Origin of the sequence: Variovorax flavidus (assembly GCF_030317145.1) — a bacterium.
In the GTDB taxonomy this organism is placed as follows: Bacteria; Pseudomonadota; Gammaproteobacteria; order Burkholderiales; family Burkholderiaceae_C; genus Variovorax; species Variovorax flavidus.
In genome coordinates this window covers 1172908-1283727 of the sequence record NZ_JASZYE010000001.1, presented here as the reverse complement: position 1 = coordinate 1283727, position 110820 = coordinate 1172908, and the positions used below count along the sequence as shown (strand labels likewise).

At 65.8% G+C, this 110820-nt stretch carries 113 protein-coding genes (2 of these 113 cut by a window edge); 73 read left to right on the top strand and 40 right to left on the bottom strand.

Annotated elements, in window-relative coordinates; translation table 11 throughout:
* From QTH90_RS06200 to QTH90_RS06190, 3 genes are all read left to right on the top strand, one after another.
* Window positions 1–334: the 3' portion of an NAD(P)/FAD-dependent oxidoreductase gene (locus QTH90_RS06200; protein ID WP_286663627.1), read on the top strand. Its footprint begins 764 nt before the window's first position; only the last 334 of its 1098 coding nucleotides appear in the window; its start codon lies beyond the left edge, outside the window; it ends in the stop codon at window positions 332–334.
* A gap of 92 nt (window positions 335–426) precedes the next feature.
* Complete coding sequence (locus tag QTH90_RS06195) at window positions 427–735, top strand: glycine zipper domain-containing protein (RefSeq protein WP_286368215.1); 309 nt, start codon at window positions 427–429, stop codon at window positions 733–735.
* Window positions 736–768: 33 nt separating this feature from the next.
* Complete coding sequence (locus tag QTH90_RS06190; protein WP_286663626.1) at window positions 769–1461, top strand: phage holin family protein; 693 nt, start codon at window positions 769–771, stop codon at window positions 1459–1461.
* A gap of 10 nt (window positions 1462–1471) precedes the next feature.
* Here the strand turns inward: QTH90_RS06190 and QTH90_RS06185 are convergent, their stop codons facing one another.
* Window positions 1472–2539, bottom strand: a complete 1068-nt coding sequence (locus QTH90_RS06185; RefSeq protein ID WP_286663625.1) for a quinone-dependent dihydroorotate dehydrogenase — start codon at window positions 2537–2539, stop codon at window positions 1472–1474.
* A 40-nt stretch (window positions 2540–2579) separates the two neighbouring features.
* Between QTH90_RS06185 and rpiA the strand changes: the two genes are divergently transcribed.
* Entirely contained in the window at window positions 2580–3281 is a 702-nt protein-coding gene (gene rpiA, locus QTH90_RS06180) for a ribose-5-phosphate isomerase RpiA (protein WP_286663624.1), read from the top strand.
* 19 nt (window positions 3282–3300) lie between these two features.
* Here the strand turns inward: rpiA and QTH90_RS06175 are convergent, their stop codons facing one another.
* From QTH90_RS06175 to QTH90_RS06155, 5 genes are all read right to left on the bottom strand, one after another.
* On the bottom strand, window positions 3301–3927 hold the full coding sequence (locus QTH90_RS06175; protein ID WP_286663623.1) for a glutaredoxin family protein: 627 nt from the start codon (window positions 3925–3927) through the stop codon (window positions 3301–3303).
* A 63-nt stretch (window positions 3928–3990) separates the two neighbouring features.
* On the bottom strand, window positions 3991–6039 hold the full coding sequence (locus tag QTH90_RS06170) for a M3 family metallopeptidase (RefSeq protein WP_286663622.1): 2049 nt from the start codon (window positions 6037–6039) through the stop codon (window positions 3991–3993).
* Between the two features lie 129 nt (window positions 6040–6168).
* Entirely contained in the window at window positions 6169–7020 is an 852-nt protein-coding gene (gene folD, locus QTH90_RS06165; RefSeq protein ID WP_286663621.1) for a bifunctional methylenetetrahydrofolate dehydrogenase/methenyltetrahydrofolate cyclohydrolase FolD, read from the bottom strand.
* A 75-nt stretch (window positions 7021–7095) separates the two neighbouring features.
* Window positions 7096–7725 (bottom strand): response regulator transcription factor, encoded by a 630-nt coding sequence (locus tag QTH90_RS06160; protein WP_028253580.1) that lies wholly within the window; start codon window positions 7723–7725, stop codon window positions 7096–7098.
* A complete protein-coding gene (locus QTH90_RS06155; RefSeq protein WP_286663620.1) occupies window positions 7722–10265 on the bottom strand; it encodes a PAS domain-containing sensor histidine kinase in 2544 nt (847 codons plus the stop codon). Before QTH90_RS06155 ends, QTH90_RS06160 begins: the two co-directional genes overlap by 4 nt.
* Window positions 10266–10457: 192 nt before the next feature.
* Here QTH90_RS06155 and aceE point away from each other — a divergent pair, with 192 nt between their 5' ends.
* From aceE to lpdA (QTH90_RS06135), 4 genes are read left to right on the top strand one after another with little or no spacing between them, the layout of a single operon-like run.
* Complete coding sequence (aceE, locus tag QTH90_RS06150) at window positions 10458–13172, top strand: pyruvate dehydrogenase (acetyl-transferring), homodimeric type (protein WP_286663619.1); 2715 nt, start codon at window positions 10458–10460, stop codon at window positions 13170–13172.
* A 36-nt stretch (window positions 13173–13208) separates the two neighbouring features.
* Window positions 13209–14858 carry a dihydrolipoyllysine-residue acetyltransferase gene (gene aceF / locus QTH90_RS06145; protein ID WP_286663618.1) on the top strand — a complete coding sequence of 550 codons (1650 nt, stop codon included), beginning with the start codon at window positions 13209–13211 and terminating at the stop codon, window positions 14856–14858.
* A complete protein-coding gene (locus tag QTH90_RS06140; RefSeq protein WP_286663617.1) occupies window positions 14855–15445 on the top strand; it encodes an Ntn hydrolase family protein in 591 nt (196 codons plus the stop codon). Before aceF ends, QTH90_RS06140 begins: the two co-directional genes overlap by 4 nt.
* Window positions 15442–17268 (top strand): dihydrolipoyl dehydrogenase, encoded by a 1827-nt coding sequence (gene lpdA, locus QTH90_RS06135; protein ID WP_286663616.1) that lies wholly within the window; start codon window positions 15442–15444, stop codon window positions 17266–17268. The genes QTH90_RS06140 and lpdA (QTH90_RS06135) overlap by 4 nt, the downstream gene beginning before the upstream one ends.
* A 56-nt stretch (window positions 17269–17324) precedes the next feature.
* On the opposite strand, the gene QTH90_RS06130 is transcribed toward lpdA (QTH90_RS06135), so the two are convergent.
* Entirely contained in the window at window positions 17325–17882 is a 558-nt protein-coding gene (locus QTH90_RS06130; RefSeq protein WP_286663615.1) for a C40 family peptidase, read from the bottom strand.
* A gap of 296 nt (window positions 17883–18178) precedes the next feature.
* Here QTH90_RS06130 and QTH90_RS06125 point away from each other — a divergent pair, with 296 nt between their 5' ends.
* Both QTH90_RS06125 and QTH90_RS06120 read left to right on the top strand, forming a co-directional pair.
* Window positions 18179–19234: a PQQ-dependent sugar dehydrogenase gene (locus QTH90_RS06125; RefSeq protein WP_286663614.1), complete on the top strand. Its 1056-nt coding sequence runs from the start codon at window positions 18179–18181 to the stop codon at window positions 19232–19234.
* A 182-nt stretch (window positions 19235–19416) separates the two neighbouring features.
* A complete protein-coding gene (locus QTH90_RS06120; RefSeq protein ID WP_286663613.1) occupies window positions 19417–20016 on the top strand; it encodes an isochorismatase family protein in 600 nt (199 codons plus the stop codon).
* Window positions 20017–20052: 36 nt separating this feature from the next.
* Here QTH90_RS06120 and QTH90_RS06115 read toward each other — a convergent pair whose 3' ends face one another.
* The 9 genes from QTH90_RS06115 to QTH90_RS06075 all read right to left on the bottom strand — a co-directional run bounded on the left by QTH90_RS06115 (window position 20053) and on the right by QTH90_RS06075 (window position 29427).
* On the bottom strand, window positions 20053–20901 hold the full coding sequence (locus QTH90_RS06115) for a tetratricopeptide repeat protein (RefSeq protein ID WP_353506606.1): 849 nt from the start codon (window positions 20899–20901) through the stop codon (window positions 20053–20055).
* Window positions 20898–21827, bottom strand: a complete 930-nt coding sequence (ku, locus tag QTH90_RS06110) for a non-homologous end joining protein Ku (protein WP_286663612.1) — start codon at window positions 21825–21827, stop codon at window positions 20898–20900. Before ku ends, QTH90_RS06115 begins: the two co-directional genes overlap by 4 nt.
* A 102-nt stretch (window positions 21828–21929) precedes the next feature.
* Window positions 21930–22286, bottom strand: coding sequence for a hypothetical protein (locus QTH90_RS06105; RefSeq protein ID WP_286663611.1), 357 nt, complete (start codon window positions 22284–22286; stop codon window positions 21930–21932).
* 54 nt (window positions 22287–22340) lie between these two features.
* Window positions 22341–22769 carry a helix-hairpin-helix domain-containing protein gene (locus tag QTH90_RS06100; RefSeq protein WP_286663610.1) on the bottom strand — a complete coding sequence of 143 codons (429 nt, stop codon included), beginning with the start codon at window positions 22767–22769 and terminating at the stop codon, window positions 22341–22343.
* Window positions 22770–23086: 317 nt separating this feature from the next.
* Entirely contained in the window at window positions 23087–24043 is a 957-nt protein-coding gene (locus tag QTH90_RS06095) for a LysR family transcriptional regulator (protein ID WP_286663609.1), read from the bottom strand.
* A 46-nt stretch (window positions 24044–24089) separates the two neighbouring features.
* Window positions 24090–25880, bottom strand: a complete 1791-nt coding sequence (locus QTH90_RS06090; RefSeq protein ID WP_286663608.1) for a cytochrome c biogenesis protein DipZ — start codon at window positions 25878–25880, stop codon at window positions 24090–24092.
* 27 nt (window positions 25881–25907) lie between these two features.
* On the bottom strand, window positions 25908–27269 hold the full coding sequence (locus QTH90_RS06085) for an ATP-binding protein (RefSeq protein WP_286663607.1): 1362 nt from the start codon (window positions 27267–27269) through the stop codon (window positions 25908–25910).
* A 126-nt stretch (window positions 27270–27395) separates the two neighbouring features.
* Window positions 27396–28505: a helix-turn-helix transcriptional regulator gene (locus tag QTH90_RS06080; RefSeq protein ID WP_286663606.1), complete on the bottom strand. Its 1110-nt coding sequence runs from the start codon at window positions 28503–28505 to the stop codon at window positions 27396–27398.
* A 136-nt stretch (window positions 28506–28641) separates the two neighbouring features.
* Complete coding sequence (locus tag QTH90_RS06075; protein WP_286663605.1) at window positions 28642–29427, bottom strand: bestrophin-like domain; 786 nt, start codon at window positions 29425–29427, stop codon at window positions 28642–28644.
* 184 nt (window positions 29428–29611) lie between these two features.
* On the opposite strand from QTH90_RS06075, the gene QTH90_RS06070 reads away from it, so the two are divergent.
* Window positions 29612–30352: a response regulator gene (locus QTH90_RS06070; protein WP_286663604.1), complete on the top strand. Its 741-nt coding sequence runs from the start codon at window positions 29612–29614 to the stop codon at window positions 30350–30352.
* Here QTH90_RS06070 and QTH90_RS06065 read toward each other — a convergent pair.
* Window positions 30316–30891, bottom strand: coding sequence for a thioredoxin family protein (locus QTH90_RS06065; protein ID WP_286663603.1), 576 nt, complete (start codon window positions 30889–30891; stop codon window positions 30316–30318). The genes QTH90_RS06070 and QTH90_RS06065 overlap by 37 nt on opposite strands.
* Window positions 30892–31129: 238 nt before the next feature.
* Here QTH90_RS06065 and QTH90_RS06060 point away from each other — a divergent pair, with 238 nt between their 5' ends.
* Window positions 31130–31759, top strand: coding sequence for an MliC family protein (locus tag QTH90_RS06060; protein ID WP_286663602.1), 630 nt, complete (start codon window positions 31130–31132; stop codon window positions 31757–31759).
* Between the two features lie 33 nt (window positions 31760–31792).
* Here QTH90_RS06060 and QTH90_RS06055 read toward each other — a convergent pair whose 3' ends face one another.
* The gene (locus QTH90_RS06055) at window positions 31793–32320 is read right to left on the bottom strand and encodes a hypothetical protein (protein ID WP_286663601.1); all 528 of its coding nucleotides are present in this window, start codon (window positions 32318–32320) and stop codon (window positions 31793–31795) included.
* Between the two features lie 144 nt (window positions 32321–32464).
* On the opposite strand from QTH90_RS06055, the gene QTH90_RS06050 reads away from it, so the two are divergent.
* On the top strand, window positions 32465–33337 hold the full coding sequence (locus QTH90_RS06050) for an isocitrate lyase/PEP mutase family protein (RefSeq protein ID WP_286663600.1): 873 nt from the start codon (window positions 32465–32467) through the stop codon (window positions 33335–33337).
* On the opposite strand, the gene hmpA is transcribed toward QTH90_RS06050, so the two are convergent.
* Window positions 33301–34494 carry an NO-inducible flavohemoprotein gene (gene hmpA / locus QTH90_RS06045; protein ID WP_286663599.1) on the bottom strand — a complete coding sequence of 398 codons (1194 nt, stop codon included), beginning with the start codon at window positions 34492–34494 and terminating at the stop codon, window positions 33301–33303. The genes QTH90_RS06050 and hmpA overlap by 37 nt on opposite strands.
* 149 nt (window positions 34495–34643) lie before the next feature.
* Between hmpA and norR the strand changes: the two genes are divergently transcribed.
* Window positions 34644–36257, top strand: a complete 1614-nt coding sequence (norR, locus tag QTH90_RS06040) for a nitric oxide reductase transcriptional regulator NorR (RefSeq protein WP_286663598.1) — start codon at window positions 34644–34646, stop codon at window positions 36255–36257.
* A 1-nt stretch (window position 36258) separates the two neighbouring features.
* On the opposite strand, the gene QTH90_RS06035 is transcribed toward norR, so the two are convergent.
* Both QTH90_RS06035 and QTH90_RS06030 read right to left on the bottom strand, forming a co-directional pair.
* Window positions 36259–36543 (bottom strand): DUF4148 domain-containing protein, encoded by a 285-nt coding sequence (locus QTH90_RS06035; protein WP_286663597.1) that lies wholly within the window; start codon window positions 36541–36543, stop codon window positions 36259–36261.
* An 80-nt stretch (window positions 36544–36623) separates the two neighbouring features.
* The gene (locus tag QTH90_RS06030) at window positions 36624–37292 is read right to left on the bottom strand and encodes an FHA domain-containing protein (RefSeq protein ID WP_286663596.1); all 669 of its coding nucleotides are present in this window, start codon (window positions 37290–37292) and stop codon (window positions 36624–36626) included.
* A gap of 235 nt (window positions 37293–37527) precedes the next feature.
* Between QTH90_RS06030 and QTH90_RS06025 the strand changes: the two genes are divergently transcribed.
* Window positions 37528–37740: a hypothetical protein gene (locus QTH90_RS06025; protein WP_286663595.1), complete on the top strand. Its 213-nt coding sequence runs from the start codon at window positions 37528–37530 to the stop codon at window positions 37738–37740.
* On the opposite strand, the gene QTH90_RS06020 is transcribed toward QTH90_RS06025, so the two are convergent.
* Window positions 37737–38654, bottom strand: a complete 918-nt coding sequence (locus QTH90_RS06020) for a LysR family transcriptional regulator (protein ID WP_286663594.1) — start codon at window positions 38652–38654, stop codon at window positions 37737–37739. The two genes, QTH90_RS06025 and QTH90_RS06020, sit on opposite strands and share 4 nt — an antisense overlap.
* Before the next feature lie 120 nt (window positions 38655–38774).
* Between QTH90_RS06020 and QTH90_RS06015 the strand changes: the two genes are divergently transcribed.
* Genes QTH90_RS06015 through QTH90_RS06005 form a run of 3 tightly spaced genes read left to right on the top strand, consistent with a single transcriptional unit; the run spans window position 38775 to window position 41976 of the window.
* A complete protein-coding gene (locus tag QTH90_RS06015; protein WP_286664473.1) occupies window positions 38775–39716 on the top strand; it encodes a hydroxymethylglutaryl-CoA lyase in 942 nt (313 codons plus the stop codon).
* Complete coding sequence (locus QTH90_RS06010; RefSeq protein WP_286663593.1) at window positions 39713–40939, top strand: CaiB/BaiF CoA transferase family protein; 1227 nt, start codon at window positions 39713–39715, stop codon at window positions 40937–40939. The genes QTH90_RS06015 and QTH90_RS06010 overlap by 4 nt, the downstream gene beginning before the upstream one ends.
* A gap of 50 nt (window positions 40940–40989) precedes the next feature.
* The gene (locus QTH90_RS06005; RefSeq protein ID WP_286663592.1) at window positions 40990–41976 is read left to right on the top strand and encodes a Bug family tripartite tricarboxylate transporter substrate binding protein; all 987 of its coding nucleotides are present in this window, start codon (window positions 40990–40992) and stop codon (window positions 41974–41976) included.
* 5 nt (window positions 41977–41981) lie between these two features.
* On the opposite strand, the gene QTH90_RS06000 is transcribed toward QTH90_RS06005, so the two are convergent.
* Both QTH90_RS06000 and QTH90_RS05995 read right to left on the bottom strand, forming a co-directional pair.
* A complete protein-coding gene (locus QTH90_RS06000) occupies window positions 41982–42212 on the bottom strand; it encodes a hypothetical protein (protein ID WP_286663591.1) in 231 nt (76 codons plus the stop codon).
* A 157-nt stretch (window positions 42213–42369) separates the two neighbouring features.
* Entirely contained in the window at window positions 42370–42585 is a 216-nt protein-coding gene (locus QTH90_RS05995) for an oxidoreductase-like domain-containing protein (RefSeq protein WP_444814679.1), read from the bottom strand.
* Between the two features lie 71 nt (window positions 42586–42656).
* Here QTH90_RS05995 and QTH90_RS05990 point away from each other — a divergent pair, with 71 nt between their 5' ends.
* The 17 genes from QTH90_RS05990 to QTH90_RS05910 all read left to right on the top strand — a co-directional run bounded on the left by QTH90_RS05990 (window position 42657) and on the right by QTH90_RS05910 (window position 59148).
* Complete coding sequence (locus QTH90_RS05990) at window positions 42657–43235, top strand: nucleoside 2-deoxyribosyltransferase (RefSeq protein WP_286663590.1); 579 nt, start codon at window positions 42657–42659, stop codon at window positions 43233–43235.
* Between the two features lie 490 nt (window positions 43236–43725).
* Window positions 43726–44478 (top strand): GntR family transcriptional regulator, encoded by a 753-nt coding sequence (locus tag QTH90_RS05985; RefSeq protein ID WP_286663589.1) that lies wholly within the window; start codon window positions 43726–43728, stop codon window positions 44476–44478.
* On the top strand, window positions 44475–45281 hold the full coding sequence (locus QTH90_RS05980) for a transporter substrate-binding domain-containing protein (protein WP_286663588.1): 807 nt from the start codon (window positions 44475–44477) through the stop codon (window positions 45279–45281). Before QTH90_RS05985 ends, QTH90_RS05980 begins: the two co-directional genes overlap by 4 nt.
* A 142-nt stretch (window positions 45282–45423) precedes the next feature.
* Window positions 45424–46251: an IclR family transcriptional regulator gene (locus QTH90_RS05975; RefSeq protein ID WP_286663587.1), complete on the top strand. Its 828-nt coding sequence runs from the start codon at window positions 45424–45426 to the stop codon at window positions 46249–46251.
* A gap of 145 nt (window positions 46252–46396) precedes the next feature.
* A complete protein-coding gene (locus QTH90_RS05970; protein ID WP_286663586.1) occupies window positions 46397–47044 on the top strand; it encodes a TRAP transporter small permease subunit in 648 nt (215 codons plus the stop codon).
* Window positions 47041–47223 (top strand): hypothetical protein, encoded by a 183-nt coding sequence (locus tag QTH90_RS05965; protein ID WP_286663585.1) that lies wholly within the window; start codon window positions 47041–47043, stop codon window positions 47221–47223. Before QTH90_RS05970 ends, QTH90_RS05965 begins: the two co-directional genes overlap by 4 nt.
* The gene (locus tag QTH90_RS05960) at window positions 47223–48308 is read left to right on the top strand and encodes a TRAP transporter large permease (RefSeq protein ID WP_286663584.1); all 1086 of its coding nucleotides are present in this window, start codon (window positions 47223–47225) and stop codon (window positions 48306–48308) included. Before QTH90_RS05965 ends, QTH90_RS05960 begins: the two co-directional genes overlap by 1 nt.
* Window positions 48309–48346: 38 nt before the next feature.
* Window positions 48347–49387 carry a TRAP transporter substrate-binding protein gene (locus QTH90_RS05955; RefSeq protein ID WP_286663583.1) on the top strand — a complete coding sequence of 347 codons (1041 nt, stop codon included), beginning with the start codon at window positions 48347–48349 and terminating at the stop codon, window positions 49385–49387.
* A 6-nt stretch (window positions 49388–49393) separates the two neighbouring features.
* Window positions 49394–50767: an amidase gene (locus QTH90_RS05950; RefSeq protein ID WP_286663582.1), complete on the top strand. Its 1374-nt coding sequence runs from the start codon at window positions 49394–49396 to the stop codon at window positions 50765–50767.
* A complete protein-coding gene (locus QTH90_RS05945; RefSeq protein ID WP_286663581.1) occupies window positions 50743–51537 on the top strand; it encodes a 2-keto-4-pentenoate hydratase in 795 nt (264 codons plus the stop codon). Before QTH90_RS05950 ends, QTH90_RS05945 begins: the two co-directional genes overlap by 25 nt.
* Before the next feature lie 276 nt (window positions 51538–51813).
* The gene (locus tag QTH90_RS05940; RefSeq protein ID WP_444814678.1) at window positions 51814–53139 is read left to right on the top strand and encodes an MFS transporter; all 1326 of its coding nucleotides are present in this window, start codon (window positions 51814–51816) and stop codon (window positions 53137–53139) included.
* A 22-nt stretch (window positions 53140–53161) separates the two neighbouring features.
* Complete coding sequence (locus QTH90_RS05935) at window positions 53162–53881, top strand: maleate cis-trans isomerase family protein (protein ID WP_286663580.1); 720 nt, start codon at window positions 53162–53164, stop codon at window positions 53879–53881.
* Window positions 53878–55314 (top strand): dihydropyrimidinase, encoded by a 1437-nt coding sequence (gene hydA / locus QTH90_RS05930; protein WP_286663579.1) that lies wholly within the window; start codon window positions 53878–53880, stop codon window positions 55312–55314. The genes QTH90_RS05935 and hydA overlap by 4 nt, the downstream gene beginning before the upstream one ends.
* The gene (locus QTH90_RS05925) at window positions 55311–56066 is read left to right on the top strand and encodes an aspartate/glutamate racemase family protein (RefSeq protein ID WP_286663578.1); all 756 of its coding nucleotides are present in this window, start codon (window positions 55311–55313) and stop codon (window positions 56064–56066) included. The genes hydA and QTH90_RS05925 overlap by 4 nt, the downstream gene beginning before the upstream one ends.
* Window positions 56067–56091: 25 nt before the next feature.
* Window positions 56092–56805, top strand: a complete 714-nt coding sequence (locus tag QTH90_RS05920; RefSeq protein WP_286663577.1) for a GntR family transcriptional regulator — start codon at window positions 56092–56094, stop codon at window positions 56803–56805.
* A gap of 254 nt (window positions 56806–57059) precedes the next feature.
* Window positions 57060–58139 (top strand): lipocalin-like domain-containing protein, encoded by a 1080-nt coding sequence (locus tag QTH90_RS05915; RefSeq protein ID WP_286663576.1) that lies wholly within the window; start codon window positions 57060–57062, stop codon window positions 58137–58139.
* Window positions 58140–58362: 223 nt separating this feature from the next.
* Window positions 58363–59148, top strand: a complete 786-nt coding sequence (locus tag QTH90_RS05910) for a hypothetical protein (RefSeq protein WP_286663575.1) — start codon at window positions 58363–58365, stop codon at window positions 59146–59148.
* A 9-nt stretch (window positions 59149–59157) separates the two neighbouring features.
* Here the strand turns inward: QTH90_RS05910 and QTH90_RS05905 are convergent, their stop codons facing one another.
* Window positions 59158–59838: a cupredoxin domain-containing protein gene (locus tag QTH90_RS05905; RefSeq protein WP_286663574.1), complete on the bottom strand. Its 681-nt coding sequence runs from the start codon at window positions 59836–59838 to the stop codon at window positions 59158–59160.
* A 4-nt stretch (window positions 59839–59842) separates the two neighbouring features.
* Window positions 59843–60253: a COG4315 family predicted lipoprotein gene (locus QTH90_RS05900; protein ID WP_286663573.1), complete on the bottom strand. Its 411-nt coding sequence runs from the start codon at window positions 60251–60253 to the stop codon at window positions 59843–59845.
* A 262-nt stretch (window positions 60254–60515) separates the two neighbouring features.
* Here QTH90_RS05900 and QTH90_RS05895 point away from each other — a divergent pair, with 262 nt between their 5' ends.
* Window positions 60516–60860: a hypothetical protein gene (locus tag QTH90_RS05895; protein WP_286663572.1), complete on the top strand. Its 345-nt coding sequence runs from the start codon at window positions 60516–60518 to the stop codon at window positions 60858–60860.
* 54 nt (window positions 60861–60914) lie between these two features.
* Here QTH90_RS05895 and QTH90_RS05890 read toward each other — a convergent pair whose 3' ends face one another.
* The gene (locus QTH90_RS05890) at window positions 60915–61178 is read right to left on the bottom strand and encodes a hypothetical protein (RefSeq protein ID WP_286663571.1); all 264 of its coding nucleotides are present in this window, start codon (window positions 61176–61178) and stop codon (window positions 60915–60917) included.
* A 20-nt stretch (window positions 61179–61198) separates the two neighbouring features.
* Window positions 61199–62089: a DUF3616 domain-containing protein gene (locus QTH90_RS05885; RefSeq protein ID WP_286663570.1), complete on the bottom strand. Its 891-nt coding sequence runs from the start codon at window positions 62087–62089 to the stop codon at window positions 61199–61201.
* A gap of 149 nt (window positions 62090–62238) precedes the next feature.
* Here QTH90_RS05885 and QTH90_RS05880 point away from each other — a divergent pair, with 149 nt between their 5' ends.
* From QTH90_RS05880 to QTH90_RS05855, 6 genes are all read left to right on the top strand, one after another.
* The gene (locus QTH90_RS05880) at window positions 62239–64176 is read left to right on the top strand and encodes a propionate--CoA ligase (RefSeq protein WP_286663569.1); all 1938 of its coding nucleotides are present in this window, start codon (window positions 62239–62241) and stop codon (window positions 64174–64176) included.
* A gap of 221 nt (window positions 64177–64397) precedes the next feature.
* Window positions 64398–67280, top strand: a complete 2883-nt coding sequence (locus QTH90_RS05875) for a 2-oxoglutarate dehydrogenase E1 component (protein ID WP_286663568.1) — start codon at window positions 64398–64400, stop codon at window positions 67278–67280.
* A gap of 51 nt (window positions 67281–67331) precedes the next feature.
* The gene (gene odhB, locus QTH90_RS05870; protein WP_286663567.1) at window positions 67332–68603 is read left to right on the top strand and encodes a 2-oxoglutarate dehydrogenase complex dihydrolipoyllysine-residue succinyltransferase; all 1272 of its coding nucleotides are present in this window, start codon (window positions 67332–67334) and stop codon (window positions 68601–68603) included.
* A gap of 146 nt (window positions 68604–68749) precedes the next feature.
* On the top strand, window positions 68750–70177 hold the full coding sequence (gene lpdA, locus QTH90_RS05865; protein ID WP_286663566.1) for a dihydrolipoyl dehydrogenase: 1428 nt from the start codon (window positions 68750–68752) through the stop codon (window positions 70175–70177).
* A 3-nt stretch (window positions 70178–70180) separates the two neighbouring features.
* A complete protein-coding gene (gene zapE, locus QTH90_RS05860) occupies window positions 70181–71278 on the top strand; it encodes a cell division protein ZapE (RefSeq protein WP_286663565.1) in 1098 nt (365 codons plus the stop codon).
* Window positions 71275–71979 carry a hypothetical protein gene (locus QTH90_RS05855; RefSeq protein ID WP_286663564.1) on the top strand — a complete coding sequence of 235 codons (705 nt, stop codon included), beginning with the start codon at window positions 71275–71277 and terminating at the stop codon, window positions 71977–71979. Before zapE ends, QTH90_RS05855 begins: the two co-directional genes overlap by 4 nt.
* A gap of 18 nt (window positions 71980–71997) precedes the next feature.
* On the opposite strand, the gene QTH90_RS05850 is transcribed toward QTH90_RS05855, so the two are convergent.
* Window positions 71998–72765: a PP2C family protein-serine/threonine phosphatase gene (locus QTH90_RS05850; protein WP_286663563.1), complete on the bottom strand. Its 768-nt coding sequence runs from the start codon at window positions 72763–72765 to the stop codon at window positions 71998–72000.
* 123 nt (window positions 72766–72888) lie between these two features.
* Between QTH90_RS05850 and QTH90_RS05845 the strand changes: the two genes are divergently transcribed.
* Complete coding sequence (locus tag QTH90_RS05845) at window positions 72889–73092, top strand: DUF465 domain-containing protein (RefSeq protein ID WP_286597963.1); 204 nt, start codon at window positions 72889–72891, stop codon at window positions 73090–73092.
* Window positions 73092–75116 (top strand): DNA repair helicase YoaA, encoded by a 2025-nt coding sequence (gene yoaA, locus QTH90_RS05840; RefSeq protein ID WP_286663562.1) that lies wholly within the window; start codon window positions 73092–73094, stop codon window positions 75114–75116. The genes QTH90_RS05845 and yoaA overlap by 1 nt, the downstream gene beginning before the upstream one ends.
* 76 nt (window positions 75117–75192) lie before the next feature.
* Here yoaA and QTH90_RS05835 read toward each other — a convergent pair whose 3' ends face one another.
* Window positions 75193–76002 carry an outer membrane protein assembly factor BamD gene (locus tag QTH90_RS05835; RefSeq protein WP_286663561.1) on the bottom strand — a complete coding sequence of 270 codons (810 nt, stop codon included), beginning with the start codon at window positions 76000–76002 and terminating at the stop codon, window positions 75193–75195.
* Window positions 76003–76016: 14 nt separating this feature from the next.
* Between QTH90_RS05835 and QTH90_RS05830 the strand changes: the two genes are divergently transcribed.
* The 20 genes from QTH90_RS05830 (at window position 76017) to QTH90_RS05735 (ending at window position 96314) form a co-directional block, all read left to right on the top strand.
* Complete coding sequence (locus QTH90_RS05830; RefSeq protein WP_444814677.1) at window positions 76017–77042, top strand: RluA family pseudouridine synthase; 1026 nt, start codon at window positions 76017–76019, stop codon at window positions 77040–77042.
* A 127-nt stretch (window positions 77043–77169) separates the two neighbouring features.
* The gene (gene scpB, locus QTH90_RS05825; RefSeq protein WP_286663560.1) at window positions 77170–77994 is read left to right on the top strand and encodes an SMC-Scp complex subunit ScpB; all 825 of its coding nucleotides are present in this window, start codon (window positions 77170–77172) and stop codon (window positions 77992–77994) included.
* On the top strand, window positions 77991–79718 hold the full coding sequence (locus tag QTH90_RS05820; protein ID WP_286663559.1) for a pseudouridine synthase: 1728 nt from the start codon (window positions 77991–77993) through the stop codon (window positions 79716–79718). Before scpB ends, QTH90_RS05820 begins: the two co-directional genes overlap by 4 nt.
* Window positions 79719–79868: 150 nt before the next feature.
* Window positions 79869–80294, top strand: coding sequence for a nucleoside-diphosphate kinase (gene ndk, locus QTH90_RS05815; RefSeq protein WP_286597970.1), 426 nt, complete (start codon window positions 79869–79871; stop codon window positions 80292–80294).
* Between the two features lie 20 nt (window positions 80295–80314).
* On the top strand, window positions 80315–81463 hold the full coding sequence (gene rlmN / locus QTH90_RS05810) for a dual-specificity RNA methyltransferase RlmN (protein ID WP_286663558.1): 1149 nt from the start codon (window positions 80315–80317) through the stop codon (window positions 81461–81463).
* A gap of 4 nt (window positions 81464–81467) precedes the next feature.
* Window positions 81468–82298 carry a type IV pilus biogenesis/stability protein PilW gene (gene pilW / locus QTH90_RS05805; protein ID WP_286663557.1) on the top strand — a complete coding sequence of 277 codons (831 nt, stop codon included), beginning with the start codon at window positions 81468–81470 and terminating at the stop codon, window positions 82296–82298.
* Window positions 82291–83193 carry a helix-turn-helix domain-containing protein gene (locus QTH90_RS05800; protein ID WP_286663556.1) on the top strand — a complete coding sequence of 301 codons (903 nt, stop codon included), beginning with the start codon at window positions 82291–82293 and terminating at the stop codon, window positions 83191–83193. The genes pilW and QTH90_RS05800 overlap by 8 nt, the downstream gene beginning before the upstream one ends.
* A gap of 11 nt (window positions 83194–83204) precedes the next feature.
* Window positions 83205–84497, top strand: coding sequence for a flavodoxin-dependent (E)-4-hydroxy-3-methylbut-2-enyl-diphosphate synthase (ispG, locus tag QTH90_RS05795; RefSeq protein WP_286663555.1), 1293 nt, complete (start codon window positions 83205–83207; stop codon window positions 84495–84497).
* A gap of 8 nt (window positions 84498–84505) precedes the next feature.
* Window positions 84506–85804, top strand: a complete 1299-nt coding sequence (gene hisS, locus QTH90_RS05790) for a histidine--tRNA ligase (protein WP_286663554.1) — start codon at window positions 84506–84508, stop codon at window positions 85802–85804.
* Between the two features lie 6 nt (window positions 85805–85810).
* Window positions 85811–86500: a YfgM family protein gene (locus QTH90_RS05785; protein ID WP_286663553.1), complete on the top strand. Its 690-nt coding sequence runs from the start codon at window positions 85811–85813 to the stop codon at window positions 86498–86500.
* A complete protein-coding gene (gene bamB, locus QTH90_RS05780) occupies window positions 86497–87642 on the top strand; it encodes an outer membrane protein assembly factor BamB (RefSeq protein WP_286663552.1) in 1146 nt (381 codons plus the stop codon). The genes QTH90_RS05785 and bamB overlap by 4 nt, the downstream gene beginning before the upstream one ends.
* A gap of 21 nt (window positions 87643–87663) precedes the next feature.
* Complete coding sequence (gene der, locus QTH90_RS05775; protein WP_286663551.1) at window positions 87664–89004, top strand: ribosome biogenesis GTPase Der; 1341 nt, start codon at window positions 87664–87666, stop codon at window positions 89002–89004.
* Window positions 89005–89176: 172 nt separating this feature from the next.
* Entirely contained in the window at window positions 89177–89422 is a 246-nt protein-coding gene (gene hfq, locus QTH90_RS05770; RefSeq protein WP_093123058.1) for an RNA chaperone Hfq, read from the top strand.
* Window positions 89423–89475: 53 nt separating this feature from the next.
* Window positions 89476–90645 carry a GTPase HflX gene (gene hflX / locus QTH90_RS05765; RefSeq protein ID WP_286663550.1) on the top strand — a complete coding sequence of 390 codons (1170 nt, stop codon included), beginning with the start codon at window positions 89476–89478 and terminating at the stop codon, window positions 90643–90645.
* A 76-nt stretch (window positions 90646–90721) separates the two neighbouring features.
* Window positions 90722–92065 (top strand): FtsH protease activity modulator HflK, encoded by a 1344-nt coding sequence (gene hflK / locus QTH90_RS05760; RefSeq protein ID WP_286663549.1) that lies wholly within the window; start codon window positions 90722–90724, stop codon window positions 92063–92065.
* A gap of 12 nt (window positions 92066–92077) precedes the next feature.
* Window positions 92078–92977, top strand: a complete 900-nt coding sequence (gene hflC / locus QTH90_RS05755; protein WP_286663548.1) for a protease modulator HflC — start codon at window positions 92078–92080, stop codon at window positions 92975–92977.
* Window positions 92978–93013: 36 nt separating this feature from the next.
* Window positions 93014–93202, top strand: a complete 189-nt coding sequence (locus tag QTH90_RS05750) for a DUF2065 domain-containing protein (RefSeq protein ID WP_286663547.1) — start codon at window positions 93014–93016, stop codon at window positions 93200–93202.
* 44 nt (window positions 93203–93246) lie between these two features.
* Window positions 93247–94410, top strand: coding sequence for an ATP phosphoribosyltransferase regulatory subunit (locus QTH90_RS05745; RefSeq protein ID WP_286663546.1), 1164 nt, complete (start codon window positions 93247–93249; stop codon window positions 94408–94410).
* Window positions 94411–94430: 20 nt separating this feature from the next.
* A complete protein-coding gene (locus QTH90_RS05740) occupies window positions 94431–95762 on the top strand; it encodes an adenylosuccinate synthase (protein ID WP_286663545.1) in 1332 nt (443 codons plus the stop codon).
* A gap of 27 nt (window positions 95763–95789) precedes the next feature.
* A complete protein-coding gene (locus tag QTH90_RS05735; protein ID WP_286568368.1) occupies window positions 95790–96314 on the top strand; it encodes a phosphoribosyltransferase in 525 nt (174 codons plus the stop codon).
* 19 nt (window positions 96315–96333) lie between these two features.
* Here QTH90_RS05735 and QTH90_RS05730 read toward each other — a convergent pair whose 3' ends face one another.
* Both QTH90_RS05730 and QTH90_RS05725 read right to left on the bottom strand, forming a co-directional pair.
* Window positions 96334–96771, bottom strand: coding sequence for a VOC family protein (locus QTH90_RS05730; RefSeq protein WP_286663544.1), 438 nt, complete (start codon window positions 96769–96771; stop codon window positions 96334–96336).
* Window positions 96772–96843: 72 nt separating this feature from the next.
* Window positions 96844–97659, bottom strand: a complete 816-nt coding sequence (locus tag QTH90_RS05725; protein WP_286663543.1) for a helix-turn-helix domain-containing protein — start codon at window positions 97657–97659, stop codon at window positions 96844–96846.
* 57 nt (window positions 97660–97716) lie between these two features.
* On the opposite strand from QTH90_RS05725, the gene QTH90_RS05720 reads away from it, so the two are divergent.
* Both QTH90_RS05720 and QTH90_RS05715 read left to right on the top strand, forming a co-directional pair.
* The gene (locus tag QTH90_RS05720) at window positions 97717–98910 is read left to right on the top strand and encodes a cystathionine beta-lyase (RefSeq protein WP_286663542.1); all 1194 of its coding nucleotides are present in this window, start codon (window positions 97717–97719) and stop codon (window positions 98908–98910) included.
* Window positions 98911–98980: 70 nt separating this feature from the next.
* Window positions 98981–99184 carry a hypothetical protein gene (locus QTH90_RS05715; protein ID WP_286507677.1) on the top strand — a complete coding sequence of 68 codons (204 nt, stop codon included), beginning with the start codon at window positions 98981–98983 and terminating at the stop codon, window positions 99182–99184.
* A gap of 77 nt (window positions 99185–99261) precedes the next feature.
* Here the strand turns inward: QTH90_RS05715 and QTH90_RS05710 are convergent, their stop codons facing one another.
* Window positions 99262–99912, bottom strand: coding sequence for an arylesterase (locus QTH90_RS05710; RefSeq protein WP_444814676.1), 651 nt, complete (start codon window positions 99910–99912; stop codon window positions 99262–99264).
* Between the two features lie 16 nt (window positions 99913–99928).
* On the opposite strand from QTH90_RS05710, the gene QTH90_RS05705 reads away from it, so the two are divergent.
* From QTH90_RS05705 to QTH90_RS05690, 4 genes are read left to right on the top strand one after another with little or no spacing between them, the layout of a single operon-like run.
* Window positions 99929–100639 (top strand): ABC transporter ATP-binding protein, encoded by a 711-nt coding sequence (locus tag QTH90_RS05705; protein ID WP_286663540.1) that lies wholly within the window; start codon window positions 99929–99931, stop codon window positions 100637–100639.
* A gap of 60 nt (window positions 100640–100699) precedes the next feature.
* A complete protein-coding gene (locus tag QTH90_RS05700) occupies window positions 100700–100888 on the top strand; it encodes a hypothetical protein (protein ID WP_286663539.1) in 189 nt (62 codons plus the stop codon).
* Window positions 100889–100925: 37 nt separating this feature from the next.
* Complete coding sequence (rlmB, locus tag QTH90_RS05695) at window positions 100926–101672, top strand: 23S rRNA (guanosine(2251)-2'-O)-methyltransferase RlmB (RefSeq protein ID WP_286663538.1); 747 nt, start codon at window positions 100926–100928, stop codon at window positions 101670–101672.
* Between the two features lie 20 nt (window positions 101673–101692).
* Window positions 101693–102559, top strand: coding sequence for an amidohydrolase family protein (locus tag QTH90_RS05690; RefSeq protein WP_286663537.1), 867 nt, complete (start codon window positions 101693–101695; stop codon window positions 102557–102559).
* A 29-nt stretch (window positions 102560–102588) separates the two neighbouring features.
* On the opposite strand, the gene QTH90_RS05685 is transcribed toward QTH90_RS05690, so the two are convergent.
* The 6 genes from QTH90_RS05685 to QTH90_RS05660 form a co-directional block, all read right to left on the bottom strand.
* Window positions 102589–105207: a YadA-like family protein gene (locus QTH90_RS05685; RefSeq protein WP_286663536.1), complete on the bottom strand. Its 2619-nt coding sequence runs from the start codon at window positions 105205–105207 to the stop codon at window positions 102589–102591.
* 393 nt (window positions 105208–105600) lie between these two features.
* Window positions 105601–106077 (bottom strand): DUF3237 domain-containing protein, encoded by a 477-nt coding sequence (locus QTH90_RS05680; protein WP_286663535.1) that lies wholly within the window; start codon window positions 106075–106077, stop codon window positions 105601–105603.
* Window positions 106078–106111: 34 nt separating this feature from the next.
* Window positions 106112–106282 carry a hypothetical protein gene (locus tag QTH90_RS05675; RefSeq protein ID WP_286597997.1) on the bottom strand — a complete coding sequence of 57 codons (171 nt, stop codon included), beginning with the start codon at window positions 106280–106282 and terminating at the stop codon, window positions 106112–106114.
* 91 nt (window positions 106283–106373) lie between these two features.
* Window positions 106374–107342: an aldo/keto reductase gene (locus QTH90_RS05670; protein ID WP_286663534.1), complete on the bottom strand. Its 969-nt coding sequence runs from the start codon at window positions 107340–107342 to the stop codon at window positions 106374–106376.
* 24 nt (window positions 107343–107366) lie between these two features.
* A complete protein-coding gene (locus QTH90_RS05665; protein WP_286663533.1) occupies window positions 107367–107966 on the bottom strand; it encodes a chromate transporter in 600 nt (199 codons plus the stop codon).
* Window positions 107963–108553: a chromate transporter gene (locus QTH90_RS05660; RefSeq protein ID WP_286663532.1), complete on the bottom strand. Its 591-nt coding sequence runs from the start codon at window positions 108551–108553 to the stop codon at window positions 107963–107965. The genes QTH90_RS05665 and QTH90_RS05660 overlap by 4 nt, the downstream gene beginning before the upstream one ends.
* 87 nt (window positions 108554–108640) lie before the next feature.
* Here QTH90_RS05660 and QTH90_RS05655 point away from each other — a divergent pair, with 87 nt between their 5' ends.
* The gene (locus QTH90_RS05655) at window positions 108641–109543 is read left to right on the top strand and encodes a YihY/virulence factor BrkB family protein (RefSeq protein WP_286663531.1); all 903 of its coding nucleotides are present in this window, start codon (window positions 108641–108643) and stop codon (window positions 109541–109543) included.
* On the opposite strand, the gene QTH90_RS05650 is transcribed toward QTH90_RS05655, so the two are convergent.
* The gene (locus tag QTH90_RS05650; RefSeq protein WP_286663530.1) at window positions 109544–110089 is read right to left on the bottom strand and encodes a DUF924 family protein; all 546 of its coding nucleotides are present in this window, start codon (window positions 110087–110089) and stop codon (window positions 109544–109546) included. It abuts the gene before it with no gap.
* Between the two features lie 108 nt (window positions 110090–110197).
* Between QTH90_RS05650 and QTH90_RS05645 the strand changes: the two genes are divergently transcribed.
* Both QTH90_RS05645 and QTH90_RS05640 read left to right on the top strand, forming a co-directional pair.
* Window positions 110198–110647, top strand: a complete 450-nt coding sequence (locus QTH90_RS05645) for a CHRD domain-containing protein (RefSeq protein ID WP_286663529.1) — start codon at window positions 110198–110200, stop codon at window positions 110645–110647.
* Window positions 110648–110696: 49 nt separating this feature from the next.
* Window positions 110697–110820, top strand: partial view of a patatin-like phospholipase family protein gene (locus QTH90_RS05640; protein ID WP_286663528.1) — the 5' end (the start) only. 1085 nt of this gene lie beyond the right edge of the window; 124 of the gene's 1209 nt are visible here — the first part of the coding sequence; its start codon is at window positions 110697–110699; its stop codon lies off the right edge, out of view.

The window sequence follows — 110820 nt, the reverse complement described above, 5'->3', positions numbered from 1 at the left end:
CCTGACGCTCGATCTCGGAGGCCAGGCCAAGTTCGGCCCGGACGTCCAATGGGTCGAGTCGCCCGACGATCTGGTCGTGGATCCGGCCCGTGGTGACGGCTTCTATGCCGAGGTGCGCCGGTACTGGCCAGCGTTGCCCGACGGCGCGCTGATTCCCGGCTATGCGGGCATCCGCCCCAAGATCTCCGGGCCGGGTGAAGCGGCGGCCGATTTCAGGATCGAAGGGCCTTCCACGCACGGCGTGCCGGGGCTGGTCAACCTCTTCGGGATCGAGTCGCCGGGCCTGACCAGCAGCCTTGCCATTGGCCGCCATGTGGCCGAACTGCTGTCGTAGTTGTGCGAGGGCATGTACCATGGATATGGCACGCCGCTGTCGGCGTGGAGTCGCCGGCGCGGTGCCGGCGCGACCGAGGAGGACCCTTTTCAATGACTGCATCCACCAATCTCGAAGCGGCGGCCAACGCCGTGGCTGAAGATATCGCGAGCGACGTCCGTGGCGTGCTCGCCAGCAAGGATCTCGATTCCGTGCCGCACATCAAGGCACTGCGTCAGCGCATCGACAGCAAGTTGGCGATCGCGCGTGAACTCGCGGCGGAGAAAAGCCGGGTCGCTGCCCAGAAGGCGCGCGAAGCAGCCAATACGGCCAACGCCTACGCTCATGACGAGCCGTGGCAGATCGCCGGCGCCGCGCTGGCGGTGGGCGTGCTGGTGGGCCTGCTGCTTGGCCGCCGCTGAGCGCCGCGCACTTGGCGCCCGCGGAGGCAGCCGATGAGGCTGTCGGCCCTGTTCGGGCTCAGGAGTCAGCTGCGCCGGTTGCGCATTCTGGCGGGTGAGGGCGCACTGGCCGCTGAAGACCGGGCGCTGCTTCTGCGATTCGCGTGGCAGGACGAGAAAAAGCGCCTCCAAAGAATCCTGGGGCTGGTGATTGCGGTCATCGGACTCACGACCATTGCCATCGCGCTGCTCTCTGTGGCGATCGTCGTGCACTTCTGGGATACACCGCACCGCATCACTGCGGCCTGGGTGGTGGCCGCGGCCTGGGTTGGGCTCTGGCTGGCAGCCGTGATGGCGCTGATGTCCACGCTGGGCAAGTCGTCCGAAGCCTTTGATCCAGCCCGTGAGGCGTTCGAGCGCGACTTGGCCTGGGTCCAGGAGAGCCTCGGCCGCCATCCCAGTGCGGAGGCAACGCGTGAGCACCGGCCGGTCACGCGCGAGGAAGTGCTCGCGCGCATCGAGCGCCAGCGCGAGCGTGTCGGCACGCTCCAGGCCGCTGCCGCAGGAGCAGGGGAGCCACCGTCACCCCGAGCGGACGAATCCGCGAGCGCCACGGCCATGCGGCTGGCGCGCGAGCATCCCATCGCAACCGGTGTGGCCGCCGCAACCGTCGTGGCGGTCGTGGGGCCGCGTCGCCTCGTGCGCTGGGCCGCCGTGATCGTTCCTGTGATCTGGCGGATGCGCTGATCGCGCGCGCTCAGGTCCGGCGCTTGCGCAGTGCCTGAGCCGCCTGGCGCACGAGCGCCGGCCCCCGATAGATCAGTCCGGTGTAGATCTGTACGAGGTCGGCGCCGGCGTCGATCTTGGCCTGTGCATCCGCGGCGCTCAGGACGCCTCCCACGCCGATGATCGGATACCCGGCACCCAACTCGGCCCGCAACTGACCGATCACGCGGTTGCTCGCTGCCATGACCGGAGCGCCCGACAGGCCGCCGGTTTCTTCGGCGTGCGGCAGTCCCGCGACCGCGTCGCGCGCGAGCGTGGTGTTGGCGGCGATCACGCCGTCCATCCCGTGGCGCCGCAGCGTGGCTGCGATCACCTTGACCTGGGCCCCGTCGAGGTCCGGCGCGATTTTCACGAAGAGCGGAACGCGCCTGCCTTGCCGTGCGGCCAGCGCCTCACGCTTGTCCGCCACAGCGCCGAGCAGCGCGTCAAGCGCCTCGTCGCTCTGGAGCGATCGGAGGTTGGCCGTGTTGGGACTCGAGATGTTGATGGCCACGTAGTCGGCGTGGGGGTACACACCGTCCAGGCAGATCAGGTAGTCGTCCACGGCACGCTCGATCGGCGTGGCTGCGTTCTTCCCGATGTTCAGGCCGAGCAGCATCGGCGCCTTGGAGGTACTGCGGCGAAAGCGTGCGCGCTGGACGTTCGCGAGGAATGCTTCGAGCCCGTCGTTGTTGAAGCCGAGCCGGTTGATCAGCGCGTCGCGTTGCGGCAGACGGAATATGCGGGGCTTCGGATTGCCTGGCTGCGGCTTGGGCGTGACGGTCCCGACCTCGACGAAACCGAAGCCCATCGCGGCAAAGGCGTCGATGCAGCGGGCGTTCTTGTCGAGGCCCGCCGCGAGGCCGACGCGGTTAGGAAACTGCAGTCCGGCGACGGTGATCCGGTCGTCCACGCGCGGCGCCGCATAGGCGCAGGCCAGCGGGGTGTTCTGCGTGCGCGCCAACGCGTCGAGCGTCAACTCGTGGGCGTGCTCGGGGTCGAAACCAAAGAGGAAGGGTCGGGCAAGCCCGTAAAGCGAAGATGGCAACAGCAGGGGCATCGGATAATTCTCGACTTCAATCAGCCAAGGATTCTCCCCGATGACCTCACCCGCCCCCGCTTCCGCCCTGACTCAGGACGAACTCAAGGCACAGGTCGGCCGCGCCGCGCTGGAATACGTGGTGAAGGGCGACATCGTCGGCGTCGGTACGGGCTCGACGGTGAACAAGTTCATCGACGCCCTTGCGACCATCAAAGGGGACATCCGCGGCGCGGTGTCGAGTTCGGTGGCATCGACCGAGCGCCTGCGTGCCTTGGGCATTCCGGTGTTCGACAGCAATGAGGTCGAGGAACTGGCCGTCTACATCGACGGCGCGGACGAGATCGACGGCCGCGGCTACATGATCAAGGGCGGAGGCGCGGCGCTGACGCGCGAGAAGATCGTTGCCGCCCAGTCCAGGCGCTTCGTGTGCATTGCCGACGCATCCAAGCTCGTGAACACGCTGGGTGCCTTCCCGCTACCGGTTGAGGTGATTCCGATGGCGGCGCGGCGCGTGATTCGGCAGTTCACGCGTCTGGGCGGCTTGGCGCAGGTCCGCGAGAAGGACGGCGCGCCGCTCGTCACCGACAACGGCCAGCACATCATCGACGTGACCGGACTGAGAATCCCCGACCCGCTCGGCTTCGAAAGCGAAGTGAATCAGTGGCCGGGCGTGGTGACGGTGGGCGTCTTCGCGCACCAGCGGGCCAGCGTGTGCCTGCTGGGCACGTCGACGGGCGTGAAAACCATGCGCTTCAGTTGACTGCAGCCAGGCGCCGGCGTCAGAACTTGATGCCGGCGGGGTTGCTCGGGGTCGGCCCGTTTGCGGCTGCGGGTGCCGGCGCGGGCGGTGCCGCCGGTGCGGGCGCTTCGGGGGCCGGCTGCGACGCAGGTTGCAAGGCGACCAGCGGTTGCGCCGGCGGATTGCGGAAACCCGGCGGCAACTGGGCGCTCTTGGGATAACCCGCCGCGTCCAGGTATTGCGACCACTCGGTGTCCGAAAAGCCCTTGAGCTGCTGCGAGCCGATCGTGAGCAAGGGCAGGGAGCTCTGGCTGCTCAGGCGCTGGAGGGCGCTGATGTCCTCGTTGGACTTGACGGTGCGTTCCTCGAACGGCACGCCGCGCGTGATCAGCAGCGAACGGCCCGCGCCGCAAGGGCCGCATTCGTCACCGGTGTAAAGCGTGACCGGATAGCGTTGTGCCACCTGCCGCAGTTCGTAAGGCAGGGACGAACTCGTGCCGATCGAGCTGCCGGACCGAGGCGCCGCGGGCTGGACATTGGCAGCGGGCGGCTGGTCTGAAAAGGTGACTTTCCCGTTCTTGTCGACATTGCGATAGACGGGCTGCGCAAGTGTGGTGCTGGCCACGACCAGCAGGGTGAGGCCCGAGAGGGCGGCGTTGAGCTTCATCGATGACTCCCGATATCGGATGTAACGGAGTATCTCAGGGTCCGCCGCCAACGCTCTCGAATCTCAGGCCGCGTGGGTCTCGGCCATTCCCTGGTGTCGCAGCAGCGCATCGAGTTGAGGCTCGCGGCCGCGGAAAGCCTTGAAGGATTCCATCGCGGTGCGGCTGCCGCCTGCTTCCAGGATGGCCTGGCGGTACTTGCGCCCGGTCTCGATGCTCGGCTCGCCATTGGCGCCGGCGGTTTCCTCGAAGGCCGCGTAGGCGTCGGCGCTCAGGACCTCGGCCCACTTGTAGCTGTAGTAGCCCGCCGCGTAGCCGCCCGAGAAGATGTGGCTGAAAGTATTGGGCGTGCGGCTGAACGGTGGCGAGGGCATCACTGCGACCTCGCTGCGCACCTTGCCGAGAAGCGCCAGCACATCGCCCGGCTTGGCCGTGGCAGCGTCGTATTCGGTGTGCAGCAGCATGTCGAACAGCGAGAACTCGATCTGGCGCAGCGTCTGCAGCCCGCTCTGGAAGTTCTTGGCCGCCGTCATCTTGTCGAAGAGGGCGCGCGGAAGGGGTTCCCCGGTGTCGACGTGCGAGGTCATGTGGGCGAGAACGTCCCATTCCCAGCAGAAGTTTTCCATGAACTGGCTCGGCAGTTCGACCGCATCCCACTCGACACCGCTGATGCCCGACACGTCGCGCTCGTTGATCTGCGTGAGCATGTGGTGCAGGCCGTGGCCGAACTCGTGGAAGAGCGTGGTCACGTCGTCGTGCGTGAGCAGCGGCGGCTTGCCGTCGACGCCCTCCGCGAAGTTGCAGACCAGTTGCGCGACCGGCGTCTGCAGGGTGCCGGTGTCCGGGCGCAGCCAGCGGGCGCGCACGTCGTCCATCCAGGCGCCGCCGCGCTTGGCGGCGCGGGCCGACGGGTCGAGGTAGAACTGGCCGACCTTCTGTCCGGCGCGTTCGATGCGGTAGAACTCGACGCTCGGGTGCCACACGGGTGCGCTGTCCCGCCGGATCGACACTTCGAACAGCGTCTCCACGATCTTGAACAGGCCCGCCATGACCTTGGGCGCGGTGAAGTACTGCTTGACCTCCTGCTCGCTGAAGGCATAGCGCGCTTCCTTGAGCTTTTCGCCGATGTAGCTCCAATCCCAGGGCTGCGGATCGAGGATGCCGAGTTGCTCGGCCGCAAAGGCCCGCAGGTCGGCCAGGTCGCGTTCGCCGTAGGGCTTGGCCTTGGTGGCCAGGTCGCGCAGGAACTTGATGACCTGATCGCCCGATTCGGCCATCTTGGGCACGATGGAAAGTTCGCCGAAGTTGGGATAGCCCAGCAGCTTGGCTTCTTCCTGCCGCAAGGCGAGGATCTCGCGGATCAGTTCGGTGTTGTCGAAGGCCGGATCGCCGAACTCGCTGGCGCGCGTGACGTAGGCACGGTAGAGCCTTTCGCGCAGCGCGCTGCTCTTGGCGAACTGCATGACCGGGAGGTAGGAGGGCATCTTCAGCGTGAGCTTGTAGCCTTCCTTGCCTTCCGCTTCGGCGGCTGCCCGCGCTGCGCTGATGACGTCCTCGGGCAAGCCTTCGAGTTCGTCGGCTGGTGCATACCAGGCGAAGGCATCGGTCGCGTCGAGCGCGTTTTCGCTGAACTTCTGGCTCAGTTCGGCCTGGCGTTCCTGGATTTCCGCGAAGCGTGTCTTGGCGGCTCCTTGCAGCTCTGCGCCGCCGAGCACGAAGTTGCGGACCGCATTACGGTGCGCCTGGCGCTGCTCGGTGTTGAGGGTGGCGGGATCGATGGCCTTGTACTTGGCATAGAGCCGCTCGTCGGATCCAAGCCGAGTCCAGAAGGCCGTGACGCGCGGCATGGCCTCGTTGTAAGCGGCACGCAATTCGGGCGTGTCGGCGACGGCGTTGAGATGTCCCACGGCGCCCCATGCGCGGCTGAAGCGTTCCGACGCCACGTCGAGCACCTTGGAGATTGCCATCCAGTCGGCCGGGAACTCCGGCGCCGTCACGGTTTGCAGCGCGGCCTCGGCATCTGCCAGGAGGGTATCGACCGCCGACGCGACATGCTCGGGCGTGATGCGGTCGAACAACGGAAGATCGGTGAAGTCGAGGAGCGGATTGGTCATATGAGATTTCCAGGGCGAGTGTCGCAACGCCCCTCCGGGAACCACCGCGGAACCGGCTTCGCCGGGCCGCCGGTGGTGCCCCTCGAGGGGGAGGCGGCTACACGAAGTGAGCAAGCAACGGGGTGACTCCTATGTTGCGGCGCGTTCGGCCGCTTCAAGGGTGTTGGCAAGCAGCATGGCGCGAGTCATCGGGCCGACGCCGCCGGGGACGGGGGTGATCCAACTCGCGACTTCCTTGACGCCGTCGAAATCCACGTCGCCTGCGAGCTTGCCGTCGTCCTTGCGGTTCATGCCGACATCGATGACCACCGCGCCGGGCTTCACCATATCCGCGGTCAGGATGTTGCGCTTGCCGACCGCGGCGACGACCACGTCCGCCTGGCGGGTGAGGGCGGCGAGATCCTTCGTTGCGCTGTGGCAGATGGTCACCGTGGCGTTCTTCGCCAGCAGCATCATGGCCATCGGCTTGCCGACGATGTTGCTGCGGCCGATCACCACCGCATGCTTGCCGCGCAGGTCATAGCCGATCCATTCGAGCATCTTCATGCAGCCGTGCGGCGTGCAAGGCCAGAAGCCCGGCTGGCCGACCATCAGCGCGCCTGCACTGGCGACGTGGAATCCGTCCACGTCCTTGGCGGGTGAAATGGCCTCGATGACCCGGTGGCTGTCCATGTGCGGCGGCAGCGGAAGCTGCACGAGGATGCCATGCACCTTCGGGTCCTCGTTCAGGGCGTGCACGCGCGCCAGCAGCTCGGCCTCGGTCATGGAGGCGGGGTAGCGCTCGAGATTCGCGGTCAGGCCGGTTTCGCTGCTGTCGTTGACCTTGTGCTTGACGTAGACCTGGCTGGCGGGATCGTCGCCGACCAGCACGATCGCGAGGGTCGGCTCGACCCCACGGGCCTTGAGTGCTTCAATGCGCCCCGATACTTCGGCGCGGATTTTTCGGGACAGCGCGTTGCCGTCGATCAGTTGGGCGGTCATCGGTTTGAGGATTTCCAAGTAAAAACGCCCGCTTGCGCAGGCGTGGAAGGCTGAGGGTGTCTGCTGCTCGAGCGGCTAGGCCTTCGCAGGGGCGGCCTGCCCGAGCGCAATCTTGAGCAGGTCGGCCACCGTGTTGGCGTTGAGCTTTTCCATGATGTTGGCGCGGTGCGCCTCCACGGTCTTGATGCTGATGCCGAGGTCGTCGGCAATCTGCTTGTTCAGCCGGCCGGCAACGATGCGTTCGAGCACCTGTGCCTCGCGGCCGGTGAGCTTCGACAGCAGCGCATCGCGGCTGGCGGACTGCTGGTGCTGTGCGAAGGCGCCGCGCGCGTGCTCCAGCATGCGTTCGACCAGCGCCACGAGTGCCTCGTCGTTGAAGGGCTTCTGGATGAAATCCATTGCACCCTTCTTCATGCTGTCGACCGCCATCGGCACGTCGCCGTGGCCGGTGATGACGACGATCGGCAGGGGAGACCGGCGCTCGATCAGGCGGTCCTGCAACTCGATGCCCGACATGCCGCCCATGCGGATGTCGACGATCAGGCAGGCGACCTCGCGCGGGTCGTAGCGGGAGAGGAACGACTCGGCGGAGTCGAAGCAGCGGACCCGGTAGTCCTTGCCTTCGAGCAGCCATTGCAGCGAATCGCGAACCGCTTCGTCGTCATCGACGACATAGACGGTGCCCTTCTTGGGAATCAAACTCATGCAGGTACTTTCGCCTCGTTGCTTGCTACGGAATCGATAGCGTCTAACACCGGTAACCAGAAGGAGAAACGGCATCCGACCACATCGGGGCCATTGTAGATGTTCTCCGCCTGCATCCGGCCGCGGTGCGACTCGACAATGGTGCGGCAGAGATTGAGCCCGATGCCCATGCCTTCGGGCTTGGTGGAGAAGAAGGCTTCGTACAGCCGGTCCATGACTTCGGGCGCCAGGCCCATGCCGGTGTCCTGCACCGAGAATTCGACCGCGTTGTGCCCGTCGATGATCTTCGGCAGCACGCGCAGCTCGACGCTGCGGCGTGCCAGCGGCCGGTTCGCCAGGTCGATGGATTCGGCGGCGTTCTTCAGCAGGTTGACCATCACCTGCTCGATCAGGATCGGGTCGACGCGCAGGATCGGCAGGCGCGCCGCGACGTAGTGGTTGAGCCGCACGTTGCGGCGCCGCAACTCGATGCCGGCCAGTTCCACCGCTTCGCTCACCATCGTCGAGACCTCGGCCGGCGTCCGGTTCGGCTCGCTGCGCTTCACGAAGGAGCGAATGCGCTGGATGATCTGGCCCGCGCGCTGCGCCTGCTTCGATGTCTTGTCGAGCGCCGCGAGCAGGGCGTCGGAATCGATCTGCTGGCCCCGGATGCGCGACATCATCCCGTTGCAGTAGTTCGTGATGGCGGTCAGCGGCTGGTTGAGCTCATGCGCCACGCTGGACGCCATCTCTCCCATGGTGATCAGCCGGCTCGCGGCCTGCGCGCGATCGGCTTGCGCGGCCGACAGGTCTTCGGCGTCGCGCCGGGGCGTGATGTCGGTCGCGATCACCAGTTGCGCGAGCCGGCCGTCCACCCAGGTCAGGTAGCGCGAACGAACTTCGAGCCATTTGCCGAGTTCCGGGACGAAGATTTCGTTGTTCGCGGGCTGCGCGGCGGTCAACTGATCGATGGGCAGGCCTGCAAAGGGGTCGACGTCGTCGAGGGCTTCGTCGCGCGCATGCGAGGCTGGCACGCCGGCCTGCGCCACCATGCCCAGGTGCCCCACGGTGTTGGAACCGAACCAGAGGCGGTAGAGCTTGTTGGCGAACAGCAGCTCTTCGCTGCCGAGCGGCGCAACCGACACCGAGGCATCCAGCGCCTCAAGCACCGTGGTGAAGCGCTCGTACGAGGCCGACAGTTGCTCGCGGATGCGCGTCGGCTCCGTGATGTCGGTCATCGAGGTCATCCAGCCGGTCTGGTGCCCGCGCGCGTCGATCAGCGGCGACACGTACAGCCGTGCGTTGAACACGCTGCCGTTCTTGCGCTTCACGCGCACCTGGAAGCCGCCCGGCAGGGCGCGGCCGTGCAGTTCTTCCTCGAGCCGCTCGTTCATGACCTCGCGGTCGGATTCGAGCCAGTAGGGGAAGGGTGGCGTCTGCCCGACCAGTTCGTTTTCGCTCCACCCCGTCATCGCGCAGAAGGCCGCGTTCACATAAGTGATGCGGCCTTCCAGGTCGAGCACCCGCATGCCCGTGAGCATCGAGTTTTCCATGGCACGGCGGAAATTGGTCTCGGCGACCAGCGCCTGCTGTGCCTGCAGCCGGCGCCGCGTGTGGCGCCAGGTGCCGATCAGCATCCAGCTTGTCAGCACGCTGAGCGCGCCAACCAGCCAGAAGAGCCCATTGCCGACGACGCCTTGCGACGTGCGATAGGCCTGCGCCCTCAGGACCAGGGCGTTGCCGACAGGCGAGACCGGCACTTCGTATTCGTTGGTCCGCACTGTCCAGGGCAGGAGCCGCGTGCCGGCCCCGCGCGGGCTTGCAACGGTATTGCCGGCAATCAGGCCGCCCTTCGCGTCGAGCAGCGAAACGGCGTAGCGGGCCGAGACTTCGGCAGGCATGCCGTAGCGCAGCAGCCCGTCGATGGAGAACTCTCCCAGCAGCATTCCGGCAAACAGGCCCTGGTCGAAGAGGGGAATATGGAGTTGCAGCATCGGCGCCGGATCGCCGCCCGCCAGGGGTTGCGAGAACACCGGTTGCCGCAGTTCGCGCGCAAGGGCGTAGTTGCTCTCGGTGTCGCCAGGTCGAAGCACGTCGCCGATCGCGTGCTGCTGCGCCGGGTGGACGCTGGGCGCTGCATAGCCGGCCTTGAAGCGGCGGCGATCGTCGATCCAGCTCACTGCCTGCAGTTCCGGGAACTGGCTCACCAGCGACTCGGCGCGGCTGGTGAACTCGGCCGCATCGATCTCGCGATTGGATGCATCGCGCGCCAGGCGCATGAGTTGCTCCTGCCGCTCCAGCAGGCGAAGCCGGACACGCTGCTGTGCGTATTCGACGTCGCGCTTCACCGACTCCTGGACGCGCTCCATTTCCTCCGCACGCAGGTACCAGAAGGCCGAGACGATGGCAGCGAGGAACAGAAGGACGGCGGCCAGGGGCGCGAGCATGGCGACCGCGTCCTGCAGCATGGGCGTCTGGCGACGCCACCAGCGCCGCCACCATGAAAGGGGCGACCCATGCACCGCATTGCGGGCGACGGCGATCGGTGAGGAAAGGGGCATCGGGCAAGTTTAGGTGAAGGCTCTCGGGTGAGCACGGAGGCACCTGCGCGATCTGCCGTCGCTTTTCATTGGAAATTTCATAATAAGAAAACGCTACGCACTATTTGAAATCTCGATATTTCTGTGAGAAACTCCCGCGCGTTGCCGGTTACGGCACTAAATTACAGCCACCCCCCTCAAAAGGAGACAAGCATGTCGGCAAATCCCGAGAGCCCATTCGGCTCGGCCGCGAACGACCTGGACGCGCAGGAGACGCGTGAGTGGATGGACGCTCTTTCGGCGGTCATCGAAAGCGAGGGGCGCGAGCGAGCGCATTTCTTGCTCGAACAGTTGCTCGAGCACGCTCGCCAGAGCAGCATCGACAAGCCGTTCTCGGCCAACACGGCCTATGTGAACACCATCGAGGCCGACCAGGAAGAACGCTCCCCCGGCAACCTCGAGATCGAAGAACGCCTTCGCTCCTACATGCGCTGGAATGCGATGGCCATGGTCGTCAAGGCCAACCGCCATCACCCGCCCGAAGGCGGCGACCTCGGCGGGCACATCGGCTCCTTCGCGTCGCTGGCCAGCATGTTCGGCGCGGGCTTCAACCACTTCTGGCACGCCGAAAGCGAAAACCACGGCGGCGACTGCCTGTATATCCAGGGCCACGTCTCGCCCGGCATCTACGCCCGCGCCTACCTCGAAGGCCGCCTGACCGAAGAGCAATTGCTCAACTTCCGCCAGGAAGTCGACGGCAAGGGGCTGTCGAGCTATCCGCACCCGAAGCTGATGCCCGAGTTCTGGCAGTTCCCCACCGTCTCGATGGGTCTTGGCCCGCTGATGGCGATCTACCAGGCACGCTTCCTCAAGTACCTGCATGCGCGCGGCATTGCCAACACCGAGAACCGCAAGGTCTGGGTCTTCTGCGGTGACGGCGAAATGGATGAAGTCGAGTCGCTGGGCGCCATCAGCCTCGCGGCGCGCGAGAATCTCGACAACCTGATCTTCGTCATCAACTGCAACCTGCAGCGTCTGGACGGCCCGGTGCGCGGCAACGGCAAGATCATCCAGGAACTGGAAGGCGAATTCCGCGGTTCCGGCTGGAACGTCATCAAGCTGATCTGGGGCAGCAACTGGGATCCGCTGCTCGCGCGCGACAAGGAAGGTGCGCTGCGCAAGATCATGATGGAGACGAACGACGGCGACTACCAGTCGTTCAAGGCCAACGACGGCGCCTACGTGCGCAAGCAGTTCTTCGGCCGCGATCCGCGCACGCTGGAGATGGTCGCCAAGATGAGCGACGACGAGATCTGGAACCTGCGCCGCGGCGGCCATGATTCGCAGAAGGTCTACGCGGCTTTCCACTCGGCGGTCCAGCACAAGGGCCAGCCCACGGTGCTGCTGATCAAGACCGTCAAGGGCTTCGGCATGGGCAAGATCGGCGAGGGCAAGAACACCGTTCACCAGACCAAGAAACTGGGCGAAGAGGACATCAAGGCCTTCCGCGACCGCTTCAATATCCCGATCCCCGACAGCCAGCTTGCCGACCTGCCGTTCTACAAGCCGGCTGACGACACGCCCGAGATGAAGTACCTGCACGAGCGCCGCAAGGCCCTCGGCGGCTACCTGCCGCATCGCCGCGTGAAGGCCGACGAGAGCTTCACCGTGCCATCGCTCGAAACCTTCAAGGCCGTGCTGGAGCCGACCGCCGAAGGGCGCGAGATCTCGACCACGCAGGCCTATGTGCGCTTCCTGACGCAGCTGCTGCGCGACCAGGCGCTCGGTCCGCGCGTGGTGCCGATCCTGGTCGACGAGGCACGCACTTTCGGCATGGAAGGCCTTTTCCGCCAGGTCGGCATCTACAACCCCGCAGGTCAGCAGTACACGCCGGTCGACAAGGACCAGGTCATGTACTACAAGGAAGACAAGTCCGGGCAGATCCTGCAGGAAGGCATCAACGAGGCCGGCGGCATGTCGAGCTGGATTGCGGCGGCAACGTCGTACAGCACCAACAACCGCATCATGGTGCCGTTCTACGTGTACTACTCGATGTTCGGTTTCCAGCGCATCGGCGACCTGGCCTGGGCGGCCGGCGACATGCAGGCCCGCGGCTTCCTGCTGGGAGGCACCTCGGGGCGCACCACGCTGAACGGCGAAGGCCTGCAGCACGAGGACGGCCACAGCCATATCCTGGCGAACACCATCCCGAACTGCGTGAGCTACGACCCCACCTTCGCGCACGAAGTCGGCGTGATCCTGCACCATGGCCTGAAGCGCATGGTGGAGAAGCAGGACAACGTCTATTACTACCTGACGCTGCTCAACGAAAACTACCCGATGCCCGGTCTCCAGCCCGGCACCGAGGAGCAGATCATCAAGGGCATGTACCTGTGCAAGCAGGGACCGGCCCTGAAGGCCAAGGCACCCACCGTGCAACTGCTGGGCAGCGGCACCATCCTGCGCGAAAGCATCGCCGCGCAGGAACTGCTGGAGAAGGACTGGGGCGTGAGCGCTTCCGTCTGGAGCTGCCCGAGCTTCAACGAGCTGACCCGCGACGGCCAGGAAGCCGAACGCTGGAACCTGCTGCATCCGACGGACGAGCCTCGCGTTTCCTTCGTCGCGAAGCAACTGGGCGCATCGACGGGCCCGGTGGTGGCATCGACCGACTACATGAAGGCCTACGCCGAGCAGATCCGTCCCTTCATCCCGAAGGGCCGCACATACAAGGTGCTCGGCACCGACGGCTTCGGCCGCAGCGACTTCCGCAACAAGCTGCGGGAGCATTTCGAGGTCAACCGTCACTACATCGTCGTCGCTGCGCTGAAGGCGCTGGCCGAGGATGGCGCCGTCCCGGCGCAGAAGGTGGCAGATGCGATCAAGAAGTACGGCATCAACGCTGACAAGATCAACCCGCTCTACGCATAAAACAATCAACTGCGCCTCAAGGGCGGGAGACACGATATGGCAACAGTGGATATCAAGGTGCCGGACATCGGCGACTTCGACGAAGTCGCCGTGATCGAAGTTCTGGTGAAGGTGGGCGACACGGTGAAGGCCGAGCAGTCGCTGATCACGGTGGAGTCGGACAAGGCCTCGATGGAGATCCCGTCGAGCCAGGCCGGCGTCGTGAAGGAACTCAAGGTCGAGGTCGGCAGCAAGGTCAAGGAAGGTTCGGTCGTGCTGGTGCTCGAAGGCGAAGGCGCGGCTGCGCCCGCCGCGGCGCCCGCTCCGGCCGGGGCTCCCGCGGCAGCGGCGCCCGCTCCGGCACCGGCTGCGGCCGCGCCTGCCGCAGCCGCAGGTCCGATCGAAGTGAAGGTGCCCGACATCGGCGACTTCAAGGACGTCGCGGTGATCGAGGTGCTGGTGAAACCCGGCGACGCGATCAAGCAGGAGCAGTCGCTGATCACGGTCGAGTCGGACAAGGCATCCATGGAGATTCCGTCGTCGGCGGCTGGCGTGCTCAAGGAACTCAAGGTCAAGGTCGGTGACACGGTCAACATCGGCGACTTGATCGCGATCATCGAAGGATCCGGCGGCGGTGCCGCAGTGCCCGCCGCTGCGCCGGCACCGGCTCAGGCCGCTGCGGCCGCTGCGCCGGCGAGTGCCTCGGCGCCCGCGCCTGCTTCGGCACCGGCTGCGTCAGTGCCCGCGCACGACCCGACGGTCGCGCCTTCCGGAAAGTTGCCGCATGCATCGCCTTCCGTGCGCAAGTTCGCGCGCGACCTCGGCGTGCCGCTCGAAGAGGTCAAGGGCAGCGGCCCCAAGGGACGCATCACGCAGGAAGACGTCCAGAACTTCACCAAGGCCGTGATGAGCGGCGCTGCCAGCACCAAGGCTGCGGGCGCCAAGGCTCCTGCAGGCGGCGGGGGCGGCGAAGCGCTGGGCCTGCTGCCATGGCCGAAGGTCGACTTCACCAAGTTCGGCACGGTCGAGCGCAAGGATCTGTCGCGCATCAAGAAGATCAGCGGCGCGAACCTGCACCGCAACTGGGTGATGATCCCGCACGTCACGAACAACGACGAGGCCGACATCACCGAGCTCGAAGCCTTCCGCGTGTCGACCAACAAGGAGAACGAGAAGTCGGGCATCAAGGTCACGATGCTGGCTTTCGTGATCAAGGCGGTGGTCTCGGCCCTCAAGAAGTTCCCCGAGTTCAACACCAGCCTGGACGGCGACCAGCTCGTCTACAAGCAGTACTTCCACGTCGGCTTCGCGGCCGACACGCCCAACGGGCTCGTGGTTCCGGTGCTGAAGGATGCCGACAAGAAGGGTGTTCTCCAGATCAGCCAGGAAATGGGAGAACTCGCCAAGAAGGCGCGCGACGGCAAGCTGGGCTCGGCGGACATGCAGGGCGGCTGCTTCTCGATCAGCTCGCTCGGCGGCATCGGCGGCACGCACTTCACGCCGATCATCAATGCGCCCGAGGTTGCGATCCTGGGTCTCTCCAAGGGCGCGATGAAGCCCGTGTGGGACGGCAAGGCCTTCCAGCCGCGCCTGATGCTGCCGCTCTCGCTGTCATACGACCATCGCGTGATCGACGGCGCGTCCGCGGCCCGGTTCAATGCCTACCTGGGTCAGGTCCTAGCCGACTTCCGCCGCGTTCTTCTATGACCACGGTAGTGGCCGTCCGGAAAGGCGGCCAAGTCGTGATGGCGGCTGATTCCCTGGTGACGTTCGGTGACACGCGCCTGTCGCACCGTGCCGAACGAAACCAGAAGCTGTTCATGGTCAACGACGCCGCGGGCCAGAGCATCTTTGCCGTGGCCGGCGCTGCAGCGCACTTCCTGGTGCTGCAGCACGCGCTGGCGGCGCAGCCGGCCGAGGCGCTGCGCTTCGGCAGCAAGGACGAGATCTTTCGTACCTTCACGCTGCTGCATCCGGTGCTCAAGGACTCGTTCTTCCTGCAGACCAAGGAGGACGAGCACGAGCCCTACGAGTCGAGCCAGTTCACGATGCTGCTGGCCAACGGGAGCGGTATCTATGGCATCTACAGCTACCGCGAAGTCTTCGAGTTCAAGCAGTTCTGGAGCATCGGCTCCGGCCGCAGCTTCGCGCTCGGGGCCATGCATGCGGCCTACGACAAGGCGCGCTCGGCGCGGGACGTGGCCGAAGCGGGCGTGGCCGCAGCCTGCGAATTCGATCGAAACTCGGCCGGACCGGTCGACGTTCTCACACTCAAACTGAAGGTGTCCAAATGAGCGAAGTACAAGTCAAAGTGCCGGACATCGGCGATTTCGATGAAGTCGCGGTGATCGAGGTTCTGGTGAAGCCCGGCGACACGGTGAAGGCGGAGCAGTCGCTGATCACGGTGGAATCGGACAAGGCATCGATGGAGATTCCTTCATCGCATGCGGGCGTGGTCAAGTCGGTGGCCGTGAAGGTCGGCGACAAGGTGAGCGAAGGCTCGGTGGTGCTGACGCTGGATGCAGCCGAAGGCGCTGCCGCTGCGCCCGCGCCTGCGCCGGCCGCTGCGCCTTCCGCCGCAGCTGCACCCAAGCAAGCATCGGCGCCGGCTGCACCGGCTCCGGCGCCTGCCGTCGCGTCGACCTACTCGGGCTCGGTGGACGTCGAATGCGATCTGCTGGTGCTCGGCGCCGGCCCTGGCGGCTACTCCGCCGCCTTCCGCGCGGCCGACCTGGGCCTCAACGTCGTGCTGGTCGAGCGTTACGCAACCCTGGGCGGCGTCTGCCTCAACGTCGGCTGCATTCCGTCCAAGGCGTTGCTGCACGTGGCGGCGGTGATCGACGAGGTCAAGCACTTCGCCGACCTCGGCGTGAGCTACGGCGAGCCCACCGTGGATCGCGCCAAGCTGCTCGGTCGCAAGAACAAGGTGGTCGGCAAGCTGACGGGTGGCCTCGCCGCCATGGCGAAGATGCGCAAGGTGACGACGGTCCGCGGCGTCGGCGAGTTCGTCGATCCGTACCACGTCAAGGTGCAGGAGACCACCGGCGACGGCAAGGACGTGACCGGCAAGGCGCAGACCGTCAAGTTCCGCCACTGCGTGATCGCGGCCGGTTCGCAGGCCGTGCACCTGCCTTTCATGCCGAAGGATCCGCGCGTGGTCGATTCCACCGGCGCCCTCGAACTCGGCGTCGATCCCAAGCGCATGCTGATCCTCGGCGGCGGCATCATCGGGCTCGAAATGGGTTCGGTGTATTCCACGCTGGGCGCCAGGCTCGATGTGGTCGAGATGCTCGACGGGCTGATGCAGGGCGCGGACCGCGACCTCGTGAAGGTCTGGCAGAAGCTCAACGCACCGCGCTTCGACAACATCATGCTGAAGACCAAGACCGTCGGCGCCGAAGCCACGAAGGAAGGCATCCGCGTGACTTTCGAAGGCGAGCAGGCGCCCAAGGAACCCCAGGTCTACGACCTGGTGCTGCAGGCGGTCGGCCGCAGCCCCAACGGCAAGAAGATCGGTGCCGAGAAGGCGGGCGTGAACGTGAGCGATCGCGGCTTCATCCCGGTCGACATCCAGATGCGCACCAACGTGCCGCACATCTTCGCGGTGGGCGACATCGTCGGCCAGCCGATGCTGGAGCACAAGGCGGTGCACGAGGCGCACGTGGCGGCCGAGGTGATCGCCGGCGAGCAGAAGGGCGACAAGGAACTCGCCAGCGCAGCCTTCAATGCCCGCGTGATCCCGAGCGTGGCCTACACCGATCCGGAAGTGGCATGGGTCGGCCTCACCGAGGACCAGGCCAAGGCCGAGGGGGTGAAGATCCACAAGGGTCTGTTCCCATGGACGGCTTCGGGCCGTGCCATCGCGAATGGCCGCGACGAAGGCTTCACCAAATTGCTGTTCGACGAGGAAACTCATCGCATCGTTGGTGGCGGCATCGTCGGGACGCATGCGGGCGACATGATCGGCGAGATCGCACTGGCCATTGAAATGGGCGCCGACGCCATCGACATCGGCAAGACGATCCACCCGCACCCGACCCTGGGCGAGAGCATCGGTCTGGCGGCGGAAGCGGCCCACGGCAGTTGCACGGACTTGCCGCCAGTCAAGAAGCGCTAGGGCGACAGACGAAAAAAATCCCGCCGACGGCGGGATTTTTTGATGGTGAGGTCGGATCAGTCGCCCGAGGTCTTGATCAGGTCGTCCTGGGACGAAACCACGCGGCGCGCGCCACTGAAGCGACGCTGCCAGTAGCTGCCGCTCATGTCTTCCACCCGAACCTGGGCGCCGGGCTTGGGGGAGTGAATGAACTTGCCCTCGCCGACGTAGATGCCGACATGGCTGAACGCGCGGCGCATGGTGTTGAAGAACACGAGGTCGCCGGGCTTCAGTTCGTTGCGGTCGATCTTCTGGGTGGCAGCGGCCTGTTCTTCTGCGCGGCGGGGGAGCAGGTGCCCGACAGTCTGGTTGTACATCGCCCGGACGAAGCCGCTGCAGTCGAAGCCGGTTTCGGCGGTGTTGCCACCGCGGCGGTAGGGTACGCCCAGGAACCCGATCGCCGTGACGACGAGGTCGGACGTGCGATCCACCATGGTCTGCCGAACATGGTGAAGCTGGCCCATCAGGCTCTTGTCGACGACCATCATCTCGTTGTCGTCGGCCCGGTCGAGTTGCGGCGCGGCGTGTGCGGCGGTCGCAAGCAGGAGGGCGGCGGTGAGCATTAAAAATCGCATGGCGCGTAGGATATGGACGACACCATGGAGTGTCAATTTCAAGTGAGTTCGGGATTTTGCACGTAACTGCTTGTCAGCGATGGGTTTTTTTCACCTTCTCACAATCAAAAATGTAAAGGTACAGGTTATTTGCAATAAGTTCTTTGGTTCTTGTAATGCGAAAGTTTTTGAATCTCGCCTGAATGACCAAACGATTGCAAATCCAGAGACCTCGAAGGAGCCGCATGATCCAGCCATTTGTAACCACCCGTCGATGGACGTCTCGCCTGATTTGTCTGGCTCTCGTTGCTAGCGGAATGGCGGCCGCAGCGCCCAGGGCGGAAGTCGTTGCTTCCGGCCTGGAGAACCCCTGGGGCGTCGGCTTTCTCCCAGGCGGCCGCTTCCTGGTGACTGAAAAGGCCGGTCGCGTTCGCGTCGTCGGGGTCGACGGCAAAGTCGGCCCGCCGGTCGTTGGCCTGCCCGCGGTTGCGGCGGGCGGACAGGGTGGCCTGCTGGACGTGATGGTCGATGCCGCCTTCGAGACCAACCGCACCTTCTATATCTGTTACGCCGAGCCTGATGCGGCCGGAATGGGCAACAGCACGGCACTGGCGCGAGCCCAGTTGTCGGCCGATGGCAGCCGGATGGAAGGCCTGAGGGTGATTTTCAGCCAGCGGCCGAAGGTCGCGAGCCGCAACCATTTCGGCTGCCGAATCGTCGACGCCGGAGACGGCACGCTGTTCCTCACGCTGGGCGACCGCTTCAGCCGCAAGGAGGACGCGCAGAAGCTGGACAACCACCTCGGCAAGATCGTGCGCATCGGCAAGGACGGCTCGGTTCCGAAGGACAACCCCTTCGTCGGCAAGACGGGGGCATTGCCCGAAATCTGGAGCTACGGGCACCGGAACGGCCAAGGCGCCACGCTGGCGCCGGACGGCAAGCTCTGGATGCATGAACACGGCCCGCAAGGCGGCGACGAAATCAACATCCCGCAGGCGGGCCGCAACTATGGCTGGCCAGTCATCACCTACGGCGAGAACTACGGCGGCGGCAAGATCGGCGACGGCATCACGCAAAAGGAAGGCATGGAGCAGCCGCTGCACTACTGGGTGCCTTCGATCGCGCCGTCGGGAATGGCCTTCCTGACCAGCGATCGCTACGGCGCCGGTTGGAAAGGCAACCTGTTCCTCGGGTCGCTCAAGTTCGGCTACCTCGACCGCATCGAGCTCAAGGACGGCAAGGTCGTGGCCGAGCACAAACTGCTGGAAGACGGCCGCGCGCGCATCCGCGACGTGAAGCAGGGACCGGACGGCTTGCTCTATATATTGACCGACGAATCCAACGGCAAGCTTCTTCGGCTCCTGGGGGATTGAGGTTCTCCCCCAGGCTTGCTCACTTCGTGTGGCCGCCTACCCCCAATCTGGGGGGCAACACCGACGGACCGGCAGAGCCGGTCCGTGGTGTTTCACGATTGGGCTTCGCTTTGTGGGGGGCGTGTTTTCGGTGGTACGGTCTAGCCTCTCTTCTCTTCTTGTTACTCGCGAAAGACGTTTTCATGCTGCTCGATGCATCGCAATCCCAATTGGTCCTGGTCGACTATCAGGCGCGCCTGATGCCATCGATCTTCGAGGCGGACGCCGTGGCGAAGAATGCGGTGCGCCTCGGCAAGATGGCCCAGCTGGTGGGCGTGCCGGTCTGGGGCACCGAGGAAAACCCGTCGAAGCTGGGCGAGAACCTGCCCGACATCCGCGCCCTGTGCCAGCGCACGCTGGCCAAGATGCATTTCAGCGCCGCCGAGGAAGGCCTGGGTGAATGGTTGCGCGTGCCGGCCAAGGCGCCTCAGGGCAATGCCCGCAGTCTTCCCAAGCACCTGCAGAAACCTGCCGCGGCCGAAGAGCGCAACACGATCGTCATGGCCGGTTGCGAGGCGCACGTGTGCCTGATGCAGACGGCGCTCGATCTGCTCGAGGATGAGTTCGAGGTCTGGGTCGTCACCGATGCCTGCAGTTCGCGCACCGAACGCAACCGCGATGCCGCCTTCGACCGCCTGGCCGGCGCCGGGGCGGAACTGGTGACCACCGAGATGGTGGGCTTCGAGTGGTTGCGGACGGCGGAGCATCCGCGCTTCGCCGAAGTGCTGGCGTTGATCAAGTAGCGCCGCCGGCGGTCCCCGCAACGCGGGCCTGCGGACCTATTTCTGAAGCCGGCGGTAGGCGCTGAAGTGACGGATGGCCTCGCGCCGATGGCCCAGGTGGTCATGCAATCGGGCCGCGTTGAAATGCGCATCGCCGATCGTCGAGTCGATCCGAAGGCATTGTTCGTAGCCTTCGAGTGCCTCGGGGAGGCGCCCCAGGTCTTCCAGCGCCACCGCGCGATTGAAGTGCAGCAGCGCCACATCCGGTCGTTGGCCCAACGCAGCGTCGTAGAGGGCCGCGGCTTCTTCCTGGCGGCCGGATTCGCACAGGATCGCGCCCAGGTTCAGATACGCATCCGAAAAATCCGGTGCCATCGCGAGCGCCTTTCGGTAGGCCGCTTCAGCGGCCTGTATGTCCCGCGGTTCGAGTTCCTCACCCTGGGCGAACCATGCGTCCGCGGAGGTTTGCGCCGATGGTGGCGGAATTGCGTCCTCGTTCTGCAAATGCTCCACGAACGCCACCGAGCCGCGCGTTGCCGCAACCTCGAAGTCCATCAGCAACTGACCCGACTCCGCCTCCCATTGGCTGTCGCGCTCGCGCACGGCGATCGTGCTGCCCACGGCAGTGATCCGCAAGCCGGTCAAGGGCAGCTCCGATGGCAGGGTGGCTTTCAGCCGCTGCAGTGCGCGCAGGATCTTGCGCGTCGGGATGTCCGCAGCCTGCAGGTCGTGAGCGGTCCGAAGCAGGACCACATCGCGAAAGGAAAACCGGTACTCGTTGCGCGGCCCTCGCGCGGGCTGGACAAAGCCGTTCGCAATCAGCCCTGAAATCGCACTCCGGGAGAGACCGAGCATCTCCTGGAGACTGCGCAGGGTGTGGGGGGCCTGCACCTGGATGTCGGTCACTTCCTCAAGCGCGCGGCGGCCGGGGCTGCGGTCGTCGTCTTGGCGGCGGCGCGCTTGACGCCCTTGCGCTCCTTCGACGCGAGCGGGGTCACGACTTCAGCGGCCGGCGCGCGCGTCGCCGCCGGGCGTTTCGCTCCGCCGGCACCCGCTCGAACCAGGCTGGCGCGCAGCATTTCGGTGAGGTCGATGATCTGGCCGCTGCCCGGCGCCGTCTCGCGCTCTTCCACCGCCACCACCTGCTTGCCGGCGATCTTCGCGTCGATGGCCTCCAGGATCCGCTTCTTCTCCTCGTCGACGAACTGCGTCGGTTCGTAGCTGTCCTGGGAAATCTGGTCGATGAGCTGCAGGGCGAGTTGCACTTCGGCATCCGACGGCTTGATCTCCTCGATCTCCAGGTCCTTCAGCGAACGGACCTCGTCAGCGTAGAGAAGCTGCTGCAGCACCAGACCGTCCTCGGCGGCGCGGACCTGCACGACATATTGCTTGCCTTTCCAGGCCCACTTCGCGAGCGCACACCGGCCACTCTTGCGCATGGCCGCGCGCAACAGGGTATAGGGCTTGGCGCCGCGCTTGTCGGGGGCGATGAAGTACGCCTTGTCGTAGTAGATCGGGTCAACGGCCTTTTCGGGGATAAAGGCGACGATGTCGATCGTGTGGGTCGAGCTTTCCTCGACCGCCTTCAACTCGTCGGGCGTGAAGAGCACGTAGCGGTCCTTCTCGAATTCATAACCCTTGACCATCTCCGCGCGGGGCACGACGACCGAGGGATCCTTCTCCGAGACGTACTGCTGCTTGACGCGCGAGCCGTCCTTGGTGAGGAGATTGAATTTGACGGTTCCGGAACTTTCGGTCGCGGAATACAGCTTGACCGGGATGGAAACCAGCCCGAAGCTGAGCGACAACGAGGCGATCGAACGTGCTGCCATGAAACCTCCGAGGAGGTATTCGGCACCTCCCGGCCGGAGAATGCCACTTTCCTGGACGCTCGGCCAGAGGCGACGATGCCTTGCCGACCGGGCGCCGGCGGCTCAGGCCCTCCAGAGGGAGACCAGTTGATCCAGTCTGGGCAGGCCCTTTTCGGGTACCGATGAGGCCACGAGCGGCTTGAAAGTGAACTCCGTGGGCTGCCCGTCGCCGAGCGGCCGATCCGGGAGGGGCGCCCGCACCACCCTCAGCCCTTCGGCATGCGCTTCCGTCCAGAACACATGCTTCCAGGGTGTGCCGCCCGGAAACGCCGCGGCCCAGTCGGTGTTCGCCTTGATCCAGACGCCGCATACCGTACCGAGCCGTCCTCGCCATGCCGGCGGGCAGACAAAGACGCCGGCGTCGCCAGGCCGCAGCTTGAGCAGTCGCGACGGATAGGCATACAGCGATTTCCAATCCATGCTTTCTCTCTCGTCACTCACATGACTTCCTTGTCTCGATGGCGTTGGTGGTCGTCATGTTTGCGACACCTCGGGATTGGGAAGGAAGTCGAGCCCGACGCGCGACAGCACTTCGCGCAGGCGGCCCAGTGTCTTCGGGCCAATGGCGACCTCCTTCAGGAGTTCCTGCTCGCTGATGGCGGAGAGATCCTCGATGCAGAAGATGCTGAGTTCCTTGAGCGCGTCCCGGGCACTCGCGCGCACGGATATCTCGTCGATAGGCGTCTCGGGGCTCAACTGGATGGGCACGTTGAACCGCTGTGCGCCTCGCGGGCGCCAGTTGAATGAAGGGAAGGCGAAGGCCGAGTTCTCGGGAATCAGGCGCTCGCGCAGCGCGGCTGCGTGCTGGCGTTTTGCTTCGTGGATGGCGCTCCGCAGGGCTCCCAAACAGGGGAGCAGTTCATCGTCGGGCAACTGAGCGAGGTCATCGACGGATTGGATCATGCAAGACATACGTGGGACTCATCGGTATGTGCGCCGTTGGACATGGCTCGATGCCACGTCTTCAACGCAAGAAGAACGGGGAGGGATTCGAGGCGGGAAACGCCTGAAGGCAAAGGGCGTGAAGCTCCGGTCGTCGGAGCCGGGAGATGCCAATCGGGAAAGTGCCTACCCAGTGAAACCGATGTGCGACGTGTGGCGAAACTTGGACCAAAGACTCCGGAAACCGCATGCCTGCTTGCTCTTGCTTGCCGATGGACGGCGACGTCCAGAGTATTGGGAGTCCGCCGCAGGAAGTCCATGCCGTGCCTGAATGAAGGCTATGCGCGTAACGAATGCCCGCCGTTCACCTGGAGTTCGAGGCTTTGCATCACCTGGTCGCGAAACCAGAGATGAGCGGCGTGACGGTGCGTGCGGTCGTGCCAGGAGATATAGACATCGAAGGCCGGCACCACCACCGGCAAGGCCAGTTCGGCAAGACCGAAGCGATCGCGAAAGCGCGACGCCAGCGACATGGGCAGGAGCGCCACCATGTCCGACTTCTCCAGCAGATGAGGTGCCGTCAGGTAGTTCGGCGTGACGTAGCGGCGTCGACGCTGCAGCCCCTGCGCGGCCAGCGCCTGGTCGACGGCTTCCCCGAAGCAGTTCACGGTGTTGGGCATGATGACCACGTGCTCGAGGCCCGCGAACTCGGTCGGCGTGAGCGTCTTGCCGATGGCCCAGTGGCCCGCACGTGCCACGCACACGATGCGATCGCGAAAAAGCAGTCGATGGCGGAGTTCGCGCAGGCTGGGCGGCAGGATGCCGACGCAGAAGTCGACATCGCCGGCTTCGAGCACCTTGTTGAATTGCGAAGGGTGCACCGGGTGTCGTACCGATATCGAGATGCCCGGAAATCCCGTGCCGAGATGCTGCACCAGGTGCTCGACGAAGAGGCATTCCAGATAGTCCGTGGCGACCATGCGGAACAGGTAGCGCGTGGCCTGCGGGTCGAAGGCGACCGCGTTGCCGAGCAACTCACCCATCTCTTGAAGGATGCGCTCGGCGAACTCGCGCAACTGGAGCGCCTTGGCCGTGGGGATGAGGCCGTTGCCGCCCTTCACGAGGATCGGGTCGCCCGTGACCGTGCGCAATTGGCCAATGGCGCGGCTCATTGCTGGCTGGCTGATCGAGATCGCCTCCGCAGCGCGCGAGACGTGCGAATGGTCGACAAGCGCCACGAGGCACTTGAGCAAATAGAAGTTCAGCTCCCCGTTGTCGTTTCGTTCTTGGTGCATGGGCCGATCGCATTGAACACGAAGACCACAGGATACGGGCCGTTTCCTAGCCGAAGGTAAATACGTACGCCTGCGCCCCTGCGTCGAGGAATTCAATCTCGAAAACGTGGTCGTTTGTACTCGTTTTCTGTCGAATCAGCTGGTAAAGCCGTTGGGCGTCGATCGTTCCATGGCCCTGCGCATCGACATCCGAGCCATGGTCCGACAGCGGCGGCTTGCCGTCCACCAGCACCCTGAAGCGCACGGGCTTCCCGTCCGCCGCCGGGCCGAGCACCAGGTGCACATCCCGCGCATGAAAGCGATAGACGATGCGGCCATCGGCGTGGTTCAGCACCGCGCGCTCTCGCTCCACGGTCCAGTCGCCGGCCAGCGCCCACTGGTCCGTCCGCAATGAAGCGGGGCGTCGGTAGGTGTGGGCGCGGTCGCTGGCGATGCCCTCCGGAGAGGCGAAGTTGTGCGTGCGCTCGTGGCCCAGGTAGGTCTCTTGCGACAGCGAGGGCGAGGCGTCCGGTGCGGCCTGGACGCCTGCGGCAGTTGGCAGCACCAGGCCCGGCGGAACCTTGGCTTGACCCGCCTCCGCCAGCAGTTGCTGAATGACCCGCTCCGATTTGTCGTACTGGCCCTCGCCGAACTGGTGGTGGCGGATGCGTCCCTGCGCGTCGACGAAGTAGAACGCAGGCCAGTATTGGTTGTCGAAAGCACGCCAGACGGCGAAGTCGCTGTCGACCGCGACAGGAAATTCGATGCCAAGATCCTTCACCGCCCGGTGAACGTTCGACGAGCGCTTTTCGAATGCGAACTCTGGCGAGTGCACGCCGACCACCACCAGCCCCGCATCCTTGTACTTCTCGGCCCATGCGCGCAGGTAGGGCAGGGTCCGCAGGCAGTTGATGCACGAGTAAGTCCAGAAGTCGACCAGCACCACCTTGCCGCGCAGGTCTGCCGGGGTCAGCGGGGCCGAGTTGATCCATTCGGTCGCGCCAGCGAATGAAGGAAGCACCCCTTCCGGTTGCAGTGTTCGCGAAGGCGCGGGTTCGTGGGCTGCAGCGGTGAGTGACAAGCCCGTGTCTTCGAATGCTCCGGTGCTGGCTTGCGGAGGCTGCGGCACCGGGGAACCGATGCGATCCACCAAGGCCTGCTCCAGCGTCGACGTGGTCCCGATCGAAAGTCGGCTGAGCACGCCGGTGTCCAGGCCCAGTGCGATCGCGCCGACGCCGGCCAGCACGAACGCGCCCGCCGCACGCCGGACCCACTCGCCTGTATGGAGCGAACGCTTCATCGCTGCGAACACGCGCCCGCCCAGCAACAGCGCGGCAGCCAGCGACGTGCAAGCGCCAGCGGCATAGGCCAGCAGCAGGAGCGACGTGCCGACGCTTGCGCCGTTGAGCGCCGCGCCTGTCAGGATCAAGCCAAGAATCGGTCCCGCGCAGGGCGCCCAGAGCAGGCCTGTTCCCATGCCCAGCAAGATCGACGACCCCAGCGAAGTCCGCGCTGCCGTCCCATCCGGCTGCCGCTCCGACAACCGGATGCCGAGAGCGACCAGCGGCCTCGTCATGCGGTCGGCAACGCTCGGGAACAGCAGCGTGATGCCGAACACCGCCAGCATCGCCATCGCCGCATAGCGCCCGTATTCGTTGAGCGCAACCACCCAGCCGCCGCCCACGGCAGCCAGCGAGGCGACGGCGGCAAAGGCCACCGCCATGCCCAGCAGCATCGGCAGGCCGTGCGACCGGAACGGCCGATCGGCACGCGCAAAGACGAATGGCAGTACCGGCAGAACGCAGGGGCTCAGGATGGTGAGCACGCCGCCCACATAGGCAATGATCAGGATGAGCATGATGTCGGAGTGAATGGTGCGCGGCGATCAGGTCGCGGCGGATTGGACAGTGGTCATGGTGAGCCGGGCCTCGAGCCCGCCTTCGGCGCGGTTGTGCAGCTTCAGTTCCGCGTCCATTGCCACGGCAAGCTGCTGTGCGATGGCGAGTCCCAGGCCGGTCCCGCCGGTGCTGCGGTTGCGTGAGCCTTCGACGCGATAGAAGGGCTTGAGTACGGCCTCCAGTTGCTCGGGCGGAATGCCCGGCCCGTTGTCGATGACGGCGACGACCCACCGGTCCGCTTCGACACGCACACGGACGCGCACATCGCTTCCGAACTTCAACGCGTTGTCGATCAGGTTCACGAGAATCCGGCGCAGCGCATTCGGACGCGTCACGATCGGCGCGTCGACTCGTCCCTCCAGCAGCACAGGCTGCCCCGAGTCCTCATAGTCGGCGACCATGCTTTCGAGCAACGCGTCGGCATCGATGCGGCAGGGCGGTTCCGTCGCGCCATGGAGCGTGCGCGCATACGTGACGCCTTCCCGCACCAGCGCATTCATGGCATCGAGGTCCTGCCGGAACTTGGCCTGGTCTTTCTCGTTGTCCATCAGGTCGGTGCGCAGGCGCATCCGCGTGATCGGTGTCTGCAGGTCATGCGAGATGGCCGCGAGGATTTCAACGCGCTCGGCCATGTAGCCGGCAATCCTTCGCTGCATGGCATTGAATGCACGAGCCGCATGCGCGACTTCAGTCGGCCCTTCCTCGGCCAGCGCGTGGGCCTTCAGGTCGGGACCGAGTTCATCCGCCGCCGCGGCGAGCCGGGCGAGCGGCCGTGTGACCAGGCGCACGGCGAACCATGCACAGGCGGCGAGTACCGCCAGCTGGATCCAGAGCACCCACATGACCCAGTCGGACACGGGCACGCCGACCCGACGCGCTTGGACGATCACCGGGCTGCCGTCCGACAGCCGCACCTCGATCCGCAGGCCTTCGCGCGCGTCGGCCGCCTGTGCCACCTTCACGACCTCGAATGGACGCAGCGCCTGGACGATGGCATCGCCGAATTCACGCGTAGCGGGTGCTTCAGGCTCCGGGCCGTCCACGCCGCCACCCAGCATGAAGCGGTAGTTGCGCCGCTCCAGGCGTTCAAGCCAACCGGCGCGTTCCTCGGCAGGAAGGCGGTCCAGGATCGCGATCGAACTCGCGATGTCGAGCTCGATGCCGGTCATCATCAGTTCGCGAAGTGCGACGCCGCGCTCGTAGCGGATCGATGCGAAGGTGAGCAGCTGCGCAATCGCCAGCCCCAGCACCATGATCAGTGTCACCCGTGCAAAGAGCGATCGGGGGAACAGACGACGCCAGCCTGCGGAGGGGCCGGGGGGAGCGTGAAGGCTTGAGACGGTGGGCATGGTTGGGTTTATAGGCCCCGAACCAGCCGCCGACCCGGTCGTGTGTATTCCAGTGTGTCTGCCGGGGGAGGACTAAGTACACGGCCATACAAGTACCGAGCGCGGACGCGCCGGACTCGCGGCGGGTCACCCGCAGCCGACAGCACCCAGGGCGAGTCGAACCAGGTCCACCTGCCGCGCGCAGCCGGTCTTCTCCATCAGATGGGCGATGTGCTTTCGCACGGTATGGATGGATATCGCCGTGGCGGCGGCAATCTCCTCCGCGGTGGCGCCGTGCATCAATTCCGCCAGCACCTCTCCTTCGGCCGTCGTGATGTCCAGGGCCGCGCACAGCACATCGAGCGTGATTTCCGCGCGGGCGCGCGGCGGGCTCACGCGCGCAAGCAACAGCGGGCGGCGGTCGTAGCGCAGCCGGCCGTCGGCGCGCGCCAGATCCATGACGCATGCTCCGGCCCGCCTTCCCGGCAGGACGATCCGCAGCGGCCCGGATGCGAGGGACGCGCGCCTGAGCGACGTCTCCAGTTGCTTGCGCAGCCTGGCCGACGCGTGCCACAGCCGGCCGCCCCGCACGCCCACCGCCGACACTGCATCGAGTTGAACGCGTGCGGCTTCGCATGCATGGATCACCCGGCCTTCGGCATCGACCAGGAACGTTGCGTCGTTGAATGATCCGTCGACGAGGTCGATGGCGGTGAGAACCCGATCGGCCGCTGCCTTGCGATCGGCCATGGCCGAAAGCAGGGCCGAGGTCAGTTCCTTGACCGGACCCGTCGACAGGAAGTCGTCGGCGCCCTCGGTCTTCCTTGCGCGATGAAAGCTGATGGCCGAGCTCTGGGGGCCCGTCTCGATCTGGAAGGACATCATGTGCCGCATCCGGTGCTTCAGCATGAAATCGTTGTAGTACTCGCTGTGGCTGCGGACTTCGGGCGTCAGGCACCACTCCGTGTCGAACCAGGAGCCCGCGGTCCACGGCAAGGAGGGGTTCAGCAGAATGTCTTTCGTGTGGAAGTGCGCGAAGTACTCGCGCTCGGCCACGGCGTCGACGTCGAGCGTCAGGCCGTCGACAAGGCGTGTGCCTTCGACGACCAGAAAGGACGCCGTGTCGCTCCCGACGACGTCGCGCGCGCTCTGGAGGATGTCGTGCCAGGGCGGTTCCGGATCCGACAGGTGGCGGATCGCCTCGAACGCTCGACGCAGAGCGACCGCCTTGCCGCTCGTCTCGCTGGCTCCTGGCATCGGACCCTCCTACCCATTATTTTTTAAAAGTAATTCCAATGTATTACATTGAATGTCCGGCTACCACTAAGGGAAGACGCCTAGGGCGACGACTCATCCCCATCCGGGGGGATGGCGGACACCTGGAGTTGCCGCGCTATCGCGAGCGATTCAGGTCCATGCTCTCCTGGAGCCGAACCATGCTTTCCTCGCCAACGCGGATGAGCCCGCTGCGCGGCTGGTCCATGTCGATGATGACCGTGAACACCGTCGCGATCAGCAGTGCGAAGAGCGCGGTCGAGGCGTGGCGTCGCCGGCCGGTCAGGCCGTAGCCATAGGCGATGAAACCCAGCGCGCCCAGTGCGACGGCGATCAGGAGGCTGATCACGATCTGCGGCACATGGTTGTCCAGCGCGGCCCTGCGCTTTTCATTGGCGTTGAACATCTCGTTCAATGACTGGATGACCAGCACCCGAGCCGGCGAGGCCTGGCCGACCGTCGCGGATGCGCCTGCCAATGCCCAGAGCCGGGACTCGATGTCCGTCGTGACGGCACTGGTCCTTTCGAGTTCCGCCGGGTCGACGCCGGCCCGCATGAAGTCGACACGCGCCGCGACATAGCTTCTCAGCAGGTCCGACACCTGTTCCCCCTGTGACGGCGGGAGCAACTGGGCGCGCAGATAACTCGTGCGGATGGCATTGACCTCTTCCTGGATCAGCGTCTTGCGCACGTCGAAGCGGGACGCGGCCATCGCGAAGTTGAAGCCGAGCAGCAATGCCAGAAGTCCGAGCAAGGCGGCCTGCAGTGCGCTGATGTGCGATCTGGAGGTGTCGTCACTCCGATGCGCATGGCGACGGCCGAGCCGGAAGGCGATCTCCAGCACCGCAAAGAAGGCGACCACGACAACGATGAACAGTACGGCCTCGTCCAGTCCAGCCAGCATGGGGGTCTCCTGCGAACAGCCGCTCATTCTGCTGATGCAGCTGGAATGGCGCAAATCCACGGCCGGCTGCGAAACGAAATGTCGTGTCTCCCGGCGCCAGATACTTGGGCATACAAACGCGGGGCTGCCGTCGGGGAGGGCGGCTACATTGCGAGGCAATCCCCTGCGCCGGAACCCGATCGCCATGCAACCCAGACCTGCAGACCATGTCCTCATCGTCGACGACGACCGCGAGATCCGCGAGTTGCTCACCACCTACCTGGTCAAGAACGGCCTGCGCGTGGCCGCGGTGCCCACCGGGCGCCACATGCGTGCGGCACTGGAAGAGTCGGGCCCGTTCGACCTGATCATCCTCGACCTCATGCTGCCCGGCGAGGACGGACTGACGCTGTGCCGCGACTTGCGCACGGGCAAGCACAAGTCCATCCCCATCCTGATGCTGACGGCGCGCAGCGAGGAAGCCGACCGCATCCTCGGCCTGGAGATGGGCGCCGACGACTACCTCGCCAAGCCTTTCTCCGCCCGCGAACTGCTCGCGCGGATTCGCGCCGTGATGCGTCGCACGCGCATGCTGCCGCCGAACATGCACTCGACGGAGACCGCCCGGATGCTGGCTTTCGGCGACTGGCAGGTCGATACCACCGAGCGGCACCTGATCGACGCCAGCGGCACGATGGTCGCGCTCAGCGGCGCGGAGTACCGGCTCCTGCGCACCTTTCTCGACCATCCGCAGAAGGTGCTGAGCCGTGACCAGTTGCTGAGCCTGACGCAGGGTCGCGAGGCCGAACTCTTCGAGCGCTCGATCGACCTGCTCGTCAGCAGGCTGCGCCAACGGCTGCGCGACGACGCGCGCGAGCCGCGGTACATCAAGACCGTGCGAAGCGAGGGCTACGTCTTTGCATCGGCCGTCGAGGCCGGCGATTGAGGTTGCGCCAGGAGCGACTGGATCTTCCTCTCGGTCTCGGCGTAGCTGCCCTCGCCGAAGTGCGAGTACACGATGCGCCCTTGCTTGTCGATCAGATACACGGCGGGCCAGTACTGGTTCCTGAACGACTTCCAGGTCGCGTAGCTGTTGTCCTGCGCGACGGCATGCTGGATCTGCAGCCGCTTGATGGCCTCCTGCACGTTCTTCGTCGACTTCTCGTAGGCGAACTCCGGCGTGTGCACGCCCACTACGACGAGACCCTGGTCCTTGTACTTCGCGTGCCAGTCCTTCACGTACGGCAGGTGATTCAGGCAGTTGATGCAGGTGTAGGTCCAGAAGTCGACGAGCACGACCTTGCCGCGCAACTCGTCCAGTTTCAGTGGCTGCGAGTTGAGCCACGTGTCGATGCCCTGGAACTCTGGCGCGGTCCGCTGCTCGGCCGCGGGCGTGCTGCCGCTCGGAGGCGCGGCGAAGGTCAAGGCTGCAAGCGAGGCCGCGAGGGCCGCGCCGACGAGGAGTGCACTGGCTCGGATGTTCATGGCGGTGTCTTTCCGGGAGTGAGGAGCTGGGTTGTCGAACGAACGGGATCTTCCGCCGCGGAGCTCCCCATGCACACGCGAAACGTACGCCTCTGTATCCGGTGCAGGAACTCCACACACTACGTTTCATTGGCGCGACGACCTGTCCATGCGCATGCAGAGTGGCGCCGGGAGCCGGTTGCCGCGATGATCGACGGACAAGGCATTCGAACCCGCTCGTCGCGAAAGGACTGATGGAATGAACATCGCTCGCACCGTGTCGCACACCGGCATGCTCCTCGGCTTGCTCGCGGCCTCGCAAACCTTCGCCGCAACGCCAAGCTTCAGTTGCGCCAGGCCCGAAGGGGCCGCGGTCAAGGCCGTCTGCAGTGACGACATGCTCGCGGCGCTCGACCGCGAAACGGCGCGCCTGTACGGGCTTGCACGGGCCACACCGGGCTTGAGCGCGCAGCGCAAGAACGAGCTGACAGCCGTGCAACGCGGATGGATCAAGGGCCGCGACGATTGCTGGAAGGCGAGCGATGCGACGGCCTGCATCCGCGACGCGTATATCAGCCGCATTGCCGAGCTGCGCGCAGGCTACAAGGGCGCGCGTGCCAAGGGCGGCGTCAGCATCGGTCCGGTGACGGTGACCTGTCCCGGAAGCCCGCCAATGAGTGCCACCTTCGTGAATGTCGAGCCGTCGCTGGCCTACCTGGCCGGAAGTGACCGCGGCCTCGTCATGACCATTGCGCGGTCGGGCTCGGGCGCGAAGTACACAGGACAGTATCCGGACGGCGAAGCGACCTTCTGGCAGAAGGGGCCGGAGGCATTCGTGCAACTGCCGGGTGGCAAGGACCAGACCTGCCGAGTCGGCCTGTCCGGCTGACGATGAAGAGCCTGCCTCGTCTGCTGAAGCAGGCTATGCGTCAAGCAGGCCGGCAACCTTCTTCGGCACATCCTTGATGAGGTTCAGCGCGTCCTGGTTGCACGCACGCAACTGGTCCTCGGCATCGAGCGTCTTCTCCATCGCGGATTTCAGTGCCGCGTAGGTGTTGGCGCCCATGGCAATGGCCTGCCCGATGAAAGGCGTGACCTTCTCGTAGAGGGCAAAGTCCAGCGCCGCGAGATTCATCTGCGCGCCGACCAGGTCGGACACCTCGGCGTGAAACTCGACCTCGAAGGACGCCAGCGTTTCATGGCTGGCCTTGCCCGCAGTGAGAACCTTGAACGAGACCCACATCATCGAGTGCGCCGTCGAAGCCAGCGATTTCGCGAGTGCGGCTACGGCGTTCCGCGTGTCCGAGCGAGCCTGGTCTTCGCGCGCGCGCGACCACTTCTCGGTCTCGAGCTTCGATTGGCGCCAGCCGGCGAACGCGAAGCCGACGATGCCGGCGAGGGCGCCCACGGCTGCGCCGAGGACGGCGGCCAGGCCTTGGTCAAGTGCCATGTCTGAGTGGTCTCCAGTCTGGATTTGTATGTCTTGGAACGGTTATCGGCGTCGCTGCCGAAAACTTGAGCCCGCGATGTAGCGGCGAAAGCACGCATCTGACATCATCGCGGCCCGCTGACCACCACTGCGCAGGAGACACCCATGACTCGCACCGTTCAAGAGAAACGCGCCGCCTTCCGGGCGCTTCACGCCCAGGGTTGCTTCGTGCTGCCCAATCCGTGGGACGTCGGCAGTGCCCGGATGCTCCAGGGGATGGGATTCAAGGCCCTTGCGTCCACCAGTTCCGGCTATGCCTGGTCGCAGGGCCTGCCCGATGGCGGGGCGTCGCGAGAGACGGTGCTGGCCCACTTGCGCACCCTGGTCGATGCCACCGATCTGCCTGTGAATGCCGATTTCGAAAGCGGCTACGCGGTCGACCCGCAAGGTGTCGCGGTCAGCGTTCGGATGGCGATCGAAACGGGCGTGGCGGGCCTCTCGATCGAGGATGCGACGGGCAACGCCGACGATCCGGTGCGCAGCATCGACGAGGCTGTTGCCAGACTGCGTGCTGCCCGCGCGGCGATCGACGAAGCTGGCGGCGACACGCTGCTGGTCGGGCGAGCCGAGAACTTCCTGTACGGACGCACGGACCTCGACGACACCATCGCCCGGCTCCAGGCCTACGCCGAGGCCGGGGCCGACTGCCTCTATGCGCCGGGAATCCGCACGCGCGAGCAGATCACCGCCGTGGTGGCCGCCGTGGCGCCGAAGCCGGTCAATCTCCTGATCGGCTCGGCCAGCGACCTCACGCTGCAGGATGTCGCGGCGATGGGTGTCCGGCGCATCAGCGTGGGCGGTGCGCTCGCACGCTCCGCGTGGGGCGGCTTCATGCGGGCCGCGCGCGAGATCGCCGAGAACGGCCGCTTCGGGTTCGCCGAAGCGGCGCGGGGCGACGAGTTGAACGCGTTCTTCCGCCGCACGGATGAGCGCGACCGCGCTCACTCCAGCGCAGACGCCGGTCCGAAGAACTCGTAGCGCACCTGCTGGTCCGGCACGCCGAGCGCGCGCAGCGCCGTCTTCACCTGCTGCATGAAGGGTTTCGGGCCAAGGAAGTACGCGTCGATGTCGCGCGTCGTGGCCGGCAGCCAGTGGGCGAGCTTCTGGGCGTCGAGCCGGCCGACCGCGTGCGGTGCGTCGGCCGCGGCCGGGGCATCGGGCGCCTCGTCGTAGCAGTAGTAACGCACGAGTTGCGGATGCTTCTGTGCCAGCGCGTCGATGGCATGACGGAACGCGTGGACGCCGCGGGCGCGCGCGCAGTGGATGAAGTGCACCGCCCGCGAGGTCTTCAGCGCTGCTTCGAGCATCGCCAGCGTCGGCGTGATGCCCACGCCACCGCTGATCAGCACCAGCGGCCGGTCGCTTTCCGCGAGCGTGAAGGCGCCCGAGGGCGGGAACAGCTCGATCGTGCTGCCCACCTGCACGTGATCGTGCAGGTGGTTGGAGGCGAGTCCGCCGTGTTCCCGCTTCACGCTGATGCGATAGGTCCGGCCGTTCGGCGCGGCCGAGAGCGAGTAGTTGCGGCGGATGTCCTGGCCATCGAAGACCAGGCGCAGGCTGATGTACTGGCCGGGCTCGAAGTCGAGCACCGGTTGGCCATCGACCGGCGCGAAATAGAAGGACGTGATCTCGTCGCTTTCGACTTCCTTTCGCACCACCTTGAAGTCCCGCCCACCGCGCCAGCCGCCAGGCGCCGCGGCCTTGCTGTCATAGGCCTGCTTCTCGGCGCCGATCAGCAGGTCGGCGAGTTGTCCGTAGGCGGCGGCCCAGGCGTCGATGACTTCATCCGTCGCGATCTGCGGGCCGAGCACCTCGCGGATCGCGCGCAGCAGGCAGGCGCCGACGATCGGGTAGTGCTCCGGCAGCACCTGCAGCGAGACGTGCTTGTTGACGATCTGGCTCGCCAGGTCACCTAGCGCCTCGAGCCGGTCGATGTTGCGCGCGTACATGAGCACGCCGTTCGCGAGCGCGCGGGGCTGATCGCCGCTTGCCTGGTTGGCCTGGTTGAAGATCGGACGGACTTCAGGGTGCTCGCCCAGGAGGATGGAATAGAAGTGCGTGGTCAGCGCTTCACCGCCCGTTTCGAGCAGGGGCACGGTGGCGGTGACGATGGCCTTTTGTGGGGCGGACAGCATGGAGGGAGCCTTTCGAGAGTGAGGGTGATGGCTACTTCATTGCAATCCCTGTTCCAGCCTGGCGCTTCATACGAATCAAAGACTTGGGCATCGATGATGTCTTGTTGACACGACTACGATGTGGTCTCATCGATACGGATCGAGTCAAAATGACAACGCACCCATTGCTTCAGGCCATCATCCCGCTGGTGGCCGACATCGCGCGCGAACTGCCAAGCGCAGAACGCTACCGACGCCTGCTGGAGGCATTGCGGGTGTTGCTCCCATGCGATGCCGCGGCGCTCCTGCGCCTCGACGACGGCTGGCTGCTGCCGCTGGCCGTGGACGGCCTGAGCAGCGACACGCTCGGCCGCCGGTTCCGCGTGGAAGAGCATCCGCGCTTCACGGCCCTGCTCGAAGCGGACGGACCCTTGCGCTTTCCCGCCGACAGCAGCTTGCCCGACCCCTATGACGGTCTGGTCGAGGGCGTGAAGGGGCACCTGCCCGTGCACGACTGCGTCGGCTGCGTCATCCGCGTCGACGAAAAGCCGTGGGGACTGCTGACCCTCGATGACCTGGCTCCGGAGCGCTTCTCCCGTGTCGACCTGAAGGTGCTGCAGTCCTTCGGCAGCCTGGCCGCCGCGACAGTCAGCGTCGCGGGGCACGTCGAGCAACTCAGGTCCAGGGTCCGCGACGAGAGTCTTCGCGCCGAGGGCTACCGGCTGGCGGCTGCGCCGCGTGCACGCGGACTGATCGGCCGCAGCCCCGCGATGCGCCAACTCCAGAAGGAGATCGAACTGGTCAGCGGCAGCGAGCTGTCGGTGCTCATCCAGGGCGAGACCGGCGTCGGCAAGGAACTCGTTGCCGAGGCACTGCATGCGGGCTCGTCCCGCGCGGCGCGTCCCCTGATCAGCCTGAACTGCGCCGCACTGCCCGAGACGCTGGTGGAAAGCGAACTCTTCGGCCATGTGAAGGGCGCGTTCACCGGTGCCGTTGGCGAGCGCCCAGGCAAGTTCGAGCTCGCCGATGGCGGCACGCTCTTTCTCGACGAGGTCGGCGAACTCACCTTGCCGGTGCAGGCCAAGCTGTTGCGTGTGCTGCAAAGCGGCCAATTGCAAAGGCTCGGGTCGGACCGCGAGCATCGGGTCGATGTGCGGCTCATCGCCGCGAGCAATCGCAATCTGGCCGACGAAGTGAGGGCGGGGCGCTTGCGCGCGGACTTCTATCACCGGCTGAGCGTCTATCCCCTGCAGGTGCCGCCCTTGCGCGAGCGTGGCCGCGACGTGCTCCTGCTCAGCGGCTTTTTCCTGGAAGAAAACCGCTCGCGCCTCGGGCTCGGCGGCTTGCGGCTGGACGCCAGCGCGCAAGCCGCGCTGCTCGCCTACCGCTGGCCGGGCAACGTGCGCGAACTGGAACACCTGCTCGGGCGCAGCGTGCTGAAGGCGCTCGGCCGTCATCCACAGCGTCCGCGCATCCTGAGCCTGACGGCAGGCGACCTCGACCTGCCGGACGGGCACTTGCAAGTCGCGCCCGAACGGGTGGACCCATCGCCAGCGTCAGCGTCAGCGTCGACCCGGCCGCGCCTGCGCGACGGCGAAGGCCTTCGCGATGCCGTCGCCACGCTCGAACGCGAACTCGTGACGACTGCACTGGCGCAAAACGACTACAACTGGGCCGCCGCAGGCCGTGCACTCGGCATGGACCGCGGCAATCTCGCCCGCCTCGCGAAGCGGCTCGGCCTGCCCGCAGACAAGCGCGCGCTGCGCGCCTGGCGCTCGCCCTGAGCTAGTTGTCGCCGTAGGTGGCAGCGCCTTCCGCCGCGATGGCCCGTGCGCCTGCGCGGACCGTGGCGCGATCGGCCATCTGGGTGCGCGGCTGCACGCCCGTGCCGCCGTTGCTGATCTGCACGGGTGTACGTGCCTGCGCGCGAACGTCAGCGCGCGACAGCGTGGACTGGAAAGGCTGAGGAGGCAGAGGGTTCTGCTCGCCTTGAAAGGCCTGCGCGCCGAAGGCCGCGAGGCTGCCGAAGCAGAGCGTGATGATCGAATGTCGTTGCAGCACGGAAGCCATGAGTCGCTCCTGAAGAAGGTGGATGGGCCGCACCTTCTACGGGGCTGGGTGCCGCCTGGTTCACCTTGCGCCGTGTCGACTCAGAAGTCGGACGACCGGACGACGATCGGCTCCCGGTGAGAGGCGTCATAGCGCGACCAGGCGGCCACGTTGATCGCCACGTGGTTCTCTTCATACGCGCTCACCGCGCGGCTGGCGCCATCCGAGGCGTGTACGTAGGCACCGAAATGGGATGCGAGCGCGTCGTCGGTAATGAGGGCCTCGATCTCGCGGCCTTGCGCGGGGAGGGCGAAGGCCACGCCATTGCCGACCCAGCGCGCGCCGCGCGAGCCGCCGATGCGGTGGCCGCTGGCATCGACACCGACAGCTGCTACAGCGGCCTCCAGTGGCGCCCGCTCGGTTTCCACGGCGTCCACGACAGGTTCGGGTGGAGGTTCCTCGATGATTTCTGCCGAAGCAAAGTCCCTGTCGAGAAACATCATCTCGAAGTTGCAGATCTGGATGATGTCGCGGTCCAGCAGCGGCTGCACCGACACGTCCGTGCCATTGACAAGCGTGCCGTTGGTGCTGTGAAGGTCGTGGAGGGTGACGAAATGTCCGTGCCGGGTGAGGAGCGCGTGGGCCTTGCTGACGGTGTCCGCTGGGAGCACCAGGTGGTTGCTCATGCTGCGACCGATCCTGAACGCGCCTTCGAGCAGCCGCACGTTGCGAAACGCCACACCGTTTTTCGTCACGATCAGAGTCGGCATCGTCGAGTCCTCCCTTTCAAGCCGATGGTATGTCGCCAGTGGCGCAGCCTATGCGGATCGTCACACGGCGAGAGCACTGAGACGATCTGATACAGGGCAGGGCCGTGCTCGTGTGCGGATGGGCCTGGACGCAGCGTCGAGCGAAGTCATTGCGCACTGCTCGCGTTTTGTGCAACGCTTGCGAACTGGCGCCGGCTGCTGTCCGGCCCCGGCGGAAGCGTGAGAGGAGCTTGTCATGCACAACCATGGGACTTCGATCGGGGCGGTGTTCCTGACTTTCGTCCTGACAGCATGTGGCGGCGGCGGGGACAGCGCGCCGCTCGTCATGGGCGCCGCGGCGGACCCGAATGGCACGGGAGGCACGGGCGGTCCGGCAACGGTGTCTCAGACGTTCGAGCGCCCCAGTCCGGCCGCCGGCAACGCCATGTCGATGAAATCGACGGACTAGGCCCGCGCGGCGCCGATCCCGCCTTGCGCCGCGAGATGCTCCACCAGCGCGCGTGCCGCCACCGACAGCTGCTCCGCGTCGCGAAAACAAACGATGAAGCGGCGCTGGGCCCAGGGTTCTGCAAGGGGGACGACGTGCAGCCCGTAAGCCGCGCCTTGCCGGTCGGCCACTTCGCGCGGCACCAGGCTGATCGCCAGTCCGGCACGCACGACGCGCAGCGCGGCCTCGAAGTTGCTGACGACGATGCGGTGGATCAGCGTGCGCCCGAGCTGCGCCGCGGCGCGCCGGAGCATCACCTGTACCGCGCTATTGATCGGCAGGCTCACGTGCTCGTAGCCTAGTGTGTCCTCGAAGCGCACGGTCTTGCGCCGCGCGAGCGGATGGTGGGGCGGCACGACGATGCAGAGATGGTCGCTGCGATAGGGGCGGGCCTGGAGCGCGCCGAGTTCGGCGGCATCCCAGCACACGCCCAGCGAGGCCATGCCGTCACGCACGCCGCGGACGATCTCCGGGCTCACTCTTTCCTCCAGGTCGACCTGGATGGTGCGATGGGCCGGCATCTTGAGGAAGGCGGCGACATCGTCGGCCAGCGATTCGGTCATGGCGGACACGCTGGCCAGCACGCGGACCTGGCCGTGCGCGCCGGCCACGTAGCTCTCCATGTCGCGCTCGATGCGCGCTGCGCCATCGAGCATGCTGCGCGCATGCTCCAGTAGCGTCTGGCCCGCGGCCGTCGGCACCACACCGTGGCGCTTGCGCACCAGCAGCGGCGTGCGGACCTGGTGTTCGAGTTGAGCCAGCCGCTTGCTGATCGCCGAGCCGACGATGCTGGCGCGCTCGCCCGCGCGGGCCATGTTGCCCGTCTCGCAAACGGCGACGAACAGTCGCAAGGTGGTGAGGTCGAAGTCGCGCAAGATATTCCGATATGGAACGCTGGCGTTCCAAAATAGCGAAGATTTGTCGTTACGGAAATTCTAGACTTCAGGCTCCGATGAACGCAATGGCGCGCTCAACGCCATCAGGAGACGAACTTGATTCCATCTTCCACGCTGCCCCGCAGGGCGGTGATCCGCGAGGTAGGCCTGCGCGACGGGCTGCAGAGCATCGCTCGCGTCGTGCCCACCGCCGCCAAGCTCGAATGGATCCGCGATGCCTATGCGGCCGGGCAGCGCGAAATCGAGGTCGGTTCCTTCGTGCCGGCGCGCCTGCTGCCGCAGCTGGCCGACACGGCCGAACTACTGGCTTTTGCCAGGACCCTGCCGGGGCTCCGGGCCTCGGTGCTGGTGCCCAACCTCAAGGGCGCCGAGCGCGCGATGGACTGCGAAGCCGAGCTCATGCTGTTGCCGCTGTCGGCCAGCCATGCGCACAGCCTGGCCAATTTGCGCAAGACGCCCGACGAAGTGGTGCAGGACATTGCCCGCATCCGCGAGGCGCGCGACGCGCGGGGCTCCCGCACGCTGATCGAGGTGGGCATCAGCACCGCCTTCGGCTGCACGATCCAGGGACACGTGGCGCCGGCCGAGGTCGTGCGCCTGGTCAAGGCCGTGCTGGATGCCGGCGCCGACGCCGTGGGGCTCGCCGACACGGTGGGCTACGCGGACCCGGCCATGGTGCGCTCGCTGTTCGAGCAGGTGCTGCCGGTGGCGGGCGACAAGCTGAACTGCGGCCATTTCCACGACACGCGGGGCATGGGAATGGCCAACGTCTACGCCGCGCTCGAACTCGGCATCAGCCGTTTCGATGCGTGCCTGGGCGGCATTGGTGGCTGCCCGCATGCGCCCGGCGCGAGCGGCAACGTGGCGACGGAGGATCTGGCCTACATGCTCGCCAGCATGGGGATCGAGAGCGGCCAGGATTTCGATGCACTGCTGGCGCTTCGCAAGAAGGTTGCCCACTGGCTGGAGGGCGAGACCTTGCACGGCACGCTCTGGCGCGCCGGCCTTCCCAGGACCATGAAACAGGAGCAGCCCGCATGAGCACGCCCACACAGGACCCATCGGGCGAGCAGGCCCAGATTCCGCAGCCGCTGAAAGGCTTGCGCGTCGTCGAGTTCACCCACATGGTGATGGGCCCCACCTGCGGCATGGTGCTGGCCGACCTGGGCGCCGAAGTCATCAAGATCGAGCCGGTGAACGGCGATCACAGCCGCCGGCTGGTGGGTGCGGGCGCAGGCTTCTTCCCGATGTTCAACCGCAACAAGAAGAGCATCGGCATCGACCTGCACACCGAGGAGGGCGCCGAGACCGCGCGGCGCCTGACGGCGACGGCCGACGTCGTGGCAGAGAACTTCAAGCCAGGCACGATGGCCAAGTACGGCCTGGACTACGCCTCCCTCTCGAAGGTGAATCCGCGCATCATCTACGCGAGCCACAAGGGCTTCCTGCCCGGACCCTACGACCATCGCACGGCGCTCGACGAGGTCGTCCAGATGATGGGTGGCCTGGCCTACATGACAGGGCGGCCCGGCGATCCGTTGCGTGCGGGCACGAGCGTCAACGACATCATGGGCGGCCTCTTCGGTGCCATCGCCGTGCTGGGCGCGCTCATCCAGCGAGGGATCACCGGCCGGGGCATGGAAGTGCAGTCGGCGCTGTACGAGAACAACGTCTTCCTGATGGGGCAGCACATGCTGCAGTACGCGGTGACGGGCAAGCACCCGGCACCCATGCCGGCCCGCGACAACCCCTGGGCCGTGTACGACGTGTTCACGGTCAAGGACGGCGAGCAGATTTTCCTGGCAGCGGTGAGCGATTCCCAGTGGACTGCCTTCTGCGATGCGCTGGGTCTTGCCGACCTGAAGGCCGAGCCGGGGCTTGCCACCAACAACGAACGCGTGGGCCATCGGCCGCGCCTGCTCAAGGCGATCGGGGAGGGCATCGCGCATCGGAGCGCGACGGAGCTGGCCCAGGTGATGGAAAAGGCGGGCCTGCCCTTCGCGCCGATCCGCAAGCCCGAGGACCTGTACGACGACGAGCATCTCCTCGCCACGGGTGGCTTGGCCGACATGCGCCTGTCCGACGGCCCGAAGGCGGGCCAGACCGTGAAGACCACCCTGTTTCCGTTCACACTGGAGGGGCGGCGACTCGGCGTCCGCCTCAGTCCTCCGAGACTGGGCGAGCACACTGCAGATCTGCTGAAGGAATTGGGCTGCACCGATGCCGACGTGGAAGGCCTGAGGTTGCGCAACATCGTGGCATGAACCAACGGGCTTGCGGACGGCCGCACCCCCACATGAAAAAGGAGACAAGCATGATTCGAGATCAACAGGAATTCTCTCGCCGCTCGGTGCTGGCTGCCTCGCTGGCAGCCGTCGCGCTGGGCGCGCAGCCGTTTGCTGCGTTCGCTCAATCCGGCTCCATCCGTTTCATCCTGCCCAATGCCACGGGCTCGGGCGTGGACGCGATCACGCGGGCAGCGCAGCCCGCACTCTCGAAGGCGCTCAATGCCGCGGTGGTGGTCGACAACCAGCCCGGCGCCGGTGGCGTGGTCGGCCTTCAGGCGTTGGCGCGTTCGGCGCCCGATGGCAACACGCTGTCGATCGTGTCGAACAACGTCGTCATCTTTCCGCGCGTGTTCAAGTCGCTGCCTTTCGACATGCCGGGCGACTTCACGCCGATCGCGATCGTGGGCGCGACGCCGATGGTGCTGGTGGTCAATCCGAAGGTGCCGGCGAACAACAGCAAGGAACTCATCGCCCTGCTCAAGAGCAAGCCGGGGGCGCTGAATTTCGCATCCGGCGGCAACGGCACCATCCTGCACCTGGCGACCGAGCTGTTCCTCGAGCAGGCGGGCGTGACCGCCAAGCACATCCCCTACAAAGGCGTCGGCCCGATGGTGACCGACCTGATCGGCGGGCAGGTCGAGTTCGGCACCGCCGCACTGCCGAGCGTCCAGGCGCACATCAAGAGCGGTGCGCTGCGCGCGATCGGCGTTCTCACGGCGCAGCGCGTTCCGGCGGCGCCGGAAATCCCGACCTTCGTCGAGCAGGGGCTGCCGAATTTCGTGGTGGATGCATGGTTCGCCGTCATCGGGCCGAAGGGGCTGAGTGCGGCCAACGTGAAGAAGGTTCACGACGCGGTGGTCACCGCCTTCGAAGACCCTGCCGTCAAGGAAGCGATGGCCAAGCAAGGCAACACGATTGCCGTCAGCACGCCCGAACACGCACAAGCTGCATTCAAGAGCGAGTTGGCGAAGTACGCGGCGCTCGTCAAGAAGGCCGGGATCGAGCCGCAATAGGCGGGCTAGAGGCCCATCAGCTCCGAGATTCTCTGGGTGACTGTCTTCCGGGCCGGCTTCGGCCCCAGCGCGCCCATGCGGTGGTCCGCCAATGCATCCAGCGCGTCGGCGACCTTGGCGCGGCGGTCGTCCACGTCGCCGCCGCGGCGCCACCAGCTGGCCACCATCCGGATCTCCTCCAGGCTCATCGGGGGCGGGGGCGCCTCGGCGGTGAGAGCCCTGCGGGGTTGGTCCACGGGAACGCGGAGCCGCCGTGGCCCGAACAGCCCGGTGGAAGACGGTGCCGGCCGGCTGGAGAAGTGGAACTGTTCCATGCGCCGAATTCTGTCGAATCGACGCGCGACGGGCCAATAGCGCGGAGGTTGTAGGTTCGCCCTGGCTTGCGCTGCACGATCACTTCGGCAGCAGCGCCAACGCATCGTCGCGCCACCAGGCGACCGCATCCAGATAGCCTTCCCAGACGCAACCGTTGCAGCCTCGGCCGCAGCAGGTCGTGGGCTCCGGCGGCGGGGCGCGAAAGGACCCGATGCCCGCTGCGCGAAGGCGGGTCGAAAGGTGTTGGACGGCGGCGCGCGCCGACGCGGCGTCGTTGATGGCAGGGAAATCCAAGCTTGAATCTTAGGGGACGAGGGTTACGGGATGTGCTGATGCAAGGGTGAGGCAGGGGTACGATGCCCGCGATGAGTTCGAGTCCATCCAGCATTTCCGATCACCATCGCCCGCGCATCTACCTCGCAGGCCCGGATGTCTTTTTTCCCGGCCAGGAGAACATCTTCCTGGCCCTGAAGGCGCAATGCGCGCAACTCGGCATGGAAGGGCTCGCGCCAACCGACACCGCCCTGTCGCCGGCAACCCACCCCCAACCCGATGATCTGGCGCAAGCCATCTACGAAGGCAACGTCGAGATGATCCGGCAGTCGGCCGGTGTCATCGCCAACCTCGTGAGCTTTCGCGGCCAGGAGCCCGATTCGGGCACGGTGTTCGAAGTCGGGTTCGCCGTCGCGCTCGGGAAGCCCGTGGTCGGCTACGGCGTTCCCGAAGGCACCTATGCGGACCGGGTTTCCGCCGCAATCGCCTGCAGTGCGGATGCGGTAGGGGAGGTCAGGGAGGTCGAGACCGGCGCGATGGTCGAGGCCTTCGGCCAGCCGCTCAACCTCATGCTGGCGCGGTCGATCCACCTCGCTCCGACAGCGCGCGACGCGCTCGAATGGCTGGCCGCAGAACTCGGCGCGCAAACAAAGAGGCCCAGCGGGATTTAGTCGCTGGGCCCTGGGCTTCCCTTGGTGCTGCGTTTGCCTGCGAGAGGCTGCGTTTGCCTACTTGAGAGGCGCACCGGAAACCCAACGGGCCCACTCTAAGCATTTGCCCTGCGCGCGTCTTCATCGATCGGCGGCTTTGCGCGATTCCCCAGGTTTCAGCTGCCACAAAAGGTTTCCCGCCGCGCGGTTGTTCAGGCAGGCGCCATCGAGAGTTTCGTGTGCAGCCACGTGACCGCGCGGGGCGACGTAGGTGGAAACACGTACCGGTCCATCGGTGAATCTGTGCCTTCGAGCTCCGGGCCGGTGACCTGCCTGTTTTCGAGGCACTGCGTTGGAAGCCAAGTCTGGAGTCGATCCCTTGCGTTGTGCAGGTGGTTGTCCACAAGTCTGTCCACGGGGCTCGGGGACAACGGTCGCCACGTTCCAACTGCCCCATCACGGATCGCCCATCTTGTATACCTTGGGCACGGATCCTGCTCGCCCAGAGGGCATGACGACGCCCAATGAAATCAGCGACCGGATCATCGAATCGGTTCTTGCCAAGCGACTTTCTCCGGGCGCCCGCCTGGGAGAGCAGCAGCTGGCGACGGTGTTCGGCTGCAGCCGGACGCTGGTGCGCGAGGCGCTGACAGCGCTGGCCGTGCACGGCATCGTGAGGGTCAGAGCGCGTCGCGGCTGGTACCTCGTCGAGCTCACACGCGAGGAAGCACGCGAAGCTTTCGAAGCACGCCGCGTGATCGAGACCGGACTCCTGCGCTTGCGCAAGCCCGACGCCGCTGCGTTGCGGAAGCTGCGCGACCACGTCGGGCGGCAGCAGGCCTCCCTCGAAGCAGCGGATGCCGGCGCCCGGAGCTTCCTGCTGGGCGACTTCCATGTCTGCCTGGCGGAATGCCTGGGCAACGCGATCCTCGCGAAGACCCTGCGACACCTCACGGCGCGCACCACGCTGGTGGCATTGCGCTTTCAATCGGCGCACGACGCGCGACGTTCGTGCGCGGAGCACTTGCAAGTTGTGGAGGCGCTGGAGGCGGGGGACATGCGCCTGGCCGAAGAACGGATGGCTCATCACCTCGACACCTGGGAATCCAAGTTGCCGATGCCGGTAGAGATGGACCCCGTAGAGCAACTGCGTGAGGCGCTCCGTCCTGTCGACAGGATGGCACCCAACTTGCATACAAGCCTGGCGGCCTCGAGCCGCCCAGCCTCTGTCCAACGCCACTCCCCACTCCGAGCTTCACGATGACTCTTCCGATCCACTTCATGTCCAGTCTTTCGATCGGCCTTGCTGCCGCGCTCGTACTTGCTGTCGCCCCTGGAACTTCCGCGGCGCAGACAGCGCTCGACGACGTGCTCAAGGCCAGGACGATCCGCGTCGCCATCCCGACGGACTTCCCGCCGTATGGCTCTGTCGGGACCGATCTCGCGCCGCAAGGCCTGGACATCGACATGGCGCGCTACATCGCAGGCAAGCTCGGCGTGAAGGCCGAGCTGCTGCCCGTGACGACCGCGAACCGCATCGCCTACCTGCAGACCCGAAAGGCCGACCTCGTCATCTCGACGCTGGGCAAGAACCCGGAGCGCGAGAAGGTCATTGATTTCACGATCGCCTATTCGCCTTTCTTCATCGGCGTGTTCGGGCCCAAATCGATCACGCTCAAGGCGCCGGCCGACCTGGCGGGCAAGTCGATCGCAGTGACGCGCGGCTCCGTCGACGATGCCGAGTTGACGAAGGTGGCTCCGCCGGCGACGGAGCTTCGCCGCTTCGAGGACAACAACACGACCATCTCCGCCTTCGTTGCAGGCCAGACCCAACTGGTCGCGACCAGTGCGCAGGTGGCCTCGGCCATGATGAGCAAGAACCCGCAACTGGGCGCCGAGTACAAGTTCGTGCTCAAGGACTCGCCGAACTTCGTCGGCGTCGCCAAGGGCGAGGACAAGCTGCGCACGCGCGTCAACGAGATCCTGGCGGAGGCCCGGAAGAACGGCGACCTCGACAAGTTGTCCGTCAAGTGGCTGGGTCGTCCCACCGGTGACCTGCCTCAATGAAAGAAGGCCTTCCGGGTACCCGGAGTAATGTCGACATCGGTGTAAACACTCTGATTGACATGTCGTTTGTCGCGGACCATCTACGACCGCAGCGCACGCCACACGGCCCGGCCCTTGGCGCGCAATTTGCAAAAGGCACGCCATGACCGCCAGCTCGCCGCGCACGCCCAGCAAGACCACCAAAGTCACCCGTATCGACCGTGACAACGACAGCACGGTGCAGTCGCTCACTCGCGCCATGCAGTTGCTCGAACTCCTCGCCGAGGACGACGAAGGCTATCGGCTGGTCGATATCGCGGCGCACAGCGGGCTGTCCTCGTCCACCGCGCACCGGCTGCTCACGACACTGGAGCAACGACAGTTCGTCCAGTTCGATCGCGAGACCAACCTCTGGTATGTCGGCGTACGCTGCTTCTCGGTCGGCGCCGCATTCGGGCGGCGTCGCCGCATTGCCCACCTCGCGCTGCCCGTGATGCGCCGGCTGCGCGACAGCACGGGCGAGAGCATCAATCTCGGCATTGCCGATCTCGGCGACATCGTCTTCGTGACGCAGGTGGAAAGCCGCGAGACGATGCGCGCCATCGGCAAGCCCGGCTTTCGCGCGCCGCTGCACTGCACCGCGATGGGCCAGTCGATCCTGGCGGCCATGGCCGAGGAAGACGTGCTGCAGTACCTGCGCACCTACGGCCTGCCGAAACTCACCAACAACACGATCGCGCGCGCGTCGCGACTGCATGAAACGCTTGGCGAAGTGCGCCGCGCGGGCCATGCGATCGACGACGAGCAGAACGCGGTCGGGCTGCGGTGCATTGCCGCCGCCATCCGCGACGAGCATGGCCGGCCTTTCGGCGCGATCTCCCTGGTCGGTCCGACGCAGCGCATCAAGAGTTCCGATTTCGCACAGCTCGGCGCGGTCGTGCGCGCCGCTGCCGACGAGATCACCGCCGCCTACGGCGGCCGCGTTCACTAGCCCGTCTTCCACCGCGGCGCAGCGCCAAGTCCTTGATCCAGAAGGGATTTCGCTCGCTTTCCCGCGCAGCGGAATAGTCCGCAAGCCGCGCCTCCTGCGCGCTCCAATGGCTTGCAATTCAACCGCAACTCCTGGCAACAAAACCATGAAAACACTGCTCCCACAGCACGGCGTGAGCCGAGCGCTGACCCGGGTTTGCGACTGGACCGTGATCGCCTGCGGCTGGTGGCTGATCGCGCTGTCCGTCATGACCTGCGTCGAGATGCTCGGCCGCAAGGTGTTCTCGTTCAGCCTGCAGGGCATCGACGAGATCGGCTCGTACACCTACGGCATCGTCGGCGCGTTCGGCTTTGCCTACACGCTCATCACGCGCAGCCATACACGCGTCGACTTTCTCCTGTCGCGCTTCTCGCTCAGCACGCGTGCGACGCTCAACATGCTCGCCATGGTGAGCCTGGCGGCGCTGGCAGTGTTGTGCTTCTGGCGCGGCTACAACGTGGTGGTCGAGAGCATCGAGCTGCGAAGCACGGCCGCCACACCGCTCGCCACGCCGATGTGGATTCCCCAGTCGATCTGGCTCGGCGGCTACCTGATGTTCGCACTGGTCGGGGCCTGGGCGGCGCTGGATGCGTTGCGGCTGTTCTTCAAGCGCCGTACCGGGGAACTCAACGAGCGCTTCGGTCCGCAGACGATCGAGGAAGAGATCGAGGCCGAAACCGAAGTCCAGCTGAAGACCCCGGCGGCGGCGGCATCGCCCGCTACTGCCATGCCCGCCACCGGAGCCGCATCATGATCGGACCCTTCGAGATCCTCGTTGGCCTGGCGATCATGCTGGGCCTGATGTTCCTCGGCTTCCACGTCGCGACGACGATGCTGGTGGTCGGCCTGCTCGGCGCGCTGATGCATTTCGGCATGCCGGCGATCAACGCCGTGTCTCGATTCCGCTGTACATCCTGCTCGGCGAGATCCTGATGCGGGGCGGCGCCACCGACAAGATGTACCAGTCGCTCGGCCAATGGCTCAACCGCATGCCCGGCGGGCTGCTGCACACCAACATCGGTGCATCGGCGTTGTTCTCTGCCGTGTCGGGATCGTCGGTGGCGACCGCGGCAACGATCTCGACGGTGGCGCTGCCGGCCTTCAAGAACCGCAAGTACGACCAGCGCATGGTGCTCGGCACCATCGCGGCCGGCGCCAGCCTGGGCAACCTGATTCCGCCGGGAGTGGCTTTCATCATCTACGGCTCGATGACCAACACCTCGGCGGCGCGGCTGTACATGGCAGGCATCCTGCCGGGCGCGATCATGACGGTGCTGTTCCTGCTCACCATCCTGGCGATCTGCGTCTGGCGGCCTTCGGTCGCCGGCGCGCGCGAGGGCAGCACGGCGTTGATGGAGAAGCTGCGCCACTCCGTGCACCTGCTGGGCCCGCTGGCCGTGTTTGCGGTGGTGATGGGCGGCATCTACACGGGGTGGGCCACCGTGACGGAAAGCGCGGCGCTGGGCGTGATCGTCTGCCTGCCCATCGCGGCCGGCTACGGCAAGCTGAACATCGGCATGCTGCACGAGTGCTTCCGCTCGACCATGCGTCTCACCGCGATGACCGCATTGATCCTGGTGGCGGCGCTGTACCTGAACTTCGTGCTGTCGATGCTCGGCGTGCCGCAGGCGCTGGCCAGTCTCATCAAGTCGGCCGATGTCTCGCCGGTCATGCTGCTGTGGATGCTGGCGGTGCTGTATCTCGTGCTCGGCATTGCGCTCGAGACGATGCCGATGCTGGTCGGCACGCTGCCGGTGGTGTTTCCCATCATCCAGGCGGCGGGCATCGACCCGGTCTTCTTCGGTGTGTTCATGGTGCTGATGTGCGAGATCTCGCTGATCAGCCCGCCCATCGGCATGACGCTCTACGTGATCCAGGGCGTGCGCGGCGAGGGCTCCATCAACGACGTCTTCCAGGGCACCTTGCCCTTCTTCGCCGCCATGATCGTGATGACCGCGATCCTGATCCACAACCCATCGATCGCCACTTACCTGCCGAACCTGATGTTCGGCAAGTGAAGGCGTCCATCACCGGTTTTCTTTTGAAGGAGTCAGGCATGAAACTGAAGTTCGTTCTCCCGCTGATCGCAGCGACCCTCGCGCTGGCGCTGCCGGCCCATGCGGACAACGCTAAGCTGCGCGTTGCCGGCAACCTGGTGGCCACAGGCCTGATCCAGCAGACCAAGGAGCAGCCCTTCTTCGAGAACTTCGCGAAGAACACGGGCCTGCCCATCGATGCCGACTACAAGCCGATGGATGTGCTGGGCGTCAAGGACGCCGATGGCCTGCGCGTGCTGAAGTCGGGGCTGTTCGATGTCGTCACGCTTCGCCTGGCGCAGGTGTCGCGCGACGAGCCGTTCTTCCTCGGTCCCGACATCGTGGGCCTGTCGACCGACTACGAGGTCGCGCGCAAGGTCGTCGATGCGTACCGCGACGCGTTCGACAAGCGGCTGCAGGAGCGCCACGGCGGCAAGCTGCTGGGCATTTATCCGTTCGGCCCGCAGGTCGTGTTCTGCAAGGTGCAGATCAGCGGCCTGGCGGACCTGAAGGGACGCAAGGTGCGCGTGTACGACCAGTCGCTCGCCAAGTTCATCGAGAAGCTCGGCGGCATCCCGGTGACGATTCCCTTCGGCGAGACGCAGCAGGCGCTGGAGCGCGGCGTGACCGACTGCGCCATCACCGGCCCCAGCTCGGCAAACTCCGCGGGCTGGCCCGAAGTGACGACGCATTTCATGCCGATCGGCTTCCAGATCGCGCTCAATGCCTACGCGATCAACCTGAACAAGTGGAATGCGCTGACCCCGGACCAGCAGGCGAAGTTGACGGCCGCGTTCCGGAAGTTCGAGACCGAGGTGTGGGCCTATTCCAAGGAACTCTTCGACGATGCGTCGCGCTGCAACGTCGGCAAGGAGCCCTGCAAGACGGTCAAGAAGTTCGCGATGAAGGACGTGCCGGTCAAGGCAGCCGACGAGCAGCTGATTCGCGACGCGCTGACGACCGTGTCCTTCCCGACGTGGAGCGAGTTGTGCGACAAGTCCTATGACAAGTGCTCGGCGACATGGAAGCAGGTCGTCGGTCCGGTGGTCGGCTTCAAGTAGCCCGAGATGCAAGCGCTCTGGCAACTCACCGCGACGGCGCTCGCCGCAGGTTTCCGCGACGCCGCATTCACGCCGAGCGAGGCACTGCGGGCCTGCCTGGCGCGCAGCGAAGCCGTCAATCCCCGGCTGAACGCGCTGGTCGCGCTGGACGTGGAAGGCGCCACGCATGCCGCGGAGCAGAGCAGCGTCCGGTGGCGTGAAGGGCGTGCCTTGAGCCCGCTCGATGGCGTGCCCGTCACCATCAAGGACAACCTGCAGGTGCGCGGCCTGCCGACCCGGTGGGGCAGCCGCGCGCTGGCCGGCTTCGTGGCCGAGCGCGACGAACTGCCGGTCGCGAAGCTGCGCGATGCCGGCGCGGTGATCTTCGGCAAGACCAACGTGCCCGAATTCACGATGCAGGGCTACACCGACAACCCGGTGTTCGGCCCCACGGGCAATCCGTGGAATCCGACGCTGACGCCAGGTGGCTCATCGGGCGGCGCGGTGGCGCTGGTGGCCGCCGGCGGATGCCCGATCGCGCTGGGCACCGATGGCGGCGGTTCGATCCGCCGGCCTGCATCGCACACCAACCTGGTTGGCTTCAAGCCTTCGCGCGGACGCGTGCCGCGCGGCGACGGGTTGCCGCCGATCTTCCTCGACTTCGAGGTGGCAGGGCCGATTGCGCGCAGCGTGGCCGACGTGGCGGCAGTCATGCGGGTGGTCGGCCGAGGTCCGGTGGAGGAGGGGAGCGCGCCACGCGCGCGCGTTCTCTTCATCCCGCGCTTCGGCAATCATCCGGTCGATCCGCAGATCGCGGCATTGACCGAAGCGGCCGCGCGCAGGCTGGCCGAGATGGGGCACGAAGTCACGACGGCACGAGACTTCGACATGGCGGAGGCGGTCAACGAGCGCTGGTCGCTGCTGGCGCAGGTGGGCCTGGCATGGCTCGTGGCGCATCCACAGGAGCTGTCGGACCGGCCCTTCGATCCGTCGCTGTTCGGCCCGGTGATGCAGGCCAATACCGAAACCGGGCGCAAGGCGTCAGCAGCGGACTTGTTCGAGCTGCTGTTCGAAGCCGAGCGCCTGCGCACGGGGCTGTCGCGCCTGTTCGATCGGTACGACTTCCTCTTGACGCCGGCGGCGGCTGCGCTGCCATGGCCGGCGAACGAAACGCACCCACCGCGCATCGACGGACGCGAGGTGGGACCGAGAGGCCATGCGGTGTTTGCCGGGTTCGCGAACGCCGTGGGCTTGCCCGCCATCGCAGTGCCGTGCGGCTTTGCGGGCGGCATGCCGGTCGGCATGCAACTGGTCGCGCGCGAAGGCGCGGACGACGGGTTGCTCGCGCTGGCCCACTCGATCGAGCAAGCCCATCCATGGCAGCGCTTTCCCGAGCTTTGACGGTTTCACCGCCTGCAGTGGCCGAGGTGACGCCGGAGGCTGCCGCGCGCGCGTTGAGCCGGGCGCGGCGCGACGGGCGGCGCGTGCTGTCGGCACTGCTGCAGGCGCGCAGCCGCGACGAGGCCTATGCGATCCAGGATGCGACGCTGGTTGCGATCGGCCCGATCGGCGGATGGAAGGTCGGCGTGCCCGGCCCAGGCCAGGATCCGATCTGCGCGCCGCTGCCGGCGGCAGGTCTGGTTCGCGGCGGGGCGACGCTCGACGGTTCCGCATGGCATTTGCGCGGCATCGAGGCCGAGATCGCCTTCCGCCTCGGGTCCGACCTGCCGCCGCGCGCGTGGCCTTACACGCGAGAGGAAGTGGCGCTGGCGATCGCGTCCGTGCTGCCGGTGATCGAAGTCGCGGAAACCCGCCTGGCCGACTGGCTCGATGCGGACCCTGTGGCGTTCCTCGCCGATCTGTTGTCCCACGGCGGACTGGTGCAGGGCGAGCCCGAGGCTTTCGATCCGGCCTGGCTGGATCTGAAGCTGACGGAGGTCGTGATGCGCTTTGACGATCAGGTCGTCGCGCACACGGTGGGCGGGCACACGCACCCGGATGTCGGCGGGCTGCTGGTGTGGCTCGCCAACCATTGCATGGCGCGCGGCGCGGGCCTCCAGGCGGGCCAGATCGTCACGACCGGATCGTGCACGGGAATGCTGTTCGCCTCGCAAGGGACAGCGGTGCACGCGGAAGTGGCAGGTCTCGCGCCGCTGGCCGTCTTCTTCTGAGCTTTTTGAAGCACACGCAACGCATGCCGCATCGCGGCCGGCTCCGTGGCGACCTGCGATCTTTGCCTTCTCTACGTAGGGTTCTTAGGTGTTTTTACTAACGTCGACGTTATTGTCAACATAAGTGTTGACATGAAATTCGACAAAACATAAATTCCGCCGGACAGTCTCGATGGGCGCTGGCAGTTCAGCCGGCCCCGAGGCTGACAAGTTCGCCAGCGTGCCGGGCCGGTCCCTGCAGGTTGGCGCCCGGTGCCACCGCAAGGAGACCAATCGATGCAAACCACCATGACGGCCGGCGCGACAGCGACCGCCGCAGCGCCCGACACCACGTTCCAGCCGACCAAGGTCCGCTGGAAGATCTTCCTGATGATGTTGTTCCTCATCTCGATCAACTACATCGACCGGGCGTCCTTGTCCGTGGCCATGCCGCTGATCGCCAAGGAGTTCGACATCGGGCCGGCCGTGCAGGGCCTGCTGCTCAGTTCCTTCTTCTGGACCTATGCGCTCATGCAGATTCCGGGCGGCATGCTCGCCGACCGTTTCGGTCCGCGCGTGGTCATTGCCGGCGCGACGCTCGGCTGGGGCTTCTTCCAGGCCATCGCTGCGTTCTGCACCGGCTGGATTCCGCTGCTGCTGACCCGCCTGGGCCTGGGTGCGGCGGAAGCGCCGATCTATCCGGCCGGCGGAAAGCTCAACGGCATCTGGATGACGCAGAACGAGCGTGGCCGCGGCGCGACCCTGCTCGACGGCGGAGCACCGCTCGGCGCCGCGCTGGGCGCGATCCTCATCTCCGGGCTCATCGCCTTGCTCGGTTCCTGGCGCCTGGCCTTCGTCATCGCCGGCGTGGGCACCGTGATTGCCGGCCTGTTTGCCTGGAGCTACATCCGCAACCATCCGCGCGAGCATCCCGGCGTGAATGAGGCCGAGGCGAAATACATCGAGGCCAGCCACGCGGAGGACGCCGCCAGCGAGCCCCAAGGTTCCAGCGGCCGCCTGCTCGACTTCCTGCGCTTCCGTTCGGTCTGGGGCATGTTCTTCGGCTGGATGTGCTTCAACGCGCTGTTCTACGGCCTGCTCACCTGGATGCCCAACTACCTCTCCAAGGTGCACGGCTTCGACATCAAGCAGATGGGCGGCGCGGTGTTCTGCATGTTCTTCGCCGGTTTTGTCGGCGAGATGTTCGGCGGCTGGCTGGCCGACAAGTGGAAGGCGGCAGGCGCCTCGACCACCAAGGTGCTGCGCACGCTGTTCGGCGTTTCCTCGGTCATCGCGACGATCGCGATCTACATGGTGTCGCAGATCACCAGCCCCATCGTGGTGGTCGTGCTCCTGTCGATCACGCTGTTCTTCCTGCGCTGGTGCGGCCTCTTCTGGTGCGTGCCGTCGATCCTCGGCCGCAGGGTGCACGTCGGCTTTCTCGGTGGCACGATGAACCTGGGCGGCAACGTTGCCGGCATCGGCGTGCCGATCGTGGTCGGCCTGATCGTGCAAGCCACCGGTTCCTACTTCCTGGCGCTGATGCTCTTCGCCGCGGCAGGCGCAGGCTTGTTCATCTGCTCCACGCTGTTGATCGACTACAGCAAGAAGCTACCCGTCTAGTTCTTTTTCCAGGTCTCGCGAAATGTCCCAGCCCCACCGCATCGGCGTCTTGACGCCTTCCTCCAACACGGCCCTCGAGCCGCTGACCAGCGCGATGGTCGCCGGCGTGCCGGGCGTCTCTGCGCACTTTTCGCGATTCCGGGTGACCGAGATCTCGATGGGCGACAAGTCGCAGAACCAGTTCGACGAGCGCACGATCCTCGACGCCGCGAAGCTGCTGGCCGACGCGAACGTCGATGTGATCTGCTGGAGCGGCACCTCCGCCAGCTGGCTCGGCTTCGAGCGCGACCGCGCGCTGTGCGCCCGCATCACCGAAGCGACCGGCATTCCGGCGACCACGTCGGTGCTGGCGCTCAATGAGCTTCTTGCCGCGCAGGGGGCGCGCACGCTGGGGCTGGTGTCGCCCTATGTGGAGGACGTGCAGCGCCGCATCGTCGCCAACTACGCGGAGCTCGGTGTGGAGTGCGTCGCGGAACGCCATCTCGACCTGACGGTGAATTTCTCGTTCGCCGAAGTCGCGCCCGATACCTTGCGCACGATGATCAGCGAGGTTGCGCAGAAGAAGCCGGACGCCATCACCGTGATGTGCACCAACCTCCACGGCGCGCCGCTGGTCGAAGAACTGGAGCGCGAGTTCGGCATTCCGATCTACGACTCGGTGGCGACGGTTGTCTGGAAGGCACTGAAGATCACAGGCGTCGACCCGCGCCAGGTCAAGGGCTGGGGAGGGCTTTTCGCATGAGCGCCGGCACTTTCGATCTCGTCGTGCGCAATGCGCGCGTGGCCACGGCGAGTGATACCTTCGACGCCGACATCGGCATCACCGGTGGCCGCATCGTTCAACTGGGGCTGGGTCTGCCTGCAGGCCGTCGCGAGATCGACGCAGGGGGTGCCTTCGTCACGCCGGGCGGTGTCGATGCCCACTGCCATCTCGACCAGCCCATGGAAGCGCCTGTGCGCATGGCGGACGACTTCGACACCGGCACCCGCGCGGCCGCCTGCGGCGGAACGACCACGGTGATCCCCTTCGCCGCGCAGCAGAAGGGCCAGTCGCTGCGCGCTGCGGTGCGCGACTACCACGAGCGCGCCGAAGGTCGCGCGCACGTCGACCATGCGTTTCACCTGATCGTCAGCGACCCCACCGAGGAAGTGCTGAAGAACGAGTTGCCCCAGTTGATCGCCGAGGGCTACACGTCGTTCAAGATCTACATGACCTACGACGACCTCAAGCTCGACGACGGGCAGATCCTGGACGTGCTGGACGTCGCGCGGAGCCATGACGCGATGGCGATGATCCACGCCGAGAACGCCGACTGCATCGAGTGGCTGACCCGGCGTCTGGAGGCCAGCGGCCGCACGGCCCCGCGCTTTCACGCGCACTCGCGGCCGATGCTGGTCGAACGCGAGGCGACGCATCGCGCCATCGCGCTGTCGGAACTCGTCGACGTGCCGATCATGATCGTGCACGTGTCCGGCAAGGAGGCGGTCGAGCAGATCCGCTGGGCGCGCTCGCACGGCCTGCATGTGTTTGCAGAGACCTGCCCGCAGTACCTGTTCCTGACAGCTGAGGACCTCGGCATCGACGACAGCTACGGTGGCGCCCGCTGCGTGTGCAGCCCGCCACCGCGCAACAAGGACAACCAGCAGGTCATCTGGAACGGCCTGGCAGACGGTCTGTTCACGATCTTCTCGTCCGACCATGCGCCGTTTCGCTACGACGCGCCCGAAGGCAAGAAGCCGGGTGGCAAGGAGGTCGAGTTCCGCCACATCCCGAACGGGATTCCCGGCATCGAGACGCGCCTGCCGCTGCTGTTCTCGCACGGCGTGCTCGACGGGCGCATCACGATCAACCGCTTTGTCGAACTCACGTCGACGAACCCTGCCAAGGCCTATGGATTGCATCCGCGCAAGGGCACGATCGCCATTGGCGCGGACGCGGACCTGGTGGTCTGGGGCGCGACGCCGCGGCAGGTGCGCAATGCCGACCTGCACCACGCCGTGGACTACACGCCCTACGAGGGCATCGACGTGAAGGCATGGCCGGCACTGACGATCGCGCGCGGCGAGGTCGTGTGGGACGGCCAGACATTCCATCCGCGCGCCGGCCGAGGCGAATTCCTGCGTCGCGGCAGGCCCACGCTGCTGCCGGCAGCAAGACAGCGAGGCACGCCATGAAGATCCTGCTGATCAATCCCAACACGTCCCAGAGCGTTTCCGACCTGATCGAGGCCGAGGCCCGCCGCGCCGCCGCACCGGGCACGGAGGTGAGCGTGCTCACGGCACCGTTCGGCGTGGCGTACATCGAGACGCGATTCGAGTCGCTCATCGGCGCCTACGCCACGGCCACGCTCGCGGCCGAGCACTGCGACCAGCACGACGCCATCGTGGTGGCGGCCTTTGGCGATCCGGGTATCGACGGCTTGCGCGAGTTGCTGGACATCCCCGTGGTCGGGCTGACCGAGGCGGCGCTGATGAGCGCCTGCCTGCTCGGCAAGCGCTTCTCGATCGTGGCGATCTCGCACCGCATCACCGCCTGGTATCGCGAGTGTGTGGCGGCCAACGGGCTGAGTGACCGGCTGGCCAGCATCCGCAACCTGGACAACCCGCTGAAGGACATCGGCCGCGTTCAGGAGGATCACACCGCGCGCCTGGAAGCGTTGTGCCAGTCGGCCGTGCAGGACGACGGTGCGGACGTGATCATCATCGCCGGCGCGCCGTTGGCGGGCCTGGCGCGATCCATCCGGGACCGCATTCCCGTGCCCGTGGTGGACGGTGTGTCGAGTGCCGTGTGCCATGCCCAGACGCTGGTGTCGCTCGGGACCCTGCCGGCGCGGCAAGGCAGCTTTGCGCCGCCGCCGATCAAGCCGAACCACGGCTTGCCCGATGGCATTGCACGGCTGCTGGCGCGGGACCGCACGCAAAGGTGAAGCGCCGTCGCTAAGATCGAAGCGCATGCCAAAGAAACTGAGTTCCCCCACGGAAGCGAGCGGCCCGGGCCGCGAGCAGAGCGTCGACGCCATCGCCGAGAAGATCTCCACGGCGATCCTCGAACACCGGCTGGCGCCGGGCACCAAGCTGGGTGAAGACCGGCTGGCCACCATCTTCGGCACCAGCCGTGCCAAGGTGCGCGAGGTGCTGGCCCGTCTGGCCCATGAACAGATCGTCGAACTGGTGCCGCAGCGCGGTGCGCACGTCGCCAAGCCGACCATCGAGCAGGCGCGCGACGTCTTCGAGGCGCGCCGCCTGATCGAGCCCGGCGTGCTGCGCCGGCTGGTCGGCACGATCGATGATTTCAAGATGCAGCGCCTGCGCCGGCATCTCGAACTCGAGGCCGACGCGCGTCAGCGCAACGACGCGCGCGCGGTGGTGCGCCTCTCAGGCGAGTTTCACCTGCTGTTGGCCGAACTGGCCGGCAACTCGGCGCTGGCGCGAACCATGCGCGAGCTGTCGACGCTGACCTGCCTGATCATCTCTTTGTATGACGCGCCCACTGCGACCAGCTGCCGCGCGGACGAGCACGAGGAGATCGTCGACGCGATCAAGCGGGGCGATGCCAAGCGGGCTGAGACGCTCATGCTCCATCACCTGGACCACATCCAGGAAAGCCTCAAGCTCGACGCGGGAAGCGACGAGGCAGATCTCGAAAGCATCCTCGGAGACCAGTAGAGGAGGGCGTCTGGCCGCCTGGTCGTGCCCGACCTCGGCAGCAGTGGGACGGTTCGCAATGGCGGTCAAGGTGGTTGCGATTCCCGCCGTTCGCCAACCTCGCCGCTAAGATGGCCGCCCATCGTGTGCAGGCCTCAAGGCGAAAGGACTCTCCGAAGATGAATGCCGAAGACCCCGCTCGAAAGGGCCAAAGGCGTTTCGCCTACGGAAGTTCGCCTTCTCAGCGGGCGCGGACCCGGGCGCGCAAGAGCCTGATGGTTTTCTTCATCACCCTGGTGGTCGTCGCGCTGGCCATCGGCGTGGGCTTGCTCTATGAGTCGCCGCCCGAGCCGCTACCGGCAACGGCCGCCGCATCGCCTGGCAAGCCTTCGGAGCGGACGACCGCGCTCCCACCGCTGAACTTGCCCGCCGACGATGCGCCCCACGGATCCGCGATGGAATGGTGGTACTACAACGGCATCCTCGGCGCGAAGTCGGGTGATCGTTACGCCTTCCACATGGTCGTCTTCGTGGCCAACGGGTTGATCAAGCACACCGTCATGCATGCGGCACTGACCGACCTCCAGACCGGCAAGCGCTTCATCAACCAGACCCGCACCGCCGGCATTCCCGCGAAGAACGTCGTCAACGGATACGACTTCCGGAAGGAGAAATGGCAGGCCACCGAGTCGGAGTCTTCGCATGTGTTGCGCGCGGCCTTCGACGGCGCTTCCATCGCGTTCGACCTGGGCGCGTCGGGCCCGGCCGTTGCGCACGCCGCGTCGGGCTCGGACACGCCGGGCATCCTGGACTTCGGCAAGAGCGGCATCAGCTACTACTATTCGCGCCCCCGCCTTCCGGCGCAAGGCAGCATCACCGTCGGCGGCAAGTCGCTGGAGGTGAGCGGTGACGTGTGGTTCGACCACCAATGGGGCGAATTCGATGTCCTGACGCTGGGCTGGAACTGGTTCGCGCTTCACCTCGCGGATGGATCGGACCTGATGGTCTACCAGCTCTTCGACATGGACCGTCGCAACGTCATGACCGCGGGCACGCTCTCGAATGCCAAGGGGGCCGTATCACTCAAACAAGGCGAAGTCGAACTGGTGCCCGGCGGCACCTGGACAAGTCCGAAGACTGGCATTCCCTATGTCGTCGACTGGACGATCAGGCTTCCATCGCGCGAGCTTCACATCAAGCCCTTCGTGGCCGACAGCGAATTCGATTCCAGCGGGACGAGCGCGAACGTCTATTGGGAAGGGGCCGTGAAAGTCACGGGCAGCATCGAGGGGCAGGGCTTCCTGGAGTTGAGCGGCTACGACCGCTTGAGTGCGAGACAGGCAAGAAGCAAGTGACAGGGCGTCCCGTTGCGAGTGGTCGGCGGGTGATTGTGAAAACAAAAGTTCCCAGTTTCTGGTTTCCGGTGCGAAACTGTGGGGTGTCGCATCACTCGGAAACTGAAGAATGGTCAGCGGAGCGCCTGCTTCTGAGCACGCCTTCTTGCGAGGCGAACGTCGCCTGACTGTCCCTGAATACGTCGGGCTGGCGGCTTCGTGCCAAGCGGCCTTTGACTCGGCGATGAGCGAATTGCCGCCGACGATCCAGGTCGACCTCTGGAACGCTTTTCATCCGGAGACTTTCCTGCCTTCCAGCGGAAAGCGGATGTTGTGGGTGCTTCGTCGAGGCGTGCTCGACGATCTCGCGCCCAGAGTCGAGAGCGTCCTGTCCGACGCCTGGCAGGCCGAGCCGACGGAGGACGAGCAATTGGTCTTCCGCGCAGTCCTCGAGGCGCTCGCGACCGGTCGCGAGCGCCCGAGCGAGATCGTGGAGTTCTGCAACGAGATCTACGCCTGGCCTTCAGTGCTCGGCGTGGCCGAATACCTGACGGGAAACCTGGCCGCCGCAGTCCGCGCGGCGACGCTGGATGTCACGAGCGACCGCCAGGCCCGGCAAATGCGCTTGCCCAGCTGGGCACTCGTCGGCACGCTGCTCGAAGCCCTTGGCGCCGCTCCGGATCCGTCGGACGCGACCTTGCTGCCGTTCACCGCGGCCCTGGCCACCGTGCTCGGACCGAAAAAGGGCCGGCTCACGGGCGAACACGCGCGGTTGCTGGTCCGGCTCTACTTCGAGACGGACGCGGGCCGGCGCGGGTCGGCGCAGGAGTCCGCGCTTCTCGCCAGGCAGGAGGCCGATCATCAGAGCACGTCCTGGGAAGACGGCGAGGGCGACAAGGTCCGCAAACTCCTGCGATGGCTGCAGGCGCTCCAGCTTCTCCAAATGAACGAAGCGCTGGAAGAAATACGCTGGACTGCACTCACCTTGCGCCATCTGCCGCCCGGGCAGGCGGCGAACGGGTGGAGCTGAACCCGAACCTCAGATCCGCTTGCGCCGAGGCACGACGTTGAGTTGCAGCGTTGCCTTCGCAGGCGCATCGCCGAGCATGACCTGCTGCGGCGCGATGTCGATGAGCTGGTCCGCGTGCCACACCTTGATCGACGCGGCGCCTTCCGGGACGTCGAGCGTGGCGAGTCCGTCGGCGCCCGTGAGCGCCGCCCAGGGCGAGTCGCTCACGTAGACGTGTCCGCGCATCGAGTTGTGCAGATGGCAGCCAAGCAGCACGGCGCCTGGCTTGTCGAACGTCGCGTCAGCGGTCTTGCCTGGCTTGCCTTCGGGCTTGGCTCCGATCATGAGCTCGAAGCCGCCGGCCGGACCGGCATCGAATTGCGCGACACCGGCGGCGGAGGCGCGCACGTGATGCTCCCATGGGTCGTTGTTGACGAAGCGCGCCTTGGCACCGACCGGGACCAGGGTCACGGCCGGCACGAAGCGCATCTTTTCCTGGCTGATCGTCACTTCCCGGGCCAGCGGCCTGGCCGGCGCGGCCTTCGATGCGGTGATCACGACGACGACCGCGTCGACGACCGGCTGGCCGTCCTTGTCGAGGACGCTGACCTGCACCGGCGTCGCCGCACAGAACGCACCAAGAAGCGCGCCGGCGAGCGCGACGATTGAATTGCGCATGGCCGGCATGCGCGAAGGCGAGCGGGTGTGCATGCGCTCAGAGCTGGTTCGTCTTGATGACGTGCCAGACCTTGTTGTAGTTGTCGCCGTAGACATCACCGGGCTCCTGATCCTCGGGCCAGGTGTAGAGCGGCTGGCCCTTGAAGGCCCACTGCTTGCGACCGTCATCGCGGGCAATCACGGAAAGGCTGCCGCTCGGCTTGACGCCTTCGCCCGCCATCACCGGCGGCCACTTCACGGCGCAATCGCCATTGCAGACCGAGCGGCCGCTGTTGGGTGCGTCCTTGTCGAAGGTGTAGAGCGTGAGGCCCTTGTCGTTGACCAGAATGCCATTGGCGACTTTCACGGTCGAGACATTCTTGGCCGCGGTGGGCGCGGACGGCGGCTGGGTCGTGCAGCCGGCAAGAAGAGTCAGGGTGAGGGCGAGACCGGCAACGGCAATGCGCAAGGTGGGCTCCTTTGGAATTCGTTGAAAGAGGGGAAGCGCCTCGCATTAAACATTTCGATACAGTTTTGCCCTAGTGCAATAAGTCACGGCAGGAACGCTTTAGTTTGCGTGGCTCGCTCACGACAGATCGACGGCTTTCGTGAACAACTTGGCGTGCGATTCCGTTTGGTGTATTGCGCTGCGATACCGCGCGGCCTAGTCTTGCAATCGTGGTCTCCGGACGATTTTTCCTTACGCAAGAACTGTTTACGCTGGATATTGCATGTTGATCGCGGCGCTGATCCTTCTGCTTCTGGTGGGATGGGAACTCCACCTGCAGCGCTCGTTGGGCAAGGCAGCGTGCATCAGGGCGAGGCGCACAGGTTGGGTCGTCATCGAGGTCAGGCGGCGGGTTTCGATGCAGCGCCTGCCGCAGCACGTGTCGGAGTTTCCCGTTCCGCGCGAGGAACGCATCTTGGTCAGTCGACTGCTCGGCATCGTGCTCTGGCACCGGGAAATGAGCGTGGCGCTTCCCGAAGCTGCGTGCGGGCACCTTGCCGAGATCACTCCACAAGACTTCGATCGTCAGTTTCCGAGTTGGCTGCGTCTTGCGAATGGCCCCGGCTGAGCAGCGCGGTTCGGTCGCAGATCAATCGCCGGGTGGTGGACCCCGGGGGCGATTTCAAAGCTCTGCAAATTCGCTGTCGGCGTTGTGTTCGCGCCGCCGCCAGTCGGTGATGAAACCGATAGCCCGGTCGCGGAGCGAGGCGATCATCTCTTCTTCCGTCGCGAAGCCGTCGCGCAGTGCAATCCTGCACCGGAAGGCACCTTCGAGGAATAGCTCGGCGCGGCCCATGTAGCGACGTTCGAAGCTGTCCCAGGCGAGCAGGATGTGGACGTTCCAGCCATCGTGCTCGAAGTGCATCCCGTGGGAATTGATCTGCATTGCTCGCTTCCTAGGCGGATTCAAGGCGCAGTACGCAATTGACCGGGGTCCAACACAAGGTAACTGGCAGGGCGTCCTGCCTCCCGGTTCCCGTCGTCGCTGACGATGATGATGCGTTCCACCCCATCGATGATGGCCGGGCTCACCCCTTCGGCATGTTCCAGGCCCTGCAGGCCCGGAACCGTCACGCGGCGCGCTGCGCCACCTCGCTGGCCATTCCAGAGCCAGAGCGCGAACTCTCCTGGCTTGCGCGAGACCGGCCCGCTGATGATCAGATAGCCGCCCATGGATGAAACGTAAGACATCCCTCGAATTCCATCGCCGCCCAGATCCAGTTCATCGAGATCGGCCGCCAGCCGGGGAGTTTCGTCTGCCTCGAAGATGCCGGATGGATTCTCGATGCTGGCGATGATCGCCCGGCCGTCGTGCAAGGGGCTGCGAAATCCGATCAGCAGTCGCTGCTGATCCTGGCTGATTTCCAGTGCTTCGATATTGAGCCCGCCACCGGCCTTGACGTCCCGGACTTTGGCGGCCGATGCCAGGAGAGGATATTTCGCCGTCATCGTGCGTTTCAATCCGTCGACCAGCTTGGGGCCCACGACCCGGTTCCCCTTGATCCGGAAGCGAACCAGTCGCTCACGGGATTTCTTTTCGTCGCCTTCGTCGTCTCGGGAATGCGATGTGATCGCGTAGACGAGGCCAGCCTGGTCGAGTGCAAGGCCTTCCAGGTCGTTCAGCTTCCAGAAATCACTGAAGACTTGAAACAGGCCAGGCCTGAGTTCGGTGCTGTCGGCGCTCGCATCGGCGCCGATCGTGACCAGGCTGAAGGGGTGGCGCCTTTCGTCCTCGACCACGAGAAAACGGCCGTCCGGCAACTGCTGGATTGCCGACGGCTCATAGAGGCCGGTCAAGGGCCGGAAAGCGGGAGGTCCTTCGTGCGCCACGGACGCATTGTCCCCCTACGCGCCCGGTCGCTCCGCACGGCTGTCGGATGTCAGGTCGGCCTGCTGTCAGCCTGCAGCAAGCGCGGTCTCAACAATTGCGGGTTCAGCTTCAGGTCATGGCCGGACCTGAAAGACAAGGAGACAAACGCATGAGCCGCTACGCAGAGTTCTACAGCCGGTCCGTCGACGAGCCCGAAAGTTTCTGGGCCGAACAGGCCCGGCTCATCGACTGGAATTCGCCACCGCAACAGGTGCTGGATGCAAGCCGGCCGCCTTTCGCGCGCTGGTTCGTGGGTGGCACGACCAATCTGTGCCACAACGCGGTCGATCGGCATCTGGCCGCCCGCGGCGACCAGCGCGCCCTGATCTTCGTGTCGACCGAGACCGGCGTCGAGAAGATCTACAGCTTCAAGGAACTCCATGCCGAAGTGCAGCGCGTCGCGGCCAGCCTGATGGAACTGGGCGTGGGCAAGGGCGATCGCGTCCTGATCTATATGCCGATGGTTCCGGAGGCCGCCTTCGCGATGTTGGCTTGCGCGCGCATCGGCGCCATTCACTGTGTGGTGTTCGGGGGCTTCGCGAGCGGATCGCTGGCGTCACGCATCGAGGACGCAACGCCGAAGGTCATCGTGAGCGCCGATGCCGGATCGCGCGGCGGGAAGGTCCTGGCGTACAAGCCTTTGCTTGACGAGGCGATCCGCCTGTCTTCGCACAAGCCCGACGCGTTGCTGCTGTTCGATCGAGGCCTGGCGCCGATGGCGCTGACCGAGGGTCGCGACCATCTGGCGAGTGCGCTGCTCGAGAAGCATCGCGATGCCGAGGTGCCGTGCGCCTGGCTGGATGCGACGGACATCAGCTACATCATCTACACGAGCGGCACGACCGGCAAGCCGAAGGGCGTGCAGCGCGACACCGGCGGCTACGCCGTCGCGCTCGCCGCGAGCATGCAGCACATCTTCGACGGCCGCGCCGGCGAAACCTATTTCTCGACCAGCGACATCGGCTGGGTGGTCGGTCACAGCTACATCGTCTATGGCCCGCTGATCGCCGGCATGGCGACCCTCATGTATGAGGGCCTGCCCACGCAGGGCCTCGACCAGCAACCCGATGGCGGCATCTGGTGGCGTCTGGTCGAGAAGTACAAGGTGACAGTGATGTTCAGCGCACCGACGGCAGTGCGCGTGCTCAAGAAGCAGGATCCGGCGCTGTTGAAGAAATACGACCTGTCCAGCCTTCGTGCGCTCTTCCTGGCGGGTGAGCCGCTCGACGAGCCGACCGGGCGCTGGATCGGCGAGGGGCTGGGCGTGCCGATCATCGACAACTACTGGCAGACCGAGTCGGGCTGGCCGATCCTCACGGTCGCCAACGGCGTGGAGCGCACGCCGAGCAAATTCGGCAGCCCGGGCGTCCCGATGTACGGCTTCAAGGTCAAGATCCTCCACGAATCGACGGGCGAGGAACTCGTCGGCGAGAACGAGAAGGGCGTCGTCGTGATCGAAGGCCCCACGCCACCGGGCTTCATGCAGACGGTCTGGAGAGGCGACGAACGCTTCGTCAATACCTATTGGAAGAGCGTTCCGGGCAAGCTGGTGTATTCGACCTTCGACTGGGGCATTCGCGACGCCGACGGCTATTTCTACATCCTCGGCCGCACGGACGACGTGATCAACGTCGCCGGCCACCGGTTGGGCACGCGCGAGATCGAGGAGAGCATCTCCGGCCATGCGAACGTGGCAGAAGTCGCCGTGGTCGGCGTGGCCGATACGCTCAAGGGCCAGGTGGCGATGGCCTTCGTGGTGCCCAAAGGCGGCGTGGCCGTCGCCGACGGTGAGGCAGCCCTCCAGCTCGAGGGTGAAATCATGAAGCGTGTATCGGACGATCTCGGCGCCCTGGCCCGACCTGCGCGGGTGCGTTTCGTGACCGCCCTGCCCAAGACGCGCAGCGGAAAGCTGCTGCGCCGCGCCATCCAGGCCGTGTGCGAGCAACGCGACCCCGGCGACCTCACGACCATCGACGACCCCTCCACCCTCCAGCAAATCAAGAATCTGTTGTGAGCAGGGAAGTGCCGCGGAACCGGCTCGGCCGGGCCGCAGGCATGGCCCCCTTGCAAAGGGTAGTGGGCGGCCACAGGTAGTGGACAGGCCTGGGGGGTACAATCCGCCCGTACTCAGGCCCTTCCCCAGCCACAGTCGCATCCGCCAATCGGTTCAGCCGTGTCGCGGAAGGTTTCTTAACCAGCTAGTGCTTCCTTCAGGGAAGCGAAGGTCAGCGGAATATGAGCGATTCCTCGTCGACGTCTTCGTCCGTCTACAGCGCCTATCAAGGCAACACTTACCTCTTCGGCGGCAACGCGCCTTATGTCGAAGAGATGTACGAAAACTACCTCTCCAATCCTGGCAGCGTGCCCGACAACTGGCGCTCGTACTTCGATGCGCTCCAGAACGTCCCCGCGACGGATGGAACCAACACCAAGGACGTGCCGCACCTGCCGGTCGTCAACGCCTTTGCCGAGCGCGCCAAGCAGGGCACCACGAAGGTGGTCGTGGCCAGCGGCGCCGATTCCGAACTGGGCCGCAAGCGCACCGCCGTCCAGCAGCTGATCGCAGCCTATCGCAACGTCGGCGCCCGCTGGGCCGACCTCGATCCGCTCAAGCGCACCGAGCGTCCTGCGATTCCCGAACTCGAGCCCTCGTTCTACGGCTTCGCCGATGCCGACCTCGAAACGGTGTTCAACACGAGCAACACCTTCTTCGGCAAGGAAACGATGTCGCTGCGCGACCTGCTCAATGCGCTGCGCGAAACCTACTGCGGCACGATCGGTGTCGAGTACATGTACATGACCGACCAGGCGCAGAAGCGCTGGTGGCAACAACGGCTCGAAAGCGCCCGTACCAATCCGCAACTCACCGCCGAGCAGAAGAAGCGCGTCCTCGAACGCCTGACTGCTGCCGAAGGCCTCGAGCGCTTCCTGCACACCAAGTACGTTGGCCAGAAGCGCTTCTCGCTCGAAGGCGGCGAAAGCTTCATCGTCGCGATGGACGAAGTGATCAAGCAGGCCGGCATCAAGGGCGTGCAGGAAATCGTCATCGGCATGGCCCACCGCGGCCGCCTGAACGTGCTGGTCAACTCGCTCGGCAAGATGCCGGCTGACCTCTTCGCCGAGTTCGATCACACGGCGCCCGAAGACCTGCCCAGCGGCGACGTGAAGTACCACCAGGGCTTCAGCTCGGATGTGTCGACCCCTGGCGGTCCGGTCCACCTGAGCCTGGCATTCAACCCCTCGCACCTTGAAATCGTGAATCCGGTGGTCGAAGGCTCCGTGCGCGCCCGCATGGACCGCCGCGCCGACCCGCTCGGCAAGCAGGTGCTGCCGGTCATCGTGCACGGCGACGCGGCCTTCGCAGGGCAGGGCGTCGTGATGGAAACGCTGGCGCTGGCCGAAACGCGTGGCTACTCCACCGGCGGCACGGTGCACATCGTGATCAACAACCAGATCGGCTTCACCACCAGCGACCCGCGCGACAGCCGCTCCACGCTGTATTGCACCGACATCGTCAAGATGATCGAGGCGCCGGTGCTGCACGTGAACGGTGACGATCCCGAAGCCGTGGTGCTCGCAACCCAGCTCGCCCTCGAATTCCGCATGGAGTTCCAGAAGGACGTGGTGGTCGACATCATCTGTTTCCGCAAGCTCGGCCACAACGAGCAGGACACCCCGGCGCTCACGCAGCCGCTGATGTACAAGAAGATCGCCCAGCATCCCGGTACGCGCAAGCTGTACGCCGACAAGCTCGCAGCGCAAGGCCTGGGCACGACGCTCGGCGACGACATGGTCAAGGCGCAACGCGCGGCCTTCGACGCCGGCAAGAACACCTCGGACCCGGTGCTGACCAACTTCAAGAGCAAGTACGCGGTCGACTGGAACCCCTTCCTGAACAAGAAGTGGACCGATGCAGGCGACACCGCGATCCCCACCGCCGAATGGAAGCGCCTGGCGGAACGCATCACCACGGCGCCGAGCAACTTCACGGTGCATCCGCTGGTCAAGAAGGTGCTGGACGACCGTGCGGCGATGGGCCGCGGCGACGTCAACGTCGACTGGGGCATGGGTGAGCACATGGCTTTCGCGTCGCTCGTGGCCAGCGGCTATCCGGTGCGCCTGTCCGGCGAGGACAGCGGCCGCGGGACCTTCACGCACCGCCATGCCGTGCTGCACGACCAGAACCGCGAGAAGTTCGACGAAGGCACCTATGTGCCTCTGCAGAACGTTGCCGACAACCAGGCGCCGTTCGTCGTGATCGACTCGATCCTGTCCGAAGAAGCCGTGCTCGCCTTCGAATACGGCTACGCCTCCAACGATCCGAACACGCTCGTCATCTGGGAAGCGCAGTTCGGCGACTTCGTCAACGGCGCGCAGGTCGTGATCGACCAGTTCATCGCATCGGGCGAGGTCAAGTGGGGCCGCGTCAACGGCATCACGCTGATGCTGCCGCACGGCTACGAAGGCCAGGGCCCCGAGCACAGCTCGGCACGCCTCGAGCGCTTCATGCAGCTGTCGGCCGACACCAACATCCAGGTGGTGCAGCCGACTACGGCCAGCCAGATCTTCCACGTCCTGCGCCGCCAGATGGTGCGCAACCTGCGCAAGCCGCTGGTGATCATGACGCCGAAGTCGCTGCTGCGTAACAAGGATGCGACCTCGCCGCTGTCCGAGTTCACCAAGGGCAGCTTCCAGACCGTCATTCCGGACAACAAGGACCTCAAGGCCGAGAAGGTCAAGCGCGTCATCGCCTGCTCCGGCAAGGTCTACTACGACCTGGCGAAGAAGCGCGAGGAAAAGGGTGCCGACGACGTCGCGATCATCCGCGTCGAGCAGCTCTATCCCTTCCCGCACAAGGCATTCGGTGCCGAGCTGAAGAAGTACCCCAATCTCGCCGACGTGGTGTGGTGCCAGGACGAGCCGCAGAACCAGGGTGCCTGGTTCTTCGTGCAGCACTACATCCACGAGAACATGCAGGAAGGCCAGAAGCTCGGCTACTCCGGCCGTGCCGCCTCGGCATCGCCCGCAGTCGGCTACTCGCACCTGCACCAGGAACAGCAGAAGGCGCTGGTCGACGGCGCATTCGGCAAGCTCAAAGGCTTCGTGCTGACCAAGTAAGAAGAACTCACATTTACCTGCATAAGAAACACGAAGCGGAGCACATCAAACATGTCCATCGTTGAAGTCAAAGTCCCCCAGTTGTCCGAGTCCGTGGCCGAAGCCACCATGCTCCAGTGGAAGAAGAAGCCCGGCGAAGCCGTTGCGATCGATGAAATCCTGATCGAGATCGAGACCGACAAGGTCGTGCTGGAAGTGCCGGCCCCGGCCGCCGGCGTGCTGGCCGAGATCGTCGCCGGCGACGGCGCCACCGTCGTGGCCGACCAGCTCATCGCGAAGATCGACACCGAAGGCAAGGCGGGCGCAGCCGCGCCGGCCGCTGCACCCGCCGCGGCGCCTGCTGCTGCCGCGGCAGCGCCGGCTTCTGCTGCTGCCGCCACCGGCGGTTCGAAGTCCGACGTGGCGATGCCCGCCGCGGCCAAGCTGCTCGCGGACAACAAGCTGAGTACCGGCGACGTTGCCGGCACCGGCAAGGATGGCCGCGTCACCAAGGGCGACGTGCTCGGCGCCGTCGCTTCGGGCGCGACCGCGAAGGTCGCAGCACCCGTGCCGGTTCCGACCGGTGCCCCCAAGACGGCATTGCCGCACGTCGCTTCGCCGGCCGGTTCGCCCGACCTGGGCGACCGTCCGGAAGAACGCGTTCCGATGAGCCGCCTGCGCGCGCGCATCGCCGAGCGCCTGCTGCAATCGCAGTCCACCAACGCCATCCTGACCACCTTCAACGAGGTGAACATGGCGCCGGTGATGGAAATGCGCAAGCGCTTCCAGGAGAAGTTCGAGAAGGAGCACGGCGTCAAGATCGGCTTCATGAGCTTCTTCGTGAAGGCAGCGGTGCACGCGCTCAAGAAGTATCCGGTGCTCAACGCTTCGGTGGACGGCAATGACATCGTCTATCACGGCTACTTCGACATCGGCATCGCAGTCGGTTCGCCGCGCGGCCTGGTGGTGCCGATCCTGCGCAACGCCGACCAGATGAGCTTTGCCGACATCGAGAAGAAGATTGCCGAGTACGGCGCCAAGGCGCGCGACGGCAAGCTGGGCATCGAAGAGATGACCGGCGGCACCTTCTCGATCTCCAACGGTGGCGTGTTCGGCTCGATGCTATCGACGCCGATCATCAACCCGCCGCAGTCGGCCATCCTGGGCGTGCACGCGACCAAGGACCGCGCGGTGGTGGAGAACGGCCAGGTCGTCGTTCGCCCGATGAACTACCTCGCGATGAGCTATGACCACCGCATCATCGACGGCCGCGAAGCCGTCCTGGGCCTGGTCGCCATGAAGGAGGCGCTGGAAGATCCTGCGCGCCTCCTGTTTGATATCTGAGCTCGCTCCCAGGCTGCGCGCACTTCGTGTCGCTTCGCCTACCCCCAGCCGGGGGCGACACCGGTGGCCCGGCAAAAGCCGGTTCCACGGTGTCTTGCGAAAGACGCCAGGTCCGTGCGGCCTGAAAAACTGAAACGGAATACTCAATGAGCAAACAATTCGACGTCATCGTCATCGGCGGTGGCCCCGGTGGCTACATCGCGGCCATCCGCGCGGCGCAGCTCGGCTTCAACGTGGCCTGCATCGACGAGTGGAAAAACGCCAAGGGCGGCCCGGCGCTGGGCGGCACCTGCACCAACATCGGCTGCATTCCTTCGAAGGCGCTGCTGCAATCGTCGGAGCACTACGAGCACGCCGCGCACAGCTTCGCCGACCATGGCATCAAGATCGAAGGCCTGGGCCTCGATGTCGAGAAGATGCTGGCGCGCAAGGACACCGTCGTGAAGCAGAACAACGACGGCATCGTCTACCTGTTCAAGAAGAACAAGGTGGCGTTCTTCCATGGCCGCGGCTCCTTCGCGAAGGCCGCGGACGGCGGTTACGAGATCAAGGTGGCAGGCGCCGCTGAAGAAAGCATCAGCGGCAAGCACATCATCATCGCGACGGGCTCGAACGCGCGCGCCTTGCCGGGCGCTCCGTTCGACGAGCAGAACATCCTCTCGAACGACGGCGCCTTGCGCATCGGCGGCGTGCCCAAGAAGCTGGCGCTGATCGGCTCCGGCGTGATCGGCCTCGAGATGGGCTCGGTGTGGCGCCGTCTCGGCTCCGAGGTGACGGTGCTCGAAGCCCTCCCGACTTTCCTCGGCGCGGTGGACGAGCAGATCGCCAAGGAAGCGAAGAAGGCATTCGACAAGCAGGGCCTGAAGATCGAACTCGGCGTCACGGTCGGCGAGGTCAAGTCGGGCAAGAAGGGCGTCAGCATCGCCTACACCGATGCCAAGGGCGGCGCGCAGTCGCTCGAGGTCGACAAGCTGATCGTCTCGATCGGCCGCGTGCCCAACACCATCGGCCTGAACGCCGAAGCCGTGGGACTCCAGCTCGACGAGCGTGGCGCGATCGTGGTCGACGACGACTGCAAGACCAGCCTGCCGAACGTATGGGCCATCGGCGACGTGGTGCGCGGCCCGATGCTCGCGCACAAGGCCGAGGAAGAGGGCGTCGCGGTGGCGGAGCGGATTGCGGGCCAGCATGGGCACGTCAACTTCAACACCATTCCGTGGGTGATCTACACCTCGCCCGAGATCGCGTGGGTCGGCCAGACCGAGCAGCAACTCAAGGCAAGCGGCCGTGCCTACAAGGCGGGCAGCTTCCCGTTCCTCGCGAACGGCCGCGCTCGCGCATTGGGCGACACGACCGGCATGGTCAAGTTCGTGGCCGACGCGGTCACGGACGAGATTCTCGGCGTGCACATGGTCGGGCCGATGGTCAGCGAACTGATCTCCGAGGCCGTCGTGGCCATGGAGTTCAAGGCCAGCGCCGAAGACATCGCACGCATCTGCCACGCGCACCCGTCGCTGTCGGAGGCGACAAAGGAAGCTGCCCTGGCAGTCGACAAGCGCACGCTGAACTTCTGATCCGTGAGCGTCCGCCAGGCCTATGACGCGGAGCTGGCTGCCCGGGGGTTCCAGAGCGACCCCGCGCAGCTGCGCGCCGTGGAGGCGCTCGACCGCTGCGCGAGCGAATGGGCCGACTACAAGGCCCAGCGTTCCAACGCCTTCAAGAAGCTGATCAACCGGCCTGAGATCCCTCGCGGGGTCTACATGTACGGCGGCGTCGGTCGGGGCAAGAGCTTCCTCATGGACTGCTTCTACAACGCAGTCCCGCTGCGGCGCAAGACGCGTCTGCACTTCCACGAGTTCATGCGGGAGGTGCACCGCGAGCTGGCCGACCTTCAGGGCACGGTCAATCCGCTGGACGAACTCGGGCGGCGCATCGCCAAGCGCTATCGGCTGATCTGCTTCGACGAGTTTCACGTCGCCGACATCACCGATGCAATGATCCTCCACCGGCTCCTGGTGGCGCTGTTCGAGAACGGCGTAGGCTTCGTCACCACGTCGAACTTCAAGCCGGACGATCTGTATCCGGGCGGCCTGCACCGTGACCGCATCCTTCCCGCCATCGCGCTCTTGAACGAGCGGCTCGAGGTCATCAGCGTCGACAACGGCACCGACTACCGCCGCCGAACGCTGGAGCAGGTGAGGCTCTATCTCACGCCCAATGGTGCTGCTGCCGACAAGGAAATGCGCAAGGCCTTCGAGCGGCTGGCCGAAAGCGCCGACGAGAATCCGGTCCTCCACATCGAGTCGCGCGAGATCCATGCGCGGCGCAAGGCCGGGGGCGTGGTGTGGTTCGACTTCAAGACGTTGTGCGGCGGTCCGCGTTCACAGAACGACTACCTCGAGATCGCGACGCAATTCCATACGGTGCTGCTGTCGGACGTGCCGTACATGCCCGTGCGGATGGCCTCGGAAGCACGCCGTTTCACATGGCTCGTGGACGTGTTCTACGATCGACGCGTGAAGCTGATCATGTCTGCCGAAGTGCCGCCCGAGGCGTTGTACACCGAGGGGCCGTTGGCCCACGAGTTTCCGCGAACCGTGTCCCGCCTCAACGAAATGCAGTCGGCCGAATTCCTCGCGCTCGAACGCCGTGTCGTCGATACCCGCCTTACATGAAGAACATCGTCCTTGCATTGCTGACCGGGCTGGCCGCGCTGCCCCTTTGGGCGCAGTCCAGCGCCACGACCGGCAGCGCCAATTTCGATGTGGAACGGGCCCGCCTGGCGCAGGAGCGAAGTGCGGTCGACGCCCGCTACGCCACTGAACAGGCCGCCTGCTACAAGAAATTCGCGGTCGAGGACTGCCTGCAGGACAGCCGTCGCCGTCGCCGCGCGGCCACTGACGACATCAAGCGTCAGGAAGCGGCGATGAACGACTTCGAGCGCAAGCGGCGGGCCGCCGCGGAACTCGACAAGCTCGAACAGCAGAAGGCGGACCAGCGCGCACAGGATTCGCAAGCGAAGCGGGACGAAGCGCTGAAGTCGCAGCAGGACCGCGAGCAGCGCGCCGCCGATCACGCGGCTGGTCGTTTGCAAGCGGAGTCCGAAGCAGCCCAGAAGCGACGCCAGTTCGACGAGAAGCAACGCGCGCACGCCGAGGAGCAGGCCAAGGCAGCCCAGCGCCGGGCCGATGCGCCGGCGGCGCGTGCGGAGTACGAACAAAGGCTGCAGAAGGCGGAGGAACATAGGGCTGAACTCGAGAAGCGGAACGCTTCAAGGACCAAGCCGCGCTCGGCGCCCTTGCCGACGCCTGGGGAGTCGCCCGCGCCGTCAGCGCCGGCACCCGCAATTCCGCCGGCGGCTCCGGCAACCCGCTGACGGGATCGCGCCCGGCCCTCAGTCTGCGGGCAGTGGTTCGAGCTTCAGGACGACGATCGAAATGTTGTCGCCGGTCCCGTGCGCGCGGCGACGCGCTTCGGCGACCAGCAGTTCGACGGCGGCACGCGGCGACTGATCCGCCAGCAAGCCGCCCATCTCCTCGGGCTTGAAGTAGTGCCATAGCCCGTCGCTGCAGGCCATCAGCACATCGCCCGTCTGCAGGCGAGGGACCAGGTGGATGTCAACCGGTGGCGGCGTCGACTTCATGCCGAGGCAGCCCAGCAGGATGTTGCTCTGCGGGTGCAGGTTGGCTTCCTCGTCGTTGATCTCGCCGCGGTCGACCAGCACCTGCACATAGGAATGATCCTTGGTGCGCTTGACCAGCGTTCCGTTGTGAAAGTGGTAGATGCGCGAGTCGCCGGCGTGGATCCAGGCGCAATCGCCCTCGGGATTCATGAGGAAGGCGGCCAGCGTGCTGTGCGGCTCCTGCTCGCTGGAGACCGCCGTGAGCTTGATCACGGTGTGGGCATCTTCCAGCAGGTGCCGCAACATGGCGACGGCTTCGTCGCGACCCGGCTTGTAGCGCGAGAAAAGCTGGCGCGCCGTCATGAGGACCTGGTCGGAAGCCTTGCGCCCGCCGCTGCGCCCGCCCATGCCGTCGGCGATCACGCCCAGCACGCACCCTGGCGCACGGGGGTGGGACATGATCAGGACCTGGTCCTGCTGGTAGGGGCGATCTCCTTTGTGGAGACCGGTCGCGGCGGCGAGTCGAAAGCCTCGGGTCATGTGGGCGCTGGTGCGCCGATGGCGCGGTCTTTCATGTTGTCGTGCAAGGTGGACGAAGACGTATTATCGAGTGAACACAAGCTGCGGCCGAAGCGCCGTTGTGCCGATTTCACACTGCCCCCGTTGGACTCCAATCTTCACTCCATTTCTCGCCAGCTGATCGAACTCCGTATCCAGCACGCGGACCTTGACGCCACGATCGACCGGTTGGGCGAGGTCGTCCCGGTCGACGAACTGCTTCTGCGGCGGCTGAAGAAGCGGCGTCTCGGTCTGCGCGACGAGATCGCGCGCCTCGAACGCCTGCTCGACCCGCAAGAACCTGCCTGATGTCCATCGAACAAGAGGTGCGCGAGGCTTTCGCGCAGGACGGCGTGCTCTCCCATGCCGCCGAGCAGTTCCGCGAACGCGAGGGCCAGACCCAGATGGCGCTGGCTGTCGCGCGCACCATCGACCAGGGCGGGGTGCTCGTGGTCGAGGCCGGCACAGGCGTCGGCAAGACCTTTTCGTACCTGGTGCCGGCCCTGCTGAGCGGCGAGCGCGTGCTGCTGTCGACCGCCACCAAGACGCTGCAGGACCAGCTCTTCGGCCGCGATCTGCCCCGGCTGGTCACCGCGCTGGGCTTGCCCGTGCGAACGGCGTTGCTCAAGGGGCGCGCCAGCTACGTATGCCTGCACCGCCTCGATCAGGCGCGCCATGACGCCTCGTTGCCCGAACGGGGCACGCTGCGCACGCTCGCGAAGATCGAGCAATGGTCCAAGGCGACTCGCACGGGCGATCTGGCCGAGCTGCCGGGTCTGGACGAACGCTCGCCCCTGATTCCCCTGGTGACGTCGACGCGCGAGAACTGCCTCGGCGCTCAGTGCCCCCAGTTCAAGCCGTGCCACGTCAATCTCGCGCGGCGGGAGGCAATGGCCGCGGACGTGGTGGTCATCAACCACCACTTGTTCTTCGCCGATCTCGCCGTACGCGAATCGGGCATGGCGGAGCTTCTTCCGACCGTGCGGGTCGTCGTCTTCGACGAGGCGCACCAGCTCAACGAAACCGGGGTGCAGTTCCTCGGTGTCCAGCTCGGAAGCGGCCAGGCTCTGGACTTTGCGCGCGACCTGCTGGCAGCGGGGCTCCAGCATGCGCGGGGCCTGGTCGACTGGCAGGAGTTGACGGCGGGGGTCGAGCGGGGGGCGCGCGAGTTGCGGCTGTCCGTGGGCAGGCAATACCCTGGCGCGAAGCTGCGCTGGGCCGGCGCGTCACCGGAAGGCGTCGCACCAGACCCATGGCAGGACGCGCTCGATACGCTGCAGCAGGCTTTCGCGGACGCCGCAAGAGGGCTCGACACGGTGAGCGAGCTCTCGCCCGATTTCGTTCGCCTTCACGATCGCGCGCAGCAGCTGTCGGATCGTGCAAAGCGCTTTGCGGAGACCTGTCCCACCGGCTCGGTGCGCTGGGTCGACGTGGGGACCCAGCTGAGATTGATCGAGTCGCCGCTCGACATCGCCGAGGCGGTGCGTACCCGCATCCTCAAGTCCGATGCGGACAACGATGGGGAGGAGGGGCGTGCATGGGTCTTTACCTCGGCCACGCTGGGGGACGATCCCAAGCTGCGCTGGTTCACTGAGCCCTGTGGCCTCGACGATGCCGAGGTGCTGCGTGTTCAGAGTCCGTTCGACTATGCACGCCAGGCGGCGCTCTACGTGCCGCGCGTGTTCCCCAAGCCGAACGACCCTGTGCACAGCCAGCGGGTGGCAGAGCTCGCTGCCCGCGGTGCTGGCGTCCTCGGCGGCCGCACGCTCGTCCTCACGACGACGCTGCGTGCCTTGCGGACGATCGGCGATGCCATGCGGCAAGAGTTCGAACACCTGGAGCCCGTCCAGCGGCCGGAAGTGCTTGTGCAAGGCGAACTGCCCAAGCGTGTCCTGATGGACCGCTTCCGCGAAGGGGCGATCAATGGACGTGCCGGCTGTGTCCTGGTCGCATCGGCTTCTTTCTGGGAGGGCTTCGATGCGCCCGGGGATGCCTTGCAACTGGTCGTGATCGACAAGCTGCCATTTCCGCCGCCCAACGATCCGCTCGTCGAGGCGCGCTCCCAACGCCTGGAATCACAGGGGCGCAGTTCCTTCAGCGACTATTCGCTGCCCGAAGCCGCGGTGGCGCTCAAGCAGGGCGCCGGACGGCTGATCCGGCGCGAGAGCGACATGGGCGTGCTGGTGATCTGCGATACGCGCCTCGTCGCCATGGGCTACGGCCGTCGCCTTCTCGCCGCGCTGCCGCCGATGCGCAGGATAGAGACCGAAGCAGACTTCGATGCCGCTGTAGCCGAATTGGGAACAGCCACGCGGTCGTCAGACGGGTACTAGGAGGCCGCCGCCGGGCCGTCCGGGCCGCCCCCTCGGGGGCGAAATTACACGAAACGAAAAGCCGGACGCCTTGGGGTCACCAGAGCTTCCACCAGGGATCGTCCTTGGCCCGGAAGCCGCGCGTCAGGTACTCGCTCTTCGGATAGTTGGTGGTCAGCACACGTTGGGTGTCGTCGCGGAGATCGGTGAGGCCCAGCTTGTCGTAGGACATGTACATGATGTACAGCGCTTCTTCGAGCGCCGGGACTTCGCGGTAGTCCGCCAGGGCCTGCTGCGACCGATTGACGGCCGCGAGGTAGGCACCACGGTTGTAGTAGTAGCGCGCCACGTGAACCTCGTACTGCGCCAACGAGTTGACGATGTAGTTCATACGCTGGCGCGCGTCCGGCGTGTAGCGCGATTCGGGGAAGCGGGAGACCAGTTCCTTGAACGCCTCGAACGATTCCTTCGCGGCCTTCTGGTCACGCTCCGACAAGTCCTGGCGCGTCATGAACGCGAACATGCCGAGGTCGTCGTTGAAATTGATCACGCCCTTGAGGTAGAGCGCATAGTCGATCGCCGGACTGGCCGGGTGCAGCTTCATGAAGCGATCGAGCGTTGCAACGGCCTGAACCTTGTCGCCTGCCTTGAACTGTGCGTAGGCCTTGTCGATCTGTGCCTGTTGCGCGAGCGGAGTTCCGGCGGCGCGGCCTTCGAGCTTTTCGTACAGCGGCACGGCCTTGTCGTAGGCGCCCGAGTCCACTTCGTCCTTGGCTTCGGAGTAGATCCGGTTGGGGCTCCAGTTCGCGGTCTTGTCGGCCGGGGTCGACGAGCAGCCGGCCACCAGCCATGCCGCGGCGCAAAGGGCCAGCCAGCCGGGGACAACCGATAATTTGGCGCGAAACATCAAATAAGGCTTTCGTGAAACAGTTGCCCTCAATTATATCGGCCGACCCCTTGGGCCATACCTCGGAGGCGGCTGAGCACGACGAGGGTGCGGAGCTGTCCGATGCGAGCGAAATTCGCACCTTCCTGATCGGCCAGGCCCAGCACGGGCAGCGGCTGGATCGGGCGCTCGCCACATTGGTCCCCGAGTTCTCGCGCAGTTACCTCCAGCAACTCATCGATGCCGGTACCGTCGAGCTGCAGGGGAGGGTGGTGACCAAGACTTCCGCCACCGTGCATGCCGGCGAAGCCGGGCGCATCGAGCTACGGCCGACGCCGCAAAGCCAGGCATTCCGTCCCGAGACGATGGAGATCAACGTGCTCCATGAAGACGACCACTTGCGCGTCATTGACAAGCCGGTGGGGCTCGTGGTGCACCCGGCGCCGGGAAACTGGAGCGGAACCCTGCTGAACGGACTTCTCGCGCTCGATCCGCGGGCTGCGCTGCTGCCGCGCGCCGGCATCGTGCATCGGCTGGACCGCGACACCAGCGGACTGATGGTCGTTGCGCGCAGCCGTGCCGCGATGGATGCGCTGGTGGCGCTGATCGCGGCGCGCGAAGTCAAACGCCAGTACCTCGCGCTCGCCCACCGCACCTGGCAGGGCGCCAGCGCGCGACACGTGGACACCGCGATCGGGCGCGATCCGCGCAATCGCCTTCGCATGGCGGTGGTCGACCTGGAGCGTCATTCCGGGAAGCCGGCACGCACGCTGGTCGAAGCGCTCGACACCAACGAACTGGGCTGTGCCGTGCGCTGCACGTTGGAAACGGGGCGAACCCATCAGATTCGCGTCCACATGGCTTCGATCGGCCATCCGCTCGTCGGCGATGCCCTGTATGGAGGCGCCAATGCTGTCGGGCTGACACGTCAGGCGCTACACGCCTTCAGGCTCGGATTCGTGCATCCCATGACCGGGCAGCCGTTGGAGTTCCAGTCGCAGCCACCGGCGGATCTCGCTCAGGGTTTTTCCGGGTGGGGGCTGGATTACAATCGCGCCTGACGGTCCCGAGGGCCGCGCCGGCCATCCGATGCCGGCCTTGCGTTGCATACGCCGCGTGCCTGCAGCGCCTCCTTTCATCCATCTGAACAAGCGTCCCCGAGACGCCTTTTCCGGGATAACGCGAACCATGAATACGGCGGATGCCAAGCGCATTCTCGAAACCGCCTTGATCTGTTCGACCCAGCCGTTGCCGGTGCGCGAACTGCGCGTGCTGTTCGACGACGAACTGGGCGCCGACACGATCAAGTCGCTGTTGCTCGAATTGCAGGAAGACTGGTCGCAACGCGGCCTGGAACTCGTGAGCGTGGGCACCGGCTGGCGTTTCCAGAGCCGCCCCGAGCTTCGTGACCATCTCGATCGCCTGCATCCGGAGAAACCGCCGCGCTACACGCGTGCAGCCCTCGAAACGCTGGCGATCATTGCCTACCGGCAGCCGGTCACCCGCGGCGACATGGAAGACATCCGTGGCGTCACCATCAATTCGCTGATCCTCAAACAGCTCGAAGACCGCAACTGGGTGGAGGTCATCGGCCACCGCGAAACGGTCGGCCGCCCGGCGCTGTATGCGACCACGCGCCAGTTTCTCGACGACCTGGGCCTGGCATCGCTCGACCAGCTTCCGGTGATCGAATCGCCATCGCAGCAGGGCGCCTTGATCGAGGCGCTCGACCGTGCAGCGGGCGGGGACCAGCCCACGTTGCCGATCGAAGAGATCGCGGCGGAGCCCGACCTGGTACCAGTTGAAGCTGGCGTCGTGAGCCACGAAACCATCCAGGCTGTCGAAACCGTGGTCGTCATCGCTGAAGCCAGTGAAGTCGAGCCGGCGATCGAGCCTGAAGCCGAAACGCCGGCCCCTGCCGAACCCCCATCCTCCTCTCCCGTCGACGCAGATGCAGATGCACCGCCCGATGAGGCCGACACCACCGCTGTCCCTTCCGGAACCCGACCATGAGCCCCAAAGATCCTGTTGACGCAGCCACGCTGCCGGCCGAACCTGCCTCCGAGGAGCGATTGGCGGATGCGCCGGTGCAGCCGGAAGATGGCGCCGAAGCGCCCGCAGCCGGCGATGCTTCCGAGGCGCCGCGCAAGCGTCGTCCGCGTCGGCGCAAGCCTGCCGCCACCGACGTGTCGGCCGAGGCGCCGGTCGACGATGCGGCCGAGCCCGCTGACCCCGCTGACCCCGCCGAGCCCGGTGAGTCTCGAGCTCCCGCCGCCGAAGAGCGGTCCGCGCCCGCGCCGGACACGGCCCGCGAGGTGAGTGCCTCCGAGGCGGATGAAGACGACGAGGAAGAAGAGCCGGACGAGGAGGAAGATGACCTCGACCGTGCGCGCCGCGCCGCCGAGCGCGAACAGCGTAATGCGCCGCCGCCCGAGCCGATTCGATTCGCCGACGTCATTTCGGGCCAGTTCGATGCCGACGAGGAAAGCCCGGAAGTGCCGCCGCTCAAGCGCGTGCTGTTGCCGGAGGCCGACTCGCCCAAGCTGCACAAGGTGCTGGCGCAAGCCGGCCTGGGCTCGCGCCTCGAGATGGAGCAGCTCATCCTGCAAGGCCGTATCTCGGTCAACAACGAGCCCGCCCACATCGGTCAGCGCATCCAGTACGGCGACCAGGTCAAGATCAATGGCAAGCCCATTCGCTATCGCATTGCGCCTCCGCCGGCGCGCGTCATCGCGTATCACAAGCCGGTCGGCGAGGTCGTGACGCACGACGACCCCCAGAACCGCCCGACCGTGTTCCGCAAGCTCCCGCGCCTGCAGCAGGGCAAGTGGCAGTCCGTCGGTCGCCTCGACCTGAACACGGAAGGCCTGTTGCTCTTCACGAGTTCCGGTGAGCTGGCCAACCAATTGATGCACCCCCGTTTCGGGCTGGAACGCGAATACGCCGTGCGGGTGCTCGGCGCGCTCAGCGCAGAGGAAAAGCAGCGCCTGCTCGAAGGCGTCCGGCTCGACGATGGAATGGCCCACTTCGGCACCATCGAGGAGGGCGGCGGCGAGGGGTCCAACTGCTGGTATCGCGTCACCATCTCCGAAGGCCGCAACCGCGAGGTGCGCCGGCTCTTCGAATCGGTGGGGCATGCGGTCAGCCGGCTGATCCGCATCCGCTACGGCGCGATGGTGCTGCCCCGCGGCCTCAAGCGTGGCGCGTGGATGGAACTCGACGAGCGCGACATCCGCTCGCTGTTCCAGGCTGCAGGCGGCTCCGGCGAGCGGCAGGCACGGCCCGGCGCGGGTCCGAGAGGCCAGGGCCAGGACGGCGGTGGCGGACGCAACAACCGGAATCGCAAGCGGCGCGGCAACCGCAATGGCGGTGGCGGCGGCCCGCAAGGGGACGATCGTGAGGCGCCGATCCCGAATCCGTTGGCCCACGGTCCAGGTGCCCGCTCGGACCGCGGCACGGGGGGCGGCAAGGGTCCGCCGCAGGGGCGTCGGAACAATCGCGGCGACCGCCAGGGGCAGGGTCAAGGCCAGGGCGGGCAGCAAGGGCGCAACCGGCAGGGCGACGATCGTCCGCCGAGCGGCGCCAACCAGCCTGACCCGATGAAGACGTCGCTCGGCTATATCGGCGCTGACAGCTTCTCGCGCCAGCGCAAGGAACAACGCCAGGGTCCGCGTCGCGGCGGCTCCTCCGGCGGCAACTTTGGCGGACAAGGCGGCGGTCGCCGCCGCGGTCGCTGAAAATCGGCGCGAACGGCGGTCTTTCGCTCGCTTCTTGCGGGTTGACCCTATCGCGCCGGTTAAAATCAAAGGCTTTGTCAAAGGCTGCAACGCGAGCGTTGCGGTGGCGACAAAACCCATCCAGATTCAAGCTCTCAGGAAAGCACTTCAATGGCCATCGAACGCACCCTCTCCATCATCAAGCCCGACGCAGTGGCAAAGAATGTCATCGGCAAGATCGTCTCCCGCTTCGAGGCTGCCGGCCTCAAGATCGTGGCGGCCAAGCTGGTGCATCTGTCGCGCAACGAAGCCGAACAGTTCTACGCCGTTCACAAGGAACGCCCCTTCTTCAAGGACCTGGTCGAGTTCATGATCTCCGGCCCGGTGTTCGTGCAAGTGCTCGAAGGTGAAGACGCCATCGCCAAGAACCGCGACCTGATGGGCGCCACCGACCCCAAGAAGGCAGCCGCCGGCACCATCCGCGCCGACTTCGCCGACAGCATCGATGCTAATGCAGTGCATGGCTCCGACGCCCCCGAAACCGCGAAGAACGAAGTTGCCTTCTTCTTCGCCGGCCTCAACGTCTACGCACGCTGAGGTTCAGCCCGCCTGACGCAATGACCACGGCCAACCTGCTCGACTTCGATCTGGAAGGACTGGCCGCGTTCTGCGAACGGCTGGGTGAAAAGCGTTTCCGCGCGACTCAGCTCTTCCGCTGGATTCACCAGCGGGGGGCGAGCGAGTTCGTGCACATGACCGATCTGGCCAAGTCGCTGCGCGAGAAGCTCGCGACCAGGGCGCGCGTCGAGGCGCTGCCGGTCATCACGCAGCACGAATCCGCCGATGGCACCATCAAGTGGCTGTTCGACGTCGGTGACGGCAACGCGGTCGAGGCCGTGTTCATTCCCGAGGACGATCGCGGCACGCTGTGCGTGTCGTCGCAAGCCGGCTGCGCGGTCGGCTGCCGTTTCTGCTCCACGGGGCACCAGGGGTTCAGCCGCAATCTCACGACCGGCGAGATCATCGCCCAGTTGTGGTTTGCCGAGCGCTTCCTGCGCAAGCACCTGAAACGTGACGAGCGGGTCATCTCGAACGTCGTGATGATGGGCATGGGCGAGCCGTTGCAGAACTACTCGGCACTGGTGCCGGCGTTGCGCACGATGCTCGACGACAACGCCTACGGCTTGTCGCGCAGGCGCGTGACGGTGTCGACCTCCGGCGTGGTTCCGATGATCGACCGCCTCGGTGGCGACTGCCCGGTCGCGCTGGCGGTCTCGCTCCACGCGCCGAACGACGCGCTGCGCGACGATCTGGTTCCGCTCAATCGCAAGTACCCGATCGCCGAATTGCTGGAAGCCTGCAAGCGCTACCTGGAGCACGCGCCGCGGGACTTCATCACTTTCGAGTACTGCATGCTGGACGGTGTCAACGACCAGCCGGAGCATGCACGTCAACTGGTGGACCTGGTTCGCTCGCAGGGTGTTTCCTGCAAGTTCAACCTGATCCCCTTCAATCCATTTCCCGCATCCGGCCTGTTGCGTTCGCCGCAACCCCGGGTGCTGTCCTTCGCCAAGGTCTTGAGCGAAGCAGGCATCGTCACCACCGTTCGAAAGACGCGTGGCGACGACATCGACGCGGCGTGCGGCCAATTGGCGGGCGACGTCAAGGACCGCACCCACGCGGCCGAGCGCATGGCTCAACGGCGAACCGTCGTTTTGCATCCGGCCCGTACGAAGGCCGTCACATCCACTCCCGAGGAGCAATGATCCGATGAGCAAGGCCTTTCCGACTGCGCAAAAGCTGGTGATGCAGGCGCTCTTTGGCGTTGCGGCCGTGTTTTTGCTGGCCTCCTGCGCCACCAAGGATGGCGCCTCACCGAGCAACGCTCCCAATGCCGCAGCCATCGTGACGGACTCGGACGAAACCAACGCCCGCAAGCGCGCCAAGTTGCGGATCGAATTGGCGATCGGCTACTTCCAGCAGGGCCAGACGACCGTCGCGCTGGACGAGATCAAGCTGGCCCTTGCTGCCGATCCGACCTTTGCCGATGCGTACAACCTGCGCGGCCTTGTCTACATGCGCCTCGACGATGCACCCGCCGCCGAAGACAGCTTTCGACGCGCGATCGCCCTGAACCCGCGCGAGGCCAATGTGCTTCATAACTACGGCTGGCTCCTGTGCCAGCAGAACCGCTATGCCGACGCGCAGCAGCAGTTCAGTGCCGCGCTCGCGGTGCCCAACTACTCGGACCGTGCCAAGACGCTCATGACGCAGGGGGTCTGCCAGTTGAGGGCAGGTCAGCGCGCCGAAGCCGAGCGCAGTCTTACGCAGGCCTATGAGATCGATGCCGGCAATCCGGTGATCGGCTACAACCTGGCGTCCATCCTTGCGCAGCGCGAGGACTGGTCGCGTGCACAGTTTTATATTCGCCGCGTCAACAACAGTCCCTCGGCCAGCGCCGAAACCTTGTGGCTCGGCATCAAGATCGAACGTCAGCTCAACAACCGTGAGGCGATTGCGCAGCTGGCGAGCCAGTTGCAGCGGCGCTTCCCCCAGTCGCGGGAGGCGATTGCGTACGAGCGCGGGAATTTCAATGATTGAGCGGGCGAGTGAATTCGGGGCCTCCGCAGCCGTGCCCCTGGTCGGCGGCGACAGCACTCACATGACGGCCGGCGACATGCTGCGCGAAGCACGGGAGGCGCACGGGCTGCACATCGAGATGGTGGCGGCCGCGCTGAAGGTGTCGCCGCAGAAACTCGCGGCACTCGAGGCCGACGACATCGGAGCCTTGCCGGACCCGGTGTTTGCGCGGGCGCTTGCGGCGAGCGTGTGCAGGGCTTTGCGGATCGATCCGGCGCCCGTGCTGGCCAAGCTGCCGGGTGCCCAGCGTCCGGGTCTCGCGGAGGCCGATCAGACGATCAGCCGGAACCTCCGGTCGGCCGCGCCACGTTCAGGCGCGGGTTCGAACTGGCTGTTGCCTTCGCGACCGCTGTTGATCGTGGTCCTTCTCCTGCTGGCCGGCGCTGCCATCCTCTTCTGGTTGCCGCAGTCGATCTTCGACCGGGTCGGCGCATCGATTGCGCAATTGACCTCTACGGAGGAGAGCGACCCGGCGACCAAGCCGTCGACGGCTTCGCCCGGTCCTTCAGGCACGGCGACCGAGGCCGTCGCACCCGCTGCAGCCCCCATGCCACCGCCCGCGGAAGCCGCCCCGACCGAACCGGCGGTTGCGGCGTCGGATGCAGCCGTCAGCAACGACCTGATCGTGTTCGTCGCGCGCGAGGACTCGTGGATCACCGTGACCGAATCGGGCGGCAAGCAATTGCTGCGGCGTACCGTCAAGGCGGGCGAAACCGTCGCCTTGAATGGCACCTTGCCCTTCCAGGTGGTCGTGGGTCGCGCCTCGGGCGTCGACGTGCGGGTGCGTGGCAAAGCCTTCGACCTTGCGCCCCTCACGCGTTCTGGAGGTGTGGCACGCTTCGAGGTCAAACCCTGAGGCCATACACCATGAGCGACATCATCGACACCATCGGCTGCCTCCCGATCGAACCCGCCGCCCCCAAGGCGCGCCGCTCGCGTCAGGCGAGCGTGGTCTGGGGGCCCCGCATCGTCACCGTGGGTGGCGACGCGCCCGTGCGTGTCCAGTCCATGACGAACACCGACACGGTGGACGCCATCGGCACCGCCATCCAGGTCAAGGAACTGGCGCTTGCCGGATCCGAGATGGTGCGCATCACGGTGAACACGCCCGAGGCGGCGGCGCAGGTGCCGTACATCCGCGAGCAACTCGACCGCATGGGCGTCGACGTGCCGTTGATCGGCGACTTCCACTACAACGGCCACCGGCTGCTCACCGACTACCCGGCCTGCGCCGAGGCGCTCAGCAAGTACCGCATCAATCCGGGCAACGTCGGCAAGGGCGACAAGCGCGATCGCCAGTTCGGCCAGATGATCGACGCGGCCATGCGCTGGAACAAGCCGGTGCGCATCGGTGTGAACTGGGGGAGCCTCGACCAGGAATTGCTGGCCAGCCTGATGGACACCAACAGCCGGCGCGCCGAGCCCTGGGACGCAAAGCAGGTGATGTACGAGGCGCTCGTCACCTCGGCCATCGATTCCGCGAAGCTTGCCGAATCGATGGGCATGCAGGGCAACCAGATCATCCTGAGCTGCAAGGTCAGCGGCGTGCAGGACCTGATCTCGGTCTACCGTGAACTCGCGAAGCGCTGTGACTACACCCTGCACCTCGGCCTGACCGAGGCCGGCATGGGCACCAAGGGCACGGTGGCCTCGGCCACGGCGCTGTCGATCCTGCTGCAGGAAGGCATCGGCGACACGATCCGTGTCTCGCTCACGCCGCAGCCAGGTGAATCGCGCACCCAGGAAGTGCTGATTGCCAACGAGATCCTGCAGGCGCTGGGCCTGCGGGTGTTCGTGCCGAGCGTCACCGCCTGCCCGGGTTGCGGGCGCACGACCAGTACCACTTTCCAGGAACTTGCCAAGCAGATCGACGACTACCTGCGCATGCAGATGCCGGTCTGGCGCACCAAGTACCCGGGCGTCGAGACCATGAAAGTCGCCGTGATGGGCTGCATCGTCAACGGCCCGGGCGAGAGCAAGCATGCCGACATCGGCATCAGCCTGCCCGGCACCGGTGAAGCCCCTGCGGCGCCGGTCTTCATCGACGGCGAGAAGGCGCTCACGCTGCGCGGCGAAAACATCGCCAGCGAGTTCCATCAACTGGTCGAAAACTACATTGAAAAGCGCTTTGGCAGCGAGTCCGCTGCACAGGCCGCCTGATCTCATCCATGGCTGAAAAACTCAGTGCCGTCAAAGGCATGAACGACATATTGCCGCCCGAATCGGCGCGCTGGGAGTGGCTCGAGGCCATCGTGCGCGAATTGATGGCGCGATATGCCTACCGCAACATCCGCACCCCCATCCTCGAGCACACGGCACTGTTCGTGCGCGGCATCGGCGAGGTGACCGACATCGTCGAGAAGGAGATGTACTCCTTCGAGGACAAGCTCAACGGCGAAGCGCTCACCCTGCGGCCCGAGAACACCGCGAGCGTGGTGCGCGCCGTCACCGAGCATTCGCTGCTGTACGACGGCGGCAAGCGGCTCTGGTACATGGGGCCGATGTTCCGTCACGAACGTCCGCAGCGCGGCCGCTATCGCCAGTTCCATCAGATCGGTGCGGAGGCCCTGGGCTTCGCCGGCCCGGACGTCGATGCCGAGCTGATCCTGCTGGCGAGCGCACTCTGGAAGGCACTCGGCCTGACCGATGTGCGCCTCGAACTCAACAGCCTGGGCCAGCCCGCCGAGCGGGCCTTGCACCGGGCGCAGCTGATCGCCCACTTCGAGAAGCACGCCGACCAGCTCGACGAAGATGCCAAGCGCCGCCTGCACACCAACCCGCTGCGCATCCTGGACACCAAGAATCCGGCGATGAAGGACATCGTCCAGTCGGCGCCGAAGCTGATCGACTTTCTCGGTGCCGAGTCCCTGGCGCACTTCGACGGCCTGCGCGCGATCCTGGACGCCAACGGCGTCGGCTACACGATCAACCCGCGCCTGGTGCGCGGCCTGGACTACTACAACCTTTCGGTCTTCGAGTTCGTGACCGATCGGCTCGGCGCCCAGGGCACGGTGTGCGCGGGCGGCCGCTACGACGATCTGATCGTGCAGATCGGCGGCAAGGCCGCTCCGGCGGTCGGATGGGCGCTCGGTGTGGAGCGCGTGCTCGAACTCGTGAAAGAGCAGGGCACGCAGGTTCCGATGCCGGTGCCCGACGTCTACGCCGTGGTGCCCGACACCGCCGCGATGCCTGTCGCGTTGCGCGCCTTGCAGCAATTGCGTGATGCCGGCGTGCGCGCGCAAATGCATGCCGCCACCGCCGACGGACTCGGCAGCTTCAAGTCGCAGTTCAAGAAGGCCGACGCGAGCGGCGCGGCGTATGCACTGATATTCGGTGCCGACGAACTCTCCCGGGGCGAAGTCACCGTCAAGGCGCTGCGCGACGGCAGTGGTGCGCAAAGCACCTGGCCGCTCGCCGATGTGCCCGCCTGGGCCGCCACCCTACAATCCTCGCCTCCCAACAACTGACAGCGCATGGCCACCCATCTCGACCTCGAAGAACAGGAACAGCTCGACCAGCTCAAGCATTTCTGGAACACCTACGGCACCCTGATCACCTGGGTCGTGCTGCTTGCAGCGGGCGCCTTCGTGGCGTGGAACGGCTGGCAGTATTTCCAGCGCACCAAGGCCGTGCAAGCGTCCGCGCTCTATGACGAGGTCGAACGCAGCGCGCAGGCCGGTGACACCGCCCGCATCGAGCGCGCACTCGCGGACATGAAGGACAAGTTCGCCGGCACCGCCTATGCGCAGCAAGCCGGTCTGCTGGCCGCGAAGACCTTGTACGAGAAGGGCAACACGGATGGCTCGCGCGCCGCGCTGACGTGGGTGGCGGAGCACGCAGTCGATCCCGGCTACCAGGCCGTGGCCAGGTTGCGCCTGGCGGCTGAGCTGCTCGAAGCCAAGTCGTATGACGAGGCGCTCAAGCAACTCGCGGCCGATGTGCCCAAGGAATTCGAAGCGCTGGTCGCGGACCGCAAGGGCGACATCTATCTTGCCCAAGGCAAACGCGACGAGGCGAAGGCCGAGTACCAGAAGGCCTGGGCCGCGTTCGAGCCGCGGACCGACTATCGTCGTCTCGTCGAGATCAAGCTCAACGCCGTCGGCGTCGACCCGAAGAGCCTGGCTGCTGCCGGTGCCGCTTCCCCAGCCAAGACCAAACCATGAATTTCAAGCGTTACCTGCCTTCATCGCCCGTTCTGCGAGCAGGCGTTGCAGCGGTACTGATTGCCGCGTTGGCGGCCTGCTCCGGCACTTCGAGGCCCAAGCCTGCCGAGCTTCCTGCCAATCCGGCGCTGATGGGCGTGCGCCAAGCCTGGAACGTGCGCATTCCGGCAGTGGAATTTCCGTTGTCGACCAGCGTCAACGGGGATCTCGTCGCGGTCGCCAGCAGCGACGGCACGGTGGCCGTGATCGATGCGCGCGCCGGCCAGGAAGTGTGGCGCGCCAAGGTCGGCGAGCCACTGGCAGCCGGCGTGGGCAGCGACGGGTCGATGGTTGCCGTCGTGACGGCCAACAGCGAACTCGTCGCCCTGCAAGGCGGCAAGGTGCTGTGGAAGCAGCGCCTGACGGCTCAAGCCTATACGCCGCCGCTGGTGGCTGGGCGCCGCATCTTCGTTCAGGCCGCCGACCGCACGACCAGCGCATGGGACGCGCAGAGCGGTCGCCGCCTCTGGGCGCAGCAGCGCCCGGCAGAGAACCTGGTTCTGAAGAAGCCCGGTGTGCTCCTCGCCGTGGGCGACACGCTGGTGACCGGAGTGGGCGGCCGGCTGGTCGGCATCAATCCCGCCAACGGCACCTCGCGCTGGGAGTCGCCTATTGCCGCGCCGCGCGGAACCAACGACGTCGAGCGCCTGGTCGACCTGACCGGCTCCGTGAGCCGCGTCGGCGACGTTGTCTGCGCACGCGCCTACTACGCCACCGTGGGTTGTGTCGATGCCGCGCGTGGTGCGCTCCTTTGGACCAAGCCGGCCGTTGGCGCCGATGGCCTGGGTGGTGATGACCGCTACGTCTTTGGCACCGAAGACAACGGCACCGTCATCGCATGGCGCCGTGCCGACGGCGAACGCGCATGGCAGCAAGCCGATCTGCTCAAGTACCGCGTGCTGACCGCACCGCTCGCGGTCGGCCGCTCGTTGATCATCGGCGACAGCACCGGCTTGGTGCACGTTCTGTCTCGCGAGGACGGTTCCCCGCTGAATCGCCTCACCCCCGATGGATCGGCCATCGTCGCAACGCCGGTTCTGGCGGGCAATACGGTCGTGGTCGTCACCCGCAATGGCGGCGTGTTCGGCTTTCGGCCAGAGTAATCACGTGAAAGGACGCCTTCAATGAAGCCGGTCATTGCACTGGTCGGGCGTCCCAACGTCGGCAAGTCAACCCTTTTCAACCGCCTGACGCAGACGCGCGACGCCATCGTCGCCGACTTTGCGGGCCTGACGCGGGACCGCCACTATGGCAACGGCCGCCAGGGCAAGCGCGAATTCATCGTGATCGACACCGGCGGCTTCGAGCCGGACGCGGGCAGCGGCATCTTCAAGGAGATGGCCAAGCAGACGCGCCAGGCCGTGGCAGAAGCCGACGTGGTCATCTTCGTGGTGGACGCGCGCGAAGGCCTGTCGGCCCAGGATCACGACATCGCGAACGAACTCCGCCGGCTCGGCAAGCCTTGCGTGCTCGTGGCCAACAAGGCCGAAGGCATGCACGACGGCACCAAGCTGGTCGACTTCTACGAACTGGGCTTCGGTGAGGTGCATGGCGTTTCCGCGGCGCACGGGCAGGGGATTCGTGGCCTGGTCGAACTGGCGCTCGCGCCTCTCAACCTTCCCGAGGAAGACGAGGACGAGGAAGAGGAGGCCAACAAGGCGATCAAGCTGGCTGTGGCCGGCCGTCCCAACGTCGGCAAGTCGACGCTGATCAACACCTGGCTCGGCGAAGAGCGGCTGGTCGCCTTCGACCTGCCGGGCACCACGCGCGATGCCATCATGGTGCCGTTCGAGCGCAACGGCCAGCGTTTCGAGCTGATCGACACGGCTGGGCTGCGCCGCAAGGGCAAGGTGTTCGAGGCGATCGAGAAGTTCTCGGTGGTCAAGACGCTCCAGGCCATCGAGTCCGCGAACGTGGTCCTCCTGCTGCTCGACGCGACGCAGGGGGTGACCGATCAGGATGCGCACATCGCCGGCTATATCCTCGAAAGCGGCCGCGCGGTCGTGATCGCCATCAACAAATGGGATGCGGTGGACAGCTACCAGCGCGAACAGATCCAGCGCCAGATCGAGACACGCCTGCCGTTCCTGAAGTTTGCGGCGCTGCACTTCATTTCGGCCGTCAAGCGCCAGGGGCTGGGCCCGGTCTGGCAGGCCATCGTGCAGGCCCACAAGTCCGCGACGCGCAAGATGTCGACGCCAGTGCTGACGCGCCTGTTGCTGGAAGCGGTGCAGTTCCAGGCCCCCAAGCGTTCCGGAATGTATCGGCCAAAGATGCGTTACGCCCACCAGGGCGGCATGAATCCGCCGGTGATCGTTATTCATGGCAACTCGCTGGAACACGTCACCGACGCCTACAAGCGCTTTCTGGAAGGTCGTTTCCGCAAGGAATTCGATTTGGTCGGCACGCCCTTGCGCATCGAACTCAAGACCTCGCACAATCCGTACGCCGACAAGGACGAGTGACCGCTCGTCTTGCGGCTTGACCGCCAATAGCCTCCGAAGACCCGCGTGGACAGCCGAAGTTCCGGCTTTTAACTGCCGTTTTTTTCAAGGCCATTGGACTTTCTTGCTGCAGCGCGGAATCGCTGTGTTAAGGTGACCGGTCCAACAACTACTCTTGAACACGGAGAATATCGTGAGCAATAAAGGGCAACTTCTACAAGACCCCTTCCTGAACACCTTGCGTCGTGAGCACGTGCCGGTTTCGATCTACCTGGTCAACGGCATCAAGCTGCAAGGCCAGATCGAGTCGTTTGACCAGTACGTCGTGTTGCTTCGCAATACGGTGACCCAGATGGTCTACAAGCATGCCATCTCCACCATCGTGCCGGGTCGGGCCGTCAACTTCTCGGCTGCCGAGAACGACGACACTGCCGCCTGAACGGCATGAAGCGCGGCGGTTCGTCCGTCGCGCTTTTTCCAATTTGATTCCGCTTGTCTGAACTGATCCCCCGCAAGGAAGGCGCCGTCGTTCTTGTCGGCGTGGACTTCGGGCTGCCCCATTTCGACGGCGAACTCGAGGAACTCGGACTGCTCGCGCAGACTGCGGGCCTGGAGCCGGTCGCTCGCCTAGTGTGCAAACGCAAGGCGCCCGACGCGGCATTGTTCGTCGGAAGCGGCAAGGCCGATGAAATCCGCGAACTCGCCGAACTGCACCGCGCGAGCGAAGTCGTCTTCGACCAAGCTCTGAGCCCGGCGCAGCAGCGCAACCTCGAGCGCCAGCTCGGTGTCGCGGTCTATGACCGCACCTTCCTCATCCTCGAAATCTTCGCCCAGCGTGCGCGCTCGCACGAGGGCAAGCTGCAGGTCGAACTGGCCAGGCTGCAATACCTGAGCACGCGTCTCGTGCGCCGGTGGTCCCACCTGGAGCGTCAGCGCGGTGGCATCGGGACGCGCGGCGGCCCCGGCGAAACGCAGATCGAACTCGACCGCCGCATGATCGGCGAAGCCATCAAGCGCACGCGCGAACGGCTCGCCAAGGTGCAGCGGCAGCGCGGCACCCAGCGGCGTCAGCGCGAACGTCGCGACACCTTCAACATCTCGCTGGTCGGCTACACCAATGCCGGCAAGTCCTCGTTGTTCAATGCGTTGGTCAAGGCTCGCGCCTATGCGGCCGACCAGCTCTTCGCGACGCTCGACACCACGACACGCCATCTGTATCTCGGCGACGCACGCCGGAAGGTGTCGATCTCCGACACCGTCGGCTTCATCCGCGACCTGCCTCACGGCTTGATCGACGCCTTCAAGGCCACCCTGCAGGAGGCCGTCGATGCGGACCTGCTGCTGCACGTGGTGGACGCATCCAACCCCCATCATCCCGAACAAATGGCCGAAGTGCAGGCCGTGCTCAAGGACATCGGCGCCGACACGGTGCAGCAACTCCTGGTGTTCAACAAGCTCGACGCACTTGAAAGCACGCAGCACCCCCTGCATCTCCAGGACGAGATCGACGTCGACGGTGTGCAGGTGCCTCGCATCTTCCTGAGCGCCCATACCGGCGAAGGCGTTCCGCTGTTGCGCGCCGAACTCGCACAACGATCGCGTCTGCTGACTGAGGACATGACCCCAGAAGCCGGCGCCGAATTGCACGATGCCGCCCACTGATTGGGCACAATCCCCGTCACTGACTCAAGAACAGAATCGAATGAATGCAAAGCCAGTGTGGAGACGGTTTTCCGGCATGTTCAACCTGAACGATGGCCGGTGGGGCCGGGGTGACGACTCCTCGTCGAACGGCGACCGTCCCGCCGCCAACCGTCCGGACGGCGAGCCTCCCGCTCCGCCGCCTTCGGGCAACAACAATCGCCCCCGGGGCCAGGGCCCGAACCAGGGGCCGCCGGACCTCGACGAACTGTGGCGCGACTTCAATCGCAAGCTCGGCGGCCTCTTTGGCGGCGGGCGTGGCGGCGGCGACAACAACCGACCGAACGGCGGTAATGGCGGCGGCCTCAAGCCCGACATGAAGAATGCAGGCTTCGGCCTGGGGCTGGTCGCCGCGGTCGCGGTCCTGATCTGGCTGGGCACCGGCTTCTTCATCGTGAACGAAGGCCAGCAGGCCGTGATCACGCAATTCGGCCGCTACAAGGCGACCGTCGGCGCCGGTTTCAACTGGCGGCTGCCGTATCCGATCCAGCGCCACGAAATTGTCGTCACCACGCAGATCCGCTCGGTGGACGTTGGCCGCGACACCATCGTGCGCTCGACCGGCCTGCGCGAATCCGCCATGCTGACCGAGGACGAGAACATCGTCGAAATCAAGTTCGCCGTGCAGTACCGCCTGAGCGACGCCCGCGCCTTCCTGTACGAGAGCAAGTCTCCGGCCGATACCGTGGTGCAGGTGGCCGAGACGGCCGTGCGCGAAGTGGTCGGCAAGATGCGCATGGATGCCGCGCTCGCCGACGAGCGCGACCAGATCGCGCCTCGAGTCCGCACGCTGATGCAGACCATCCTCGATCGCTACAAGGTCGGCGTCGAAGTCGTCGGCATCAACCTGCAGCAGGGTGGGGTGCGTCCGCCCGAGCAGGTGCAGGCAGCATTCGACGATGTGCTCAAGGCTGGCCAGGAGCGCGAGCGGACCAAGAACGAAGCACAGGCGTATGCCAATGACGTGGTTCCGCGTGCGACCGGCACCGGCTCGCGCCTCAAGGAAGAATCCGAGGCCTACAAGGCTCGGATCGTTGCGCAGGCGCAAGGTGACGCGCAGCGCTTCAGTTCAGTGCTTTCCGAATACCAGAAGGCGCCACAGGTCACGCGAGACCGCATGTACACCGATGCGATGCAGCAGATCTACAGCAGCACGACCAAGGTGCTGATCGACTCGAAGCAGAACTCGAACCTGCTCTACCTGCCGCTCGACAAGCTGATGCAGATGTCTGGCCAGAACGCCGCCGGCACGCCGGTGGACGCTGCCAATCCCAATGTCGCCGGTACCGCCGCGCCACAGTCGTCGGTGATCCCGGTGGTGCCATCCGCAGGTGATGCCCGTGCCCGCGATGGCCGCTCGCGCGATCGCGACGTGCGCTGAGGACACAAGAATATGAACAGAATCGGATTCATCGTCTCGTCGGTCCTGGTCGCGCTTGCGCTGCTGAGCTCGACCCTCTTCGTGGTCGACCAGCGCCAGTTCGGCGTGGTGTACGCGCTCGGGCAGATCAAGGAAGTCATCACCGAGCCGGGGTTGAACTTCAAGCTCCCGCCGCCGTTCCAGAACGTGTCGTACATCGACAAGCGCCTGTTGACGCTGTCGAGCCTCGATCCCGAGCCCATGCTCACTGCGGAGAAGCAGCGTGTCGTGATCGACTGGTATGTGCGCTGGCGCATCAGCAACCCGTCCGAGTACATCCGCAACGTCGGGCTGGATGAGAACGCCGGCGCCGTGCAGCTCAACCGCGTGGTTCGCAATGCGTTCCAGGAGAACATCAACAAGCGAACCGTGCGCGACCTGATCTCGGTGCGACGCGAAGCCGTCATGTCCGACGTGCAGCGCGAGGTGCTCGCGGTGGTCAAGGGCGCCAAGCCATGGGGCGTCGACGTCGTCGACGTGCGCATCACGCGGGTCGACTATGTCGAGGCGATTACCGAATCGGTCTACCGCCGCATGGAGGCCGAGCGCAAGCGCGTCGCCAATGAACTGCGTTCGACCGGTTTCGCCGAGGGCGAAAAGATCCGCGCCGACGCCGACCGCCAGCGCGAGGTGATCGTGGCCAATGCCTACCGCGATGCCCAGAAGATCAAGGGCGAGGGCGACGGCCGTGCCGCCAGCATCTACGCCGACGCCTTCGGGCGCGATCCGCAGTTTGCGCTGTTCTACCGCAGCCTCGATGCCTACAAGCAAAGCTTCAACAAGAAGAGCGACGTGATGGTCCTGGATCCGTCATCGGACTTCTTCAAGTCGATGCAGAGTTCCGGCTCGACGAGCAACACGCCGCGCCGCTGAGGATGACAGCGCCCCCGCCTGACGCCAGCTGAGATCGTGGACGTCGATACGTTCTGGAGCGCGCTGGCGCTCGTTCTGGTGATCGAGGGGCTGCTGCCTTTCCTCTCACCGGGCGGCTGGCGGCGGGGTTTTGGCCAACTCATGCAGCTGCGCGATGGGCAGCTGCGCTTCTTCGGTCTCTGCAGCATTCTTTTGGGCTTGGCGCTCCTCTGGCTATTGGGGTGACGCGGTCCCGGTAGAATCCCGGTTTAACCACGCCCCCGATCCCCATGTCCGCCTGGGTCCTCCCGGATCACATTGCCGATGTGCTGCCTTCCGAGGCGCGCCACATCGAAGAACTTCGACGCGAACTGCTCGATACCGCCCGTGGCTATGGCTACGAGCTGGTCATGCCGCCGCTGCTCGAGCACCTGGAATCCCTGCTGTCCGGCACGGGCGAGGCGCTCGGCCTGCAAACCTTCAAGCTGGTCGACCAGTTATCGGGGCGCAGCATGGGCTTGCGCGCCGACACCACGCCGCAGGTCGCGCGCATCGATGCCCACCTGCTCAATCGCAAGGGCGTGACCCGCCTCTGCTATTGCGGTCCGGTCCTGCACACCCGCCCCGACCGTCCTCACGCGACGCGTGAGCCGCTCCAGTTCGGCGCCGAAATCTACGGGCACGCCGGGCTCGAAGCCGATACCGAAACCCTGCGCCTGGCACTCGATTGCCTGCGCGCCGCCGGCGTCACCGGGCCCGCACAGAGCCCGGTCATCGTCGATCTGGCCGATGCGCGTATCGTGCGCTCGCTGTTTGCCGGCGTGCCGGCGGACGCCGCGGTCCTTGCGCGGGTGCATGCAGCCCTGGTGGCCAAGGATGCGAGCACGTTGCGCCAGCTCACGGTCGATTTCCCTGCGCCTTCCCGTGAAGGCCTGCTGGCGCTCGTCGAGCTGTACGGCGACGTTTCGGTGCTCGATGAGGCCGCCAAGGCCTTGCCGGATTCGGCGGGCGTGCGCGCCGCGCTGTCCGACCTGAAGCAACTGGCCGCACATCTCGACGGCGCTCGCGTCAGCTTCGATCTGGCCGACTTGCGTGGCTACGCTTACTACAGCGGCATGCGCTTCGGCATCTACACCGAGGGCGCCAGCGACGCCCTGGTCCGTGGCGGCCGCTACGACGAGGTCGGGGCTGTGTTCGGCCGCAACCGTCCGGCCGTGGGCTTCAGCCTCGACGTCCGCGAACTGGTCGGCGTCCTGCCCGCAAGGCCCCTGCGCGCCGCGATCCGCGCGCCATGGAGCGACGCGGACGCCCTCAACAAGACCATCGCCGCCCTGCGCGGCGAAGGCGAAACCGTCGTGTGCGTCCTGCCTGGCCACGACAGCGAAATCGACGAATTCCATTGCGACCGCGAGCTCGTCGAGCGCGACGGCCAATGGCGCGTGCAAGCCATCTGAATCCTGAAAAGCGAAAAATCATGAGCGTAACCACCGGAAGAAACGTGGTCGTCGTCGGAACCCAGTGGGGCGACGAAGGCAAGGGCAAATTGGTCGACTGGCTGACCGAAAGCGCGCAGGGCGTCGTGCGCTTCCAGGGCGGCCACAACGCCGGCCACACACTGGTCATCAACGGCGTCAAGACGGCGTTGCACCTGATCCCCAGCGGCATCATGCGGCCGGGCGTCAAGTGCTACATCGGCAATGGCGTGGTGCTGTCGGCCGGCAAGCTGTTCGAGGAAATCGAAGGGCTGGAGAAGGCCGGTGTCGAGGTCCGTTCGCGGTTGCGCATCAGCGAGGCCTGCCCGTTGATCCTGCCGTTCCACGCGGCACTCGACATTGCGCGCGAGGCCTACCGCGAAAAGGGCGGCATCGAGAAGATCGGCACCACCGGCCGCGGCATCGGGCCGGCCTACGAGGACAAGATTGCCCGCCGCGCCCTGCGCGTGCAGGACCTGAAGCACCCCGAGCGCTTCGCCACCAAGTTGCGCGTTCTGCTCGACCTTCACAACCACGTGCTGACGCAGGTGCTGAGCGCGCCGGCCATCGACTTCGACACCGTCTACGACGAGGCGATGCGTCACGCCGAACTGCTCAAGCCCATGATGGCCGACGTGTCGCGCGAACTCAACGACGCGAACCGTGCTGGCGCCAACCTGCTGTTCGAAGGTGCGCAGGGCACCTTGTTGGACGTCGACCACGGCACCTATCCGTACGTCACCTCCAGCAACTGCGTGGCCGGCAATGCGGCGGCAGGGTCCGGCGTCGGGCCGGGCATGCTGCACTACATCCTCGGCATCACCAAGGCCTACTGCACGCGCGTCGGCGGCGGCCCCTTCCCCACCGAACTCGACTGGGAAAAGCCGGGAAGCGTGGGCTATCACCTGAGCACCGTCGGTGCGGAAAAGGGCGTGACCACGGGCCGCAGCCGCCGCTGCGGCTGGTTCGACGCCGCGCTGCTGAAGCGCTCGGCCCAGGTCAATGGCCTGAGCGGCCTGTGCATCACCAAGCTCGACGTGCTCGACGGGCTCGAGGAACTGCAGCTGTGCACCGGCTACCAGCTCGACGGCGAATACACCGACATCCTGCCCTTGGGCGCCGATGAGATCGAGCGCTGCACGCCCGTCTACGAGAAGCTCGAGGGCTGGACCGAGAGCACGGTGGGCGTCACGCAATACGACAAGCTCCCCATCAATGCGCGCCTATATTTGCAGCGCATCGAGCAGGTCACGGGCGTGCCGATCCACATGGTGTCGACGAGCCCTGATCGCGATCACACCATCATGATGCGCCACCCCTATTTGGCCGACTGACCTTTCACCCGCAGGAGACGAATTTTCATGTTGACCGAAGACGGCAAGCACCTTTACGTCAGCTACGACGAGTACCACAACCTGATCGAGAAGCTCGCGATCAAGGTGTACCAGTCGGGCTGGCAGTTCGACACCATCCTGTGCCTGGCGCGCGGCGGCATGCGCCCCGGCGACGTGCTCTCGCGCATCTTCGACAAGCCCTTGGCGATCATGTCGACCAGCTCGTACCGCGCCGACGCCGGCACGATCCAGGGGCATCTCGACATCGCGCGCTACATCACCACGCCCAAGGGCGAAATCGCAGGCAAGGTTCTGCTGGTGGACGACCTCGCGGATTCCGGTCACACGCTCCATGCCGTGGTCGAGAACCTCAAGAGCAGCTACAAGCCCATCACCGAACTGCGCAGTGCCGTGATCTGGACCAAGGCGCTTTCGACCTTCACGCCGGACTATTCGGTCGAGTTCCTGCAGACCAATCCGTGGATCCACCAGCCTTTCGAGGGCTACGACTCGCTCGGCGCCGAGAAACTGATGGAGAAGTGGTCGGTCTGAAGGCGCCCGGCCTTCGTGCTCATTTGAGCAATTCGGTATAGCGCCGCTGCATCTCGTCCGTCGCCACGTCCTCGATGCTGTGGCCGACATTCCAGCGGTGACCGAAGGGGTCGAAGAACGAGCCTGAGCGCTCGCCGTAGAACTGGTCCTGCGGCGCCATGTGCAGCGTGGCTCCAGCCTTGAGCGCACGCTCGACCACCGCGTCCGCATCGTCGACGTGCAGATGCAGGGTGACAGGCGTGGCGCCGATCGCCCTGGCGCCGCGGATTCCATATTCCGGAAACTCGTCGCACAGCATCAGCGTGGTGCTGCCGAATTCCAGCTCCGCGTGCCCGATGCGGCCGCTGGGTTCGGTCAGCCTGAACTTCTCCTTCGCGCCGAACACTTCGCCATAGAAGGCGATGGCCGCGGCCGTGTCGTGCACGCAGAGATAGGGGAATAGCTCGTGGATGGTCATCGAAGCGTCCTCATCAAAGGTCTGCAGCGATTCTGGGCTTGCGGAGGCGGGGCGTCTTGAACGAAATTGACCTCAGGCACGCACGTGATTCGGCGAACTGGGTGAAGCCCGGCGATAGGCCTGCGGCGTCATGCCAGTGATCTGAAGGAAGTCGCGATTGAAATGCGGCTGGTCGCTGTAGCCTGCCTGGAGGGCGAGTTCGGCCCAGGGCAGGGCGCCCGAACCGGGTTCTTCGGCCATCACCCGCTGGAACCGCAGGACGCGTTCGAGCCGCTTGGGCGGGAGCCCGGCGGCGTCCCGGAACAAGGCGATGAAACGCCGATGGCTGTATCCGCTCGCATCCACCAGATCGCTCACCGCGGCGCCGCGCCCCAGTCCAAGCAGCGCCTGTGCGACGGCCGGGTGCATGGCGCGCGGCAGCGGCCTCAATCGCTCGTTCAGCAAGACTTCGAGGAGGGTCAGGCGGGCTCCAGGCGAGCTCGCTGCGTGCAGCCGCTCCAGCGCCTCGGACGCCTGTGCGCCCCAGAGCGCGTCCAGTGGCGTGTGGCGCTCGGCCAACTCGTCCGCCGGCACGCCGAACAAGGCCCGCGCCGCACCCGGCCGAAGTTGCACGCCGACTGATCGGGCGGCGACGGACACATCGCGCGCATAGAAGGCAGATCGGGCGCCGCCCACGATGGCGAAGCCCACCGTGTATCCGACCGAATCCGCCCCATCGGCAAAGAGGCGGAGCGGCGGCCCCGACAGCCGGAACACGAGATGCATGTCACCCGTCGGCAACACGTGTTCGCGCACGGACACCCGGCCGGCATCCTGGCCGACCGCACCAGGATCGGCGGCCCACATCGTCCGGACGAAAGGCCGCAGCGAAGGGCCGGGTGCGCGCATCAGCAGCATCCGTGCATTGTGTGCCGACCCGGCGATCGGGTCGACTAGCATGGAGGCATGCGAAAGCCCATCACCGACCTGATCCACCATCCGTACACCCCCCCTGCGAACTTCGCGGCACCCCAGCGCGGCGTGTACAAGGCCTCCACCGTGTTCTTCGCCGACGTCGCCGCGATGCGCGCGCGAGACTGGAAGACCAAGGCCGGCTACACCTACGGCCTGCACGGGACACCCACCACCTTCACGCTCGAAGAGCGCCTCGCCACGCTGGAAGGCGGCAGCGAGTGCCTGCTGGTGCCCAGTGGCCTCGCGGCGATCGCGCTCGTCTGCTTCGCGTTGCTCAAGGCCGGTGACGAGGTGCTGATCCCCGACAACGCCTACGGCCCCAACAAGGCGCTGGCAAACGGCGAACTGGCAAATTTCGGCATCACCCATCGGCTCTACGACGCGATGAATCCGGCGGACCTCGCCGCCAAGCTGTCGAGCCGGACCAAGCTGGTCTGGGTGGAGGCCGCCGGCTCGGTCACGATGGAATTCCCGGACCTGCCCGCACTCGTGGGCGTCTGCCGCGCGCGCGGCGTCATCACCGCACTCGACAACACCTGGGGGGCAGGGCTGGCCTTCGCACCTTTCGATTTCAACGGCAGCGGGCAGGGCGTCGACATCTCCATCCAGGCGCTCACCAAGTACCCCAGCGGCGGCGGCGACGTGCTGATGGGCAGCGTGGTGACGCGCGACGAGCGCCTGCATCGCGCGATCAAGCTCACGCACATGCGCATGGGGTTCGGCATCGGCGTCGGCGATGTGGAGACCCTCTTGCGTTCTCTGCCCAGCATCGCGTTGCGCTACCAGGCGCACGACCGCAGCGCGCGCGAACTGGCCCGCTGGCTCGAAGGCCGAGCCGAGATCGCGCAAGTGCTGCACCCCGCGCTCGAAGGCTCGCCGGGTCATGCGCACTGGCTGAGGCTCTGCGGCGCCACCGACCTGGCGGCCGGCCTGTTCTCGGTGGTGTTCGACGACCGCTATGGCACCGAACAGGTCGACCGCTTTTGCGACAGCCTGGAACTTTTCCGGCTCGGCTATTCGTGGGGCGGGCCGATCAGCCTGGTCGTGCCTTATGACATCGGCCTCATGCGCGACGCGAGCGTTGCCAAGTGGCCGCACAAGGGCACGCTGGTTCGGTTTTCGATCGGTCTGGAGGACGCGGAAGACCTGCGCGCCGACCTCGAACAGGCCTTCGCGGCGCTCTGAGAGCCGGCGGTTATCGCGTACAGTCTGACCACGCGCAGTCACCCTGACTGCCTCGCCCGAAGGAGAAGCAGTGGCAACACCAAATTACGGCTATGAAAAGCGCCAGAAGGAACTGGCAAAGAAGAAGAAAAAGGAAGACAAGCTGAGGGAGAAAGCCAACCGCAAGCTCATGCCCAGCAGCGATGGGCTCGCCCCGGGCGATCCGGAAACCGACGTGGCCTCGCTGGAACGCGACCCGCCGACCGTTCCGGAACTGCCCACCAAGAACGGCTGAGCCGTTTTCATCAACGATCAAGAAGAAGCCGCCGCGGCCCGGGCCTGCGGCGGCTTTTTGTTTGGGTCGCCAGTCCGCTACTTGGGCAGCAGCTTGCGCAGCGTCGGCCACACGTTGTCGAGCATGCGCGGTTGCGCGGCCGCCGTCGGATGGATCCGATCCGCCTGGAACAGCATGGCCGCATCCGGACTATCGGCCACCCCCTTGAGCAGGAAGGGCACGAGCGGTGCCTTGGTCGCGCCTGCCACCTTGGCGAAGAGCGCCTCGAAGCGCCGGGTGTAGTCGCTGCCGTAATTGGGCGGCACCTGGATTCCCACGATCAGCACCTGGGCGCCCGCGGCCTGCGCGGCCTTGGTCATCTGCAGCAGGTTGTCTTCGGTGCTTGCCAGCGGCAGGCCGCGCAATGCGTCGTTCGCGCCCAGTTCGAGCACCACATGCGTCGGCTGATGCTGCGTGAGCAGGTTGGGCAGCCGCGCCCGGCCGCCGGACGTGGTGTCGCCGCTGATGCTGGCGTTGATCACGGTGGCCGTGACCTTCTGGTCGGCGAGGCGTTTTTCCAGCAGTGGCACCCAGCCGTCTCCGCGCTTGAGGCCGTATTCGGCCGAAAGCGAATCGCCGAGGATCAGGATCACGGGCTTTCTGGCGGTCGCGGCCTGGGCCTGCGCCGCGATCCATGACCCCCCGCTGCCGACCAGCGCGCCGCTCAAGATAAAGTGACGTCGATTCACCACGACAAACCTTTCAATGTCCTCAATCCAAACCGATGGCCGCTCCGAACCCATTGTGGCCGTCGAGCATGTCTTCAAGTCCGTCACCGACTCCACCGGAACGCTGGACATTCTGCAGGACATCCATTTCACGCTGGGCGCGAAAGAGACGGCTGCCATCGTCGGCGCTTCAGGCTCGGGCAAGAGCACGCTGCTGTCGATCGTCGCGGGCCTGGACACGCCCACGCGCGGCACCGTGAAGCTCGCCGGGGAGGATCTGTTCGCGATCGACGAAGACGAGCGTGCGGCCCTGCGCGCCCAGAAGGTCGGCTTCGTGTTCCAGAGTTTCCAGCTGCTCGGCAACCTGAGCGCGCTCGAAAACGTGATGCTGCCACTCGAACTGGCCGACCGCAAGGATGCGCGCAAGGCCGCGACCGAGATGCTCGGCCGCGTCGGCCTGGGCCAGCGGCTGGGCCACTACCCCAAGGTGCTCTCCGGCGGCGAGCAACAGCGGGTGGCGCTGGCACGCGCTTTTGTCGTACAACCCGCATTGCTGCTGGCTGACGAGCCAACAGGCAGTCTCGACTTTGCAACGGGCGAGCAGGTGATGAAACTGATGTTTGATCTCAACCGCGAACTGGGCACGACCCTCGTGCTCGTCACGCACGACCGGGGTATTGCCGAGCGGTGCGAGCGGCGGATCACGATCGAGGCCGGCCGCGTGGCGCTCGACGGTCACGGCGCCTGAGCGCTTTTTCGGACGGCGGGCCGCACGGGCGGCCTCCACGCATCGCAAGGGGACATTGCCATGCAGAAGCCGCGACCCGGTATCGACGAGGAAGACGACACGGCCTTCGGCGGGCTGGCGCCCCGCAGCGGGCCTCCGACCGGCGTTCATCATCATCCGCGGCGAAGTAAGGCCAGCAGATGGATCGCTGCGGTCGTGGCAGCGGTCGTGGTCTTGCTGATCCTGCTCTACATCACCAATCGGCTCTGAAGGCTGTACGGCCGGCCGGGGGCTCGATAATCCCCCGATGTCTTCCCCCAAAGTGATCTTCGGCTTTCACGCCGTGGGCGTGCGTATCAAGACCGCGCCGAAATCGGTGATCGAGGTGCTCTTCGACGCCAGCCGGCGCGACGCACGCATGCGGCAGTTCGTCGCCCGTGCCCAGGAGGCCGGTGTCCGCCTGATCGAGGCCGATGGCTTGCGCCTCGCCAAGCTCGCCGGCAGCCATGGCCATCAGGGCGTGGTCGCACGCGTAGAGCCCATTCCCCAGACCCATTCGCTTGACGAACTGCTCGAAGGCCTCGAAGCCGCCGGCACCGTGCCTCTGCTGCTGGTGCTCGACGGCGTGACCGATCCGCACAATCTCGGCGCCTGCCTGCGCGTCGCCGACGGCGCGGGCGCGCATGCGGTGATCGCTCCCAAGGACCATGCGGCCGGCATCAACGCGACCGTGGCCAAGGTGGCGAGCGGCGCGGCCGAGACGGTGCCGTACTTCATGGTGACGAATCTCGCGCGCACCCTCGGCGAACTCAAGGAACGCAACATCTGGTGCGTGGGCACCAGCGACGACGCACCCGGCACGCTCTACCAGTGCGACCTGAAGCGTCCGCTGGCGATGGTGCTCGGCGCCGAGGGCGAGGGCATGCGGCAACTCACGCGCAAGACCTGCGACGAGTTGGTGAGCATCCCGATGGCCGGTGCAGTCGAAAGCCTCAACGTGTCGGTGGCGAGCGGCGTGTGCCTCTACGAGGCGATGCGCCAGCGGCTGGGCTGAGATCGATTCGGGCGGTTTCGATGGAGCCGACGCTCACCTACAACCCGCATCCCTCCACGCCGCGGGTTCGGCTGCCGGCCGGCGCTTGCGACGCGCACGTCCACGTGTTCGGGCCGTCGAGGCGTTTCCCCTTCGCGGAAGGCCGCGGGTTCACGCCGGCCGATGCCCCCAAGGAAACCCTGTTCGCGCTGCACCGGCACCTTGGCATCGAGCGCTGCGTGATCGTGCAGTCGCTCTGCCATGGACACGACAACCGCGTGGTGGAGGACGCCATCGCGGCCGGCGGTGGCAACTATCTTGGCGTGGCACTGCTCCCGCTCGACGTGGCTGACGACGAACTGGCGCGGCTGGCGTCCGTCGGCTTCCGGGGCGTGCGCTTCAATTTCGCGAGGAATTCGCACGCCGGATTCGACGTGGAAAGCGTCGTCGCGTTCAGCCGCCGCCTGGAACCGCTGGACATGCACTTGCAGGTGCACTTCGAACGAGGCCTGATCCACGAACTCGCGCCGCCGCTGGCGCGCAGTGCCGTGCCGGTGGTGATCGACCACATGGCACGCGTGGACGCCTCGGCAGGCACCGCGCATCCTGACTTCCTCGCGCTGCACGCGCTGATGCAAGATCCGTTGTTCCGGGTCAAGGTGAGCGGCGTGGACCGCATTTCACGTGCGACGGACTATGCCGACGGCGTGGCGATCGCGCAGAGGCTCGTTCGCGACTTCCCGGAGCGCTGTTTCTGGGGCACCGACTGGCCGCATCCGCTTCATGACCATGTTCCCGACGACGGCGTTCTCGTCGATGCCCTGTCGCGCATCGCGCCCGATCCCGAACTGCGCGAACGCCTGCTGGTACACAACCCGCAAGACTTCTATCGTTTCGGCGGAGGTTGACGGGGACCGGACGTCCGCTCGGATTCGGCTTACCAGTGGAACCCGATGCCTGCGCCGACGCCGACATTGCCGCGCGTGTTGACCGTCCCGGACAGCTTGGTGACCCAGCGGCCGCTGTCGGCCACCTTGGAGATGCCGACGGCAACGGCCGATTCGCCATCCATGTTGCTCACCGCGGCGGAAGCCATGCCCCTGCCCGGGATGATTGACTGCGGCAGGTTGGCAACAGCCATCGACGAGGCGGCGGCTGCGTTGGAGTCGCGCCGTGCCCTCCCGATTTCGGCCTGCACCTGGCCGATGGCCTGATCCGTGTAGGCGCGGGAACTCTCGACGGCCGTATCGAGCTGCCGCTTGTTGACCGCGTCGGTCGCCATCACCGCATCCGCCACGTTGGCGATCGCACGCTCGTTGCCGGCCGAACCGACAGATACCGTGTTCTCGCGATTGCCGGTCGTCGAGCCCGCGCCGAGCGCCACGCTGTTGTTGGCCGAAGCCGCGGCACCCGCACCGAGGGCGGCGGCGTTGTCGCCGGTAGCCACTGCCGGGGCGTCACCCGTCGTGGCCAGTTGCGCGTTCGGTTCGCCGGAGACGATCACCTTCTCGACCACCGTCTGGGTCGTGCCCGAGCCCTTGTTGTTGATGTTGCCCGCCAGGCCCTGCAGCGCCTCGTTGACGCTGCCGTAGGTGGTGTCGTTGACGGTGTACGTCGGCGCAGTGATGCTTCCATCTGCTGCAACGGTCGAGCCGCCTCCCAGCGCGTTGGCTACCGAGTTGCTGACGCCATACAGCTGGCTGCCGTTGACGGCGTCGACGCTGGTCGCGTTGACCGCGCCCGCGGCCACGCCGGTGAGGACACGCGAGCCGGCCGTACCGGCGAAATCCACCGTCGCGCCGTCGGTGCCCCTGGCGACCGTGATGTCGCGCGTCGTCTCGTCCTGCTGCACCAGGCCCAACGAACCGCTGTTCACGCTGTGGGTGAGTTCGTCGATGCTCTGGGAGTTCGCCGTCGTGCGGTCGTCGAGATTGGTGATCGCATCACCTACGCTGTGGACCGTCGTGCCGCCCACCGAGAAGTTCGGTGCGCTGAGGCTGCCATCCGGCTGCACCTTCGAATCACCGCCCAGGGCATTGGCCACCGAGGTGCTCATGCCGAACAACTGGCCGCCGTTGACGGCTTCCTTGCTGTCCTGGAGAACTGCGCCGTTCGCGACGCCGGTGAGCGTGCGAGCCTTCGCGTCCTTGTCGCTGAAATCGACGATCGTGCCGTCGGTGTCCCTGGCCACCGTGATGCTGCGCGTCGTCGCATCCTGCTTGACCAGGCCCACTTCGCCGTTGTTCAAGCTGTTCTGCAGGCTGTTGATGTCGCTCGTGTTCTGGGTCACGCGGCCGTCGAGGTTCGACACATCGCCCTGGATGGTGGTGATGTTGCCTTCGGCCACGCCGATGCGCTCGTTGGTTGCGAACAGCTGCGAGCCGTTCACGGCCTCGGTGCTGTCGGCAGCCAATGCACCGTCCTTCACGCCGCTGAGCGTGCGGTCGCCGTCCATGCCGGCGATGTTCACCGACGTGCCAGCCTTGTCGGCTGCCACCGTGATGGCCTTGGTCGTCGCATCCTGCTTGACCAGGCCGACTTCGCCGTTGTTCAAGCCGTTCTGCAGGTTGGTGAAGTCGGTCGTGTTCTGGGTCACGCGGCCGTCCAGGTTCGTCACATCGCCTTGGAGGCTGGCGATGTCGGTCGCGTTCTGCGCAGTGCCGTCATCCAGTCTGCTGATCGCCGCGCCCACGTCGCCTACTGTCGTACCGCCCACGGAGTAGCTCGGTGCGGTGATGGTGCCGTCCGGGTTGTAGGTCGCGCCGCCGCCCAGCGCCGTTGCCGTGCTGATGCCGATGTTGTCGGACTTGATGGCTTCCGACTGCAACTGGCTGACGTTCACGGCGTCCGTGGCTGCAGCGCCGGCCGCCACATTCGTGACACGACGCTCCGCGCCCGCGGCGCCCACCGACACTTCTCCGTTCGCCGCCGATGCGATGCCTGACACCGCCGTCGCGCCCGGCCGGTAGGCCGGCGCGGCCAGATCGGCCGTCGTGGTCGAGCCGTTGCCCAGCGCAACGGAATTGTCCGAGGCAACGGCATTGCGGCCCACCGCCACCGCATTCACGCCGGTGGCCTGGGCGCCGGAGCCGAGCGCCGTCGCGCCGTCGGACAGCGCCTTGGCATCCGTGCCGAAGGCAGACGCGCTGATGCCGATGGCCTGGGACGAGTTGCCGATCGCCGAACTGCGATTGCCGTTGGCCTGGGACGCCTCGCCGATCGACAGCGTGGCTTGCCCGAGCGCTTTGGCGCCGGAGCCGATGGCGATGGCCGAATAGTCGCCCCCAGTGGCACCTTGCGCGTTGGCGGCAGTACCTAGCGCGATCGAACCGGCTCCCGATGCAACCGCATCACCGCCGACGCCGTCGACGATCTTGAGGTTCTCCAGACTGTAGTCCGCTGCTTGCGCTGCGCCGCCGAAGGAAACGATGCCGGCGATCAGTGCAGTCGCAAGAACACGGCCGGAGGATTTCTTGCCCCGGGCTTTGCTGATTTCGGCTGCGGCAACAAAAGTGCCGGTTTCTTCGCACCAAACGCTTTTGAAAGTCTTGTTCATGATTTCTTCCTGGATAAGAAAATTGCAAATAAACAATTGACCGACAAGTCAATTGGGAAGCCGAAATTCGCACTTGGTACTGGCACCCGCGGTTGTGAAGACGATGAACGTTGGGTCGCGCGGCCGCGCTCGACTGGGAGCCCACTTTGAATTCACCGCATCCAATTGAATGGAATTTGATAAATCAAAAGAACTACTAATTCGGATGAATGGACTGTAGAAGTTCCGCTGCACGGGCGGAATACGAATAGTCTGAGAAGACTGCAAGAACAGTCACGGGGCCCGCTTGGAAAGCGCCTTCGTGAATTGCTTCACGGTTGGCGCGGCGCGGGACCATGGAATCGCTATTGCGCGGGCCGAGCGATATGCCCGCGCAGGGAGGCCTCAGGGGACCTAGAGCAGAGCGAAGAAGCGCATCACCACTTGCGCCGGATGCCGCACGCCGACGCCGACGAACATGCGTTCGCCGATCCAGCGAAGGGTCGGCGAGGAGGTTTCGAAACGCGGGTTGCAGCGGAAGTAGATCTGCGCAGGATCCACAGGCTCACCGCGCAAGAGTTTCGCCATCGCCTCCGGCGGCGCGGCGCGAACCGCATGGTTCTGGACATAGATCAGATCACCCGCATCGGTCTCGAGCCCATAGCGGGCATCGAGTTCGGACAGGGTGTCGCTGACGATCAACTGGAAGTCGGTACCGCCCGGAATGACCCGCGCTGTCCAGCCGTTGCCGCGCGCCGAACCACCGGTGATCGGCACGAGTCTGCGCATGCCGCGTGGCCCTTGGCTCAGCACCTGCGGCGCGCCGACTTCGACTTGGAGGTCGGCGAAATAGTCGAGCGATGGCGGGGCGAGCGGGTCGGTCGGATTCATCCGCCGAGCGTAACGCCCTTGGCGCCATTTGGGATCAGGAAGGATCCTTGCCGCGGGTGCGTCCCACCGCGCTGAAGATCCCGATGCCAAGCACGATCAGCGTTCCGATACCGATATAGAGCGTCGGTACGCCGGCGACCGACGCACCCCAGATCAGGCCGGCCAGGAAGATCAGGAAGCCGATCATGTAGAGGGCAAAAGACATGTTCTCTCTCCGAAACTGCAAGTCGGGCCAGTCTGCATGGCCCGATTTGCTGCTGCGGCGGTCTGTGCCGCCAATGCGTGTCGGAGGGTGCCTACCGCTGGGCCGGGCTTTCGTCGCTCGCCGCGTCGAGCGCCGCGATGGTCTCGGGCGCCAGTTGGAGACTCGCTGCCGCGATCAGTTCGTCGAGCTGCTTCACCGAGGTGGCGCTCGCGATGGGTGCCGTCACGGAGGGCCGCGCGATCTGCCATGCGATCGCCACTTGCCCCGGGGTGGCGCCGTAGGCGTGGGCGGCGGCGTCGAGCGCCTCGAGGACGCGAAGGCCGCGCGGATTCAGGTACTTCCTGGTCGTGTTCACGCCGCGTGCGCTCTTTGCCGCATCCGCCTCGGTGCGGTACTTGCCCGTGAGAAAGCCGGCGGCGAGCGCGTAGAAGTTGATCACGCCGATGCCGCGTTCGACGCACAGAGGTTCCAGCTCCTTCTCGAACACGGCGCGGTCGTAGAGGTTGTAGAGCGGCTGCAGGCTCTCATAGCGCGGCAGGCCTTGCTTCTCGGCCACATCGAGCGCTTCGGCCAGGCGGGGGGCACTGAAGTTCGATGCGCCGATCGCCCGCACCTTGCCGGCCTTGATCAATGCGGCAAAGGCCTCGGCCGTGTCCGAGAACGGCGTCTCCGGATCGTCGTCGTGCGACTGGTAGAGGTCGATGTGATCGGTCTTCAGGCGCTTGAGCGATGCGTCGACAGCGTCGCGGATATAGGCCGGTGAGAGCCCCTTCTTGCCTTCGCCCATCGGCTTGCCGACCTTGGTCGCGAGCACGACGCGATTGCGCTTGCCGGTCTGCCGGAGCCACTTGCCGATGATGGTTTCGGATTCGCCGCCGCTATGGCCCGGAACCCAGCTCGAGTAGACGTCGGCTGTGTCGACGAAGTTGAAGCCGGCGTCGAGCCAGGCATCGAGCAGCCGGAACGAGAGCGACTCGTCGACGGTCCAGCCAAAGACGTTGCCGCCGAAGGCGAGGGGAGAGACTTGCAGGCCGGAGCGGCCGAGCGGGCGAAACTGCATGAGCGGATTCCTGGAAGGTTCGGATCAGACAAAGCCTGCGGCGCCAAGCAGCGCACCGGCGCCGAGGAGCCACAGCAGATGGATGCGGGTGCGCCAGACGATAAACGCCGAGACGCCAGTCAGCAGCCAGAGGTGCCAGGCAGGCGCGTCGCCGGAATGGTTACCCGAGGCCAGCACCCAGCCGGTCGCAATCAGCAGGCCGACCACGATCGGCGCCATGCCCTGCTTGAAGGCCCGTACCTCGCGCCGTTCGCGGTTGCGGTGGCCCCACCGGGTCGCGAAGTAGGTCAGCGTGGTGCTGGGCAGCATGATGCCGACCATGGTGATGGCCAGCCCAAACAGGCCCAGCAGCCAGGCCTGCGGGCCGGCGCCGATGCCGCCGCCGGCGTTGAGGCCAACGTTCCAACCCATCAGCGCGACGAACAGCACATTGGGCCCCGGGGCGGCCTGCGCGATGGCGACTGAAGAGCTGAATTGCGCGTCCGTCAGCCAGCCATGCTGCGCCACCAGGTAGCGGTGCATGTCGGGCACGGTGGTGATGGCGCCGCTGATCGACAGCAGGGAGAGCATGAGGTACTGGCCGAAGAGCGCCAGCCAGTCATGCCAGTGCATCACGATCGTCATGGGCGGATCTTTCGCCAGGTCCAGACGCAGGTCGCGCCGCCGACCGCCAGCAACACCCACCCCAGCGGAATGCGTGCGAAAGCGATCGCGGCGAACACCAGTGCCACCAGGCCGAGACACACGCCGAAGCCCAGCGGATGCCTGCGCAGCGCCGGGGTCAGCTTGATGCCGGTGGCGGCGATCAGGCCCCCCGCCACCGCGCCCATGCCGCGAAGCGCACCGGCTACCTGCGGATTGCCGGCGTAGTGCGCGTAGAGCACCGCCAGCGTGAGGATCACGCCGAGCGGCACGACCAGCATGCCGGCCACCGCGCAAACGGCGCCGCGCAGGCCGAAATAGCGGTCGCCGATCATCAGGGCAAGGTTGACCACGTTCGGCCCCGGCAGCACCTGGGCCACGGCCCAGTCTTCGAGGAATTGATCGGGCGTCAACCAGCGTTTCTTCTCGACCATTTCGCGCTGCACGACGGCGAGCACGCCGCCGAAGCCTTGCAACGCAAGCCAGGTGAATGAGACGAACAGGTCGCGCGGGGACTGGGGTTGCGGTCGGTCGGTCGCCGATGCCGCGCTGGGTAGGGGCGGGTGCATTGCGGGCGATTATCGTTGGCAAGGCGCATGCCATCGCGGCGCGCCGTTCGACTTGCGCGGCGGGGCCATGCTGCGACACTGGCGCCCATGAATGCACGCGCGCTCTTCGATCTCTGCAAGCAGTCCTTCGCATCCTGGCGCGCGGACTACGCCCCGAGCATGGGCGCGGCGCTGGCCTACTACACGGTGTTCTCGGTGGCGCCGCTGCTGCTGATCGTGATCTCGGTCGTCGGTCTCGTCTTCGGGCGGGAGGAGGCGCGCGGCGAGATCTTCGAGCAGCTTTCGGGGCTGATGGGCCCGGAGGGCGCGCGGGCAATCCAGATCATGCTCGAAGCGCTCAACAAGCCGCGGCAGGGCATCGTGGCAACGGTGATCGGCGTCGCCCTGCTGCTGGTCGGTGCGACCACGGTCTTCGGCGAACTGCAGGATGCCTTCGACCGCATCTGGCGCGCACCGGCGCGCGAGGAAGTCAACGGCCTGCTCGACCTCATGCGCGTGCGACTGCTTTCCTTCAGCATGATCATGGGCATCGGCTTCCTGTTGATCGTCTCGCTGGTGGTCAACGCGGCGCTCGCGGCGCTGGGCGAATGGTGGGCGCCGGTCTTCGGCGGATGGGCCACTCTGGCGCAGAACGTCAACTCCGGGTTCGGCTTCGTGATCGTGACGGTGGGCTTCGCGATGATCTTCAAGGTCATGCCGCGCGTGAGTGTGCAATGGCGCGACGTGTGGGTCGGCGCCTTGGTCACCGCTGTGCTGTTCACCATCGGCAAGTACCTGATCGGCCTGTACATCGGCAAGACCGGCATCGCCTCCGGCTACGGTGCCGCCGGCTCGCTGGTGGTGCTACTGGTGTGGGTGTACTACTCGGCGCAGATCTTCCTGCTGGGCGTTGAGTTCACGTGGGTCTACGCGCACGCCTACGGCTCGTTCAAGGGACGACCACGGCCGGCGGCGAGAGCGTCGCCGACGCGCGCCGAACAGTCCTCCTGATCAGCCGGCAAAGCCGCCGTCGTCGAGGAACTTCTGCTCGTCGGCCGTGGTGCGGCGGCCGAGTGTGTCGTTGCGATGCGGAAAGCGGCCGAAGCGCGCAATGATGTCGCGGTGCAGCACCGCGAAACGCTGCGTATTGGCATCGAGAGCGGCATTGAGCGCGACCGAACGCTCCTGGTCCGCGAGCGATTCCGAATGCATGAAGGGCAGATAGAAGAAGGGCCGCAGTGCCGTGTCGACCTGCCGGTCCAGGCCGGCATCGATGGCGACGGCCGCGATGGCCCGCGCCTTGCCGTCGGTGGCGAACATGTGGCCGCTGCCGCGCCAGGCATTGCGCGGCAACTGATCCAGCAGCACGAGCAAGGCCAGCGCGCCCTCGGCCTCGGCGGCCCAGTGGTCGAGCGCGCCGGTCGCGGCGGCATGGTGGGCGGTCTCGAAGCGCGCTTTGAATTCGATGTCGAAAGCATCGTCCTTGGCGAACCAGCGGTCGGGACCCGCGTCGCACCAGAACCGGACGACGTCTTGAGCGGAAGGAAGAGCATTCATGGCGGCAGGATCATGCCATCGCATCCCCCAAAGTCGGGTTGATGACCGACAGCGCCGCCCCCCAATGCTTTTTATCCTGTGGGATTGCCAACTACACGGAGATGCCTCATGACACGATACGGCACGACCTTGCGCATGGCCCTCGTGGCCGGCGTTGCGACCGCGGCCCTGGTGGGTTGCGGAATGATGTCCAAGTCCAACACCGCGAGCTTCAGCGGCAGCATGAACGCCGCGAGCGAGGTACCGCCCAACATGACGCGCGGCAGCGGTCTCGCCGAAGCGACGCTGAACAAGGAAACGAACGTCCTCAAGTACAAGATCACCTACGACGGGCTGAGCGGGCCGGCGACGGCGGCGCATTTCCACGGACCGGCCGCGGCCGGCGCGAATGCGGCGGTGGTGCTGCCCTTCGCCAATCCGGCAAGCCCGATCGAGGGCCAGGCGACACTCACGCCCGCGCAGGCGGCCGACCTGATGTCTGGCAAGTGGTACGCCAACATCCACACGGCGGCCAACCCGGGCGGCGAAATTCGCGGGCAGATGTTGCCGAAGATGTAGTCCTCCGGAGAGAGGCGGGAGCGGCGGCGCATGGTGTCCAATGAACGCCATGGGAACCACAGCAAATGCAAAGCTCTCCGCCCCTCGCCGGCCTGGGCCCGGTGTCGACATCACCCATGCCCGCAAGGCGCTGGTGCTGCAGGGCGGCGGCGCGCTCGGGGCCTATCAGGCCG

Excerpts from the sequence above, each read along its gene's own strand:
- QTH90_RS05910 (WP_286663575.1), top strand. The coding sequence starts at position 58,363 with ATGAGCGAATTGCCGCCGACGATCCAGGTCGACCTCTGGAACGCTTTT.
- pilW (WP_286663557.1), top strand. The coding sequence starts at position 81,468 with ATGAGCAAGGCCTTTCCGACTGCGCAAAAGCTGGTGATGCAGGCGCTC.
- QTH90_RS05965 (WP_286663585.1), top strand. The coding sequence starts at position 47,041 with ATGATCGGACCCTTCGAGATCCTCGTTGGCCTGGCGATCATGCTGGGC.
- QTH90_RS06175 (WP_286663623.1), bottom strand. The coding sequence starts at position 3,927 with ATGAAGCTCAACGCCGCCCTCTCGGGCCTCACCCTGCTGGTCGTGGCC.
- QTH90_RS05990 (WP_286663590.1), top strand. The coding sequence starts at position 42,657 with ATGAGTTCGAGTCCATCCAGCATTTCCGATCACCATCGCCCGCGCATC.
- QTH90_RS06010 (WP_286663593.1), top strand. The coding sequence starts at position 39,713 with ATGAGCACGCCCACACAGGACCCATCGGGCGAGCAGGCCCAGATTCCG.
- QTH90_RS05960 (WP_286663584.1), top strand. The coding sequence starts at position 47,223 with ATGCGGGGCGGCGCCACCGACAAGATGTACCAGTCGCTCGGCCAATGG.
- ku (WP_286663612.1), bottom strand. The coding sequence starts at position 21,827 with ATGGCAGCACGTTCGATCGCCTCGTTGTCGCTCAGCTTCGGGCTGGTT.
- lpdA (WP_286663616.1), top strand. The coding sequence starts at position 15,442 with ATGAGCGAAGTACAAGTCAAAGTGCCGGACATCGGCGATTTCGATGAA.
- scpB (WP_286663560.1), top strand. The coding sequence starts at position 77,170 with ATGAATACGGCGGATGCCAAGCGCATTCTCGAAACCGCCTTGATCTGT.
- hydA (WP_286663579.1), top strand. The coding sequence starts at position 53,878 with ATGAGCGCCGGCACTTTCGATCTCGTCGTGCGCAATGCGCGCGTGGCC.
- QTH90_RS05655 (WP_286663531.1), top strand. The coding sequence starts at position 108,641 with ATGAATGCACGCGCGCTCTTCGATCTCTGCAAGCAGTCCTTCGCATCC.
- QTH90_RS06025 (WP_286663595.1), top strand. The coding sequence starts at position 37,528 with ATGCACAACCATGGGACTTCGATCGGGGCGGTGTTCCTGACTTTCGTC.
- QTH90_RS05850 (WP_286663563.1), bottom strand. The coding sequence starts at position 72,765 with ATGACCCGAGGCTTTCGACTCGCCGCCGCGACCGGTCTCCACAAAGGA.
- QTH90_RS05740 (WP_286663545.1), top strand. The coding sequence starts at position 94,431 with ATGAGCGTAACCACCGGAAGAAACGTGGTCGTCGTCGGAACCCAGTGG.
- QTH90_RS06080 (WP_286663606.1), bottom strand. The coding sequence starts at position 28,505 with ATGCCAGGAGCCAGCGAGACGAGCGGCAAGGCGGTCGCTCTGCGTCGA.
- QTH90_RS05665 (WP_286663533.1), bottom strand. The coding sequence starts at position 107,966 with ATGACGATCGTGATGCACTGGCATGACTGGCTGGCGCTCTTCGGCCAG.
- hflK (WP_286663549.1), top strand. The coding sequence starts at position 90,722 with ATGTTCAACCTGAACGATGGCCGGTGGGGCCGGGGTGACGACTCCTCG.
- QTH90_RS05920 (WP_286663577.1), top strand. The coding sequence starts at position 56,092 with ATGCCAAAGAAACTGAGTTCCCCCACGGAAGCGAGCGGCCCGGGCCGC.
- QTH90_RS05690 (WP_286663537.1), top strand. The coding sequence starts at position 101,693 with ATGGAGCCGACGCTCACCTACAACCCGCATCCCTCCACGCCGCGGGTT.
- QTH90_RS05745 (WP_286663546.1), top strand. The coding sequence starts at position 93,247 with ATGTCCGCCTGGGTCCTCCCGGATCACATTGCCGATGTGCTGCCTTCC.
- der (WP_286663551.1), top strand. The coding sequence starts at position 87,664 with ATGAAGCCGGTCATTGCACTGGTCGGGCGTCCCAACGTCGGCAAGTCA.
- QTH90_RS05785 (WP_286663553.1), top strand. The coding sequence starts at position 85,811 with ATGGCCACCCATCTCGACCTCGAAGAACAGGAACAGCTCGACCAGCTC.
- QTH90_RS05895 (WP_286663572.1), top strand. The coding sequence starts at position 60,516 with ATGTTGATCGCGGCGCTGATCCTTCTGCTTCTGGTGGGATGGGAACTC.
- QTH90_RS05915 (WP_286663576.1), top strand. The coding sequence starts at position 57,060 with ATGGTTTTCTTCATCACCCTGGTGGTCGTCGCGCTGGCCATCGGCGTG.
- lpdA (WP_286663566.1), top strand. The coding sequence starts at position 68,750 with ATGAGCAAACAATTCGACGTCATCGTCATCGGCGGTGGCCCCGGTGGC.
- QTH90_RS05945 (WP_286663581.1), top strand. The coding sequence starts at position 50,743 with ATGGCAGCGCTTTCCCGAGCTTTGACGGTTTCACCGCCTGCAGTGGCC.
- aceE (WP_286663619.1), top strand. The coding sequence starts at position 10,458 with ATGTCGGCAAATCCCGAGAGCCCATTCGGCTCGGCCGCGAACGACCTG.
- QTH90_RS05700 (WP_286663539.1), top strand. The coding sequence starts at position 100,700 with ATGCAGAAGCCGCGACCCGGTATCGACGAGGAAGACGACACGGCCTTC.
- QTH90_RS06030 (WP_286663596.1), bottom strand. The coding sequence starts at position 37,292 with ATGCCGACTCTGATCGTGACGAAAAACGGTGTGGCGTTTCGCAACGTG.
- QTH90_RS06140 (WP_286663617.1), top strand. The coding sequence starts at position 14,855 with ATGACCACGGTAGTGGCCGTCCGGAAAGGCGGCCAAGTCGTGATGGCG.
- QTH90_RS05660 (WP_286663532.1), bottom strand. The coding sequence starts at position 108,553 with ATGCACCCGCCCCTACCCAGCGCGGCATCGGCGACCGACCGACCGCAA.
- odhB (WP_286663567.1), top strand. The coding sequence starts at position 67,332 with ATGTCCATCGTTGAAGTCAAAGTCCCCCAGTTGTCCGAGTCCGTGGCC.
- QTH90_RS05880 (WP_286663569.1), top strand. The coding sequence starts at position 62,239 with ATGGCCGGACCTGAAAGACAAGGAGACAAACGCATGAGCCGCTACGCA.
- QTH90_RS05730 (WP_286663544.1), bottom strand. The coding sequence starts at position 96,771 with ATGACCATCCACGAGCTATTCCCCTATCTCTGCGTGCACGACACGGCC.
- QTH90_RS05935 (WP_286663580.1), top strand. The coding sequence starts at position 53,162 with ATGTCCCAGCCCCACCGCATCGGCGTCTTGACGCCTTCCTCCAACACG.
- hmpA (WP_286663599.1), bottom strand. The coding sequence starts at position 34,494 with ATGCTGTCCGCCCCACAAAAGGCCATCGTCACCGCCACCGTGCCCCTG.
- QTH90_RS06130 (WP_286663615.1), bottom strand. The coding sequence starts at position 17,882 with ATGCGATTTTTAATGCTCACCGCCGCCCTCCTGCTTGCGACCGCCGCA.
- QTH90_RS06075 (WP_286663605.1), bottom strand. The coding sequence starts at position 29,427 with ATGCTGGCTGGACTGGACGAGGCCGTACTGTTCATCGTTGTCGTGGTC.
- QTH90_RS05985 (WP_286663589.1), top strand. The coding sequence starts at position 43,726 with ATGACGACGCCCAATGAAATCAGCGACCGGATCATCGAATCGGTTCTT.
- QTH90_RS06120 (WP_286663613.1), top strand. The coding sequence starts at position 19,417 with ATGCTGCTCGATGCATCGCAATCCCAATTGGTCCTGGTCGACTATCAG.
- QTH90_RS05950 (WP_286663582.1), top strand. The coding sequence starts at position 49,394 with ATGCAAGCGCTCTGGCAACTCACCGCGACGGCGCTCGCCGCAGGTTTC.
- ispG (WP_286663555.1), top strand. The coding sequence starts at position 83,205 with ATGAGCGACATCATCGACACCATCGGCTGCCTCCCGATCGAACCCGCC.
- yoaA (WP_286663562.1), top strand. The coding sequence starts at position 73,092 with ATGTCCATCGAACAAGAGGTGCGCGAGGCTTTCGCGCAGGACGGCGTG.
- QTH90_RS06195 (WP_286368215.1), top strand. The coding sequence starts at position 427 with ATGACTGCATCCACCAATCTCGAAGCGGCGGCCAACGCCGTGGCTGAA.
- QTH90_RS05925 (WP_286663578.1), top strand. The coding sequence starts at position 55,311 with ATGAAGATCCTGCTGATCAATCCCAACACGTCCCAGAGCGTTTCCGAC.
- QTH90_RS06085 (WP_286663607.1), bottom strand. The coding sequence starts at position 27,269 with ATGCCCACCGTCTCAAGCCTTCACGCTCCCCCCGGCCCCTCCGCAGGC.
- QTH90_RS05680 (WP_286663535.1), bottom strand. The coding sequence starts at position 106,077 with ATGAATCCGACCGACCCGCTCGCCCCGCCATCGCTCGACTATTTCGCC.
- QTH90_RS05735 (WP_286568368.1), top strand. The coding sequence starts at position 95,790 with ATGTTGACCGAAGACGGCAAGCACCTTTACGTCAGCTACGACGAGTAC.
- QTH90_RS06155 (WP_286663620.1), bottom strand. The coding sequence starts at position 10,265 with ATGCCCCTTTCCTCACCGATCGCCGTCGCCCGCAATGCGGTGCATGGG.
- QTH90_RS05820 (WP_286663559.1), top strand. The coding sequence starts at position 77,991 with ATGAGCCCCAAAGATCCTGTTGACGCAGCCACGCTGCCGGCCGAACCT.
- QTH90_RS05675 (WP_286597997.1), bottom strand. The coding sequence starts at position 106,282 with ATGTCTTTTGCCCTCTACATGATCGGCTTCCTGATCTTCCTGGCCGGC.
- QTH90_RS05720 (WP_286663542.1), top strand. The coding sequence starts at position 97,717 with ATGCGAAAGCCCATCACCGACCTGATCCACCATCCGTACACCCCCCCT.
- QTH90_RS06090 (WP_286663608.1), bottom strand. The coding sequence starts at position 25,880 with ATGCTCATCCTGATCATTGCCTATGTGGGCGGCGTGCTCACCATCCTG.
- QTH90_RS05670 (WP_286663534.1), bottom strand. The coding sequence starts at position 107,342 with ATGCAGTTTCGCCCGCTCGGCCGCTCCGGCCTGCAAGTCTCTCCCCTC.
- QTH90_RS06100 (WP_286663610.1), bottom strand. The coding sequence starts at position 22,769 with ATGATCCAATCCGTCGATGACCTCGCTCAGTTGCCCGACGATGAACTG.
- folD (WP_286663621.1), bottom strand. The coding sequence starts at position 7,020 with ATGACCGCCCAACTGATCGACGGCAACGCGCTGTCCCGAAAAATCCGC.
- QTH90_RS06190 (WP_286663626.1), top strand. The coding sequence starts at position 769 with ATGAGGCTGTCGGCCCTGTTCGGGCTCAGGAGTCAGCTGCGCCGGTTG.
- QTH90_RS06170 (WP_286663622.1), bottom strand. The coding sequence starts at position 6,039 with ATGACCAATCCGCTCCTCGACTTCACCGATCTTCCGTTGTTCGACCGC.
- QTH90_RS06185 (WP_286663625.1), bottom strand. The coding sequence starts at position 2,539 with ATGCCCCTGCTGTTGCCATCTTCGCTTTACGGGCTTGCCCGACCCTTC.
- QTH90_RS05800 (WP_286663556.1), top strand. The coding sequence starts at position 82,291 with ATGATTGAGCGGGCGAGTGAATTCGGGGCCTCCGCAGCCGTGCCCCTG.
- QTH90_RS06125 (WP_286663614.1), top strand. The coding sequence starts at position 18,179 with ATGGCGGCCGCAGCGCCCAGGGCGGAAGTCGTTGCTTCCGGCCTGGAG.
- QTH90_RS06070 (WP_286663604.1), top strand. The coding sequence starts at position 29,612 with ATGCAACCCAGACCTGCAGACCATGTCCTCATCGTCGACGACGACCGC.
- QTH90_RS05905 (WP_286663574.1), bottom strand. The coding sequence starts at position 59,838 with ATGCACACCCGCTCGCCTTCGCGCATGCCGGCCATGCGCAATTCAATC.
- QTH90_RS05650 (WP_286663530.1), bottom strand. The coding sequence starts at position 110,089 with ATGAATGCTCTTCCTTCCGCTCAAGACGTCGTCCGGTTCTGGTGCGAC.
- QTH90_RS06050 (WP_286663600.1), top strand. The coding sequence starts at position 32,465 with ATGACTCGCACCGTTCAAGAGAAACGCGCCGCCTTCCGGGCGCTTCAC.
- QTH90_RS06060 (WP_286663602.1), top strand. The coding sequence starts at position 31,130 with ATGAACATCGCTCGCACCGTGTCGCACACCGGCATGCTCCTCGGCTTG.
- QTH90_RS05645 (WP_286663529.1), top strand. The coding sequence starts at position 110,198 with ATGACACGATACGGCACGACCTTGCGCATGGCCCTCGTGGCCGGCGTT.
- QTH90_RS05835 (WP_286663561.1), bottom strand. The coding sequence starts at position 76,002 with ATGTTTCGCGCCAAATTATCGGTTGTCCCCGGCTGGCTGGCCCTTTGC.
- hflC (WP_286663548.1), top strand. The coding sequence starts at position 92,078 with ATGAACAGAATCGGATTCATCGTCTCGTCGGTCCTGGTCGCGCTTGCG.
- aceF (WP_286663618.1), top strand. The coding sequence starts at position 13,209 with ATGGCAACAGTGGATATCAAGGTGCCGGACATCGGCGACTTCGACGAA.
- bamB (WP_286663552.1), top strand. The coding sequence starts at position 86,497 with ATGAATTTCAAGCGTTACCTGCCTTCATCGCCCGTTCTGCGAGCAGGC.
- QTH90_RS05970 (WP_286663586.1), top strand. The coding sequence starts at position 46,397 with ATGAAAACACTGCTCCCACAGCACGGCGTGAGCCGAGCGCTGACCCGG.
- rlmN (WP_286663558.1), top strand. The coding sequence starts at position 80,315 with ATGACCACGGCCAACCTGCTCGACTTCGATCTGGAAGGACTGGCCGCG.
- QTH90_RS05980 (WP_286663588.1), top strand. The coding sequence starts at position 44,475 with ATGACTCTTCCGATCCACTTCATGTCCAGTCTTTCGATCGGCCTTGCT.
- QTH90_RS05685 (WP_286663536.1), bottom strand. The coding sequence starts at position 105,207 with ATGAACAAGACTTTCAAAAGCGTTTGGTGCGAAGAAACCGGCACTTTT.
- QTH90_RS06005 (WP_286663592.1), top strand. The coding sequence starts at position 40,990 with ATGATTCGAGATCAACAGGAATTCTCTCGCCGCTCGGTGCTGGCTGCC.
- QTH90_RS05705 (WP_286663540.1), top strand. The coding sequence starts at position 99,929 with ATGTCCTCAATCCAAACCGATGGCCGCTCCGAACCCATTGTGGCCGTC.
- rpiA (WP_286663624.1), top strand. The coding sequence starts at position 2,580 with ATGACCTCACCCGCCCCCGCTTCCGCCCTGACTCAGGACGAACTCAAG.
- norR (WP_286663598.1), top strand. The coding sequence starts at position 34,644 with ATGACAACGCACCCATTGCTTCAGGCCATCATCCCGCTGGTGGCCGAC.
- QTH90_RS05725 (WP_286663543.1), bottom strand. The coding sequence starts at position 97,659 with ATGCGCGCACCCGGCCCTTCGCTGCGGCCTTTCGTCCGGACGATGTGG.
- QTH90_RS05890 (WP_286663571.1), bottom strand. The coding sequence starts at position 61,178 with ATGCAGATCAATTCCCACGGGATGCACTTCGAGCACGATGGCTGGAAC.
- QTH90_RS05875 (WP_286663568.1), top strand. The coding sequence starts at position 64,398 with ATGAGCGATTCCTCGTCGACGTCTTCGTCCGTCTACAGCGCCTATCAA.
- ndk (WP_286597970.1), top strand. The coding sequence starts at position 79,869 with ATGGCCATCGAACGCACCCTCTCCATCATCAAGCCCGACGCAGTGGCA.
- QTH90_RS06160 (WP_028253580.1), bottom strand. The coding sequence starts at position 7,725 with ATGAGTTTGATTCCCAAGAAGGGCACCGTCTATGTCGTCGATGACGAC.
- QTH90_RS06095 (WP_286663609.1), bottom strand. The coding sequence starts at position 24,043 with ATGCACCAAGAACGAAACGACAACGGGGAGCTGAACTTCTATTTGCTC.
- QTH90_RS05975 (WP_286663587.1), top strand. The coding sequence starts at position 45,424 with ATGACCGCCAGCTCGCCGCGCACGCCCAGCAAGACCACCAAAGTCACC.
- hisS (WP_286663554.1), top strand. The coding sequence starts at position 84,506 with ATGGCTGAAAAACTCAGTGCCGTCAAAGGCATGAACGACATATTGCCG.
- QTH90_RS05855 (WP_286663564.1), top strand. The coding sequence starts at position 71,275 with ATGAAGAACATCGTCCTTGCATTGCTGACCGGGCTGGCCGCGCTGCCC.
- QTH90_RS06065 (WP_286663603.1), bottom strand. The coding sequence starts at position 30,891 with ATGAACATCCGAGCCAGTGCACTCCTCGTCGGCGCGGCCCTCGCGGCC.
- QTH90_RS06035 (WP_286663597.1), bottom strand. The coding sequence starts at position 36,543 with ATGGCTTCCGTGCTGCAACGACATTCGATCATCACGCTCTGCTTCGGC.
- QTH90_RS05940 (WP_444814678.1), top strand. The coding sequence starts at position 51,814 with ATGCAAACCACCATGACGGCCGGCGCGACAGCGACCGCCGCAGCGCCC.
- rlmB (WP_286663538.1), top strand. The coding sequence starts at position 100,926 with ATGTCTTCCCCCAAAGTGATCTTCGGCTTTCACGCCGTGGGCGTGCGT.
- QTH90_RS05955 (WP_286663583.1), top strand. The coding sequence starts at position 48,347 with ATGAAACTGAAGTTCGTTCTCCCGCTGATCGCAGCGACCCTCGCGCTG.
- QTH90_RS06055 (WP_286663601.1), bottom strand. The coding sequence starts at position 32,320 with ATGGCACTTGACCAAGGCCTGGCCGCCGTCCTCGGCGCAGCCGTGGGC.
- QTH90_RS06105 (WP_286663611.1), bottom strand. The coding sequence starts at position 22,286 with ATGGATTGGAAATCGCTGTATGCCTATCCGTCGCGACTGCTCAAGCTG.